The sequence below is a fragment of the Mucilaginibacter sp. P19 genome, from assembly GCF_050632265.1.
GTDB classification, from domain to species: Bacteria; Bacteroidota; Bacteroidia; order Sphingobacteriales; family Sphingobacteriaceae; genus Mucilaginibacter; species Mucilaginibacter gossypii.
In genome coordinates, this window is record NZ_CP192586.1 from 3,633,043 (window position 1) to 3,748,385 (window position 115,343).

The following is a 115,343-nucleotide window of genomic DNA, read 5'->3' on the forward strand; positions in this document are numbered from 1 at the left end:
TTTGGAAAAAACTCCATTCAAAAAATATACCGCTCCTACAGAGCTCAAGATATAGTTCATAGCCTCGAGCAGTTAATATTAAAAAACTTAGGCATTGAATTTAAAGATGCACCTTACTTAATTGTAAATTGGGATAACGATCTTAAAGCTGATTATAAAAATAGATGCAGCAATTTATTCGGACAACCGAATCTTATCGGCAAAATAAAAGTAAGGTATTACCAAACATTTGCTTATAAAGTTCACAACAAGCTTTTTAGCATAATAAGAAAAATGTGGTAATGAAAATATTATTTATTAGCTCGGCTCAACAGCCCGATTACTTATGCGATGCCATGTACCACGGCCTAAAAACCGTTTATGAACAGGGTGTTGAGGCGGTCAACGATATGTGGTATATGTACACTTCCCTGTTAACCGACGAACAAAAACACTTATATGGCAAAGGTTTTTCCCTTTATGGGCTATTGGCTCCTGAAATTAAAAATGTACCTCCAATTAACGACGTGCTTAACCGAATCCGGGAAGGCTATTATACTTATATCGTTTACGGCTCTGTTCAACAATGCAAATTATTTCTTGACCTTGTTATTGAAAATTACAGTTCAGATAAAATCATCTTTATAGATGGGGAAGACCGCACGTCCATTGTTAAAGAACTAACAACTAAAGGGTACTATTTTAAAAGAGAACTGATAAATAGCACTCCAACAGTTTACCCGATAGGGTTTGCAATTCCTGCCAAAAAAATTGTAAAAACGATTCCACAGAAAAGCAGAGAGTGGGCAATTAACTATCCGGGTAAGCTACATACATACATACATAAAACAGAGGATTCATATTATTTTGATTATCAGACATCAAAGTTTGCTGTAACGTTTAAAAAAGAAGGGTGGGATTGTTTGCGGCATTATGAAATCTTGGCAAACGGTTGCCTGCCCTATTTTAAAGACTTACATGAATGCCCTGATAAAACTTTAACAAATCTCCCTAAAGATATATTGCTGAAAATAAAAGCTAAAATTGAAAGTGGCACTCCATTCTCTGATGAAGAATATAGTGAAACTGTAAACGGCTTATTGGAATTTACAACTCAAAATTTAACTACCGAAGCCTTAGTGGATTATGTTTTTAAAGTGGTAAAAAGCACCGTTGACAAAAAAACTGTTTCCGCCAGGCTTAATTTTGCTGAAGATGCGGTTATTTTAAAGACAAGATTTATAGATGATGCATTGAACATATTTAAAAAAAACAATCCGGTTATTATTCATTATAGTTTATCCTCTGTTCAGGAATTAAGATATTTGCAACATACTCCCGGTATAGTTTATGCACAGACTTGTTTTAAATCTGCAATAGATACATCGTGGTCAAAGGCTATTAATCTTCTTGAACTACGGGAACAACCGGTTTCGTTTGCTGATGTTATAATTTCAGATATGACATTGCCATACCAGGAAGACATTCTTGATTATATGCAAAACGTTATTAAAGCTATGAATCATGATACAAGATTGATTATTGTGGTGCCCAATTATAAAAGCTTTTCAACTGTATTGGGTTTCATTAAAAATGATCTTAAGTTTGGTCGACTGACGCTTGCTAAAACATCTCAGGTTAACTTTTATTCAAGCAAATCATTGCTAAAATTTTTAAAGTCATTTAACCTATACCAAAGCAGGCAATTAGCCTATGATTTTGATAATAGCCATCCGATCAAAAGAGTTTTGAACAAATTTAATTTTCTGCGGTATTTTACCTGTCGAAAACTGATGATTGAAGCGAGGTTAAAACATGAGTAAAGTATTCATAGTTTTAGTAAATTATACTAAGTATAAAGATACAATTGAATGCTTGGAAAGTGTTTTAAAATCTTCATACCAAAATTTTGAGGTTATCATAATTGATAATTCGCCCAACGATGAATCTGAATATAATATTCGTCGATGGCTCAAAGGTGAATATAATTGTTCAGAAATAAACACGTTATTCCCTGAATTGGTTTATCCTATGCTTGGCAAACCAATTTCGTATACCTATTTAAAAGAGGCTCAGCTTGAAAAAGCTGAGCCGGCGCCTAATAAGGTACTATTTATAAAAGCTATTAACAGAGGTTTTGCCGCTGCTAATAATTTGGCATTTAAATATATTTTAAAAAGTGCTAATCAATCATCATTCGTTTGGCTACTCAATAACGATACCGTTATTGAAAAAGAAACGTTAAAAAATATGATTAACTTTTATAAAAATAACGATCCGGTATATGTTATCGGAAGCAAACTCAAATATTATTATAAAAAAGAGGCTTTGCAGGCAATATGTGGCCGATACAATAAATGGCTGGGAAGTACCTATCATATTGGCGACGGAGAAATAGACCGTGGGCAGTATAACAATTACGTAATGAGCAATGACAATTATATTGTAGGAGCATCAATATTTTTTCCAATTGTTTTTTTAAGCACTGTTGGCGTGATGAATGAAGACTATTTCTTGTATTATGAAGAAATGGATTGGATTTTGACAGGACGCAAATATGGCTTTAAAATAGCGTTAGAACCAACCGCGATAGTATATCATAAAGAGGGAGCTTCAATAGAAGGAGCTTCGTTAAACGGGAAAAATAAAGACAAATCTGTTGCCGATTATTTCTCTATAGTGAATCGGCTTAAGTTCACAAAAAAATGGTATCCTCAATGTACTGTCAGTGTTACTATAGGGGTATTTTATGCATTATTAAAGAGGTTATTAAAGGGCAGGGTGAGGTTCGTAACAAGGGTGACCAAAGCTGTTGTTAAAGTTTTGTTTACATCCTATACTGGTAAAATATAATTAATGAATAATTTTATTCTGTTCATTTCCCTTACAATTTTAACAATAGGACCGATACTAGTTTGGCCCAGCAGGTACAATGTGCCTATGTTGCTTAATGTAGGTTTTGTATTTGTCGCTTATTTCGTTCCGCTTATAATGCTAAGCGATAATGAAAATTATAGCGGAGAAGTTTTTGATTTATTTTACAAGATCACGGTTTTAGGCGCCTTTGCTTATTTATTGGGATTAATTATAGGTTACCTTGTACCTCTAATAAGAATGCCCTTAAGTTTTGTGATACGTGATAATGAATTTTATCAAAAACGGTTTATTAAACTTACACAGATTTTTCTGATTATAGGTGTCGCAGGCATGCTATTAAGCTACCTCTTAATGGGTTTTGTGCCAGCATTTGCAAGTGATCCGTTAAATGCAAAGTTTTTTAGGGGCGCTTATGAAGCTCCATATATGCGTGTAGCAGTTTTATACCGCATTTCTAATCTTATCTTAATAAATGCCCTCGGCTTTGGCTTTATTTTGGTTTATATCAAGCGGACATTTTTTAACATTTCCCTTGTAATACTCGCTTCATGTGTTCTGTTATCAACTTTGAACCGTGGAACAACGGCATTTGCGCTATTAACGGTTATTGGCCTGGTGTGCGCTGATAAAGGCCGACTATATTCGTGGTTATTCGTTATTTTCAATTCTTTTACAATAATTATAGGCAGTATCTCCTACTACATAATAGGGCTTATTTTTGGCATAGATCAATTCACTGATCTGTATTCCGAAGATTCATTGTGGACGCTGATTGCTTCGGGGGCACCGGACATATCAGATCAACTACAATTTTTAAAAATGTATCTGCTTAACCCGGAGCTAACTTATGGAAAAACTTTTTTGGGAGGATTAATTCCGGGTCATTACCAGTGGAACCCCTCGGTTTGGGCACTAAAAGTAATAAGTCCTGACACCGACCTAAATGACATTACTTCTGGAGGGCTAAGACTGCCTGTATCTATATGGGGATATACGGCATTTTCATGGCTTGGCGTTATTGCTGTAAGTCTCATATCAGGTTTAATAATGGGATATTTTACAAAATATCTGAAACATTGGATAAAAAGCGGCAGCATGTCAAAAAACATTGTTGCAATAACGTTTTATAGTCTTATCGGCATTCAACTATCGGGGTTTTACGTTTTTTCATACATGTTTTTCCCGCCTTTAATAGTACTTTTTTTCTATGTTTTTATTTTAAAAAAGTAAACATGAAAATTATTATCAACGCGCGTTTCCTCACCCAAAAACTTACAGGAGTGCAACGTTTTGCCATTGAGATAGCAAAACAGTTAAAATTGATGATGCCGGGGATTATATTTGTGGCTCCGTCCAACATCATTCACCACGATCTGGCTCAGCAGCTTGGTGTAATCATCATAGGAAAAAATAAAGGGGTTATATGGGAGCAGCTTGATTTACCATTATATTTAAAAAAGAACAGCAGCCCCTTACTTATCAACATGTGCAATGTTGCACCGCTATTTTACAACAATCAGGTAATTACCATACATGATATTGCCTTTTTAGTTAATCCACAGTGGTTTAGCAAAAACTTTGTAAGGTTTTACAAATTCCTGGTACCAAAGATAAGCAGGAAAGCTAAGCGCATATTCACTGTAAGTGATTTTTCAAAAACTGAAATCGTAAAGTATCTCCATGTCGAAGCCGCAAAAATAAAAGTGATATATAATGGCATATCTGAACTCCCCTCTCCTACACCTGTTAAATCAGATTACGGCAAGTATATATTGGCTGTAGGATCAATAGATAAAAGAAAAAACATACAGAACCTTGTGCAGGCCTTCGGATCAATAAAACACAGAGGTATTAGACTTATAATAGTTGGAGACAGCAACTCGATTTTCAATAACGAAGATAATGCGCATCTTGATGTACATCCTGATATTATATTCACCGGGCGCGTTAACGACCACGAACTTGCAGGTTTATATAACAAAGCAAGTTTATTTGTCTATCCAAGTTTATATGAAGGTTTCGGAATTCCGCCGCTTGAGGCAATGGCCCAGGACTGTCCAACGTTAGTATCTGACATAGACAGCTTGCGTGAAGTTTGCGGTGATGCCAGTGTTTATGTAAATCCGCTCAATGTTGCGGAGATTTCGAAAAATATTGATTTACTTATTGAAGATGTGGCATTATGCGGGCGTCTTGTTGAAAACGGAAAACAAAATATAAAGCGGTTTAGCTGGGAAACTTCGGCCAGGCAAATTGTCAATTCCATTACTGATTTAATTACACAACCTTGAAAGTCGCATTAGTACATGAATGGCTTACCGTAATTGGGGGCTCTGAAAATGTTTTTAAAGAAATTGCCGCATTATATCCGGATGCGGATATTTATACGCTTGTAGCCCGCGAGGAAACCATTTTTAAGCTTGGCCTTTCCCGGCATAAGATAAACACTTCTTTTATTCAGAAACTGCCATTTGCAAAAACTAAATACCGGGCCTATCTGCCTTTATTTCCTTTGGCTATTGAGCAGTTTGATTTATCAGGCTATGATCTGATTATATCATCCTCACATGCTGTAGCTAAAGGAGCTTTAACCAATTCAAACCAAATACATATCTGTTATTGTCATTCGCCAATACGCTATGCCTGGGACTTGCATCATCAATATTTAAAAGAATCCGGGTTGGACAAGGGCCTGAAGGGCTTCATAGCGAAATATTTGCTGCACCGCGTCCGGCAGTGGGACATCATAAGCACCAACCGGGTCGATCATTTTATCGCTAATTCAAACTATATAGCCAGGCGAATTAAAAAGATCTACGGCCGTGAAAGTACAGTTATATACCCCAACGTAGCAACAGAAGATTTTTTACCTGTTTATGAAAAAAGGATTACTACGTTACCTGTTCACGGTTTGTCCCTTATAAAAAAATTGATCTGATTGTGCAAGCCTTTGCCCAGATGCCTGATAAAAAATTATTTGTTATTGGCGAAGGTCCTGATTTTAAAAAGGTGAGCAAATTAACTACCTCAAATACAACCTTACTTGGCTATCAACCATTTGATGTACTCAAAAAATACCTGGCCGAAGCTAAGGCGTTTGTGTTTGCAGCTGAAGAGGACTTTGGCATTTTACCTGTTGAGGCCCAGGCCTGCGGCACTCCTGTAATTGCCTTTGGTAAAGGGGGCGCGTTGGAAAGTGTTGTCGAAAACAAAACAGGCATATTCTTCTATGAACAATCTGCCGAAGCCATTAAAGAGGCAGTGGAGCGTTTCGAGGTTAACGAATCGTTATTTAATTATAAAGAAATTACCCGGCACGCTTCTTCTTTTTCAACAGATATATTTAAAAATGAGCTACTTGTCCAAATTAATAATAAAACACAAAATAAAATAAAGAATTATTAGTTTTTAATTGTAGCGTTCTCGATGAATACCCCGTAATTAAGTTTAACAAACATTGGTTTTATTTAAAAACGATTCGTTTTAGTAAAATTATTATATTTGCACAACTTAACCCTGATCGCAAATGCGCTACTCTAAACTACTTCAGCCATTCACATTTTTTTGTGATTTAATCTTATTAAATATTGCACTACAGTGTGCCCACCTATTTATATTTGCATTTTATTCGTCAGAAATACAGTCGACTGATTTTTTATTATTAGTTAACTTAACCTGGATTACCATTGCTTCGGTAACTAAAAACTATATCATAAAAAGGCCCCTGATATTAAGTGACAATTTAAGCAAATTTATGTCCTCTATCGTATACCACCTGGTAATGGTTCTGGGGATAGTATATTTCTTTAAGCTTTATGAGATAAGCAGAATGGTGATGTTTTGCACGTATCTTTTGTTTTTTATCTTTATAGTTGTTCAGCGCTCCCTAATCTTTTTCACACTCGATTTTATTCGTAAAAAAGGTTATAATATTAAACATGTCATCATAATTGGTAATGCTGATATCGTTAACCGGGTAAAAAAATCATTTTCAAGGCATCCGGAGTACGGGTATAATTTTATTACCACCATACCCGAAGAAATGATTGAGAGCCTGCCCCATGAAATATTATTTGATAAAATCCTTGAGGCCAAGCCAGATGAAGCGTTTATATGCTACAAATTTATGGATCAGCTTTTATTAAATAAACTGGTTAATCTCGGCGACCAACATTCCATTAAAATTAAACTGGTTTCGGACCTTGTACTTGATAACAGCTATGCCAGTATCGTCAATTATGAAAATCTCCCTGTAATACAGCTTTCTTCTTCCATTGAGCTTAGTTTGAAAATTATTTTCTTCAAGCGCTGTTTCGATATTATGTTTTCCCTTTTGGTAATGATCCCTGGGCTTCCTGTGTTTATTGCATTAGCGATAATAACTAAATTAACTTCAAAAGGTCCGGTTTTTTATCGCCAGGAAAGAATTGGCAGGAATCATAAACCCTTCAGAATGTATAAGTTCAGAAGCATGTATGTAAATTCAGAACAAGCCGTTCCGATGCTGTCAAAAGATAAAGATCCCCGAATTACCAAATGGGGTGTATTTTTACGTAAATCCAGGCTGGATGAATTACCCCAGTTTTGGAATGTTTTAAAGGGCGACATGTCTATCGTTGGTCCCAGACCAGAGCGGCAGTATTTTATTGAGCAACTCATAGAAGAATCACCTAACTACAAAAAGTTATTTAAACTCAAGCCGGGTCTCACCTCTATAGGACAAGTAAATTATGGCTATGCCGAAAATGTTCAGGAAATGCGTCATCGTGTTCGTTATGATCTTATATATTTAAAAAACATCAACTTTAATAACGACTTAAGCATAATTTTCCAAACCATAAAAGTGATGGTTCAACTCAAGGGAAAGTAAACGTTATTCCCAAACTCGGGATAACGATCTCTCGAAAATATAATAAGTATTCAAAAAGACAGAGCAGGATGGTAATGAAACCATCCTGCTTTATTTTTATAAACCAATTTACCGGTTACCCTATACATTAAATTATGAGAGCACCATTTCTTATTGGATGTTTTTTATTTTCATGGCTCACTACCTCGGCACAAGTGGTTTTAAAAAATCTTTTAACCGAAAACCTGAAAAACCCAATTTGTATTGATGCACACAATCCGCGTTTTAGCTGGCAACTTGCAGAAAAAAATAATATACCCGTCGGCCAACAAGCTTATGAAATACAAGTAGACTCAGCCTCGTTCAGCGAAAATAATACAACCCCGTTATGGTCGAGCGGAAAAATAACATCAAATCAGTCAGTGTATGTACCTTACCGCGGCAAAACACTGCTATCATGCCATAAATATTTTTGGCGGGTAAGGATTTGGGATACCAACGGATTACGTTCAGCTTGGAGTGATCAGTCATTTTGGAAAATGGGCCTGCTATCTGCTTCTGACTGGCATGCCCAATGGATTAGGCCTGCCTTAAATGATACAGTAAACGCCCCCGCTCCTTTGCTGAGAACTAATTTTTCATTAAACAAAAAAATACGGGAGGCTACAGCTTATATAACTTCGCATGGCTTTTATGAAGCACAACTAAACGGGCATAAAGTAGGCGACAGCTTCCTTACACCAGGATGGACAAGTTATAATAAAAGGTTACAATATCAGGCCTATGATGTTACAACTCTGTTAGCCCAGGGAGAAAATGCCATGGGTATTACACTGGGCAGCGGTTGGTATCGCAGCCCGCTGGGCCCTTATACACCCAGGGCTAATTTTTATGGTGATAAAACAGCAGTTTTAATGGAGATGAGGATCATCTTTACCGATGGCTCAGAGAAAATCATATCGTCAGATCAAAGCTGGAGATCATCTACGGGAGCTTTACAATTTGCCGAGATCTACAACGGTTGTATTATTGATACGAGATTAGAAAAATCAGGATGGGCAAAGCCCGCTTCTGATGACCATGACTGGCATCCTGTAATCATAATGCCATACGCTAAAAACACCCTTATTGCTACATATAACGAACCCGTTAAGCAACATGAAACATTTAAGCCAATAAAGGTCATAACTACGCCACGCGGTGAAAAGGTGATTGATTTTGGTCAAAATCTGGTGGGTTGGGTAAAAGTTACACTGAAAGGCCATCCGGGAGACTCAATTAAAATTGCTCACGCAGAAGTGCTGGATAAAGCAGGCGAATTTTATACAGAGAACTTACGGGCGGCAAAGGCCGAAAACACTTATATATTAAAAGATACCTTAAAACGTACATTTGAGCCGCAATTTAGCTGGCAGGGTTTCAGGTACATTAAGGTTAGCGGTATAAAAGGCGCATTAAATCCAGATGACTTTACCGCTGTAGCTGTTTATTCGGATATGAAAGCTACCGGGAGCTTTTTATGCTCCAACCCCTTGCTTAATCAATTGCAACACAATATCCAATGGGGACAGAAAGGTAACTTTCTTGATGTACCAACAGATTGCCCGCAACGCGACGAGCGCTTAGGCTGGACAGGCGATGCGCAGGTATTTTCACGTACAGCAGCATTTAATATGGATGTTCACAATTTCTTTACCAAATGGCTCAAGGATGTAGCTGCCGATCAGTATCCAGGCGGTAGTATCCCCTTTGTGGTTCCGGATGTATTCAAAAATGGCACAAATGAGGTTGGCGGCAGTTCAGGATGGGGAGATGTGTCAACCATCATCCCATGGAATATGTATTTTGCATATGGAGACAAAAAGATTTTAGAAAACCAGTTTCAAAGCATGAAAGCCTGGGTTAATTATATCCAAAAGCAAACCAGGAACAATTTATGGGTAACGGGTAATCATTTTGGCGACTGGTTGTTTTATAGTGTGAATAACGACAGAGATGGTACATCTGCGATAACCAACAAATATCTTATCGCACAATGCTTCTATGCATATTCAACCCAAATACTGATCAACAGCGCCAAAGTTTTAAACAAAACAACCGACGAGCAATATTATTCAAAGTTGTTGCTCAAAATAAAACGGGCATTTGTGAACGAATATGTTACCGCTAACGGCCTGATCTCATCAGATACCCAAACAGCATACGTATTAGCTTTGGAATTTGATATGCTGCCGAAAAACTTGAGACAGCAGGCTGCAGCCCGCCTTGTTAAGAACATCGGGCTATACCGGGATCACCTGACAACGGGTTTTTTAGGCACTCCTTATCTTTGTGATGCCCTCACCAGGTTCGGTTACGCCGACGTGGCGTACAAGTTATTATTGCAGGATACTTATCCTTCCTGGCTATACCCAATTAAACAGGGGGCTACAACTATTTGGGAAAGATGGGATGGTATCAGGACCGACGGCAGTTTTGAAGAGTCATCTATGAATTCTTATAATCATTACGCTTACGGGGCTATCGGCGATTGGATGTATCGCTATATTGCAGGTATTACGCCTGCCGCACCAGCCTATAAAAAAATAACAATCAAACCGGTAATTGGCGGCGGGCTATCATGGGCCGAAGGAAAATACGATTGCCCGTACGGAACCATCTATAGTAAATGGCAAATCACTGATAGGAAATTAGATATGAGGGTAACTGTTCCGCAAAATACAACAGCTGATATTTTTGTTCCCGATTTTTCAGGAAATAATTACAAAAAATTCACTGTGGGCCCCGGCAATTATCATTACAGCAGATGACAGCAATCTGTCTCTGAAAACCGGGTTCTCCCGCTACATAAATGATGAAATCCGGCAGGTTCAAGTATCTATAAAAATCATATATTCGGTTATAATCAAATAAAATTGAATTTATGGCTTTCGATATAGAAATACTGGTCAGGTTTTTACTGGCCCTGTTGTGGGGCGGACTTGTAGGCGCCGAAAGAGAATATCATGGTAAGGCGGCTGGCTTCCGTACCACCATCATGATATCTTTTGGCGCTTGTTTTTTCACACTCATGTCAACCGCCATTGGGGCGCCTGACAATGCAGACAGGATAGCATCAAACGTGGTTACGGGGATTGGGTTCCTTGGTGCCGGCGTTATTTTCAGAGGTGAAAACCGGGTTAATGGCATCACTACCGCAGCTACCATCTGGGCCGTTGCAGCAGTAGGCATGGGTATTGGAGCCGGTTACTACTTAGCTGCCGGGTTCGCCAGTATAATGATCCTGTTTATACTTTCCGTACTTCCTTTCTTTCAAAAGAAAATAGATTATTATAATCAATCCAAAACATTTTATATTAAATGCCCGGTCTCGGTAAATGGTATCATCTTGTGCGAAGATATGATGACAGCTCATAAACTGAAATTCAAGATGGTTAAGAGGGTGAAAGATGGTGACTATATGCTTTTAACATGGCAGCTTCACGGACCTTCAGTTAAAATGGATCTGTTCATCAACTCAGTTAGCGATATTCCAGTTATCGAACATTTTGAGTTTTCGTGATATCGACAACGTATTAATTATTATATCCACAAAGCAAATGCTTTTTCATTCTCCCACAAGAATTCTGCTTGATCCGAGTTCTGTTTGATCAAATCGAAAAGTAGCGGCTTTTTATAATTAAAAAGGTTCACTCTTTTAAAGTGCCCCTTTCAGAACTCAGACACAGTTCCTATATGGTGCGCCTAACGGTACAGAATTCGAACCAATTTCTAAAGGATTTGGCTGTTTTATGCGAGTTATCAGCCATGCAATAGCTTTTTTACACACCAAATATCCTCCGGAAAGTCAATCTGGTTTATTTAGCTTTTTGAACCTTATATATCCCAATCCCCCTTCAACATAAGTCAGCTGGCTTTTGCTATGTTTAAGATCATCATTTTAAATAACAGGTTTTTAGGCATGATACGCCAGTGGCACGAGCTGTTTAGCGGATCTTGAAAACCCAGCCGGATTCCGGCATTTTGATTGCGCCGAACGTTAATGTGTTGATGATTGACCTAAACAGCTTGTCCAATCAATATTTGATTGTTTAGGCGTTATGATTAATTTGTTCCGATCCTCTGTCCGTATCGCGGACTGCGGGTGTAATCAACATTAGGATTCAGAAATAATGTTGAATATGATATGGTCCATGAGGTTCAATTATTACAAATTTAACAAGAGGAATAAAACTCAATTGTAAATAATTAGCTTAATCGATTACCTCAAGAGAAGCAATTGGCTACCTGCAATTAATTCATAAAAAAGTTGCCAATAAAATTGACAACTTGCCTAAAATAGTACTAAAACCCGATGTACCCACAGACCTATTTTGGATGAACTGAAACTATTAGCCACTCTGTTTGATGGTCAGGCTGATTTCAAATATCTAACCCGTTTTCGATAGAACCGATTATTCAGGGTTTATGCTTGACCATTCCTAACATATAATGGAGTTTTAATAGATATCATTCAGAGAGTTTATCTACTTATCACTATTTTCCGTATCATAGTATTGCCATCAGTTACATATAAATTGCCGAAATTATCTGCGGCCACGTCAGTTGGGGTTTTAAATGTAGCTGTAGCGCCCGGGCCATTATCTGACCCAAACTCACCGGTACCGGCTACCGTGGTTACCACACCTTGAGGGGTCACCTTGCGTATTTTATTATTCAGACGATCCGCCACGTATATATTACCTGCGGCATCTATACCCAAACCAAACGGAGTATCAAATGAAGCTGCAGCACCCTTGCCATCAGCTTCACCCTTGGCGCCGCTTCCTGCAAGCGTACTTACCACGCCTCCCCGGTTAATCTTACGGATTAGGTTATTGTGGGAATCTGCCACATATAGGTTACCGATAGCATCTACTATTACATCAGAAGCACCATTAAATGACGCAGCAGTACCCTTGCCATCGGCCGAACCTGCTGCACCGCTACCTGCAAGGGTTGTTACTACGCCTTCCGGGCTTATCTTACGGACCAGGTTACTATGTACCACGTAAACATTACCGGAGGCATCTAAGGCCAAACCTCCCGGATTATAAAATGTAGCCGTAGCTCCCGGGCCATCGGCTGTTCCCTGGGCACCGCTACCTGCAAAGGTTGTTACCACGCCCTCCGGGTTTACTTTACAGATCCGATTGTTATGACTATCGGCTACATATACAGTACCTGAAGCATCTACCGCTATGCCGGACGGATACCAAAACACAGGGCCCCGGCCATCCATGTCAACCTTATCGTTGCCGGCAAGGGTTGTTACTACAGCCGCCGGGCTTATCTTACGGATCAAGCCGGTCCAATTATCTGTCACGTATATGTTACCGGCAACATCTGTTGCTATACCCACTGGGCTGTTAAATGAAGCCGATGTGCCGACACCATCAGATGACCCTCCAATACTTTGACCGGCAAACGTGCTAACCGTTACTGTGGTGGGTTTGTGAAAGTCTTTAATACAGGATGCATTGCCTAACAGAAAGGCTAATCCTAAAACAACAGTTATTTGCGTTTTCATAATACAACGAGTAAAACTAAAAAAAGAGATCCTTATTACTCCAGTGCTGATTTCAACAACCTATATGATGATCTTTACTAGATATGCTGAAAAAAGCAATACCCAAATTTGTATCCCAAAAGACACAATGCGCTTAATCTTATAATGGATAGCTCAGGTATGCCGGCCATTGGGCGGACTGCGAAATTTGTACTACCTTATACATCAATAGGCGATAGACAAATGCCGGGCAAACCGTTATTAACCAGGGAAGTCAAATATTTTTTTCTGTGTTACAAATTGTAAAAACATAAGCAATAATAGGAAAAGGATCAGGTTTTCAGAATGCTTGCCATCATCTAAATAACTGACTGTCATCATCTACAACATGCATTTATCATCTTTTTATCAACTGAATTATAACATTGGTTTTTGGGATCAATTAAAAAAGTTTGCGGAAATAGTAATTTATAATCTTTCTTAATTTATACAAAATTGTACTACATGTTAAAATATAGTATATGATTGTATTATATTTGAATCGTAAACTAAATGCTAATTTTCCTTAAATGTTAAAGTCAAATCCTATCAATAATATTATCCCTGACGAAAAATCTTCCGTAGCGGTGATTGGCTCTGGGTTTTCTCGTTTAAGTGCAGCAGCCTATTTAGTCAAAGCCTGATATAGTGTCACTGTATAATGGTTTGCTGACCGGCACGGGCCTGGAAAACCTGGTAGTTTGGTATAACCCGGGCACACATCATAGGCGTACGTATCTTGACCATTTCTGTAGAGGATGTTTTTTATGGGATGAATCTGATCCTGCTAAATGTAATGATCTATACAGGTTTAAACACAGGGTTTTATTTCCGGCTTAAAAATCAGCGAAGGGCAATAATATAGTAAACGCCATTTAACTTATACTAATACGACTTCATGATAAAAGACGAGAACAGTTAACGACTTAACTTTAGCGCAGGTAGTAACTGATCTGGAACAAGATCATTATAACGCTGCTTTCGACACGCCACTCCGGCCTGATGCATTTGAACTGGACGACGATACCAAAATGGAACTTATCGCCAAACATTTCGCCGCAATAATGGAAACCTTGGGAATGGACCTGGAAGATGACAGTTTGAGAGACACACCTAAGCGGGTAGCTAAAATGTATGTGAAGGAGATATTTAGCGGCCTTAACCCTGCTAACAAACCCAAACCCACTTTATTCAAGAATCCATTCAACTACAATCAAATGCTGGTGGAACGGAATATTGCTGTATTTAGTAACTGTGAGCACCATTTTGTACCTATTGTAGGTAAAGCCCACGTTGCCTATATCAGCAATGGGCAGGTAATCGGTTTATCAAAACTGAACAGGATTGTTCAGTACTGTTCGCAAAGACCACAGGTGCAGGAAAGGCTGACCATGCAAATCGCCAATATGCTCAAAGAAGCGTTAGGCACGGAAGATGTAGCGGTAATTATAGACGCGCATCACCATTGCGTATCCAGCCGTGGTATCCGGGACGCCGGCAGTACCACGCTTACAGCTGAATACAGCGGGCAGTTTCTAAATATTGAAACCAAGAATGAATTTTTAAAGTATATCGGATAATGGACTTCAACGGAAAGAATATCCTGGTGGTCGGAGGCAGTTCCGGCATTGGCTTATCATTAGTTCAACTGCTTCATCGGCAGAACGCCAATATTTATACGGTATCAAGATCGGCATCAGCCGAGTGGCCGGAAGATTTACATTTTTAAAAGCAGACGTTTTAGAAAGTTTGGATGCGATGGAGCTGTTCCTTCCTGAGCAACTGCACGGGTTGGTTTACTCGGTCGGAAGCATTACGCTGAAACCGTTCGGCAGGTTAACTGATGAAGATTTTTTGAAAGATTTCCAGCTGAACGTTTTAGGTGCAGCACGTATGATCCGGCAGGCTATGAAACCAATTAAAAATGCCGGAGGTTCATCCATTGTTCTGATCAGTTCGGTCGCCGCCAAAACTGGCATGCCTTACCATGCCAGTATAGCAGCTGCCAAAGGCGCAGTTGAAGGCATGGCGCTTTCTTTGGCAGCCGAGCTTGCTATCCAGCATGTCAGGGTTAACGTGGTAGCCCCCTCATTAACAGACACCCCACTCGCTCAGGCCTTGTTGAGTACCCCTGAAAAACGGGAAGCCTCCGGTAAACGTCATCCTTTAGGAAAAATAGGACAACCCGAAGATATCAGTCGGCTTATCGCCTATTTATTATCGGATGACAGTACCTGGATGACGGGGCAGGTTATCGGCATGGATGGCGGCTTAGGTAAATTAAAAACAAGTTAAGATGCAGGATATAAAAAGCGAAAACATCTATCAGCTGGAAAAGCAATACAGGACAAGCCTGATCAACAGTTTGATAGGCTACCGGGCTTTGAATCTTTTGGGAACAACCAGTAATGACGGTGTCACTAACTTGTGTATCATCAGTTCTGTTTTCCATTTGGGTGCGAACCCGCCGCTTATCGGAATGGTGATCCGACCCGAACGTGAGCACAATGATACGCTGCGTAACATCAGATCAACAGGACAATATACCCTCAATAACGTGTTACCAGAATGGTACATGCAGGCGCACCAAACCAGTGCAAGTTATCCTTCCGGCTTTTCTGAGTTTGACACCTGTCATTTCAAAAAGTATTATACAAATGGATTTAAGGCACCTTTTGTGAAAGCATCCAACGTACGCATAGGGCTGGAATTACGTGAGATGATTGATATGGAGGTTAACGGAACAACAATTGTTATAGGTGAAATAGTCCATATCCTAACAGAAGATGGATTGATCGGGGCAGATGGAACAGTTGATCACGGTAAAGCTGGAACCATGACCGTGGCCGGTTTGGATACCTACTATCTACCGCAACCCGTTGGGCAACTCGCCTATGCCAAGCCTGGAGTTGAACCTCATTTATTAAATACAAATACCAGCTTCAATACATAAGCCATGAAAAAAGACGCGGAAGTGATTGTTGTAGGTGCAGGCATAGCCGGTTTAACAGCAGCCAAAATATTAAAGGCTGCTCAAAAATCGGTCTTGGTTTTGGAGCACTCCGATGGAGTAGGTGGTAGAGTGCGAACCGATGAGGTGGATGGCTACCTGCTCGACCGGGGTTTCCAGGTTTTTTAACAGCTTATCCGGAGGCCAGAAACCTATTGGATTATAAGGCGCTGGACCTTTGTAAATTCGATCCCGGCGCAATTATTTTGAACAAAAAAGGCGCTAATATTTTAGGCGATCCGATCAGGCAGCCAGGTTCAACAATGAGCACTTTGCTGTCTTCAGCTGCTACATTTACTGATAAATTACGCATGCTCCGATTAAAGCTAAAATTGGCCGGTAAGAGTATCGACAAGATTTTTTCAGAACCAGAGATCACCACCACAGAATACCTAAAAAAGAAGGTTTCAGCGGAACCATCGTAAACCAGTTCTTCATGCCCTTTATGACCGGGATATTTCTCGAAGACCGCTTAAGTACCTCCAGCAGAATGTTTGAGTTTGTTTTTAAAATGTTCAGCGAGGGTGATGCCGCTATCCCAGCCAAAGGAATGGGCATGATACCTAAACAACTGGCCGAATGCCTTGCTCCGCAGGAACTCTTATTCCATCAAAATGTATCCGTAGTTAATGGAGGCTCGGTAACAACAACAGATGGGCTTAGCTATCACGCTAACTTTGTTTTGATAGCTACCGATCCTTTGCGTTCTCCCATAAGCAACAGAAATTCGAACATTGAGCATCATTCTGTAAGCAATATGTATTTCACCGCCAGGAAACGACCGTTTGAAAAGCCCCTGATAGCTTTAAATACGTTACCTGGAAAAATTGTAAATAACATTGCCGTATTGGATCGTATTTCTAACAGGTATTCTGAAAGCGGTGATACTTTAATTTCATTATCGTTAATAGGCGACCATTCAAATGCGAACCAAAATGAACTACAGGAAAATGTGGTTAGCGAATTGAAATTCTGGTATCCCGAAGCCGTTAGCTGGAAACACTTAAAAACCTACCATATTGATTATGCGCTGCCGAATGACGACCACGTGACTAATGAACCTGGTTATACAACCATACGGGTAAATGACCAATGCTTCATTTGCGGGGATTATTTGATGAATGGCTCAATTAATGCAGCGATGAAAAGCGGCAGGCTGGCTGCAGAGGGCATTATAAATACCATGCGCTTATGATCAACCATAATTTATATAGCAATGAACTTTTAAACCGCAAGCGGCTGTTGGGTGATAAACGGGCGGACGAGTTTATACATTATGTTTTTAGCGATCCGGTAAAGAAGAAGCAATTACAGGACTGGATGGGTGGCCAATCAGGTGCCGACCATTTGAAATTATTACAGCATTTATTCCCAAAAATTGACTTTATTGATAAAGCTACGGAACTGCCAATATGGGCGCAACCACTACTGATGAGAAACGGCGCTATTTTCTATGCCCGGCATTCGGAGATAATTATGAGTTTACTCGGGCTGTTATCATTACCCTATTGTTATAATGCAGCCAATGGCGCGATGGTGCTGTACTTGTCCGAACTGATCCGTAAACAAACTACCAAAAGGCTTTATGATACCGCTGTGTTTGTTTGGGAGGTTATGGGGCCGGATGCTTTCGGTAAAAACGGAAACGCTTATGAAGAAATTTTAAAAGTGCGGATCATGCACGCTGCCGTTCGTTACTACACACTGCAAAGCGGTAAATGGGATGATAGCTGGGGATTACCGATCAACCAGGAAGACATGGCCGGAACAAACCTGTCATTTTCACTGATCGTTATTCGCGGGTTACGAATGCTCGGTTACAGCGTAAGCCAGGATGATCAGGCGGCGTTTATGCACATATGGGGAGTAGTAGGTTATCTGTCGGGATTAGATGAAGATCTGATCCCTGAAAACTCTAAAATGGCGCAGCAACTTGATAACATTATTAAACGAAGGCAGTTCGCTGTTTCTGCACATGGACAGGAATTAACCAGATCGCTGACCGCTCATATCCTTTCCGTTAATAAAAGTAAGGCCACGGCCAACGATATACTGGGCTTGATGCGTTACCTGCTTGGAAAAGAAATGGCCGATATGCTGGCGATCGACGCCCCCGAACTGCCTGCTTATAAACTAACCCTGATCAAAACGTTGAACCTGTTTAAAAGCATTAAGCCGCAGGGAGATGCCAAGAAAAATTACCAGATTGCCTATGCTACCTTCAAGACGCAAAACCCAGCACTCGTTAAAAGAAACTAATTTTGAAAATTGCCGGCATGCTTAATTTATAAAAACATGAAATCATACCAACTCATTCATCAACTGATCGATCTTGTAGATGAACTGGAAAAAGAAAACCAGGGACGGGAAGTGTCTTTGCAGGATTTTACAGGTTTTCTTTTGAATAAGGTTGGCGATCCCGCCGTTAATAATCATAGCAGTGAAGTTAGGTTCGGTGATAATGACAGCGCCGCTTTGGATATTGCTTATCAGTTGGATAATAACATCGGGCGCCTGTTTGTTTTCATGAGTCGTTACGCCAAATCATATATTAAAAAAGCACTGGAGGGTACGCCCTTGCAAACCGCCGAGGATTTTACGGCACTGGCTATTTTATTAACGCACCCGCACTTATCAAAAAGTGAACTTATCAGCCATAATCTACAGGAAAAAACTTCTGGTACGGAAGTGATCAGGCGTTTGGTTGTGTCAGGGTTGGTTAGGCAGTGGGACGATGAAAAGGATAAAAGAAGTAAGCATATTGCCATTACTGACGAAGGCAAGAAATTATTGTTCCAGGTATTTGAACATACCAACTATGTGGGACAGATCATCACCGGCAGGTTGACCTTTGCCGAAAAATTCACGCTGCAATATCTTTTACAAAAATTGGAAAACTTTCATTTGGAACACTACGAAAAGAAAACCATCCTCAGCAAGGAAGATCTTAAAAAAGTAGCGACCGGAATCACACCGCATAATGGGCGTACCTCTGATCCAGAGTAACATCGATACTGAAGTCATTATTGAAATGCCGTACAAAGCCAGGGCCTCTTCGTTGCGATCAGGCTGTAATTAGATGACATTGACCATCAAGATCGAACTCATGAGCAGAATGAATTATGCATTTTTAAATTTTGCCGTCAACTTGTAAAGGGAGGTCGAACGAAACACACTGCGCCCGGTAAAAGAAGTTATCCAGTTTAAATGAAATACTCAAAAAACTAAAAATCAGCAACACGATTTGTGAAAAGAAAATGATTAAACAGGCTTTATATAAATCAAGTTTTGAATCAGGTAATTGGTAGAACGTTATCGCTTGCTGAACCAATACAAAAATTCATCCTAACACGATAACAATAAGAGGTAAGTTTACGGCTTTAAGAAAACACAAAGCGTACTCTTGTAAAATAAAATCATGGCTACGGTGAAAAAACCATGATCTTCAGGTAATCGTTTTTCAGAAACACTGCCGTGTATTCCTTATCCGTTTTTTCATCAGATATTTTTTCGACAACCGGGTGGGGATAAACAACACCGCTACTGCCCTGGTAAACCCCTTTCTCCAGAAACATTGGATTTTTTCCGGTTGTCCGATCCCATAGGTCGGGATGGTCACTTGTTCCGCCCAAGCTTTTACTTCCATATCGGGTATATTATAATTGTAGTTTTAAATTAATTAGATGGTACCAGTTTAAGCATTCTCGCATCTGCTGCAGGTACGCTGGTAGAAAAAGTTTCTTGTCCGCTTTCGATCTTGCCTACTGTATGATCCGTCAGAAAATCTTTTATAAGGTAACCGGTGTTCGTAAGACCCAGCTCCTTCTTTTTCCAAATTTGGTCATAGCCGGCGGAATTACTGAAGTTGAACTGTGAGATCAAGACTTCTTTACCCGGCAGAAAAAATGCCATCTGCTGGTCGAGTGACTCACCGTCAGCTACCTTTACTGGTGTAAAAGCCTTTGGTGCACTAAAGAAAGCGCACAGGTATTTGTTGTTCAGGTAAACTGCTGCGCGATCAGCCGCGAGTTTATTCCGGTAATCCGAGCCGTCCCCAAGTATACTGCCCATGCTCATCATAGCATACAGACGTACCTGGATATCTTTTTCAGTCAGATCAGGATTTTTCTGGAAATTCTTCATGATGGCCACATCCAGGTTGGTATACGGCCAAAGTGTTCCCTGTACCCACCAGAGATGAGACCCGCTGGCAAGGGATGCCTCTGTACTACCATAATGCGGGAAACCCGGCTGATCGTCCCTAAAATGGGAGTAGACATCCGTAGAAACAAAACGGCCATGGGCATACTGGCTGGGGAACATGGGAGAAATTGCCTCAGTTATAAAAACGTCTTTGCCCAGAATGGAATCCGCCAGTGATTTCAACATGTTCATACCGTAATTGTAAGCCTGAAGACCGGAACGAACGGACGAGTTGTACCGACGGGTAGATTCAAGTGCGCCGGCAGTTAAGAAATCGATCTTCAAAAATTTTGCGCCGATCTCTTTAGCTTTTTTGAGCTGGTAGATCACGTACTGCCGAACGGCAGGGTGTGTAGGATCCATCGCCAGGCACCCCCAGTCGCCTTCCTTATACCAGATCGGGTTGCCGTGATCGTCTGAGAGCAGCGCGTCTGAAAGGTTATAATCTGATCCCTGAATTTTAGTATTTGCAGTATTGTTCCGCCAGGTCCACATGGCGAAGGGTATAAAGTAGAAGCCAAGATCCTGTTTTTTCTTGTCAATGTATTTACCGAACGATGCCAGCAAACTCGTGGTATATATACCCTGATCATAAGAATCGATACTCATAACCGGTCTTGAATATTTATTGAACTGATCAAGCGTTGCAATAAAATCTGAAATCTTGGGAATATCACGCGGCATCATTTTCCCCTCATAACCCAGCACGCCTTCCACACCAAAACTATTCCAATAAAAAGGTGCTGCGCCTTTCCAGTCCAGCCGGCCGTTTAGTAAAGCGTTGGCATTGCCGTAGTCAATAAAAATTTTGCGGACATCTCCCGCAGCAAGGAAAATCACGGACGAATGAACTGACGGCCCCTTAGCGGTACCATGCACTGCATGATCGTGGGTTCCGTCGTTGCCCCCATACTCTGGTCTTAATGCAGAATTATCGGGGGTTGCTACGCCGTCGGTAACAGATAGTGAATCGACCTGACCCGTAGTCTTACCTGAATGATATGCAATACCGGTTTTCCAGAAGTCGTGGCTCAGACTGCCAAAGACGATACCTGAAAAACTATTGTTGTCGTAAACTGAAGAAAACTCGTAGGTTATGCCGTTGAATGCAGGTTTCCCGGGTTCCCAGCGTCGTTCCAGAATATGCGTCCAGTTATCGTTGTCAAACGGAACGTCGAGCAAACGCGGCTCGGCGCCCGGCTGCACAAGCAGGGCCTTTTCTTTTGGTAAAACAGCCAACGCGCAGATCTCACGGGTTTCCATTTCTTCATCCGTACCGTCTCCTTTAATGGCAGTAAGATTAGCAAAAATGTAGGGGTGATCGGTATAGATCAGCAACTGCTGCAACAAGGTAATTCGGGCCGCATTTCCGGAGTGTCGTATCGTCAGCCGTATACCTTTGCCGGCGGCATTGCTGAACGTATCAGTGCTTACCTGGTGCAACTGGCAGTCAGTCGTCGCCAAATATCCGGAAGATAATTCCCTTACATAGGCAATGGCGTTATCAATCGTAACGCCATTGCCAAATTTAAAATCCAAACGCCCTGTTTTTTGGTTGATAGTGACGGCGGACCCTTCGCTTCTAACCATTAGCGCGTCACCCGACCGATCTACTTGCTGTGCGAGCGATGCGAATGGGAAGCAGTAAAGAACTGAAGCCAGGGTAAACAGCCACAGATATTTGAATTTGCTCATATATAAATCAATTTAATTAGTAACCAGGATTTTGTGCTTTTAATCCCAGTGCAGCATTATTTTGCAATTCGCTCAGAGGAATAGGATACAACAAATTTTTGGAAGAAATCTCCTGCGTTGGATGCGGATCGGTAGACGAGTTATTTTTCTTCATAAAGTCACGTTTTGGATCGTCGTAACGTTTCACCCGCGAGATCAATGTGCCCGTACGCTTCAGGTCGAACCAGCGCCAGCCTTCAGCGCCCAATTCCCGGGCACGCTCATCCAGTATGATCTCTCGCATCGAGACCTGATCGGTCAAAGCGTAATTTACCGAACTATTTCCAAAAGCGCGTTCACGTATTTTATTGAGCGGTACCAGTGCTGCCTGAGTTTGACCCAATTCGTTCAAAGTTTCCGCATACATCAGGAATACGTCTGCTGCGCGCAGATAATATAAGTTTTTGCCAGAGTGATAAACATCAATGTCGCTGGAAGAGATATCATACTTTTTCACGGTTGGTAACCCCGGGTCTGCCCACCAGCTCATGGTGTTACCGTTACTGTCATAACGATCGTGACTGATAGAAGCTTTGTAACGTGCGTCATACTGATATGCCCATGAGTAAGGTTTCGCAAAAACGGTATCAGCGTAAAACGCTGTGGAAGTTATCACCGTACCGCCATAGCCTGGAGTATGCTGATTGAATTGTTGAAAAGGCACCGGAGGACCAGCGTAGGAACCGTAAAGATTCTGCAATCCCTGAGTGTTATTGTTGTTATCTGTAGAATACTGGATCTCAAAAAGTGATTCTGTATTATTTTCATGCTGACCATCAAAGAGATCAGCATAATTTGCCAGCAAAGTCAGTTTATTACCATTAATCAGTTCCTCAAACGTTGTTTTAGCATTCTGGTAGTCATGCAAGGTCAGGTACACTTTTCCTAACAAGGCTTTTGCCGCTTCCATATTGGCCCGGCCGGCGGCACTTGCTCCAAGTTGACTTTTAGCCCAGCAATTGGTCGAAGCAAACTTAAGATCGGAAATGATCTGGTTATAAACTGTAGCCTGCGGCGTACGCGGTACGCCGTTGTCGAAAGCCGTGTTTTCAAGCGGCATAGGCACATCGCCGAATAATTGAACCAGGTAGAAGTAATAAACCGCGCGCAGGAATCGGGCTTCGCCAACCAAACGGTTTTGCAACGAAGCGTCTCCGAAATTCTTGATCTGCGGAATATTAAGAACTGCTGCATTTGCATTGGCAATCCCTTTATAACAAACGCTCCAAAAGCCGCTGATGTCAGCGTTCTGACTGTTGAAGGTAAGGTCATAAACGTCAATACCCACTACTCCAGCCCAATAAGAACCATAACCCTGCGCCTGGTAAGCGCAGCGCGCCTCATCGGTGCCAATTACGCCAATAAGCTGATAGTCAGATTTTTTAAGCGTCTGCAATTGCTGATAGATACCGGTTACACCTGCTATAGCCCCGGCCTGGTCCTTATAGAGGCTTTGGGCCGAAACAAATACTTCCGGAGTATAGTCAAGTTCCTTACGGCAACCGGCGATGACAAACAACAGCATGATGGCTGTGATACCGATTGCTTTGAATTTTATACGTTGAAAAGTTTTCATGTCTAATTTGGTCTTAATGTTACAGGGAAAGTCTTGCGCCTAAAATGAAAGTACGGTAACGAGGATAAATTTCGTTAGATGCATAATTACCGGCGATATCCGGGTCAATTCCTTTGTAACTGGTGAAGACAAATGGATTCAGCGCCTGCGCATAGATATTCAAAGTGTTGACTTTTATCTTTTTCAGTAGCGAAGAAGGTAGATCATAACCTAACGTAATATGCTGGATTCTCAGGTAGCTGGCATTCTGGATGGAATAGCTTGATCCCTGAGAGATACCACCAGGCAATGTTTTAAGCGAAGTACCGAAAGAGTTTGGTCTTGGAATTACTGTATTTGTATTCGTTGGGGTCCAGTAGTCACCCCCTGAACGGTGACGTTGCCCTGGCTACCAAATGCCGAATTGTAATAAGTCAGGTTGGTAAAAGTCAGGTTGTTCAACTTCTGACCATACGCAAACGTACTGTTCACAGTCAGTGAGATCGCCTTGTAACGGAAGTAATTCCAGAAATTGCCCGAACCTTTTGGAATGCTTGAACCTACCACCACCTGATCCAGCGGTGTAATCTTTCCGTCACCATTAACGTCGCGTATTTTGATGTCGCCAGGTTTGCCATTTGGATTTAACTTGAAGTTATCTCCCTGCTGGTACAGGCCGTCGAAAATGTAGTTTACGAAAGTGCCCGCTGGCGGCAAGCCAACGCGAAGGTACAGGTTAACGGAATCCCTGCCCGGGAATAGCTTGGTTACCTTGCTGTCATACTTCGACCAGTTGATCTGCGCCTGCCAGGTAAAGCTGGCCGTCTTCACCGGAGTTGTTTTCAGTGCCACGTCAATGCCGCGCGTTCTCATGGCCGCAACGTTCACGTATTCTGTTTGAAAACCAGATGATGGCGCCAAAGGAAGTGGCATCAGCAGGCTGCTGATATTTTTATTATATACGTCAAGTGATAATTGAATGCGGTTATCGAACATGGCAATGTCGGTACCTGCATTGAACTGGTGCTGCACTTCCCATTGCAGAGAGTTGTTTCCGAATACGCCGTTCGTGCCCCCCGCCAGGTAGCCACTGGTTACACTCGTCCCGTTAAACGGATAAGTGGTTGGGTCATACCGGGTATAAATTGCGTCATAAGGCAAGTTCTGATTACCTACCAAGCCGTAGCTGGCGCGGAGTTTAAAGTCGCTCAGCCAAGTTTTCAGCTTGAAGCCGATCCATGGCTCATCGATCACCCGCCAGGCGCCGCTGACTGTGGGGAATACACCGAATTTATTGTTACCCCCAAAGCGGCTGGATCCGTCCTGACGGATCGTGCCGTTCAAGATGTAACGTCCTTTAAATTTATAGACAGCCCTGCCGAAGAATGAGCGTACTGCCCAACCATCATAATTGCTATTGTCCTGCAATTTCTGACCGGCACTGCCGATGGCTTTATAACTCAGCAAGTCCGTTGGAAACTGGCTTCCCTGCATATCAGTCGCCGTATTTTCGTGACGTTCAAAAGTGAAACCGCCCAGTAAACTCAGGTCGTGGTTGCCTTTCGTCAGGTTATAGGTTGCAGTATTTTCCCATAGTACGTCCGTAGCACGGGTATTATAAATCTCACCTAAGCCATTTGTCGGTGCATAACCCGGTCCTGTCGTTCTTGGCCAATACTTATCTTCTTCGGCTTGATAGATATCAGCGCCGATACTGGAACGGAACATCAGGTTTTTTACCGGTGTAAACTCGACAGAATAGGTTTGCATTGGTCCGGTTGGTGGTGTATAAGTCGATGGCGTTTAAGGCCAGTGTTACAGGATTGAAAATAGTCGGTACCCCCGTGGAGTTGTCCACAGTGATCAACGGCTGACCGCTGCTGTCATAGATCGGCTGCAACGGGCTTTGTGTCAGCGATTGCTGATACTCGTTCGGCATCGCATTGTGGGTAATGTCATGAGTAAAATTCATGCTACCGCCCAATTTCAAAAATGATCTGATCGCTGTTTCTGTCGCTCAGGTAGCCGGAATATTTTTTATAGCCGGTGTTAATAAGTATGCCGTCCTGGTTCTGGTATTGCCCACTGAAATATACCTTGTTAGAGCCGGTTCCATTAGCCACAGAAAGTGTATAGTTCTGAGTGAGTGCATTATTATGCAGGATTGCTTTTTGCCAGTCATAACCGGTATAGCCATCAACTATGCTCTGTAATTCGTTAGCATTAAATATCTTGGCGTCAGCGGTCGTCGTACCCGGCTGACCGAAGGTCCCCGGATCCGCATCCTGATAAGCCAATCGTTTAAGTGTAGCATAATCATGCGCCCCGAGCATCTGGTAAGCCGGATTATTATGCTGGATGCCCGCATACATATCAAAATTCACATTAGTCGCCCCTGCTTTTGGCTTTTTTGTCGTGATCAGAATCACACCTTCTGCCGCACGGGAGCCATAGATACCGGCCGCGGCGGCATCTTTCAGAATTTCAACAGACTCGATATCATTGGGATTAATGTTGCGGATATCACCGACTAAGGCGACACCGTCAACAATATAAAGCGGGCCTTGTAGCTGGGAAATCGAGTTGAGACCCCGGACATTAACCGAAGCGCCTGAGCCAGGCTGTGTACTGGTTGCGTGCACTTCCAGTCCCGGAACGCGCGAGCCGAGTGCCGTTGCAAGGTTGGTGGACGGAGCTTCACTGAGTTGCTGCGCCGTAACGGTAGTTACCGCACTGGTCAGATCTTTACGCTTTTCACGACCATAAGCGATCACAACAACCTCAGAAAGATTGGTATTGCTTTTAAGTGGAACGGTAAGATCAGAACTTGCCGCTAGCGTAATCCGGGCCGGTTCGTAACCAGCGAAAGATACCTGGATGATCATACCCGTTTCTGCGTCAACCGAGAACTTACCGGCCCGATCGGCCGCAGATTTGCTAATAGTCTTTCCGTTAGAGATGATGGAAATGGTGGCGAAAGGCAGGGTTTGCCCGGATTGTGAATCCTTAACCGTGCCGGTGATCTTCCGCTGCTGAGCGTAAGCGCTGATCAGACCGGCCGAAAACAGCACAACGAATAGTAGTAGTTTTCTCATTGAATTGGGTTTAAAAAAATTAGTTCTGCGCCAGAGAGATGGACAATAGAAATCAGGGCCAGGCTTTTACCTGGCATCAATAAAAAAACGAATAATCAAGATTTTTCGAAATTTAGTTTCCTACTGAAAACCGTTCAGGCGAATAATATATTTACATATTGGTTTTATACATCAAACTTACAACCTTTCGACCATGCTAAAAATGACATATTTTGTGATTGTGATGGATTTTTACAAACAATGAAATATTTTTATACACTTTTGCCGATATCTTTATTCAGCATTAAATGTCCAAAGACAAATCATTACGCAAGAGAGATGGGTTTGACGGTCAAAGACTGATTGTGATCCCCAAAAAAATTGTTTCGGATTTTTTGATCGATGACCCGATCACCAGGCAGGTTTACATCACTGATATCGGCTATTATCCCAGGGCACTATTCCACTACGCGCAGCGGTCGCAAGGCATCAATCAGCATATAATAATCTATTGCACAGATGGTTATGGATGGATTGATATTAACAAAAAACGAATTCAAATAGCTCCTCCACAATTTATCGCAATACCAGCAAATACGCCGCACGCTTACGGCGCTGACAGAAAAAATCCATGGTCGATCTATTGGGCACATTTCAAGGGAGAAAATGCGCGATTCATCACTGACCTGATCGTAGAAAAGCAAGAATCTTTTAAACCGCAGTTAACCTACAGCGCTGAACGTATTAAGATCTTTGACGATATTTACTACAACCTTGAAAAAGGTTACGGAGAAGATACGCTGCGTTATGCGAACATGAGTTTTTATCATTTTTTGTCCTCCATGATCTACACGGAACAATTTAACTGGGAGAAGAAAGAGCCGAGTACGGATACCGTAGAATCTGTCATCAATTTCATGCAAGACAACATTGAAAAGATTGTCACCTTGAAAGAAATGGCTGATCATTCCCAAATGTCAGTCACCTATTTTTGTAAAATATTCAAGAAAAAAACAGGACATACGCCTATGGAATATTTTAATTACCTGAAGATACAAAAAGCCTGTCAGTACCTTTCATTCACGGCCATGTCTGTCAAAGAACTTGCTTTTCGCATCGGCATCCATGACCAATACTATTTTTCCCGGATGTTCAGCCGGTTAATGGGCACATCCCCGTCTGATTACCGAAAAAGGCTTTCGGAAAGTAACAACTTGGTAAATTCCCCAATAGCTGCCAATATGGAAGATCCATCGGATAGCCATCAAAAAAACAGTGCTTATCAACCCATGATTGCTAAGCTTAAACGGTCTCCACAGTCCTGATGTGCAAGCCAACCGTTAAATACTATACATGAGTCTGGCGTATCAGGCTGTTAGTGATTATCAATAAAGATGACAACTTCACCTCATCCTTCACACAATAAAAATCGCCTGGCTGCCAATCCTGAATCTGTGGAAATATATTGTTTTTTGACAGTTCTTCAGCAACAGCAGATACTAAAAGCCCGATTCACCAGCAATTCCAACGCAAAATCTAATTGCATTAAACATGTCCACGGCTCATCATCATAATCGACCCTATTTCACAGCGAAAATTTCTAAGTTCAACAAGCTTTCCGTATTGCCGTATAAGTTGTTTACTCCATGAACAACCTGACATATTTCTCAAAAAGGATTTCTTTGGATCCTACTGTTCAAATATTTTCAATGTTTTTGGAACTGTACTTCACGAAAAACTGGAACAGGTCCTGGATTATTTAAGTCTTTCTAAGCCTTGTATCGCCTGCAACCGCCAGCTTCAAAGACATGGTAAAGGTTAAAACACAGGAAGTTGTGGTGAAGAAAAGCCAGTTGAAGGAACTGATCAACGAGGAAATTGAAGTAGAAACCTACCTGAAATATTATGAAAAGTTTCAGGCTGAAAAGACACGGCTGAGTGAGGAAATTAGTTATAATCAAAAGCTGGGGGACGACAGCCTGCATCAACAAACGATCTTATTAACTTCGCTGACCTCAATACCGGGCGTTTATAAAAAAGCGAACCTCAATCAAAAACATCCTTTATTAAAGGGGCGTTCGAACATAGTCTCATGTTTAGAGAGGGGGCATATCGCACACCCTACATCAATCCGGCGTTCGAGGATAACTTACTAAAAATCAATAAAAAAGGGCTGCTCTTTTTGGAGCAACCCTCTCGAAATTTCGACAGAATCCCATGTGGTGCACCTAACGGTACGGAATTCGAACCATTTTTTAAAGGATTTAGCTATCCTATGCGGGTTATCTGCCATTTAAGAACTTTTAACAACACAAAGTATCCTAAGAACAGTTGTTTCAATTTATTTAGCTTTTGACAATTCACTTGGCGTAAAACCAAATTGTTTTTTAAAGGCATATGAAAAGTGCGAGAGGTTTTCAAAGCCCGTTTCCAAATAAATTTCAGAAGGTTTGCGATTCTTTTCAGCCAATTGGTATCGGGCGAGTTCAAGCCTTTTTTGCATGAGCCATTTCTGAGGCGTTGTACCATACACTTTCTTAAAATCACGCTTAAAGGTTGTTAAACTTCGGCCTGTCAGATAACCGAATTTTTCTATGGGCATGTTAAACATATAGTTACGTTCCATAAACTCGACAAGGTTAATTTTATGCGGCTCTGAAAAATCGGATAAAATATGGTCCATACTGTCATTTATAGATCGCAATATGGCTATCGCTTCCTGTATTTTCAACTCCGAAAGTTCGCGCGGTAATTTGTATTCCAGATCAAAATAAGGAAGCATTGAAGCAAAAAAACTGTCCAGTAACGGCCCTTTAGATAAAGGAATTATGGCATCAGTTTTAAATACCGTAAAGACTTCATTTTTTTATGCTCGTAAAATGCTTTCAGCACATCTTGGGTTAGCTTTACAATAATCGCTCTGTAGGGCAAATCGTCTTTTCCCGTTTTTATGAGCCGGGCTAACCGGTTCTTAGGAAATAAAAAAGTTTCCCCAGTTTCAAAAAAGTAAGTTTTATTAGATTCTATTACTTTCAATTGGCCTGATAATACCCGGACAATAGAATGTTCCTCCGCAACCAGTTCACTATTTTGGTGTACCGCTTCGCTACAGGTAAATACAATCTCCGCGTAATTATTTATTTGCCGTACCGCCATAATACAAAAATAAGCAAATAAAGCCCAACAGCTTGGGCCCTATTTGTCTTGTTTATTGAACATCAAATTTTGTATCAGTAAGTTCCTCGCTCAAAACCCAAAGCCTTTGTGCCGCATTCGGCTCCAGGGCAAATGGGGCCACACCGAATGTCCCGCCAGGGTTGCGCTTCCCTGCGTTACTATCGTATGCATCGGGATTGTAACTGGCAACTTCGACATCTTGCAGATAAACACCGCCTATATTTTGCAATTGCGGACTTGTTGCGGCCCATACGGTTGTGGCTGCGCCCTGCTCTTTAGTCTTAGACATTTTCTGCATCGCTGCCTGGGCTTCTTCATTGGGTGTGCCGTCAGCATTTACAGCACCCAAAGTAACAAAATCTTCAAAGGTCAGGTGCCTGCTCAAATTGGTATCCAACATTAGACCGGGATGCAGTGTATAAGCACGGACACCGAACGGACGGGCTTTTTTATCAAGTTCAACAGTAAATAGCACGTTAGCTGTTTTAGATTGGCCGTACGCCTCAAATTTGTTGTATTCTCTCGTATGATAATTAACATCATCAAATAGTACAGGAGAATAATGGTGTGCCGAAGAGGAAACCGTCACCACCCTTGCTCCTTCTGCCTTCTTAAGGGCTTCCCAAAGTTTTGCTGTAAGTTGAAAATGTCCTAAGTGGTTGGTAGAAAACTGTGCCTCATAACCTCGGCTGTCACGTTGTAAAGGTGTCCACATGATGCCCGCATTATTTATTAACATATGCAATTGCCTATCTGATGCCAGGAATTTTTCAGCAAACGAAGTAATAGAGACAGGTTCCGTTAGGTTCATCGGCTCCACTTCTACATTGGCAATTCCTTGAAGATTTAATTTTGCTTTTTCAATATCCCTGGCAGGTACAATTACTGCCGCACCTGCCTTAGACAACGTTTTGGTGATTTCCAGGCCAAGACCTCCGTCGCCGCCTGTGACAATAGCAATTTTTCCATTAAGATCCACTTCCTTTATAACATCAGATGTTGTGGATACTGCGTTGAAGCCTGAACCTACCGGTTTTTGCAAAGTCCCATTATAATTATTTTGTTCCATAATAATTGAATTTTATGAAAGCAAAATTAGAAGGTAGCCTATTCAGACGTTTTGTTTTAAAGGCCGAAAAACTTTGTTTATAAGACCATAGAATTTAATGCAATTTAAGTCAGCCTGGCAATGAATTAGCATGTATAACAAAGATTTTTTGAACTTTGAGTAGTTGGGTTGATGCCTGGACTGGAACCAGTAAATCACTAAAATACAAATACTTAAAACGGATGACATTTTAAATAACCTATCTATCGAACCAAAAAAGCCTCCAAAATCAATGACTTTGAAGGCTTTTACTTTTAAGTGCGGAAGAAGGGACTCGAACCCCCACGCCGTGAAGCGCCAGATCCTAAGTCTGGTGCGGCTACCAATTACGCCACTTCCGCGTTTCTGATTTAACAGGCTGCAAAGATAGCGTTTAAAATTATACTTAAAAACATAATTTTCATTTTTTTGCTATCATGCTCATTTAGTAGGAATTAATTTTTCACAAGCCCATTTATCAGTTGTTTGAAGTATACGGGTGCGTATAAAAGCCTGCTGCCATACCATGAAAACATTTCACCATCTACCAAAACTATCTTTGCATTTGGTAAAAGCGCCCTAAACTCCTCTATATGTTTTTGAGCGAATGGATATGGCTCTGATGATAGAAAAAGAAGATCCGGATTAGCCGCGACTAAAGCATTTGCATCAATCTCCGGGTAACGCTCCCCCTCTGTTACATTGTTTAGTCCACATGTTTGCAGCATACTATCAATGAAAGTTCCCCTGCCGGCAAGCATATAGGGTTTACGCCAGATGAGATAGGCAACTCCCAGCCTCGTTACAGAAAACTTTATACCCTTAAAACCACCATTAATTTCCGTGCAAAGCACGTTTGCCTGCCCGGGCTTACCTATCATATCACCAATGCAAACAATCATTTGCAAAGCCGATTCCAGATCAAAAATATCACTGATCCAAACCGGGCATATATTCATTAACTCTTCTACCTGAAGACGGTCGTTCTCCTCTTTATTGGCGATAATTAAATCCGGGGTCAGCAATCGGATTTTTTCGACATCAAGCTGTTTAGTCCCCCTACTTTCGTTGTTGAATTAAACCTATCTGCCGGATGGATACAAAATTTAGTAATGCCTATCACCTCAACGTTTAAGCCAAGGTAAAAAAGCAATTCTGTTTGTGAAGGGACAATGGATATGATCCGCTTAGGGATTCCGGAAAGTTCAACCTTTCGGCTTAGCTGATCCCGGAATATCGGCATATTAAAACGCGTTCTTTTCGCCTCTAAACACGTTCCATACCGTTAGGAAGATAATCTTCATATCCAGCAGGAACGACCAGTTTTCAAGATACCAAACGTCGGCCTCCACACGCTCAAGCATAGCCTGTGTGGTTTGAGTTTCGCCCCTCAGGCCTGACACCTGGGCCCAACCCGTAATACCAGGTTTAAGAAAATGCCTTACCATGAAAGTATCAATAAGCTGCGAATATTGTTGAGTGTGGCTTATCATGTGCGGCCTCGGGCCTACTACAGACATATTGCCTAATATTACGTTAAAGAACTGTGGCAATTCGTCGATACTTGTTTTACGGATAAATGCCCCGGATTTGGTTATACGTGAATCGCCGCGTGTAGCTTGTTTTTTATCTGAATCGTGATTTACCCGCATGCTACGGAATTTATAGCATTTAAACGGCTTATTGTCCCTGCCTGAGCGCTCCTGCACAAAGAATATCGGCCCTTTTGACTCAAGCTTTATAATGATGGCCAAAATGGGGAATAACCAGCTAAAAATAAACAGGATCACAAATATAGAAAAACAGATATCAAACAAGCGTTTGATGGAGCGGTTCAGCATGTTCTCCAAAGGTTCTGGCCTTACGGATATAACCGGGATATGGCCGAAGCTTTGTATAAAAGTTGGCTTTTTAGCGTAGTCGTAATATTCTGGCACAAATTTAAACCTAATCAGATTTTTATCTGCATCAAGCATCAACTGCTCTATTTTCTCGGCTTCAGAGTTTGGTAGGGTACAAAATATTTCATCAACTTTATTGTTGAGCACATAGCTTATACAATCATTAGTACCGCCTAAATAAAGGCTTTGATCAAGTACGCTGTCTGATGCATCATCAAAAAAGCCAACAAGCTTATACCCACGTTCGGGGTTTTGTTTAAAAAAGCTATGCAGGTCTGACCCGATGCGGCCCCCACCTATAATGATAACAGTACGTATATCGATAAGCGTTGCGCGGTCGCTTTTACGGATGCTCAGGAATATTAACTTCCATAAACCAAGCAGGAAACCGAATAACGCCAGTGAATAAAAAAGATACTCGCGTGTTATAAAATACGCTTTGGTGCCTATCAATATAATGATAGTGAAGCAAATAAAGCTTACAAACAGCAGATAAGTTTTAATTACACCGCGATAGGTTTTAATTGAATCTTTATTCAGAACATGTTCATAAAGCCCGGTAATATTAGCTGACAGCAGCCAAATTAGATTAAAAACTAACACAATAGGCAGGTACTGCCTGTTGTTAATCCAAAAATATATGACCGGTCTTCAATGAAGTAAGAAATTACCATGCTCATATTAAGTATAATATAATCAATGGTAAGGTTCACTGCTTTAATAAAAGTAGCGTATCTGTGAATCATGTATATGTGCTTATGTAGTATGCAACCCTGCTAAAATTACTATAATTATTTACTAATAACAATGTCATAATTAAATGAAGACACGGTTACGAATGTATTATTTTCACAGCCACAAAATTAGAAATTAAGAAATTTATTCAAAATGAATTCTCTGTTAACAGTGACAAAAAAATGATTTTCTATGCGAAAAAATAACTGTAAAAAAACATTTACAGCCGTCCGCTTACAACATCCTTGTTTAAAATACCTTTTATATCATAAATTACCGATGATGGTTTATGTTTTAAGCTTGCATAGTCTAAATCATAAAACTCGCGATGTGCCACAGCCATAACAATAGCATCGTAAGCGCCGCTTAGTTGCCCGTAATTTTTTAATGTAGAGATACCATATTCTCTTTTTACTTCATCCGGGTCAGCCCATGGATCATATATTTCACAGGTTGCGTCAAAACCATCAAATCCCTTAATAATATCAATTACCCTGGTGTTACGAACATCCGGGCAATTTTCTTTGAAAGTAAAACCGAGCACCAGGATCTTTGAGTTTTTTACCGAAATATCATTCTTCACCATCAGTTTAATGACTTCAAGGGCAACGTACGTACCCATACCATCATTAAGCCTTCGTCCGGCCAGGATAATTTCGGGATGATAACCCATTTGCTGGGCTTTTGCTGCAAGGTAATACGGATCAACTCCTGTGCAGTGGCCGCCTACAAGACCTGGTTTAAAATTCAGGAAATTCCACTTGGTACCTGCCGCTGCCAAAACCGCATGGGTATCAATATCCATGATGTTGAATATTTTGGCAAGTTCGTTTACAAAAGCGATATTGATATCCCGCTGTGAATTTTCGATCACCTTACAGGCTTCCGCAACTTTAATGGCGGGGGCTTTATGCGTTCCTGCTTTTACTATTGACCGGTATAAGTTGTCAATAAAATCAGCAGCCTCGGGCGTTGAGCCCGATGTTACTTTTAAAATATTGGTCAGCGTATGGACTTTATCCCCCGGATTTATACGCTCGGGCGAGTATCCTGCAAAAAAATCCCTGTTATACTGCAAACCTGATTCTTTTTGTAAAACAGGCACACAAACATCCTCAGTTACGCCGGGATAAACTGTTGATTCATAAATAACAACATCCCCCTCTTCAATACTCCTGCTATTGATTTACTTGCCCGAATAAGCAGGCTCAGATCGGGCCGGTTGTGCTGATCGGTAGGTGTTGGTACCGAAACAATATAAACGTTACAGGAAGCAATGTCTGTTATCTGCGATGTGAAAGTAAGGCCCTTGCTTTCATCCTTTAAATTTAAAACTACCGATAGTTCGTCGCTACTGGTTTCAAGGGTACGGTCAAACGCGTTATTCAGCTCATCTACCCGGCTTTGTTTAATATCGAAACCTTTTACAGGATATTTTTTGGCAAATTCAACAGCAAGGGGCAATCCCACATAGCCAAGACCTATTATTGCAATATGAATATTTGCAGGAGCCTGAAATTTATTAGTGATCGAATTTGATTGATCAGACATTTAATTTAACACGGTAGAATATGATAGATACCGGTAAAGATAATCAAATATTACCAAAATCAGCTGCCTCCCGATCCAAAGAATGCGCGGCTTAGGCTAATCAAAAGTGTTTCAGGCCGTATATATCTGGTAAACACCTGTTATTGACCGGTTTTGTGCAGAACCCACCAGTAAGGTAGTGATCTTTTTTCAAGCATTAACTGCTCGGCATAGCCTACAAATTCATGCTCATCAATAATAACCGGGTTAACGGTCATGATTTCGGCGATGGTTAAGGTTGAGGTATCCGGGTGTTTTAGCAAGGCCCGGCGAAGGTCGCCATCTGTAACCACCCCCTTAATCCGGGACGCGTCGCCCACTATAACCATACCCAACCTGCCTTCGGACATGCGCAGTAACAAATCCATAAATGAAGCTTCCTCATTAATAAAAGGAAGCTTATCGGTACGCATGAGGTCTTTAACTTTTACCAGCAGTTTGCGCCCAAGGCTACCGCCCGGATGAAAACGTGCAAAATCATGCTGCTGAAAGTTTCGCGACTCCATTAAAGCTATAGCAAGGGCATCGCCCATAACCAGCGCCGCGGTAGTTGATGAGGTTGGCGCCAGTTCAAGCGGACAAGCCTCCCTTTCAACTTTTATATTAAGGTGATAACTGCAGTTTTTGGCAACGGTTGATATAGGATTACCTGTTATGCCGATCATCACATTCTTGTTCCATTTTAAATAAGGAATAAGTTTCAGCACCTCGTCGGTTTCGCCCGAATAGGATATCAATAAAACAATATCATTGGGGCTTACCATCCCTAAATCGCCGTGAAAAGCCTCTCCCGGATGTAAAAAAAGCTCGGTGTACCTGTACTGGCCAATGTGGCTGCTATCTTTTTACCGATAAGCCCCGATTTGCCAATGCCAATAACAACCAGCTTTCCTGTTGATTTTAATATGGCATCAACAACCCTTGCAAACTCATCATCAATTGAGCCGGCTACCTGCTGCAGCGACTCTATTTCAATATCAAAAACCCTTTTTGCAATATCTTTCATGGATCCGGACATTCAGAACAAAAACTTACCCTACTAATGGTGCTAAAACCTTATCCAGTTCGTGCAGCTTAACCATATTAGGGCCATCGCTCAGGGCATTATCAGGATCGGGATGCGTTTCTAAAAAATAGCCATCTGCCCCAAAAGCTTTTGCTGCCAGCGCCATCATGGGCACAAAAGTACGGTCGCCGCCGGTTTTTCCTCCTGCTCCGCCCGGACGCTGAACCGAATGGGTACAATCCATACAAACCGGGTGGCCAAAAGCTTTCATATCGTAAATATTCCTGAAATCGACAGCTAAATTATTATAGCCATACATATTGCCCCGCTCGGTTAATATTACCTGGTTATTGCCGGCTTCAATAACTTTTTGAGCCGGATAAAACATATCATGCCCCGAAAGGAACTGGGCTTTTTTTACGTTGACGATTTTACCGGTTTGGGCAGCCGCAACCAACAGGTCTGTTTGGCGGCATAAAAACGCAGGGATCTGCAATATATCGGCAACCTCGGCTACAATAGCTGCCTGGAATGGCTCATGAATATCTGTAGTAATCGGTAAACCAAAACGCTGCTTAACATTCATCAGCATTTCCATGCCTTTCTCTAATCCCGGGCCGCGGTATGAATGAATAGATGTGCGGTTGGCTTTATCAAATGACGATTTAAAGATCACCGGCACATTGTATTTCTGCCCGGCTTCGGCTACTTTTTCGGCAACAGTATATAATAACTCCTGGCTTTCCATTACACAGGGTCCAAGAATAAAGAACGGCTTTTGGCTTATTTGATCAAACAGCATATTGTTAGGATATATTTATCAGCCACAAAGATGATGATTTTTTTGAGAATCATACAGGATGGCCTATTTCACTCCCGGGCAAACGCACATAAATAGGGTTAACAGGGTTACCACTTTTTTAAAATATAACTCACAAGATATTCATAATCAAATATTTATTTTTTTAGGGGTTACACTACGCTAATGTTTTTGAGCGCTTAGGCAAGTCCGAATGTTTAAATGTTGACCCTGTACTTCTCCCCTTTTTTATTTACAAATAAAAATATTCAAAAAATTTGCGTAAGCGATTGCTTACATATTATATTTGTAAGCAATCGCTTACATATTATATTTGATTTAGATGAGACGAGATGTTTTCCAGGCCATTGCCGATCCAACCCGCAGGGATATCATTAACCTGATAGCCTTTAAACCCATGAACCTGAATGCCATAGCGGATAACTTTGATGTAAGCCGCCCCGCTATATCCCAGCATATAAAAATTTTAACCGAATGCGGTCTTATCGCTATTAAAAAACAAGGCCGTGAACGGTATTGCGAACCCCGGCTGAAACAGCTTGAAGAGGTTGCTCAATGGGTTGAGCGTTACCGCAAGGTTTGGGAAGAAAAATTTGACGCACTCGACAATCTGCTCGAAGAATTAAAAAACAATGATAAACCATTAAAATAACCAATTATGACGAAGCAATTCTGGATCAATCTGCCTGTAAAAAATGTAAATGTATCAAAGGAGTTTTTCAGCAAACTCGGCTTCCGGTTTAACTCGCAATTTGGTAACGGCCCGAATTCTGCAGCCATGCAGGTTGGCGAAAAAGATGTTACCGTAATGCTTTTTGACGAAAGCACCTTTAAAGGCTTTGTTGAAAACTGCGGTCTTGCGGATACGGCAAAGGGAGTTGAAGTTCTGCTGTCTATCGACGCGGAAAGCAAGGAAGAAGTTGATGAACTGGCTCAAAAGGCTATCGAAGCCGGTGGCAAAAGCAATCACAAGCCCCGGGAAATGGATGGCTGGATGTACGGCTGCCTGTTTACTGATCCTGATGGCCATAGCTGGAATGTGCTGCACATGGATATGAGCAAAATGCCAGGGAGATAAAAATCAATTTGTCGCTAATACCCCCTTATCTCGTCGTTTTTGGGCACTATTAGCCCTTGCCAGGGCAGGTAACTTTGAGATATCGAAAGCAACAAATTTTTAATCAATAAAAAACAGAAACCATGGCAACATTTAAAGCAACCCAGAAAGTAACCCCTTTTTTATGGTTTAACGGCAACCTTGAAGAAGCATTGAAATTTTATACTTCGGTATTCAAAAACTCCGAAAGCGAAGTAAGCTCACTTACCGATCCCGGCAATGGCCGCAAAATGTTAGTTGGAACATTCAGGATAGAAGATCAGCAGTTTTTAGCTTTAGATGGCGGACCAATGTTCAATTTTTCGCCTGCTACATCATTTTACATCAACTGCAAAACCCAGGAGGAAATTGATTATCTGTGGGAAGTACTACCTGCAGGCGGCGGCAAAACCAATCAGTGCGGCTGGCTCGACGATAAATTCGGCGTTACCTGGCAAATTGTTCCTGAAGTTATGAGCGAATTACTTTATAACAACGAAAATCCTGAAAAAGCCAAAAAAGTTATGGCTGCCATGATGAAGATGACCAAAATGGATATCAAGCTTTTGCAGGAAGCTAACGATAACGATTAATCAATCACCTAAATAAAAACACCATGATCACCACAAAAAATCAAACAGAAATTAAGGCCGAGCCCGGAAAACAGGAGCTTTTTATAACCCGCGAATTTGAAGCACCGCGTGAGCTGGTTTTCAGAGCTTTCACCGATCCTGAGCTTATTGTTAGATGGCTGGGCCCGCGCGAACTTAAAATGCGCATAGATAAGTTTGACTGCCGCAGCGGAGGCGCTTACCGTTATATTCATACCGACCCTGCCGGTAATGATTATGGCTTTCATGGTGTTATCCATGATGTAACCGCGCCTGAACGTATCATCCAAACATTTGAGTTTGAAGGATTGCCAGAAAGTGGTCATGTAACGCTTGAAACCACCAGGTTTGAAGCACTACCAGGGAACCGTACAAAAGTGACTGTACAATCTGTTTTCCAATCGGTGACTGATCGTGACGGCATGCTGCAATCGGGCATGGAACGCGGGGTAAATGATTCACACTGGCGTTTGGATGAGCTTTTTGAAGCAGGAGAAATAAAATAGATGCAAAAGGCTGAACGCAGAAAGCCAAAAGCTTTTGATTATCAGCACCGGGCTTGTACTATTACTTACCTTTCCTGATTGCTTCAAGTATCGTTTTCATTTTTTCCTGAGCTGCGGTCGAGCTGATCTCATGCTTCATAACCATCAGGCATTTACGGCAAAGGCAATCCGGGTAGGTTAAGCGGATATAATCGCGCTCCTGGTCGGTAAAGCTGATGCCCTGGCACTGGCACAACAGGATGCTGCCTACTTTGCATTCAAAGGGCTCTTTACACCGGGGGCAGTGTTTATTTTCATGCTTTGTCATATTAAGTATTTAAATCCCGTGGCCCTTTAGGCCTGTCAGTCTGAGTGTTTAAATCCAGAGGCCTCTGAAGGTGAAATGACAAAAGAGGGACTGTCAGTCTGAGCCTGTCGAAGACTCGCGCGCAGAGGCCTACCCACCATGCTTCGACAGGCTCAACATGACACCCATTTTTTAATTATACCTATAAAACTATTGTGTACCCGTAAGGATACACAGTAGTTTTTTTATTTAAGCAGTTACATTGCTGATAACATTCTCGCGGACAGCTTTCGCGGCTTCAACCATCTCTGTTAAGGCTTTTTGGGTTTCATCCCAGCCCCGTGTTTTTAAGCCACAATCGGGATTTACCCAAAGCTGGGCATCGGGTATTACGGCCTGGGCGCGTTTAAGCAAACGGATCATTTCCTCCCTGTTGGGCACACGCGGCGAATGGATATCATATACACCGGGGCCAATTTCGTTAGGATACTTAAAATCAGCAAAAACATCCAGCAGCTCCATTTGCGAGCGCGATGTTTCTATCGTGATTACATCGACATCCATGTCGGCTATGCTTTTAATGATGTCATTAAACTCCGAATAGCACATGTGCGTGTGGATCTGTGTACTGTCCTGAACGCCGCTTGCCGAAATCCTGAATGCTTTAACTGCCCAGTCAAGGTAATTTGCCCTGTCATCCCTGCGAAGCGGTAATCCTTCGCGAATGGCCGGTTCATCTATCTGGATGATCTTGATACCGGCGCTTTCCAGGTCACAAACTTCATCACGAATGGCCAATGCTATCTGCGTACAGGTTTCGGAACGGGGCTGGTCGTTGCGCACAAACGACCATTGCAAAATAGTTACCGGGCCGGTTAACATACCCTTCATCCATTTTGAGGTTAGTGATTGCGCATAAGCCGACCATTTTACCGTCATAGGCTGTGGCCTTGATACATCGCCATAAATAACCGGTGGCTTAACACAGCGGCTGCCATAGCTTTGCACCCAGCCATTTTGTGTAAAGGTAAAACCGGCCAGTTGTTCGCCAAAGTACTCAACCATATCATTACGTTCAAACTCGCCATGTACCAGCACATCCAACCCTATTTCTTCCTGCCATTTTATAGCCTTTTCAGTTTCGGTAGCTATCAGTTTATTATACTCCCCCGGGGTTATCGCGCCTTTTTTTAATTGGGCACGCCAGCTTCGTACTTCGGCGGTTTGCGGGAACGAACCAATAGTTGTGGTGGCAAAAAGCGGCAGGTTAAGCAGTTGCTGCTGCTGTTCTTTGCGTGCAGGAAAAGCACTTATACGCTTTGCATCATTTTCGGTGATGGCGCTTACACGCTGTTTAATCGCTGGGTTATGGATCAGTGCAGATGTTCGGCGGGCCTCGTTTGCCTGCCGGTTTTTTGCCAGTTGATGCAGGCTGCTATCGCTCACCACATCTTCCGATAAGTTGCTCAGCAATACCACTTCGTTTATTTTCTGCCGCGCAAAAGCCAGCCACTGCTTAATTTCGGGAGTAAGCACTTCATCGTTGGTTTCATTTTGCAGATCGCATGGCGAATGGATCAATGAGCATGAAGGGGCTATCCAAACGCGGTCGGCACCTAATTTATCCTTCGCATTCTTTATAATGACCAGCGAGTTAACAAAATCATTTTTCCAGATATTGCGCCCGTCAACAACACCTAAAGAAAGGATAGTTTTTTGGGGCAGATGCTCCATTACTTCATTCAATTGCTGAGGCGCCCGCACTAAATCGACATGTAAAACATCAACAGGTAAAATTGCCGCTAATTGAGTGTTATCGCCCAGGCGTTCAAAATAAGTTGCCAAAACTATCTTCAGAAAAGGAAATTCCTTCCTCAATTGCTTATAGGTATCTTTAAATACCTCTTGTTGTTTTTCGCTTAAATCAAGTGCTAAAAACGGCTCATCAAACTGAACCCATTCGGCACCTAAAGCTTTAAGCTTATTCAGAATGTCAAAATAAACAGGCAGCAGATTTTTGATCAGGTCTATCCTATCGAAACCAGCCTCTTTCTCCTTACCTAACAACAGGTACGATACAGGGCCAAGCAATACCGGCTTGCTAACGATGCCCAACTGTTTAGCCTCATAAAACTCATCGATAACTTTGGTGGAGAACAGTTTAAACTGCTGGTCTTTATAAAACTCGGGTACTATGTAATGGTAATTGGTATCAAACCATTTGGTCATTTCCATGGCTACCACATCCAATCCATCTTTTTGATAGCCGCGGGCCATAGCAAAATACAGATCGAGCTCGGTATTGCCTTTTTGACTGATCACTTCATGATAGCGTTTAGGAATAGCGCCAAACATCAGTGAATGATCCAGCACCTGGTCATAAAATGAAAAATCATTTGATGGGATGAGGTCGATCTCGGCTTCTTTTGCAGCAGCCAGTTCTCTTCCCTGATGTATTTACCCACGGTAAGCACATTTTTTAAGCCCGTTTTGCCTGCCCAGTAGTTTTCGCAGACTTTTTTCAATTCGCGCCGGCTACCAATACGCGGGTAGCCTAAATTTTGCGTTAGCATCTCTTTTAATTGATTAAATGAATAAATCGGTTAAAAGCCCTTTTAGCTAAGCTTCGTAATACTTTGGTGATATGTAAAAATGGAGAGAATATATGGGCACAGCCTGTCATAACAGGTCATGGACCCAACAGGCAAGTAATCATAACCCAGACCAAGCTTCATACCGCGAAAGCATTGTCAATTCAGTATTAGGCAGGTCTCCTGACTTGTAACATTTTTGCCGCCCTTCCCATCCCTTTCATCAGGACAGTGGACATTACTGGCAAAAACCTTTGTGTTACTTACAGTTGCGCGACAGTTCGTGATTTACACACGATTCCCTATTAATCTACAATTAAGTAAAACCTATACCGGTTGATGAAGTAAAGTAAAGAACTATCGGGGCAAATATAATGATATGCCGGCTGAATATTCAGGTTATTTTATTGGTGAAATTGTAGGCTATATCATGGTCAATAAACGCGTAAACCTATAAAACGTTGAATTGTACCATACCAGATGCAAACTGATCCTTACCTTTGGCAGCTTCTATATGGATCAGAAAACACATTCAAACCTTCCGGGCTTTGGCTGGGCGGTATTAACTACCAGTTTGGCCTTTGTAGTAGCACAACTTGATGTTTCTATCGTTAATATTGCACTACCTGAAATTGCAAAAGCATATCATGCGGGTATCAGCACCCTGCAATGGGTAATTGACGCATACACGCTTGCATTTGCAGTACTCATGCTGTCGGCAGGTAGCCTCGGCGACCTATTAGGATCAAAAAAGATCTTCCAGATTGGCATGATCATTTTCGGTATTGCATCAGCAGGATGCGGTTTGGCCCCTGATGCAATTACGCTTATCATTTGCCGTGTGGCCCAGGGAATTGGGGCTGCTATGATGATCCCAAGCTCGCTTGCATTGCTCAATCACCAGTTTGCACATACACCACAAACACGCACGCGGGCCGTAGGCTTGTGGACAGCTGCCGGAAGCGCTGCCATGGCGGCAGGCCCCACTATTGGTGGCTTCCTGATAGCATTCAGCAGTTGGCGTTTCATTTTTATTGTTAACATCCCAATCTGCATAATTGGTTATATCCTGAGTTTTAAAATGGCGCAAATGACAAAAACAAGCAAGAGGAGTTTTGATTTGCCCGGACAACTCACCTGGATGCTATCAGTCACCACGCTCATTAGTGTAATTATTGAAATACCCCGGCTTGGATTAAGCCATGTACTAATCTGGGGAGGGCTTATTTTGAGTTTATTGATTTTCGGTCTTTTTTTATGGATTGAAGGCAAAACAGCACATCCAATGCTGCCATTCCATCTGTTCAAGTCAGCGAGGTTTAATGCACTTTTAATACTCGGTGCGGTTTTAAACGGATCTTACTATGGCAGCGTTTTTATTTTAAGCCTTTATCTGCAAAAAGTACTAAACTATCCATCCATTATGGCCGGGCTGGCATTTCTTCCGCTTACTGTAGGCTTTGTGATCTCCAATGTGATTAGCGGCCGCATCGTTAACCGCTACGGCATCCGTAAACCTATCATTGTTGGCCTCATCATGTTTGCCGCCGGCTTTGCGGGTTTATTCATAGCTCACGAGCATACCCCATATCTTGAACTATTCCTGCCTTTCCTGGTTATCCCGATGGGTATGGGCCTTGCTGTACCAGCCATGACCAATGGTATTTTATCAAGTGTAGATAAAACATTATCAGGAACTGCCTCGGCTATATTAAACACGGCAAGGCAAACAGCGGGTGCCATAGGTGTAGCCGTTTTTGGTGCAATGGCTGCAGGAGGCACACTGGCCATTTTAGGCGCCGTATCCAAAAGCGCAGCCATATCCATCGGCTTAACCGCTTTCGCCATGTTATTAATTGTAAAAGGACTAAAAAGATAAAACTGCTGATATCACACACCAAAATGGAAGCCGATAATTCCTTACCGGCTTCCATTATTCCATCATAAAGTTATATGAAACCAGGGAATCTTATTCCTTATACAACAGCTACCTCAGCAGCTAAAATAACAGCCGCTTCTTCTTGTTTTTGCTGCGAAGCCCTCGCTTTGATGAAAAGCATCAGTGTAACAACAGCCAGTATCGCGAACGATAAATAAGCGGTTCCTAATAACTGCTGATTTTTGATAGCCATAATATTTACAATTCCATAGCTAAAAAATGAAGTGATAATATAAAGTGAGCCGCCGGTCACGCCGCTTGCAATACCCGCATTTTTTGAAAACCGGCCTAAACAGTAAGCAAATATATTATTGAATATAAAGCCAGATAACAGGTGAACCAATGCTGTAAATGCCATCAGCGTAAATAAATTTGTTTTAATCCCTGCTGTGAACACCATTAAAGCGGCAAAGCCTAATTGCAGTGCAAGCGCTATAGATACTTTTTTGATAAGCGGCTTCCTGATGAGGGTTTTTGAAATAATACCGCCCGCCATCAATGATACCCCCGAAAGCAGCGAACAATAACCGGTTACCACAGGCGACAAATGAAATACATGCTCAATTATAAAAGGGCTGCTCATACCATACACCACCAGCATGGCATAGCTCAGGGAGATCAGGATGAGGCCCAGGGAAAAATCACGGGTTTTAATGGTAGCCAGGTAAACCTGCAGAATACTTTTGGCTTTGAACGGGTGATAATTTTTTAATGATTCGCCACCGTATACCAGCTCTAAAACAAGTAGTGAAAGAGTGGCTATCCCCAGGAAAAGGAAGTTGGATTCCCAGCCAAAGGCAGCTTCAAGGTAACCTCCGATAAAAGGCGCTACAATAGGCGCGGTTGCCCAGATGATAGAAAAAAGACTTGTATAATGTTTAAGCTGCTCGCCCGAGTACATATCTACAAAGTATGCCCTCTTCCCTACCACAATAAGCGCTACCGTGATGCCCTGCAAAATACGCATGGCATAAATAAGCTCAATATTATGGCAGATAGCTATGACAAAACTTGCAAATGCAAACACCAGTAAAGAGACAGTACCGATACGGTACCGGCCAAAGCTATCGAGCAAGCTGCCAACAAACAACTGACTAACGCCCGAACTGATCATAAACGCGATGAGCGAAAGCTGAACGGCCGAATTATTGACAGCTAATTCCCTGGCCATAGAAGGTAGGGAAGGTATATAAATATCAGTTGCAAAACCCGAAAGCGGGATCAGCGCGAACGCTAAAATTGTGCTGATGCCCCTGTGGTGTTCTTTTATAAGTTTCATAGCTTAATGTTGAAATTTAACAGATCGTAAAAACAGTATGCTGTGCGTTTTTATTTAAAACAAAAGTAGACTAATTGGTTTATTAAATAAAACCGTTTGGTCTACTTTTAACCATATTTACATTACTGTGTCAATCGCTGTTTAATCGGCTTATAAATACACGCATTCATAAGATGAGTGTAAAAAAATCAACCTAAAGTTATACATTTACAAACCAAACCCGAAAATAAAACACTAGCTGACAGATATTTACAAATAATAAAACATTCAGTTAATTTCAATAGGCAATCAACGGCCTTTATTTTTTTAAACCATTTAGTCTATATTTGCATAGTAAATAACTGAAGATGAGCAAAGGCGAGCAAAAAAGGCAATTCATTATTGAGCAAGCAGCGATTTTATTTAATGAGAGGGGAATTGCCGGCACTTCTGTTGATGAGGTACTTGAAGTTGCCAATACCAGTAAGGGATGTTTTTATGGCCATTTTGAAAGCAAAGACGAGCTGGCACAAGCCGCTGTTGATTACCTTTTAGGAAAACTAAACGACAGAAGGAACAACACAGTAAGCAAACATAAAACTGCCATTGCCAAGATCAATGCCGCTTTAGACAACAGCAAAAATCCATTGAAAAGCTATATTGAAGGCGGCTGCCCGATAGTTAATTTTTCGACAGAGACGGATGATACTAACCCGGCCATCAAAAAAGTTAAAAGACATGGTTGATACCGCAATAACAACCTATGCCAATATTATTCAGGACGGAATTGAAAACGGGGAACTCTCAAACGCCATAAATCCCGTTGAATTTGCAACCCGGATGATGCTTTCGATAGAAGGAGGCAACGCGATCTGCAGGGTATTAAACAGCACAAAACCAATGCAGATCATGATCAAAAGCCTGAAAACTGAACTGGCATCATATGCCCTGGAAAAAGCATAAACACACTATGGCTTTGCAATAGCCTCACTGATTAATTGTTCGGCCTGCGCACTCCCCGGGCCGGGAGCGTCAAAACTGAGCATTTTGCCTTCTTTATCAATCAGTATATATTTTGGAATTGCATAGGCTATGTATGATTGTGCAACTGTACCGTCTTTGTCATAAAGCTGCAGCCAGTCCGGCTTTTCTTCTTTGAGTGCATTTCGCCATTCCTTTTCTCCGTCATGTACGGCAATACTGACAAAAGCAACCTGCGGATTAGCTTTGAACTTGTCGCTTAGCTTTTTATATGCAGGCATCTCCTGGCGACATGGCCCGCACCAGCTGGCCCAAAGATCAATATAAATAACTTTTCCTTTAAAATCGGCCACGTTAAAAACCTTGCCACGGTCGCTGGGCAAAGTAAAAGCCGGGGCCGGTTTCCCAATTTGCACGTGCATCAGCTGTAACTTTTTTCGGTAAAATTACCGGTGATGTTATTTTTTAAGCCGGGTTACTTATTGCGTCAATGAATACACGCATCTCCTTTTGGGCTATATTCAATTTTTCAAGAGAGTTAGCACTACCAATTCTCTTTTCAACGTACCGGTTTAGATAATAGTCCCTCACCTTGCCGGTAAAAAGCTGTTTGATTTTGCCAAGTGTGTACCCGGGCTGCTTCACCGAAGCAGAATCGCGCAGCAGATCCAGCCGCTGTTCATAAGCATAATAAAGGGGTAAAACCCATGATTTATAGTCTTCTGATACTAAATATTCGTCATGCGATATACCTTTTGAAAATGCTGAAGGGGTATTTTTTGATACCAGCTCCCGCATCTGCGCTGCATTGTATTTACTCAAATCAAGGTGCTGAAGCAGCATGTAAAAATTTAAGCTTTGATTATCTAAATCAATCATTTTCTTAAACGTATTGAAATATTGATCCTGCTTTGCCGGCTTGTTAAACACAACATTTAGTAACGAGTCTTCTAACGTCTTGCTTTTTTTAAGGAACGGGATTAACTCATCGGTCTTTAGTTCATACCACGCTGTTTTGTCGTTCCGGGCTACCAGGATTGAATCTAATTTTACACGGTATTGATTGGTTTCGGCACCTATACCGGTTATCTTTTTAGTTTTCGACAGGTTGACGTAATTAATGGCATCACCGGTTATATGGAGATCATAGCCCGGTGCTACATAGATCCGGTTGATTTGGGTATTGTTTTGCTGGATGCTGGTGCGTTGAGGCTTTACTATTTTGTACGTTTTTAAATAAAACTCACCCGAATCATTAAGCCTGATCGTATCCATAAGAAGTTTACCGTTGGCATCTTCAAAAAGATCTTCAACATCTTTTCGGCCGAATTGCTGAGCTTTCCCTGGATAACAAGTGGTTGAACCGGGTTTTGAGCTACCCCCCGCTGATAAAATAAAATGAAAGCAGGAACAGGATCATTTTTTTCATAGATGTATAGGTTTAAACAAATATAAAGTTCAGCAGCTTATTTAATACAACTTCGGGATTTAGTTTGCATGTTATCCCAATCCTGACGCAAGCCGAACCAACGATGGTTCAAAAAGAAACATAATCCCGTCAGCTTTGCCAAATCATAAAAAATTAAAAATTATAATAAAATGCTAAATCGATTTAATTATATTAGTCAAACCAATTTATCTACTTAATGCAAGCAGGAAAAACAACCTGACCATCACCAATTAATCAATGAAATCTGCATGAAACACCTTCTGATTTTAATTTTATCTGTAACTATCCTTCTCTCATCACAAAACACTAATGCCAGGCCTGTTCATAAAACTGCAGAGGAAAAGACATGGAATGCGCAATGGATCTCCATGCCCGGCATCACCGGAAATGAATACGGCATTTATTATTTCCGTAAAAACATTGAGCTGACCAACAAACCGGCCGGCTTTGTCATTCATGTATCGGCAGATAACCGTTACAAATTGTATGTAAACGGCACATTGGTATCATTAGGCCCGGCAAGGGGCGATACTTTTTACTGGAACTATGAAACCGTCGACCTTGCGCCTTATCTCGTAGCCGGTAAAAATACCGTAGCTGCTTTAGTGTGGAACGAAGCTCAATACCGCCCTGAAGCGCAGATCAGTGTCCGCACAGCCTTTATTATACAAGGTAATTCAGCAGCCGAAGAGATCCTTAATACCAATAACACCTGGAAAAGCATTCAGGACAAAGGTTATCAGCCCATCTGGGGCTATTTTGCAGCCAGCACCGGCGAAATGGTGGATCTGAATAAAAGCATTATGAACTGGTATTTGCCTAACTTTGATGATAGCAGCTGGCCGAAGGCGGCAAACCTCTTCGGTGGGCAATTAAAGGGCCGGTGGGACGGTTTCGGATGGCAATTGGTACCGTCCTCCATTCCGCACCAGGAATTAATTTGCGAGCGGATCCCTGTTGTACGTAAAGCCTCCGGGATGGATGTTCCCCCGGCTTTTCCGGGCACTAAGGCACCGCTTACTATTCCTGCAAATACTACAGTTACCATACTGCTTGATCAAACGCATCTTACCAACGCCTATCCTACTATTAATTTTAGCGGTGGGAAAGATGCGGGGATCTCTTTAAGCTATGCCGAATCGCTTTTTGATAATTTAAGCAAATATGGCATGCGTAAAGGTAACCGTAACGATGTGGAGGGCAAGGATTTTTCGGGCAGAAATGATAGTTTGATCTCCAATGGCAGCAAAGGACAATCATATACTACGCTCAACTTCCGCACTTTTAGGTACATCCGCTTAATTGTGCATACACAAAACGAGCCTTTGGTTATTGATGACCTGTATGGCACCTTTACCGGGTATCCATTTAAGCAGCGTGCCGTTTTCAATACCGATAATAAGGAAATAAAACAGATGCTCGATATTGGCTGGCGTACGGCCCGCCTTAATGCATTTGAAACCTATACAGATTGCCCTTATTACGAGCAACTGCAATACATCGGCGATACCCGCATCCAGGCAATGATATCCTATTATTATAGCGGCGACGACCGGCTGGCCCGCAATGCCATTAACCTGATGGACCACTCCCGTTTAACAGAGGGCGTTACCCAAAGCCGTTACCCTACGCATGATACCCAAATTATTTCAACTTTTTCGTTATGGTACATAGGTATGCTGTATGATTACTGGATGTACCGCAATGACAGTAAATTTATTAAGGATAAGCTGGATGGCGAACGGGCAGTATTAAAGTTTTTCAGCCAATACCAACAAGCTGATGGCTCATTAAAAAACACCCCTTACTGGACTTTTGTGGATTGGGCCAGCGGCAAAAACTGGGATGTAGGCTCGCCGCCAAAAGGCACCGACGGCAGTTCGTCCATTATTGATTTGCAATTACTTTGGGCTTATGAGTGGGCTGCCGCTATGGAAACAAAAATGGGCATGCCCGGTTACGCCACTTTATACAACAAAGAAGCTGCGAAACTTAAGCAAACCATTCAACGCAAATATTGGGACCCGACAAAAATGCTGTATGCCGATACATGGGACAAGAAACAATTTTCGCAGCATGCCAATTCATTAGCCATACTTACAGGCATGGTGAAAAACGCAGATCTGCCTGTGTTATCCAAACGATTATTAACCGATACCTCATTGACCCAATGCACCATTTATTTTAAATATTACCTGCACCAGGCCTTAGTAAAAGGTGGTTTAGGTAACGATTATATGAACTGGCTGGGTATCTGGCGCGAGAATATTAAAATGGGCTTAACCACCTGGGCCGAATATTCCGACCTTAAATACAGCCGTTCGGACTGCCATGCCTGGGGAAGCAGCCCTAACATTGAGTTCTTCAGGACTGTTTTGGGTATTGACAGCTATTCGCCCGGATTCAGCAAGATCAAGATCGACCCTCATTTGGGAACAATGACCAATGTGAGCGGCGAGATCCCACACCCTAACGGTAAGGTTGCAGTAGCTTATGTTTTAGAAAATAAAAAGTGGAAAATAAAGGTCAGTTTACCGCAGCATACATCCGGCGTATTGGTTTGGAAAGCAAAATCCTACCCGCTTAAAGGCGGTGAAAATGTGATGGTTATTTAAGAAACTCGAAGAAGCTGTTTAAAAACGAATGAAATGAATGTTTTTTGCAGAGACGCATCACATGCGTCTCCCGTAGGACAAGCCGTGCTTAATAAGCGAGCAAGCGTAAAATGGATGCGGGAGACGCATGTGATGCGTCTCTACATTTGGAAATCATCGTTTTTAAACAGCCTCGAAGACTTACGAAGTTTTAGAAACTTCGTAAGTCTGGTTTTTATTATTTAAGATCTTTAATTGAGCAAATGCCTTTCGTCCTGCCTTAAAATCATTTGTTCCCTGGCGCTTAGCAGCACCATAATAAATAATCCAAGTAAAATACAAACAACCACACCAAAATTGGCTGTAAGTATACTTGAACTTACATTTCTTTGTCCGCTTTGCAGCAGGCGGTTGCTCTCGCCAACCTGTATCGCTATCAGTTGATCAAGCGATTTAAGGGCCTGATTAAAAACATACTCTGCATTATTCAGGCCAGCTTCCTGCTGCTGCAGATCACGCAATTGCACACGAAAGGTCTTCCATTTTGCTGATTCTTCGCGTGTTAATTGAGTGGCCTCATATTTCTTTGCTAACGCTTCTATAGCTGCATAATTACCATTAATTTTTACCTGGACATCTGCACCAGAAACAGCTGCCAGTTTATTTTCATAAAGCCGACTGCTTATTTCATGCACAAAAGTAGCTGGCAATAAGCGGTCCTTCATAATGGATGTCAGCGTTTTATCCAATTCTTTAACATTGTCCCGACCATTCCAGTTGGCTAATAAAAGCATAGCGGTAAGCACAGCTAAAGCCAAAACCATTCTCGCTTTATTTTTTATGATAAAAGCCCGTGTCATAACAGTAAATTTTTATTAAAGATAATAAAAGGATGCCCGGTTACAGAAAACCTATCCCCTGCAAGTGTATTATTTACATCTGCTAATATATGGTTCTTTTAAAATTAATCAATCTTTAAACCGGATGATGATCCCCTGATCTGCAGATTAGTTTTAAGAATTATGGAATGAGAAGCGGTACTACCCCCTTGGTATTAAGCTTTTTGAGTAACACGGTGATCACATTATCGGCAATTTCTTCAACCGGCTGAGCTATGGCGGTTACCGGGGGCGAGTACAGCTTAAAAACGTCATAATCATCAAACGATATAACGGCCATATCCCCGGGCACTTTAATACCCAGTGTGTTAAATACTTTTAACCCGCAGGTACCTACGTGGTTGGTGCCAAAAACTACCGCGTCGAGATCCTGATGCTTTTTAAAAAAGGCCATCATCGGTTTAATGATCATTTCTTCGTCCTGGTTAAAAACAATCTCTTTAACCACCGGAGCAAAACGGCTTTCCTTCAGCGCATCCTTATAGCCCTGCATCCGGGCCAGCATTTGTGTTTGTGACGAAGCGAAAGTAACGAAGCCTATATTTTTGTAACCCTGTTGTATTAAGTGCCTGGTGGCATTATAGGTGCTGAAAAGGTTATCAATCTCTACATAATCGGTATTTACTTTGGGTAAATGCCTGTCGAACATTACCACCGGCAGGCCATCCTTAAGCAGTTGTTCTACATCGTCTTCAATACCTTCGGGTGGAGCAATAATATAGCCATCCACATGCCTGTCACGAAACATACTAATCAGTTCCCTGGTTTTTTGGGTATCATTATCGGTACTGCAATAAATTATTTTGTAGCCGTTTTTATAAGCCCTATCCTCAATAAGCCGGGCTATGCTTGCAAAAAAAGGGTTTGAAATATCTTCAACCATTAAACCAATGGTATTTGATTTACCGGTACGCAGGCTTTTAGCCAGGGAATTAGGTTTATAACCCACTTCTTCTACATATTTGGTAACACGCTCTACCAGGTCTTCACCTATCCGTTTTTCCTTTGCACGCCCGTTCAGTATAAACGATACGGTGGTTTTAGAAACCTTTAATTCATTGGCGATATCAACAATCGATAGTTTTTTCAATGGCTTATAATTGGCTAAAATCAAATATAAAATATAATCGCTTAATAACCATGATTTATTAAGCGATTATTGGCCAAAATATAAAAATAAATCGATTAAGCTAATTTGCTGATATTCCTTTTTTATTCAGTTTAGGATAACTGATCCCGAATAAAAATATCACCATATAACAAATGATAGGCAGGTAATAAGCTGTCGCAACATTGTGATTAGCAATCAGGCCCATAACCGGCGGAAACAATCCCCCGCCTACAACTCCCATTACTATAAATGAGGACGCGTTTTGCGTTTGTGAACCTAAATTTTTCAACCCCAGGCTAAATATAGTTGGGAACATAATACTGAAGAAAAAGTTGATGAACAGCAATGCAACAAATGACACCACGCCAAATCCCTGTGCTACAATAACACACATCAGGATATTGCCCAGGGCAAATACCGCCAGCAGTTTGTTTGGCGCTATGTAACGCATCAGGAAGGTGCCAATAAAACGGCCGGCCATCATCATCACCATACTTAATGAAAAATAATAGCCTGCGTGTTCATCAGTCAAGTGCATAATTTCGTGTCCGTAGTTAATGAAAAACGCCCATGTACCTCCCTGGGCAGCCACGTTAAACAACTGAGCTATGGCAGCAAATACAAAATGCTTTTTCTTGAATAGACTTTCCTCAATATGTCCTTCGGCAGCAACAGCGTATGAATCCGTAGCTACCACATGTGGATCTTGTAAAGGGGGCACTTTTAAAAATGAAAATGCTACACCAACCAATGCTATCACCGTTCCTATCACAATATATAGGTGTTTGACAGATATCAGGTCGTTAGAATGCTCCTGCCCTCCTTTTAAAACGAAATAGCCGCCCAACAGCGGACCAATAACGCCGCCGACACCGTTAAAGGCCTGCGAAAAGTTAATGCGCTGGTCGCTGGTACGCTGATCGCCGAGAGAGGCAACAAATGGATGAGCAACAGTTTCGAGCGTAGCCAGGCCGCAAGCCAGGATAAACAAGGCTATCCGGAAGAAGTCAAACGATTTAGCATCAGCCGCCGGAACAAACAGGAATGCACCTGCAGCATAAAGCCCGAGGCCTAAAAGCACACCGTTTTTATAACCAAATTTTTTCATGAACATACCTGCCGGGATGCCCATCACCGCGTAAGCGCCAAATAATGATAACTGTACATAAGCCGAACGCGACTTTGAAACATGCAAAACATTTTGAAAATGCTTGTTTAATGTATCGCCGAGGGTCATGGCTATGCCCCAGAGCATAAATAATGAGGTTACAAAAATGAGTACGACAAGGAACTTGCGTTCGGTGAATTTGGGTTTGGTATCCATTATGCAGGTTTGTTTGTTAATTGGACCGGTAAATTAGTTTAAAACTTCAAGGTACCAAAGGCTTATTATTACTTTTCCGTTATTACCGGATCGTTATAAGGCTGTACCAATAGCTTCAGCTTGTCCTTGCCCAGCAACGCTGCATCAAATTCAATCCAAATATCTTTTGATTCGCCCTTCATCAGCGAAAAATAGTTATCATTCATTATTGCGGGCAGTATCTGTTCGCCCGTGCCGGCTTTTGTTGCCTGTACGCGAATAGCAAATGCAGCCGCCTTTGATGAGGATGGGTTGCTGATCTTTGCATCCACATAATACTTGCCGTTAATTTGCTTTATGGTTGATGATACTTTCAGGTTAACCTTTGGCAGTTGGTTAATGGCGGTAAAATCTGTACGTTTATTACCCCGCCAGTAAAAATTATCTGATACCAGTTTTCCGTTTTTATCAATCAATCTTAGTTTGATGAAATGAACATCCGTAAGACTGCTGCTTTTCGGCACGCCGCCGTACACCTCAAAATCCCAAAGAGAGTAGCCCCAACCCGATCCGCGTTGTAATCCATACATACGCACGTATCGGCCTTTCACTTCATCAAAGGTAACCTGTTGAACACCGACATGCCCATCGCCGCTTTCATAAACATCTTTCCAGCTTTTGGCATCGTCAGATACCTGGATCTTGAAAGCTTTACCATATGCCTCCTCCCAGTTTAATTTCACGCCGTTTACTTCTTGCTCTTTACCCAAATCGACATAGATCCATTCGACATCATTTGAATTACTGGCCCACCTGCTTCCTGGATTACCATCCGTTACAGAACCGGCCTTACCCATGGTGGTTGATGATGCAAAAGCAGGTTTGTTTAGTGCCAAATTTTCGCGGTTATCAGCAAAAGCCATGGTAAAGCAATTCAGCGCTGTATTCGATGGCGCATCGATAGTTTTTGACTGGCTGTATTCTTTTACGATCTGTCCATCGCTGTTATAAACATCGGCATAAGCAATGAGGCTGTTTTCGGCAGTGCGAGTAGTGTTGATCACTTTAATAGCATTATTTACCGGGTTCCATTGAATATGCACCGGTTCGCAGGCTTTTTTAGCCCCCCAGTAGGCACCGGTGAGGTCATAGTAGTAATCATAGGTTTGCCACACCAATGAAGGATAGGCCGACTGGCTCATCCAGGTCATAATGCCCGAAGCATCTTCCCATATATTATCTTCCCAGCCCTCGTACATGGCTTTATTGGTTTCGATGTTCAGCAGCTGTGCTTTACGGCAATAATCTTCGATACCCGAAGCGGCTCCGTAACGGTTTTTAATTCCATCGTCGTACCTGTCGGGGCCTGCATTACCTGCGGACGGACCAAAGAAATGCAGGTTCCACATCTCATTGCGGGGCCACCATTTATCCTTCGGCATAAATTTCTTAAAGCTGTCGAAATTAGTAAACACCGCCGTACCTATCTCGCTGCGAAGACCCCAACCCTGGTTACCGCCAAAGCCATTAGGAAAACGGCTGAAATACCAGCGCGGATCAAAGTTAGTCCACGGACCGCTGCCTGTTAAATTCCCTGCATGCGAGTTAGATTGATAATACCTGTCGTTACCATCGTAAGCGCTAATGTCCTCACGAAGCCAGTTATTTAGCGGAGGTAAAGGCTCGCCCTCATTATCACCGCACCAAATGGCAATGGATGGATGGTTCCTGAACCGTTTTATTTTTTCGATGGCATTGGCATTGAAAGTATTTACATCATTAGGCAGGTTGGGGATAGAGTTAAGCCAGAAATCATCCCAGATCATGATGCCGTATTTATCGCAGGCATCATAAAATTCTTCATCCGTGGTTGAGCCTATCCAGTTGCGGATGATGTTAAAATTCATTTCCTTATGCAGACGCACTTTGGTATCATACTCGTCTCCCCGGCAACGCAGCATATACTCGGTCATCCCCCAATTGCCGCCCTTTAAAAATACTTTGGTGCCATTTACATATAAATGCAATACATGGCCTACGGTATCATAGCTGTATTTTTTGATGCCGAACCGGATCTGTTTGCTGTCAGATACTTCATCGCCCAATTTCAGGCTTAAGTTACAGGTGTACAGGTTGGCATCGCCATAGCCATTGGGCCACCACAGTTTTGGGCCGTTGATCACCAGCTGCGAAAAATGTTTTGGGTCGATTTTTACCTCGGCATTGCTGTTAGCACCCACAAATATTTTTTGGGTAAACCGGATATTTCCAGGATTAATAACACCGGTCAAGGTCCCTGTTTGAAAAGTATCCGTGCTGTTTTTCACCTCAACCGAAACCGATACTTCAGCCCGGGCGGTAGTAGGCACATCTGTACGAATCCAGGGATCATTAATGGTAAGGCTACCTGTGTTGCTCAGGTAAACATCATCAGTAATGCCGCTATTGAGGCCCGGTACATAAGGCATCCAATCCCAACTGGCGCTGGGTATATATGTTGGGCTGGCATAATTTACCAATGGGTTCAGCGGACAGTAAACCAAAACAGCCAGCGTATTTGCCCCTGTTTTATTTACGAGTTTGGTTACGTCATACATGCCCCGCTGCATAAAACCATCTAAGCTACCTATCTTCTTCCCATTCAGGTAGATCTCGGCTTTGCGGTTAATACCTTTGAAATTAAGCCAGATTTTTTGTTTGGTGAAATTGGCGGGAGTATTAAACTCAGTACGGTACCAGAAATTGCGGTCGTACTTCTTTTTATCAACCTTATAAATATTATCGCCAAAATTGGGATCCTTTTCCAAACCGGCTGCTACGTATGATGAAAATACAGTACCGGGTACGATAGCCTTTACCCAATCAGTAGCGGCGTAACCGCTTTTGTAGATGTCAAGACTATCGGCTCCCAGGTCGGCCTGGGCTTTTACTTTCCATGTGATTTGTTTATTGGCGTTGTTGAGGTAAAAGATTTCCTGTGCTGATGCCGGGTTGAGCAGCAGCATCACCGAAGTAAGTAATAGAATTGACTTTTTTATTTTGTAAATATTGATCATAAAATCGTTTTAGCGGATATTCTTATAATTCTTATAGTAAACCGTCATTGTGAGGAACGAAGCAATCCCAAACTGTACAAAGCGGACCTGCTAATCGGGGATTGCTTCGTTCCTACCATGACATAATAAAAAATACAGTCATGCTGAACTTGTTTCAGCACCCCACATGCAAGGCCGCTTGCATAGCCGCTCAGCGCGTGGGATCCCGAAATAAATTCGGGATGACGGGTAGTGTAAATGTCATTTCACCTTCAGAGGCCTCCGGATTTAAACACTCGCAATGACGTTTTCCATATTCTTCTTAATTTTGTTATTGAGCTTTTGATAGCGAAAACGGCCTATCTTCAGAAGCGACACCCCGGTTTATAGCCGGTTTGTCGCCCATTTCAAAATGCAGTACACCGCCGTTCATAATATCGGCCTGGGTGATCCAGTTATGGGTATAAGGCTTGCCATTAAGCGTCGCCGACTGGATATACACGTTCTCCTTGTTGTTATTGTTAGCTTCTATCACGAACTTTTTCCCATTTTCCAAAGCGATGGTCATCTTTTTAAATAGCGGACTACCAATCACATACTGATCGGTACCGGGGCAAACACTGTAAAAGCCAGCGGCGCTCAACACAAACCAAGATGACATCTGTCCTTCATCCTCATCACCAGGGTAACCATTTTCGCCGGCGTTATACATCTTATCCATCACACTGCGCAAATGCTGCTGCGCCTTCCATGGCTGGCCGGCATAGTTGTACATGTAAAGCAAGTGATGAATAGGCTCGTTGCCCTGCGCATACTGCCCCATTTTAAAGGCAGCCATTTCCGTCATTTCGTGGATCACCTGGCCGTACCCTCCTACCTTGATGGTTCCAGGCTCAGTAAATACCGAATCAATCTTAGCAGTAAAGTTCTTCTCTCCGCCCATCAGGTTGATCAAACCCTGCGTATCCTGAAAAACAGACCAGGTCCAGTGCCAGGCATTACCTTCGGTATAGGGGCCACCCCAATCCATAGGGTCAAAAGGTTCAACCCAATTACCTTGCCCATCTTTCGCGCGCATGAAACGGGTTTTGGTATCAAACAGGTTTTTATAATTGTACATCTGCCGGGCAAAAACATCTTCATAAAATTTATTACCGGTGAGTTTCGCCAGTTGATATCCGCAAAAATCATCGTATGCAAACTCCAGCGTCCAGGCGGTTGAACCAAGGGTTTGCGGCGTAAAAGGCACATAACCATTGGCATAATATTCCTTCCAGCCCGGGCGGCCATTGGCACTCCCCCACGGACCTTTATTGGTAGCTTCATGATAGTAAGCCTCCAGGGCTTTTTTGGGGTCGAAGGTGCGGATCCCTTTTACCCAGGCATCGGTTAACAGGGATATGGCATGGTTCCCCAGCATCCCTCCTGTTTCACCCGGGAACGACCAGGCCGGCAACCAGCCGCATTGTTGTTGTGCATCAAGCAGCGCATTTACAAGCCGGCCTTCCATTTTGGGGTGCAACACCGTATTCAGCGGGAATTGAGCACGGAAAGTGTCCCAAAAACCATTATCGGTATACATATAACCGTCATGTACCTTGCCATCGTAAGGGCTATAATAGTATGGCTTCCCATCTTTATTATATTCAAAAAACTGGTGTGAGAATAGATTGGCGTGATACATGCACGAGTAGAAAGTCGCCTTCTGATCTTCCGTAGCCCCCTCAATGGCCATACGGCCAAGCAACTGGTTCCATACTTTATCAGCAGCTTTACGGGTATCATCAAATGATTTGTATTTACCCAGTTCAGTTGTCAAAGTAAGTTCGGCCTGCTCCGGGCTGATATAGGACGAAGCTACTTTGGCTTGTACCGTTTCTCCATCTTTAAATTTGATATAGGCCCCAATACCTTCGCCCTCTGCCGATCCGTTCTTTTCCGAAAGGGTATTCTTTTTATTTTCCCAGGTGCCGTAATCGGTAAAGGGCTTATCAAAAATAATGACAAAGTAGTTCCGGAAATCTTTAGGGGCCCAGCGGCAATTGTTTACGTAGCCTGTTATCTTCCGCTCGGCCGGGATAATTTTTACCCCGCTCATTTTAGTGTAGCCATCTAAAACAAGATAAGAGGCTTTACCTTTCGGGAACGAAAACCTCAGGTGTGCTCCCCGTTCGGTCGGCGACATTTCGGTTGTAATATTATTATCAAGTTTTACCTTGTAATAGCTGGGTTGAGCGATCTCGTTATCGTGGCTAAATGATGCCGCCCGTCCGTCTTCATTAACAACCAGTTTACCGGCAACCGGCATGAGCGAAAACACCGCATAATCGTTAACCCACGAACTGCACTGGTGCGATTGCTGAAAACCGCGGATAGTATGCTCAAAGTACTGATATTTCCATCCATCGCCGTTTTTGCCGGTTTGCGCCGTCCAGGTGTTCATGCCGAAAGGCAGCGAAGTAGCCGGATAGGTGTTACCGTACGAGAACTCGTATTTGGTATTGGTGCCCTGCCGGGTATTCACATACTTAACAAGGTTAGCCTTCTGCGCAAACAGGTTTCCGGCATACATAAGCGCAACTGCGCAAATAAGCGAACGTATTTTCATTGGGTTATATTAAACACTAATTCCATTCGTGCTCCTTCAATTCGAGCCTATTCGTGTTCATTAAATTTTACCCTGATAAATCTTGGCCTGTACAGGTTAGGGTATTTTTTCAGATCGTTTAAAAAATCAACGGAGTTAATATTGTAGCTGATCAGCAGTTCACCGGGCTTTGATAAGCTTGGATGCGCCTTGGCATTATAAACCACAAACGTTTTGGCGATAAGGTCAGGCTTGCAATCCCATAATTTAATGATCGGGCCAAACGGACCTACCGGGCTCGCACCTATGCGCATCCCCACCGATGTGGTCATCCCCCTACCTGGAATATCAGCGCGTAACGCCCATCAGGCAGCGGACTAAAACTTAACTCATTTGATACGCTGCTTGTTACATTGGCAACCTGTTCCATATCGGCAACCCAGGCTTTGCCATTATAGAAAGTCCACTTACTATAATCTTCAAAATCCCCGGGCAGTACACGGGCAACCATCAGGTGCTTGGCCATGCCACGTACCCCATAAACATAAATATAACCATCGGGCTTTGGCGCACCGGCTTCTTGGGTATTTACGTAAATGCCGGCACCAAAAGAGCCGCTTTCCCCTTTCTGATCTACCAGGTAAAACGGCGTATCCATTTGCTTCAGGTCTTTATACGGCGGCTTACTGTTTGCGGGGATTTTGATGAGTGTATTGCCAACTTCCCTGAAACCAAATGCTTCGTTGCTTACGTTATGCACCCTGTACCCAAAAATGTAGATATTGTTATTCAATGCCTGGTTTACAAAGCCATCGCCAAGCCAGTAGTAATCTGTAGCTCCTGTTTTAGGTGTATGGGGGATAAAAATAGACTCCGGTTTTCCTTTAGCATTTTTATCCCAATAAAATTTCATTTGTTTATCCAAAGGCTCGTTGCCTTTTAGTTCAGCTACCGCATTGTGGATCATGATGGCTCCCGGCGCCGTTGTGTTATCACGCACCGCGCCTATCATGCTGTCGCTGAAAACAAAAAGCACTTTATCGCTATGTTTTGCCTGGCCGGTCTCCTTCCCACTCAAAGGAATGGTATAAATACCATCGCCCCCAAACCAGCCCGAATCACGCTTTAACAGGGCCGACCATTCCGGCGCGGCCTCTACCTTAAATTTAATATCGGTAAGATTAACGGTATCAGCTTTTTGCGCAAAGGCCCTATTGGTTAAAACCAGGCCCAAACAAGCTAAACAAACAAGGGTAATTTTCTTCATTAAATAATATTTATACTGGTAAATGTTTATGATGATGGCTTTTGCGTTTAACAAACAGCGCAATAAAGCCTGTTAATCCACCCATCAGCATTAAAAAGCCAATGAAGCCGGCCTGGGTAAATGGCAAACCTAAAAAATGATAAACCGGGTTTATCCGGATCTGCTCTATCAAAAAACGCTCGGTACCGTTGAGCACAAGGTACAGGAAAAACATAAAACCGGGTGTAACTATCCGTTTACGAAAAACCCACATCAGCAAAAACATACCAATGCAAAGTGCAGCCTCATAAAACGGCGTGGGGTATACCGGGTTAGCCAGTTGATTGCAATAGTTACCCAGGCAACCGGGCAGCAGTGTACCGGCATTGATAGCATTATGCGGATAATTGAACGCCCACATCCAATCGGGCAGCCAGCTTAAAAAACCGGGTTTTAGATGTGGGTTAACCTTACCCCAGTCACCGTCACCCGCCAGTTGGCAACCAATACGGCCAATGCCGTACGCCAGCATCATGCCCGGTGAACCGATATCGGCAAGGTGCACCAGTTTAATGTTACGCCGGTGGCCGATATACAAATAAGTCAATGCGCCAAAGATCAGGCCGCCGTAATAAGCAAATCCGTTGGCCGAAAATATAGTACCCAGCGGATCATATCTCAACCTGCCAAAATGCTCAACGATATCAAAAAGCTTGGCGCCAATGAAACCGAAAAATCCAACACTGAAAACAATCAGCCCCATTAATTGATAAGGGTGTACAGTATATTCGGTTGTTTGCGGTTTAGGCAATGCAAATTTCTTTCGATCGCGGTAAATCCAGAAGGCAAATGCACCTCCAATAAGTACGCCGGCTGTTAAATTCCCCTGCAATGAAAGGATATATGCCCGCGGGTTTGCAGCAAAAACCTGGTAGTTAAAAACGGCTCCAAAAAGTTTAAAGCCAAATAAAAAACCGGGCAAAAAATTAATGATCATTTCAGCTGCCGAAGCGGGTTTTCCGATGATTACCTTCCGCTTAAATGCACTGATCTTTCCAATGGCTTCATACCGTTTAAATTCTGAAGTAAACACTATGTAGGCAAATAGAAAGGCGAGTGCAATAAAAAAACCAAGCGTTTGGATAGGAAATCCAATCCGGATATGGAAGAGATAATATATCAGATCGCCGATGGTCGGAAACATATCCTAATTTAAAGTTTATCTGCCAAATCAAAAAAGGAAGCCGGCACCGCACCGCCAGCTCCTTTTGGTTTATCTATTGGTTTTTAAAAACCGGCCTGGATGCCCAGGTTAATCACCCGCTGGTTAATGTACGCATCGCCCGCGGTATTGGTAGCAATTTCGGGGTCCTGCTGATATTTTTTGTAGTTATCAAACGTGAGCAGGTTATATGCGCTCATATAAATGCGGGCGTTATTAATCTTAAATGGTAACAGGTTGGTTGGCAATTGGTAACCTATATCAACGGTTTTTAACCGCACGTAATGTGCATTTAATAACCAGTAATCAGAAAAATAAGCCGTAGGGCTGTTTACGGAAGTTGGATTGGTAGTTAACCTTGGGAAGGCGGCATTAACCGGGTTTTCGGGCGTCCAGCGTTCCTGGTGAATGGGCTGAAACTGGCTTTGAAATGGTTCGATACCTGTACCAATCACCGCGAAACTGTAGTTAAACGATCCCTGCAAAAGCACACTTACACTAAAACCTTTGTAAACAGCCTGCAATGAAAGACCCAGTATGGTATTTGGCAGGTTTGGATTGCCTATCGGCCTTTTGTCAAAAACGTTAATAATGCCGTCACCGTTCAAGTCCTGGTATTTCAGATCGCCGGGCTGTAGTGGGATACCGTTATCAGGTACGGGTACCGATTTGCTTCCCGAATTGATGGCGGCAATATCGGCAGCAGTATAGTATCCCAAAAAGTGATAACCATATTGCTGCCCGATTGAATGACCGGTTTGCGCCAGCCATGGATATGCCGGCGTAGCCTCATCTTCATATAGGATCTTGTTTTTAGCGTACGAGAACACGAAACCAACGTTGTATTGTACTTTGCCAAGCGTGCTATGATAGCTGATCTGCCCGTCAAGGCCCTGGTTACGGGTTTTACCGATGTTTACGGCAGGCAAACCAACACCCAAAATCTCCGGTATACTCCCCGGTGTAATTAGCTGATTGTAACGGATATCGTGGAAATAATCGGCTGTGATGGATATTTTATCATTAAACAAGTTGGCATCCAGGCCTATGTCGATCTTTTTGGCACGTTCCCAAACTACGTTCGGATTGCCCAATGAGCCTTCATATATAGTATTGTAGTTTTGAGCTGTTTCGCCAAAATTGTAACCACCGCCCTGATTGTAGACCTGGTTATATACATAACGGTTACCCGGCGCTGCATCCGAACCAACCAAACCATAACTGCCCCTTATTTTCAAAAGACTAAACATAGGGAGAGCCTTTTCAAAGAACGACTCTTTGGCGATGTTATAACCAAAGCTCACAGCCGGAAAAATCCCAAAGCGATGATTAGCGGCAAAGCGGTCGGTGCCGTTATAGGCTACGTTAAAGTCGAACAGAAATTTCTGTTTAAAGTCATATCCCACCTTGCCCGATATACCGCGGAACTTTTGCGGCACACCAACCTGCGCGCCATCAAGTAGCGGATAGGTGAAATACGTTTGCGAAGTTTGATTGAACAACAACAATCCCGAAAAATGGTGCGAACCACGGAATGTCCTGTCGTAGTTGGCATAAAGCTGCAGGTTGTAATTATTGGTATTGATATCGGTGCTGCCCGTTAAAGCATAAGTTTGATACACATAAGTAGCACCCGGCCTTAAGGAATATTGATTAGTAGCCGGATCGTAATGATAGGCAGGGATACCACCGTTAAAAATTTGCTTGGTAAATTGTGCAATGCTCGAATAAGCAACCCTGCCCGTTACCGAAAGGCCATTGGTTAAAGCATCAAGCCTTTGCGTAGCACCAAAAAGTACATTAAAATCGGTACGGCGGGAGTGTTGATAGCCTCCTGTTGCCAGCCTGGCGTTAAGCGTTGGCAGGTGATCGGGATTAAATGATGAATAGGCGTATGAATAACTTCCGTTAGGATTAAGATATGGCGCCGTAAAAGGCGTTTCCTTGGTAAAATTATATACCTCGCTTACGGCGTTCTGGTTATAAGGCTGGTTCAGATCCGAAAAACGGGTGGTAATGTCCAGTCGCAGATCAAGCGTTTTATTGGCTTTCAGATCGAGGTTTGAGCGAAAGTTATAGCGTTTAAAATAGTAATTGGTATTCACCAAACTTTGCGGATCGGCAAAATCACGTACCAGGCCATTCTGGTTTAGCGCGCCACCCGAGATGAAATATTTTACCCCGGTTGTACCACCCGAAATATCCAGGTTGGCATTGGTTTGATAGGTGTACTTCTTAAAAATTTTATTATACCAATCAACATTGGGGTGACCGTATGGATCGGATCCATTTTTAAAGAGGTCAAGGTCCTGCTGGGTAAAGCTAAGCGGGATGCCGTCATTATGCTGGGCCTCATTAATCAATACCGCTGTATTATATGAATCTAAAAACTGCGGCGTTTTAGTAGGCTGCTGGATGCCGCTTTCCACACGAAGGTTCACTTTAGGGGTGCCGGCCTTGCCGCGGCGGGTGGTCACCACCAATACGCCGTTAGCGCCTTTGATACCGTAGATAGCTGTAGTTGACGCGTCTTTCAGAATCGAGATGCTCTCTATCTCATTAACATTGATCTGCTGCAGCTGGTCATAGCTATACTCGATGTCATCTACAATAATCAGTGGCTGGTTACCCGACGGGTTTAGCGAGCTTACCCCGCGGATATAAAAATCGGAAGCATCCTTACCCGGCTGGCCCGAACCCTGCTGCGAAAAAAAGCCCGGCAATTTACCGGTTAAAGCATTTTGCACGTTGGCCGTTGGCACGGTACGGATCTCACTGGCCGAAATGGAACTTACAGCACCGGTATTAGTGATCCTTTTTTTGGTTCCGTAAGCTACTACGGCTACTTCATCCAAACCGTTGGTATTGGTTTGCAGGATAATATCCATCCTGCCCGATTCCGATACACGGAGCTCACGCGGGATATAACCAATAAAACGCACAATGATGGTATTTGACTGCCCTTTAAGAACAAGCCTGAACTTACCACCCTGATCTGTAATAGCACCATTATTCGGAACACCTTTTTCAATTATCGATACCCCTGGCAATACCCCGGTAATATCGCGTACAGTACCTGTTACGGTCCTGCTTTGCGCAAATGACACCGCCGGGAGCAAGATCATTAATATCTGGAAGAGAAGTATTATTTTTCTCATAAAGCTTAATTTTTTTGGTTTAACTGGCTGAAGTTTTGAGATTACCATCCTGGATTTTGTTTCATATTCGGGTTCTTCAAAACCTCGTCATAAGGTATTGGGTACAGGTACATCTTAGGCGCTTCGAATTTGGTAGTGAGCGCATTCACCACGTTATAGGTAAGGCTGGAGCCTATCTTCACAATGCTGATCCCCTTTTGCGGCTGGTTCATAACCGTTTCAGCAATTTTCCAGCGGCGGATATCCCAGTAGCGGTTCTCTTCAAAAGCCATTTCCAGGCGCCGCTCATTTTGGATGATGGCGCGCATCTCCGCTTTGCTCATACCGGCTTTAAGCCCGTAATTGCCGGTGCCCGCATCTATCCCTGCCCTTTTCCTGATGCTGATAACAGCATTATAAACCTCGGGAGTTGCTCCGGCCGATTCATTGAGTGCTTCGGCATAGCCTAAAACAACATCAGCATAGCGCAGGATCTGCCAGTCTATGACATGAGCGGCGTAGGCATTGGTGTTTTCAAAATTGCCCATGAACTTGCGCATGTAATAGCCTGTTTTGGTTTGTTGTAATGAGCCGTTGGGTTTGCTGGCCCCTCCTTCGTACAATTGCAGATCTGAGTTAAGCCATCTTGCACCGTTATAGAGCACGGTATATGTTAAGCGCGGGTCGCGGTTCTGGTAAGGGTTGTCCGGGTTATAACCTGATGCCGGATCAGTAATAGCCAAACCGCTTTTCATGGGGAAGGCATCAACCAATTGTTGTGTAGGACTGGTTTGCCCCTTGCCTACTGCCCCGGTAAATCCAACGGGACCGTTAGTGGTTTCAATCGAGGATGAATTATCTGTTTGCCGGATAAATATATTTTCAGAGCTGTTTTGAGTCAGAAATACATCTTTAAAGCTGGGCAATAACGAATAAACATTCAGGTCCATTACCGCTTTCTCAGCAGCAGCAGCCTGTGCCCACCTGTCGGAGCTGAAATCGGTATAACCGGTTAGCGGATTTGAGGCATCAATATTCTGTCCGTTAAATAACGGGCTTGCCGCATATAGCAGTACTTTGGCCTTTAAAGCCATGGCGGCACCTTTGGTAGGGCGGTGATAATCAGCATTAGGGTTGCTCAGCGGCGCGCTCATCAGGGTGTCCTTAATGGCATCGCATTCGCTTACAATGTATTTGATACAATCGGCAAAGGAATTACGGGGCAAGGCTACATTATCTGTTATAGTAAACACCTTGTTGCCCAATAAGGGAACGCCACCGTAACGTTTAACCAGCTCAAAATAATATAGCGCCCTTAAAAAACGGGCCTCGCTTTTCCATACATATTTCATGGAATAACCATGATATTGGGCCAGCACCGGCACTACATCAATATTATTCACAAACTCATTTGCCTTGCGGATGCCTGCGTAATAATAAGCCCAAAGGTTTTCGCCGGCGGGGATAGTATATGAATTATAAGATGCTGTTGAAAGTATGGTTACTACATTTGATGATACCGAAGCCGATGACATGGCATCATCACTGGCCGCGTCAAGGTAGTCGTTCCCTACCCTGTTGTGCCCGTTTTGGAGCGCTGCATAAATCCCATACAGGAACATTTGGGCATTGGTGCCTAAGGAATCTTTTTTATCAAACACGTAATTGATAGTAACCTTATCAACCGGGAACTGCTCATATTTTTTACAGCCGGCCATTATGGTTAAGATGCCGGCGGCCGCTAAAATTATTTTGTTGAAACTCTTCATGATCGTAATATTTTTATGATGGCCAAAATCAAAGCTTAATGTTAACGCCGGCATTTATTACCCTTTGAATTGGGTAAGCAGTACCGTATACCTCCGGATCAAAATCTTTGTAGCCATACAGTGTATACAGGTTTTCGCCGTTCACAAATATTCTCAAACCCGATAGCCTGAGCTTATGCGCCCACTCATAAGGCAGATTGTAACCTACTTCGGCATTTTTAAGCCTCACATAATTGCCCTTGCGCAGGTACAAGGTTGAGTTGGCGGTATTATTGGCGTTACCTATTGATAACCTTGGCGCAGTAGCCGTAGCAGCGGTTTCGGGTGTCCACCGGCCTAAAATGGTGTTGTACGCCTGCCCGCTGTAAGTAAGCCCGAGGAAACCCACACCTGCAAAGCCGTTCACCTGCGAGTTATTGAACATCAGCTCACGGTTCGCTACGCCCTGTAACAGGAAACTCAGGCTAAAACCTTTGTAATTGAAACCCGCCGAAAAGCCATAATAAACCAGCGGCCGGTTACCGCCTATAGCCGAAACATCAAACTGGTTGATAATATGATCGCCGTTAAGGTCTTTGTATTTTACATCTCCTGCCTGCGCGGTGTAACCGGTAGTTGTTGCACTGGTGGCAGCATCCTGGGCATCCTTGAAATAACCGATAGCCGTGTAACCATAAATAGCGTTGGTTGAGCGACCGGTGTGCCTGAGCCATGGGTAAGGATATGGCTCTTCGTCGCTAAAAATAATTTTAGACGATTGGATAGAGGCATTACCCGAAATGAAGTAATTGAAATTTTGGATGTGATTTTGATAAGTTAAAGTAAGTTCAGCGCCTTTGTAAAGATTAATACCTAAATTTTCATAAGGATATGAGGTACCCAACAAAGCAATACTGTTTCCTCTAACCTGCAACAGATCGTAATACCTGTCGTGGTAATAATCGGCAGTAATATTGAAATGATTATTAAACAGGGAGATATCGGCCCCTATATCCAGCTTGCGGGCTTTTTCCCAACGGATGTATGGGTTGGCCAATGTGTTTTCAAAATAACCCTGTACCGGGCTTTTGCTGGTACCTGTGCTGTATGAATAGCCCTGCGAAGGGCCGTAGGTTTGCAAAAAATTATAGTAACCGTAATTATCTACGTTGTTGTTTCCGGTTTTACCATAGGTGGCGCGCCATTTCCATGAGTTTATCCAGCTGAAATTATCTTTAATAAAATCTTCTTTACCCATTTGCCAGCCAATACCGCCGGCGTAAAACAAGCCATATTGATTGCCCGGAGGATAACGGTTATAACCGCTGCTGTTGGCGGCCGCTTCAATAAAGTATTTACCGTCATAATTATAACCTGCTTTTAATGCACGGTTTGTTGTTACCTGCGAAAGGTCATAGTTTAATACAACCGAGCGTACATCATACAGTGCCATACCGGTTATATTGCTTTTACCAAAAGTCCTGTCGTAATTAACTGATGCCTGGGCAAACGAGTAGCGGGCGCTTGAAACCGTACTGAACGAATTGTTTTGCGCAACTGATGAGCCCACTGCCGAATAAGAACTGTCGGCGTTAAAAGAATAGGCATTATTTTGCAATGAGCGATTTAAAAAACTTTGCGATGAAAAAGCAAGGTTGCCTTTTGCCTTTGCCGATAAGCCTGGTGTTATGCTGCTGAGGTTATAATTCAGATCGAGGTTGGCCAGTACATCATTGCTGCTGGTGCGCTGATAGCCTGAAAACTCGGTTTGCGAAAGCAGGTTGTTGGTATATGTTGTTGTACCGCCAAATGTGTTATTTGGATTATAAAGCGGATATGCATTGTTTGGCGTGCTGTAAAGAGCGCCCAATATGTTTCCATACCCTGCCCCTGGCTGCGTGCTTTGCTGGATACGGCCAAATAACTGAAGATCGACAGTAAATTTTTTGGTTACGTTAACCGCGAGATCGGAGTTAATGATATAGCGGTTAAGATCATTATTGGTGTTGTAGGGTACAGCTGATGCGGTGCGGAACATCCCGGCCTGGTCAAGGTAGTTTAATGACACGCTGTACCGCGCTACCTGGGTACCGCCGTTAACATTAAGCTTGTAGCTGGTCATCGGCGAATTATCGCGTAATATGGTTTTAAACCAGTTAACATCCGGATGTCTTAAAGGGTCGGTGTGGTTGCGGTAGGCGTTAAAATCGGCACTGCTGTAAAGGGCCGGCTTACCATCGTTTTGTAACGCTTCGTTATATAAATACGCATATTGATAAGCAGGCAGCGGGTTTGGCAAGCCTAAAGGCTGCTGGGTGCCCGTTTGTGCAGTGAATGAAATATGCGGCGTACCCACCTGACCGCGTTTAGTAGTAATAAGTAAAGTACCGCGCGAACTGTTGATGCCCAGCATCATATTTGAAAGCGCGTCCTTTAATACCGAAACCGATTCGATACTTTCCGGATCAAGCGACGCTATCTCACGCTGAACACCATCGATAATCGTTATCGGCCCCTGTCCTCTTAATGAAAGGCCGAACTCGGTATTGTCATTGGCCGAATAATTATTGTGCTGCACTACCGCCCCGATAAAATCATTTACAGTCTGCACGCCGGTTTGAGGTGCGGCGAAACCGCTATACTGCTGGGTATACAAACCGGGGAGTTGCCCGGGTAAAGCATAGGTATATAAAGTTGCAGGAGTGCTGGTAAGCTGATTGGTATAGATAGTTGATATGGCACCCACATTTTTTGATGTGCTGATGGTATCATAAAGCACATTGATGGTTTTAGGTGCCTGAATATAGCTATCTATGAGCCTCACCGTTAATTTAGCAGTGTTTTTAACAGTAACTTGCCGGGCGTTATAATTCGCGGCGGTAAATACCAGCGCATCTCCCTTTATGGCGTTGATGGCAAACATGCCGTCTTTACCGGTAGTTAGGGTACTATTTTTTCCTTTATTAATTACTTTAACACCCTGTAGTGGGTTACCATACTCATCAAGTACAATACCGCTTACCTGACCGGGCCGTGCAGGCGCCACGGAAGCTGTATCCTGCTGCATGGCTGCATAGCTGGTTTTAACCAGTAGCAGCATCAACAGCGTGATACCTGTTAAACATTTATTTATGTAGCAATAAGCCATATTTTTCAGGTTTAAAATTGTTGGCAAAAGGTTTAAATATCGTTTTAGCAAAAGCAATATTGTGTAGTGCATCTGCTTGTTTATTTCATTTACAGATCAACCGCATTTAAATGTATAGGTGAACGGGGCATCAGTATTACCATACCCTACCTTTACCTTGCCCGTTTTATCTGTAAGGAAGTACTCCATTCTTGTGATGGTTTGCGTATCCCCTGCATTAAAGAATGATCTCGGCCAAAACGTAAGCTGGTACTTTTTACTGGTGGCAGTAGTTTGTTTCAATAATGTTTTAGTGGTTTGCTCACAAACTTTTATGGTTTTGCCATCGCTGGTGTAGGCCGTTGCGCACAGGTAAACTTCACTTGCGCCGCTTAACTGTGTATCGGTAACTGTACCATCAAAAGTCAGGGTTACAAAATCGTTATCCAATGATTTTGGCGGATCGATAGTGGTAAGCTGCGGGTTACAAAAGTCAACCAGGTCACCGCTGCCGCCGGTTACTTCAAAACAGGTATTACCAAGCAGCACACTGTAATAAGTACCGTTGCCATCGCTGGTAAAACCGTTACCGCTGTCGGTTATGGTATAGCCCAGTTTAACCAACATGTTATTATTATCAGCGCCTACTTTTGTTTTAATATTCAGGTCGACAATAAACTCTACCCCACCGGTATGGCTGTAGGCTTTATCAGTTTGGTAAGCCACCCATTCCATGTCATCAATAAGGTTACCACCGTTACCGAAAGTTTTTTTCATGTATGCCGACCAGGTAAGGCCGTCGCCCTTTTTAGGTAAAGTACCGTCGGGTATCAGGGACATGGTTCCGTTACCTTGTTTGCTGGTGTAAGTTATAGTGGTATTCTGCGCTGCCTTCCAGCCTTTAGGCACCAAAAAACCAAAAATGAGGTAGTCGGGGCCTCCATCTCCCACGGTAGGGATATCACAGTGTACCGTTATCGGCACAACTGAACCTACGGTAGCTGTGGCCGGCTGATCAACACTGGTAATTTGTTCGCCACAGCAGGCTAAAGCAATACCCAGCACCACCAAAGCACACAGCTTCCATAAATTTTTACCTTTTATATGTAAATATGATCTCATAATTTATCGGTTGCTTTTAGTTTATCAATTGGCTTTTTCAAGCACGTACACATAAGTATTATTGGTACAGCCCGGACTGAAGGTTATGCTTAGCTGCCTCTTGCCGTTTACTATAGGATAAGTAAAAGCTGTTGAAACCGGCTTATCGCCCGTGGCAGTAAAGGTGATCTTAAACGGATACTGCGGATCATCAAGTGCAAAAGCACCGTCCTTGCTTACCAGGAAGGGCAATTTGTTCACCAGTGTATACCCTTTATCGGTAAAGCTGATCCTGAACTGGCTAAAATCAATAATGGAGGTTAAATCGGTGCCATTACGGGTAGCTTTGATCACCCGCCAGTTGCCGGCGATATCCTTGGGGGCCTCGCTTCCGGGAACTATCTTTTCGGTTTTACATGATGATACTGTCATCATAAAGACAGCTATCAACAGCAGGTAAAACCATTTTGCTTTGTAATTATATTTCATATCAATACTACTATACTGTCGGTGATTAATAGCCCGGGTTCTGGATCAGTTCGGGCGATTTGGCTACCTCGCTTTGCGGGAAAGGCCACAGGTACATCGCTTTACGGAAATTGCGTTTGCGCACATCAAATTGTTTATAGGCTACCGCAGCACCATCGCGGTCAACCTCCATGCCTTTGGTTGTAATGTTGTCCGTTTGGTCGGCAATTTTCCAGCGGCGCACATCCCAAAAACGGTGCTCTTCAAAAGCCAGCTCAATGCGGCGTTCATTTTGAATAGCTGTACGCATATCAGCCTGGCTCAAACCTGCGGGCAACTGGTATGGGTTTAAGCCCGCCCGTTGACGGATAGCCTCAACTGCCGAATAAACTAATGCGGTTGGCCCTTCATATTCATTAGCAGCTTCGGCATAGTTCAGCAGGATCTCGGCATAGCGGATCAATGGCAGGCAACGATCTGTCCGGTGCATAAAATCGTTGGCTACGGCAGCCGGGTCGAGCATTTTATTGGTGTAGTATCCGGTGGTAGTACCAACATGTACGGCATCAGGCCCTGTTGTATTTCCGTTATATTTACCGACAAAAATATTTACGGGCGAGGTACCCGACGAAAGCCTGATTTGCAGAGGTGTTTGGTCATGGATGATGCTATAATCCAAACGCGGATCGCGGTTAGCATATGGATTATTGGGATTATAGTTTGATGTAGGGTCTGTTATACTTTTACCGTTGCTCATCGGGAAAGCATCAACCAATCCCTGCAGGGGGAAAGCACCGTTTTTGCCCGTACGGGTTGGCGGCTGCCATAAATTCTCTAAATCCACGTTGCCGGTCGGGCGCATCAACTGGAAAATATATTCGGTATTTACACGCTTGGTAAACAGCTTTTGAAAGCCAAAACCCGGGGCAGTGGCATTGTCAACGTTGAGACTATATACGCCAGTTGAGATAACGGCAGCCGCAGCTTGTTCGGCAAGTCTCCAGCGCTCTTTATCGTAAGCCGGGTATCCCGCCAATTCGAGCGTTTTACCCTCACCGATAGACTGCCCGTTGAACAAAGGGCTTGCGGCGTAAAGCAACACTCTCGCTTTTAAAGCGAGGCAAGCCCCTTTTGATGCCCTTCCATAATTTACCCCCGATTGCACAGTCGGCAGGTCCTGCGCTGCCACGTCACACTCGGCAAGGATATAATTCACGCAATCGGCATAGGTATTGCGGGCAGCGGGGATCTTATCCGTATACGTGTAAACACTGTCGCCAAGTAAATGCACACCGCCGTAATGTTTCAGTAATATAGCATAATACCAGGCCCGTAAAAACCGCGCCTCAGCTTTCATTTGTGTTTTGACGAAATTATTGATGGGTGCCTTAGGCAAATTTTTAAGCAACTGGTTTACCGACCGGATATTGGTATAACAGGTTTTATATGCATCATCGGTAACCACGGCGGCATTGATGGTGCCCGTTTCAAATGCCAGGGCTGTTGATCCGGCAGATGCTGATACTTCCGCTTCGTCGGAGGCAGCGTCGATACCGCCGTTAGGCGTAGGCGAAAGTATTGGCCCGTAGGTAAACCTTCCTGCCGCCGCACTAAAACCAACATTGCTGTAAATGCCGGCTAAAAACGATACGGTATTGGCACTATCGGTAAACACTGTCTCCCCGGTTAGGTTTGATGTTTGTGTTTGCCCCAGGAAACCTTCCTTTTTACATGAAGTAAAAACAAGGAAGCCCCCGAAAACCGAATAAGCAAGAACCTTGAAGTAAAGTTTTTTCATACTATAGGGTTAGTTAACATCATGCTTCGACAGAAAAACATAAAATCGTTTTAGCAATTTCATATTTTAACCCGCGGAGCAAACGTTTTAAAAGCTGTTTGTTAATTGGTTTATAATTCAGATGTCGAAATCCGATACTAATATAGTTTATAAAAACGATTTAGCAAATTTTTCACACTATTTTTTTATAATTTTTAAAATCACAATTTCGATACCGGAATTTTAACAATTACAACATTTGCAATCGGTTGAAAATGTTGTAATTGTTATTATAAAAGCGTTATCTATTTAAGTCGATAATACTAAACCGGAAGCCACTGGACTGATTTTCTCTTTTTTATACCTGAACGTGTACATTGAACTAAAAACGTAGCGCAATTTATCGGTAACCCGGCACTAACTATTTTTTCCACCAAAAAAAAGACTAAAATACAGTGCCTGGTAGTTAATGGAATTGCCCCAAAATTCCCAGGTATGGCCTCCCGGCCTTACAGTATAATCATGAGGGACTTTGCGTTCAAGCAGCTTTTCATGCAGCTCCTGGTTAGCCTGGTAAAGGAAATCATCATAACCAACATCAAAAGTAATAGCAAGTGAGTTGGGTTTTAACAGGTAAATGAGGTTTACCACGCTGTTTTGTTCCCACCTGTCGGGGTGTTCGCTGTATTTACCCAATACGCGTTCGATGCCGAAACTATCCGGAAAAGGCCTGATATCAACTGCGCCACTCATGCTCCCGGCAGCACCAAATTTATCTAAATGCTTAAACGCTATATACAACGCGCCATGTCCGCCCATACTCAAACCGGTTATGGCCCTCCCCTTCCGGTCGGTTATGGTTGAATAATGCTTATCAACCCAGTTCACCAGTTCGGTACCTACATAGGTTTCGTATTGTGAATCCTTAATGGTTGGGCTATCAAAATACCAGCCCGCAAAGTCGCCGTCGGCACAAACTATGATAAAATGATAAGTATCGGCCAAACCGGCAACAGCAGGGACTTTTTTAATCCAATCGCTGTAATTGCCGCTAAAGCCATGCAGCAGGTATAATACCGGGTACTTTTTGGTGCTTGAATAATCGGCCGGCTTGATCACCACAGCCTTAATATCTTTGTTCATTATGGCACTGTGGGTCAGCACCGTATCAACCGTTGCAGCGGCAGCTTTCAAACTGCAGACTGCAAAGCCGATAAATAATGGAATAAATAGTAACTTTTTAATATTCATCAGTATATAGTGATTTTATTTTGAGGCGATGATGGTGATGCGATGGTTTTGCGGTTTATTGATAGCATAGATCTGGTTGGTAAGTACATCCATTTCTTTTTGCCAGGCATCGCGCAGGCTTTTGTAGCGGGCACGGGTATAATTATCTTTATTTCCATTAACAAAAATGTCTTTTTTGGCATACTTGCTTATGGTATCCATAGCGGCGTTGGTATCATGGAACAACAAGCCTTTGCCTTTTAAAAAGTCAAACTGCATCCAGGTATACATGCGGATACGCCTTTCAATGTCCCAGCGTTCTTCGTTTAGTTCCCTGATCTGGATAGCCTGCTGATATTGCGGTGTTATAGTGATCTCGGCCAGGTTGATACCTGCGCCCAATTGCTCAGTCGACCAACTCCCCATTTTTTCTCCATCGATAATGACATCATAATTAGCTGTTTTTAACCCTTTAACGGTAAGCAACTCCTGGTTCATTTCTTTGGTAAACGGCACAACCTTAAGCGCATCGGCTTGTTTTTTTCGGTTTCCCCAACCACGCGGAATAGTATCAATGGGATAAGGCAATGAATTTGCGAGGTAATTGAACGATACGGAATCTGCCGAAGAAACCACGTTAGTTACTTTACAATTCACCGCCTTAATGGTCTTTTTACTTTTAGCGTCAACAGCCACATCAGCCACTACTTTATTGCTGAAGCCCTGCGCCTTTAAAAAAGATAAGCCATCACGAGGTGCCCGTCATTGTCAGGATGCACCCTGTCATTAGGCGTTAAGCTGAAGGTGGAATCTTTGGCTTGCTCACGCAGGTTGATCTCTGTCATGGGATGATAGAAATCAACATAACCCCAGTTATTTCTTTTCGCTGCTGCTTGCTGAAAATCGATCACTTTTGAAAAAGCCGCACTTTTTTTAGGATAGATGTTTTTGGTAGTAAACTTGCTGGTTTCGTCATAAGGCGAACCAAGAATAAAAATTTTACGGATCTCAGGGTGTTGCTTTAGTTTGTTTTCCAGCAGTGTATAGTTATCGTATGAGCCCTGGATCCTTTTATCCATAACATCCTGTGCATCGGGGCGGTACCATTCAAAATAACCGGTATCATTCATGCCCCAGGTAAGGGTTAATACATTTGGTTTTTTGCTGAACACATCATCTTCAAAACGATCGTTGATCTGCCCTACAACATCGCCGCCAATGCCGGCGTTATAGCAGGTTATCCGCATGTTAGGGAAACGGGTCATATAGTACAACCATATGTACGAGTGGTAATGGCCCCCATCCGTAATACTGTTGCCAACAAAAGCCACCCGGTCGCCCGCGCGAAATGGCGCTATGTTTTGGGCAGTTACTGCTCCCCGGGCTGCTATCAGTACTAATAATAAAATCAACTTTTTCATTAACTGTTAATTATAATGTGTTCAGCAAAAAATAAATTCAAACTATAAACCCACCAGGCTGTACGGGATCCTTACTGCTTTTACCTGGTAAAAGCTAGGATCCTGGTTATTATTTACGCAGGTGGTTGTGCTGCAGCTGCCGCCATCACCGTTATAATTAAGGCAATAGGTAACAAGCAACTCGTTATGGCCGTTTAAAAACTCAGCGTGGATGGCCGGGGTATAGTACTTAGCCAAATGGCCCTGGTAAACATCATTAATGGTAAAAACCATTTTGGGCGCAGTGAAAGGCCCCTTAGGACTATCGGCCGTTGAAATATAAATGTTATGGCTCGCCGGATCACAAAAATAGCCCAGGTCCATTTGCATCATTACGTACTTATTGTTCACTTTTGATATGGTCACATTTTGCTGCGTGGTATTGCCCGCACCTACAGATAAAGCTGCCGCCGAAGCGGTTGTACGGGTTGACGACCATGAAGAGCCTGTCCAGAACGACCAGTTAGACGGGTTACTTACCGGGAAGCGGGCCAGGAATACATTGGACGTATTAAAGAAAACGCTTTTGCTTCCGTAAACATATACCGAGTCGTTAGTAGCGTTTTTAACCATCCCGTTTGAAAACCCGGTTTCTGTTTGGCCCGACATACCCGCAGGTGTTAACCGCGCGGCTGTACCCCAGTTAAGTCCGGATGTGTTTTGAGTTAAGTCATACAGCACCTGGTTTTCGGGCGTAGCTCCGTTGGCCGATTCAAATGTGTAAAGATAAACGTGGCTACCGGCCTCAATTCCTGCGCCGGGCCAGCGATAGGTTGAGTTATGATCGCCCGGGCTTTCAATGATCTCCATGCTGTTTACCGGCGAATTATTGGTAGTGATATTTGGCGTAAGTGATTGATCCCAGCTGTGACTGGCCGGCTGCAGCAGGGCCGAATTATGATACTTAAAAAACTGGCAATACAACTGTCCGTTACTTTGAAGCTGTGACGATTCATAGGCATCTTCAGTTATCCAAAGCACTTTTCCGTTGTTGGTGCCATAGGTAAGCGGGATACTTTTTCCCTCATCAAAAGCCACAGTGCCATTGGTACGGTGAAAAAGTTTACTACATCATCATCCCGGTACGCTTCAGCGATAAGCCCGTTAAGCAGCCATGTTTGCGCCGTATTCCCGGCAACAAATACTTCCTGGGTAATAGGTGTACCATTAGTAGCAGATGATCCATGATTAGTGACCGCCAGGCCATTACCCACATTAATAATTTTATAAACACCTGTACTTACTGCCTGAATATACCACTGCTGGGCATTGTTGGTGTTGGCTTTATCCTGCCATAGGCCTGTACCGGGATTCGTGGTGGCCAAGGGTACTTCCAGATATTTACCGCTGGCTACGTTCATGATCTTAAATTTGGTGGTGCTGGTTATAGCACCGCCGCCCTGTTGTACAATTATCCATTTTTGGTTGGGGGCCGTGGCCGTACCACTGCCCGAGTATTGGTTTTGCTGCGCACCGGTGCCATCATTAAGCATACCGTTGCTATTAATTTCAATAGCTTTACCGCTTAACACGTTAGTGATGAAAAAGGTTCCGTATGAGCTTACCGGCGATCCGCTGGTTAGTTGTACAGAATCTGTGCGTACAAAAGGTTTGGGGTACTTAACGGCAGCTTGTTTGCTGCACGAGGCCAGCAAGGCCATAGCCGTCATGGTACAGGTGAACAGGTTTGTTTTCATAATTTGGTTTGGTTTATAATTTGGTTTGATGTTTGGTCGGTGCAGTAAAATCATTCAATTTATAAAATCGATTTAGCAATTATGTATAAAAAATCCCCGCTCATCTTTCCTTCACTCATGTTCTAAATTATCAGATCCCCCAGTTTTTATTGGGCGTTGCGCCCATACTTAGTTCAAGGGTGCCGCCTGCTGCAATATCCTTATAATCGATATAGCATTTATTATAGGCTTTGCCGTTAAGCTTTGCCCCCTGTATATAAATATTTTTTGCCGAATTATTATTGGCGATGATGGTAAAGGTTTTACCCTTTGCGTATTTAGGATCAAGCTTTAACGTTACTTTATTAAATACCGGACTGGTGATCTCCTGCCTGATATCGCCGGGACAAACGGGATGCAAGCCACTCGCTGCCAATACATACCAGGCCGACATCTGCCCCACATCTTCGTTGCCCACCAAACCCTCTACGGAGTTTTTATAAGCTCGGCGGCAGATCTCACGGGTCCATTTCTGGGTAAGCCATGGAGCGCCCAACCTGTTATATAAAAATGGAACATGGTGTACAGGCTCATTGGAATGATTGTAGTAATCATTCCACATCATGTTATCGGGCGTTTTTTCAAAAAGATTGTTCAGATCAGCTATCACTTTGTCGCGGCCGCCCATCAATTTTGCCATACCATCAACATCCTGCGGTACAAACCATCCCTGCTGATAAGGGTTGCTCTCAATACAGCCATACCATTGTTTAATGCGCCCCTCCGCAGGCCATGGAAGCCAGTTGCCGGTGCTATCCTTAGGCCGGAACCAACCTTTATCTGCGTCAAAAATGTTTTTAAAGGCTTCTCCCCTTTCGCCGTATTTTTTTACGTCGTGTGTTTTGTTAAGCGCTTTTGCAAGCTGTGCAACGCACCAATCATTATAGGCGTATTCAAGCGTATAGCTTATGCTGCCACCACCCGGAGTAAAACCTTTATCGCCATTGCCAAATTTTTCAACGGTGCCCACCGCTAATTTATAGGCATCTGGTATATTATAATTACGAATGCCTTTAGCATAAGCATCGGCCATTACTGCTACAGCCGGGTTGCCAAGCATACATCCGCTATAAGCATTTAATAACTCCCAGCGCTCCAGGTAATCTTTCTTTTTTCGTTGGCAAGGGTAACCAGCGAATTAACCAGGTCATTAACCAGCGAAGGGTTAATAATAGTTTGTAAAGGCATCTGGCTCCTGAAAACGTCCCATCCGCTAAATATGGTGCGTTTTTTAAATGTTGTAGTATGATGCACCTTGCCATCGCCGCCCATATATTGCCCTGTAACATCGCTTACAATGCGGGGATCGATCATGGTATGGTACAATGCTGTATAAAACACCGTTTTTTGCCCTGTGGTGCCACCCTGGATACTTACTTTTGATAAGGCGTTATTCCAGAGGTTAACGGTATGCTGATGAACAGCATCGAAATTCCAGTCTTTTATTTCGGCTTGCAAATTGGATTTGGCACCGGCTATACTCACAAATGAAATACCCGATTTAAGCAATACCTGTTCACCGGCTTTGGTAGCAAATTCGCTATAAAAACCAAGGTGCTTTCCCTGCTTTTCCTTCAATCCTTTAAGGATCTCAGCATTAGCTACGCGTTCCTGGTATTTATCGCCGGTAACGTCGTCCAGCTTACGGCCCCAGTCGCTTGGAATATCGGCACTCCAGATGCCATAGTTTTTAAGCGGCTTGCTGAATTGTGCATAAAAATATACTGTATAATCTGCATGTCCGTCACCATTGCCCCAGCCGCCACCCTCAGGGGTGCATTTCATAAAGCCCTCAATAGTGTGGTCATCAACTACTTTTACATATTGCAGCGTTGACGTTCCCCCTACCCTCCGGGCCAGATCAATCTGGATACTCGATTGTTTATTTTGTGAAAAGGTAAAGCGCAACATGCCGCTATGAGGGGCGGCAGTGGCTTCGGCCTTGATATGATTATCAGTTAGCAGAACACTGTAATATCCGACCGATGCTTTTTCAGTGCTTTTATCGTAAGCAGAACGATATCCAACCCCTGTAGTGCCTGGTTTACCGGCACTGGTTTTAATTGGCCCCGCTGTAGGCATTACCAAAAAATTCCCCAGATCGCCATACCAGCCAATGCCACTCATTTGAGTAAAGGCAAAGCCTTCAATACTTTTATGTTCATAGCTATAGCCCGAGCCATTGTCGCCTCCGGTTATGGTGTTTGGGCTTAACTGTACAAGCCCGTAAGGTGAGGCAGCGCCCGGAAACGTTTTACCTAAGCCATGGTAAACCCCTGCTCCATCGGCACTGGTGCTGGCTCCTATAAAAGGATTAACATAGGAAGCCGCATTTTGCGCTTTCAGCACTGTTGCCGGAATAAACAACATACCCGCGGCAAATACGGTTATTAAACATTTTTTTAAGGCTGGTAGTGTAGTTATGTTCATAATAGCGGTACCGGATAGAAAGTTTAGTTTACCGTAAGTTTTTTATGACAGATAAACCTTCAGAACTAAAATTGACCGGTATTTATTAATTGGTTATTGCACGACCAAATTATATAATAAAATCGATTTAGCAAATTTTTGTTAATTTTATTTTTTAGACTTAGCTGTGTTTAAATTAGCGACTTATTAATTATTCAATAAAATTCATTGCCGTTGACTTCAGCCAACGGAATAATGCCGTAAATTTAAGGGGCTTTAGCCAAAATACCATCTGAATTTGGCTAAAGCCCTCTCCTCATTGGCTATTTTACCGTTGGCTGAAGCCAAAGGCAATGAATAAATCACTCTTTAAACAGCTTCTTAGAAATACTTAATGGCTTCCCTTAATATTACAATGCTGTATTACAACCATTTGCTAAACCAATCCAACGTCATTTTAAAATGTTCAGGCGTAGATGTATGGAATAGCTTTGGCGTTACATCGCGCATAATCTTATCGGTTGCCCCTTTCGATCTATATGCTTGTATGGCCGAAGCGTAAGCTATGTTTGCTCCGGGAAGCGGGCAATTGGGATCATTTTCTGTGCCTACAATCAACATGGCACGTGGCGCTATCAATCGCAGCATCGACGGACAGTCGAACTCGCCTGTGATACCGGGTAATAGTTTATCCCATACAGCCTGTACATTATGCTTGTTTAATACCGAATCGCCAAGGTCTTTGGCTGCCTGCAAATGCGCTCCCTGAATAGTACCTGCACGCCCCTGCCATTTATCATTATCTAACGACCATTTGAAACTTTGCACTGCAATATCCAGCACAATTACTTTTATCCGCTTATCTATTGATGCCGCAAGCCATGTTTCCATCCCTCCCATGGATATGCCGCCCATACCGATGCGGTTAGCATCTACATCAGGCCTGCTTGCCAGGTAATCGGTTACCCTCCAAAGATCGAAAGCGGTATCAAACAAAAATGGATGCGTTTGATGGGCTTTGTCCTTATTTTCCCAGGCAGCGGTAGCAGCTGCAACATATTCTTTTGAGCCGTGCGCGCCTCCGGCAATGCGTTCACCATGAAAGCGGGCATCAATGGCTACGCCCATGATCCCTCTTTTAACCAATTGGTACAACATCTTTTTGCTGTCTTCCTTTTTACCACCTGTACCATGTAAAAAAATTACAGCGGGATATGGCTTGGTCCCGGTAACCGGCTTATAAATAAGAATAGGCACCAGCTCATTCTTTTCGCTATAAATAAAACCGTGTTCTATAATAACTGAATCTGTATGAGTGATAGTAAAAGATGGATTTAACGGAACACGCGGCCTTTCCAGCAGTTTTTTAAAATCGGCAGCAACCTTATCAACAGGAGGATAATTTATTTGCTGCGCAAATGAAAGCACAGAGCATACCGATAATGTAATGCAGGCACAAAGCATTTTGATCTTAAACAACATAACATGATTGATTTACCTGTACAATGTATAAAATATGTGGCTTGATAAATGTAACAATACTAACATGCTACGTGAGAATATTGAAGTGTACAGGCGGGACAGGAAGCGTGGACTTTGTAAAAAGAATGATAGTTTTGTTGGATACATTTTCCTACTCCTAAACTAAGGGCAGAGTAAAAAGTACAAAAGCTGAATGTTTCCATCCAGCTTTTTTAAAACTACCATTAACGGTAACTTTCCTGAGCACGTTAATTTTCTTCGGCGTATTTTTTAAAGTTGTTAAGTATCGCCTGCCAGCCATGTTTTTGCATTTCAAGGGGATTTTGATCTTCAGGATCGAAAGCTACCTCAACTTCAGTTTGATTATCATTGGCTTTGAAGGCAACCAAGGCCTGCCTGCCGTTTGACATGGTATAGGTAAACTTTTCGCCATCAACAATTTCGTCATAAGTAGCTTCAACGTCAAAACCAAAGCTCCCGTCTTTAGCTTCCATTCTTGCCGAGTATTTTCCGCCTACCCGCATATCATTTGATGCAGCAGGACATTGCCATGAAGGATCTGCAAAGTTCCATTTTGTAATGTGTTCGGGATTGGTGTAATAATCCCAAACTTTTTTAGCATCTGCACTTACCGTAGCGGCAACAGTGATCTTATTGCTCATTTTTTACTTTTTTAAGGTCAATAATAATTGGTCGAGTTTTTCGAGGGTTGCCATCATTCCCTGTTCCATGCCCATCTGGATAACCGTTTCCAAATCTGAAAGCGATTTGTAAGTTACAATGGTTTCTACCAAAGCGTTTTCTCCTTTATCGGTAAAATTCACAAACCACTCCGCACGGGGAAGATCCTTATTTATTTCACCTTCTGCGTTACAAAAAGCATCCAATGATGTATAGTAATCAATAGGCTTGATTTTCAGATAGTCTGTCCAGCCCCAATATTCTGTGCCGTTAGGCTCCACCATGGCATAGTGCCAGTGGCCACCTTCGCTAAAGTCCATTGATTTGGTTTTTGTGGTTAGGGGCGCGGGTGCAAACCATTGATCGAGCAATTCGCTTTTAGTATAACAGTCCCAAACCAATGGTCTGTCGGCTAAAAACTCACGTCTGATGGTCAGCGTATTTTTTACTTTGTCGGCAATAAAATCGAAGTGCAAGTTATTTTTCATTTTTGTTGTTTTTTTAAGGTTGCTAAAAGGTTATCGAGTTGCAGGAACCGGGTCTCCCATATTTTCCGGAATTGCTCCAGCCATTTGTCTATTTCTTTCATTTTGTCAATCTCCAATAGATAGTAAATCTCCCGGCCCCGATGCTCCGGTTTCACCAGTTCACATTCGGTTAAAACCCGCAAATGCTTTGAAATTGCCTGTCGGGTAGTATCAAAATGTTCGGCAATAGCATTGGGTGTCATTGCCTGCAATGCTATTAAAGCGATAATAGCTCTGCGGGTAGGATCGGCAACAGCCTGAAAAATGTCTCTTCTCATTGAAGTACTATTTACGAACCGGTTAATAAGACCGCCGGTTCATTTAAAACTTATTTCCTGATCATGGGCAGGTATTTTTCCCAATTGTCAATAATTACCCAAAGAACAATTGCGATCAATACTAATACGATAGGTAAACCTGATGGAGCCATACTAATATTAGCCAATAAAATACCGGTTAAAAGAGGTACAAGTACTAATGCGCCGAGCGCCCTGGTTCTTGGAATAATCAATAATAAACCGCCAAGGATTTCCATGGCACCAACCAGCGGCATGAGCCAGCCTATTTGCATAAAGGCCTGGCCCGCTTTCACCATTTTTTCAGGCATTTCTTTAGGCATGGGCATGTAATGAAAAAATTTGTCACAACCGGCGTTGATAAACATTAGCCCGGTTAACAGGCATAAAACAAATAGGATTTTAGTTTTCATGGTTTGGTTTATTTAAATAAGAAACTGATTGGTTGCAAATATATGCGCAACTAATTGGTTTCGCAAATTTATTTTGATTTTTTTGGTTATAAACACAAAACCCCGATGTCTGCGATATCGGGGCTTCTAATTATCCAATCTTATAACTGTTATCCCAGTTGCAGATCTTTTTGCTGTACAGCGCCTGGTTGCCCAGGTGCACACTGATGGCGGTGCGGGCTCCTGTAAATACATTACTATCCGGTAGCTCATTATGCTGTATTTTCTGATAAAAATCATTGAATGCATACCAGGTACCGTCTTTCGTGGCCTCGGGCAGAATAGGTGTGCCTCCTTCTTTATTCCATACAATGCGTGTTGCACCGGTTACGCCGTCTACTGTCCCTTTTTCTTTCAATAGTTTTTTCTCAGGGTAAAACATGCCCTGGTCGGTTAGCAGGGATACAGTACCCAGGGTACCTTTAATCTTGAAAAGATACCCGTCATGCGCATTGCCGCACATCGCGCCGAAATTACCGATCAGGCCCAGGTCCGGGTAACGTAACATCAGTTGTACGTTATCATAGGTCTCCCGGCCATCTTTAAACACATCTATCCCGCCGGTAGCAAAAAATTCCTGCGGATGGGTATCAAAAACCCAGTTAATAAAATCAATCTGGTGCGAAAGCAGTTCGGCCGCCAGTCCGCCCGAATATTCTTTGTACATGCGCCAGTTGATGGCCCGTTCCAGTGAAGGATCAGGCACCGGGCGGCGCCAGTTGCCATTGCGGTCCCAGCGGCAATCCACTTGCGTCACTTTGCCCAGGTAGCCTTTATTGATCATATCTTTAACCCGGTAATATAAAGGCGAATAGCGGTACTGGTGACCAACCTGCAGCACCTGGTTGCTGCGCCCATGCATCAGGCTCACAAGTTCAAGCGCCTGATCAATGGTATAGGTCATCGTTTTTTCCAGGTATAAATGCTTGCCCGAGCGGATAACATCAGCAGCCACAGCGTAGTGCAGGTACAGCGGAACAGCAACGATGATCGCCTCCACCTGCTTATCATCAATTAATTTACGGTAATCCGTATATATTTTTACTGAACCAGGCTTAACCAGCTTTTGTGCTGCTGTCAGCCTAAAATCGAGCACATCGCACAAGGCAGTAATGCGGAACTGATCGGGCATTCCGTTAAGGATATTCATAATCCCGGTACCACGGTCGCCACAGCCTACCACTGCAATTTTAACGAGATCGGCCCCGGGCTGTATTGCGCTCAGGTTTTGGTTTAGCAATAGTCCGCCTGTTAGCAGGCCTGTATTTTTCAAAAAGTTCTTCTCTCCATTTATCCAGTTTTATTGTTGATATCCTTTAAAGTAAGCAGTAACCGTATCTGCTATACGGCCATCCGGCTTCCGGTATACAATATAAGCACCCAGATCCTTCCGGTTTTTCAGGAAGCTCAACGTGCGTTTTAATCCCATCGTCATAAACCCGTTATCATAACCATCCGCTGTTATTGCATCTTTTGCATAAACGGTAACACTGATCATTTCGTTTTGTATTGGGTAACCTGTTAACGGATCCATCAGGTGCGAAACCTGTTTGCCGCCTGCTTCATGATGTTTGCGGTAATTGCCGGATGTAGTAATGGCGCCATCTCCCGGTTCGATCACTTTACGCATCGGGGCCGGGTTCAGGTCATCACCACTGATGCCTTCAATGCCTACCTTAAACGGCTCGTTGCCGGGTTTATGGCCTTTAATGCGTAATTCGCCACCCAATTCGATGAGATAGTTATGAATGGAATGCTGTTCCAATAACGAAGCCAGCAGATCGACAGAACAGCCCTGCGCGATGCCGTTGAGATCCAGTTGTACTTCTGGCTGGGTCTTGTGTAAAAAAGTACCTTTCAAACTGATTTTATCCGCTCCTACATGATGAAGTAGGTTTTGCACTTCTTTCCGATCAGGGTCATGTGCCGGTTTAATTACACCAAATCCCCAGGCATCAACCAAAGGTTTCACTGTGGGGTCAACCAGCCCCCGGTTGCGTGGCTGATCTGCAGCGCACGGGTGATCAGCACACGAAAAATTTCATCTATACGGATACCTTTTGCAGAACGGTTGAACTGACAGATAAGCGAATTAGGCTGATATAGGGACACCGACTGATCAAAATGCTTTAACAGACTATCCGTTTGCGCTGTATTCACCAGGCTGTCGGGCGCATAATACACGATACTATATGTGGTACCTTGTGCATACCCCTTCAGCTCGAAGCGGCGGGGCTGCTCCTGCTGTACAAAAGCACAGCATATCAAAACAAAGACGCAAGGATACGCCAGTAAGGTCGTTTTCATAGTCAGATAGCCAAATGTAAGCATTCAGCCGCTTTTTCATCTCATTGCGTGAAATAAGCTTGATGATCATCTGCGGGCTACCGGAAGATCAATTCCCCGTGCTAAAATTCGTAACCAAAACGATAAATAAACTCCTAAAGGCCGGTAGTTAAAGCGGCTTTAAGTGTTTTATATGCAATGAACTGATTTAAAATTTGATTAACACCTTTCCAAAAGGCTTTTCCTCTATTAAATAACGCTGGGCTTCCGGTGCATCGGCGGCATCAAACACTTTTGCTACCGTTGGTTTTACAGAGCCGTTAGCAAGTAATGGTAATAGCTGGTTCCATACATATTGCTGTTGCTCGGCTGTAAACCAGCCCGAAAGGCTTTGCCCCCGCATTTGAAGGCCCTTCCACACAAAATCAGTAATGTTTGCTGTAAACTGTGCCCCTGCAGAATACCCAATGTTTACGATGATGCCATTTTTGGCCAGGGCCTTAATAGCGTTGCCGGTTAAATTACCACCAACACTATCAATAACGATGTCAACCCCTTTTCCACCGGTAATACGCATAACGCCTTCGTTAATACTTTCATTTTCCAAATTAATTACATTTTCAAAACCTGCTAATTCCGCAGCTTTTGCTTTTGAGGCCGATCCTGCTGTTGTTATTACCAATGATTTTCTTTAATTAATCGACTAATAGTTTAGCATTTAAATACAATGCCATTATTTCATCTCTGTTCAATATCCGGCCGAATACTTTTATATTAGTTAAAAACGCTAAAGCTGAAAGATGGCCGCAGCTGCTTCCTATTGTTTTTAGCGGACAAACGAATTGCTTTTCGACTGATTCTGTCTCTTTGCCATCGATATACAAAGTACAGTTGTTATGCCCGCCGGTCAAGGTTATCTGCGTCCATTTATTTACAGGGACAATGCTATTAAATACCTGCCGGTAAAAATCTTCACCCTCACCTGCGTACTCTTTATAGCCAACAGTCCGGGCAATACCTAAACCGGTCTTGCCTGATTTTTTATCTTTAAGGTTTAGGAAAATTGTTCCGTAGGGCGATTCGAACAGTACCGTCGTTGTATCGCGGGCATCAGTTTTTTTAACCCGGAAGCTCAATGTCCAGGGTTGTTCTAACTCGTCGGCTGGTAAGTTTAGCCGAACAAAATCATGCCCATCAAGCGCCAATACAGATTTTGATTCGTAACCGGTTAAAGATTTTATTAGGTGTTTATTTACAGCGTCGGGTAAACTATGTTCTTTAAAGTCAACATTAATGATTGGATCGCTGTTTTTGGAAACATCCAGCAGCCTTGTATCATTTACCTGAGGTACGTTTTTCAGACCGTCAACTCTCTTTATAAATTCATCAAAAGTAGGTGACATTTTATTGCCCCATAGTTTTTCGGCCATTACGGGTAACGCCACCGCAACCTCGTCTGCCGTTTCATGATAGGTAAAACCCATTGGCCCAAGATCATTCCATACATGCAGCTTCGCCCCTAACAAATCAGGTTCGCCTGGGTTTAGCTGCTGGTTTGGCCCGAAATCATTCGGTGCCCATTTTTCATACAAAAACTTATTATCTACGCCATAGTAATTTGTACCCGGAACAATATACAGCCACCCGTCAGTTGATTGTACTACCTGGTGACCCGCTTTAATCTCCTCCTTCGCATTATTACCCAACCACATATCAATCATTATATTGCTATCAATAGGGGTAAATCCCGGCATTTCGTTGTATCCGGACCATATCATTACGTTTTTCCCTTTAGCACCTATGTATCTGTTGAAATGATTGATATAGTTACAAAACCCTGCTGCAAAAGCCTTACGGTCTTCTGTCGTAGTAGCCTTTTTAAACCTGTATTCGTCAGTTCCGATATGGAAATACGGTGATGGAAATAACGGCACAAATTCATCGTATATTTTTTCCATTATAACGGTGGTTTTGGGATTTAATACATCTAATTGTCCGTCCTGCAACTTCTCATTTTTTAGCTCGGGGGCAATATCCAAAATACTCATGGCATGGGCGGGCGCATCAATTTCCGGGATGATATTTATGCTACGATCTGCGGCGTATTGGATCAATTCCCTGATTTCCTGCTGTGTGTAAAACCCATCTGTTGATGTCAGCTGAGGATATGTTTCGCTTTGGATCCTGAAAGCCGCGTAATGCTGGCCGTGAAAAGCCTGATCGTTTAAATGCAATTGTAATTGGTTCATTTTATACCAGCTCATGCGGCATATGTAATCTTTCAGCTGCGATACCGGGAAAAATTTGCGCCCAACATCCAGCATAAATCCCCTAAAAGGGTAAGCAGGGATATCTGAAATAATATAGCAAGGAATACTTTGCTTATCGGCGCTCTTTTCAATTAACTGCAACAAAGTCCGGGTAGCGTAAAAAACACCTGCCTCATCCATTGCCTTTATAATGATCTTATCCGGTTTGATTTCCAGGTGATAAGATTCCTTTTGGAGTTGAGTTAAGTGAGGCTGGGGTTTTATTTTTATGATGATATCATTCTTCCCTCCTTTTGCCTGTAACCCGGATTGCCGCTCCTTGCCCCGCAACGCAGCCATGTCTTCAAGGAAGATCGCAACGGTTTTTTGCGTTGAAACAGATGGCTTAAACTTAAATAGCGTAGCAGCGCTGATAATAAAACTACCGTTACCTGCCTGCCACTGATGAACCGCCGGTATAATGTTCGGCGCAATATTATTCACCTGGGCGTGCAGGCCCGATTGTATTAAAACAAAGAACGTGATGTACGTGATTAATTTTTTTGTTGAGATCATTCAAATGAATTTCGATGTGGTTGTAAATAACAATTAAGAAAACTGGAGGGGTAGTTTTGTCGCTTCTCCGGTGGTTTTAACCATATCCGTAGCATTTATTCAATAGTAAACCATGTATAACTCCCGGGCGCTATGTTGAAGGTTAGCGTGATCTCATATTTCCTGTCAACAGGATACTTTTTGGCTATCCCTCCCTTTTCCCTAAGCAGGGCCGAACTTGTTAAACCTGTGTAGTATAGGGGTACCTTAATGGTTCTTGTAATCGCAACTTTAAGCGGGTTGTAAAGCATGATCATTCCTTTTGTACCCAGTTTCGGATTCACGTGCAGCAAACCATCCCAATCTCTGCCATCGGCCCGGCGAAGATGAATAATCTCAGAATTTAGGATACTGCGATATTTTTTATACCAATCAATGACACCTACCACCATCTTCCGGGTAGCTTCGGTATCATACAATCTTGGTCCGCGGTAACAGGCCTGAACTCCCGCCCCGTAATATTGCACCATCAATTGTTCATAATCTTTCAAATGATCCGAAAGCGGTTCCAGCACGGCTTCGGGGCCACCACCCTGATACCGGGTAAGCGGTACAAATCCCCAGCCCATGGCAGGGGTCTTTTCCCAGGTACCATCAAAAATATTCTGACGGTTCAGGATCATTTGCTGATCACGCGGCAAAGAAAAGTTAACTTCGCGGTAGCCTAAGGCAATTTTATTGGTGCCATCCAGAAAATACCAGTCGGGAGCGTTTACATAAACACCGTGCTCATTGCACCAATGATATAAACCTTTTTGCAGTTCCATTTGCTGCCATTGGCTATCATCCAGGTTTTTATGGCCGGGGTGTGTAGTTGAAGCACAAACATCGCCGGGATAAGGGCCGTCATTTTCAAAAATGTCGAACCCGGTTTTACTAATAAAGTATTTTAACTTATCCAGATAAGCCAGGCCCCATTTGCTGCCCAAACAAGGGGCATTACCAAAGAAAGCAGCGGCATCCGGCTTTTTTGTTACCGGATCGATCACATCATCTTCATCGCTGATCCGCCTCGAACTAAATAAAGAATAGCCCCCTATCAGGATGTGTTTACTATGCGCATAATTTGACAGTGTTTTCCAGCGTTGGATGTTGACAGCCGAGCTGTCTTCCATATTGCAATGGCTTCCAAAACTGAGGATCAGGGCTTCATACCCTGTCTCCGCGCATTGGTCTATAGCTTTTTTTACATCATCATCGTTACGGCTTACGAGGTGCATAAAAATGGGATTTTCGGTTGTCCATGGAGCTATGGTGCTGTACATTTTCCTGATAGCCAATCCCCGCCTTTCGCGGTCATAACTATCCAACAGTAACTCATAAGTGCGAACCGAGTTAAAAACCTGCCCCTTTCCCAACGCTATACCAGTAGCCTTTTCCGGGTATACCTCTAATAAACACGGGGTCTGATAATTATAATTTACCTGTGATGTATAATTACTATCGGCTTTCCAATGGGTAGTTTGGTCGCTGATATCATATCGCATAGAGTTATTGAAGGCATAATTAGTCTCCAAATAGAGGCCATGCTGTTTTTCCATTTGCGCCGGCGAGCCAACTACGGCACTCTCCTCCTCTACCGTTGCAAGCACCTCATTTATAACCCTGTTTAACGTCATCGCTTTATTTCCTTTATTCTGAACCGAAAGCCATTTTACAATAAGAGGGATGTTATTATACAGTTCATAATGTACAGTAACAAGCAGATCTTTTAAACCGTCAACATTTGATTTATAGGTAAATGACAGCATTTTACCGGAGCCAGGAACAGTATTCAGTGCCCATCCCCGCGGTTTCCAGCGGATGTAGGGAGGAATATCCGTTACCGAAAAGGATTGAAACTGAAAATCATTTTCATTGCCTTTGAATCCGCTAACCCATTCGGGCAGCAGATAGGCATTCTCCTTTTGCCCGTAAAGGCCTCCGATATTATATTCCCTGCCATCAACGGTTAACTTTGCTTCGGGCTTTACAGCCCTCAGCAATTGCTGGCCGTTGCTCATATTGCTGTAATCAATGCAGGCCACATTTTGCTGAATCCGGAAGGTCCTTTTTACTAAACCATTGCTCAAAATAATGTTTTTACCATCAGCATAAACATCGGCTTTTTGCTGAACCGGGTTTACCAGCCAATCCTGAGAAAGGATCGGCCTGTTATTTTCCTTCCAGACAGGTAATTTATTATTCGCTTCTTGTGAACTGGCGATGTTGATGATGCCCCAAAAAGCAATCGTCGAAAAAAACAGCTTTCTTTTCATTTATTTCTTTTCAATTTGTTCAATAATTTAAAAGCAACACTATACGGATAACCTGTTCAGTCAGAACGAATGCGGATAATAGCGGTTACTTACGCTTCCATCCTCAAATAAATCTAATATAGCATAGCCGGGCGGGGTTTCGCGGTAATAACATTTAGCCGCCGAATCACTATCGCCGTCTTCCCACCAAAATCCACTTAAGGCGCCGTTACAATAGTAGCGAACGCCATCATAACCGGCCTCATCAAGTAAATGGATATGGCCGCTTATACACGTGATTGTTTTGTCGCGATGTTTATTAAATAAATTAGTGATATATCTCGCATCTGTATGGTTGCCACCTTCCATTATGGTGCTTACGCCCAAAATCGGGTAATGGCTCATACACAAAACAGGGGTGCCGCGCCGCAGTGACGCCAGGTCGTTCTCCAGCCATTTTCGCTGTTCAGCATCTAATGAACCTGCATTATCATTATTACTGTCGAGAATGATAAAATGCCACCCATGCTTTTCAAAACTGTAAAAGCGGCCCGGCATTTCAAGCTGAGCGATAACATGCGGTTTGCCATACATGCTGTCGGATTTGTCAGGGCAAGCCCACCACATATCATGATTACCCAAACAACTGTATACTTCATATCCCTTAAATCTTTCACGGGCGTTTTTCCATATCGCCCACTGTTCGTTGACCCGTTCACGGGTAATATTATTATAGTCGGCAGCGAATATGGAATCACCTCCGTTTAGAAAAAAATCGACCTTATGCTTCTTTATTTCTTCAATGCAGCGCCCGAAACGTTCAGGTGCATTGTATTCGGGGCGGATATGTACATCTGTAATATGCGCTACCCTTAATACCCGTTTCTTTTCATGCGGACCGGCCAAAGCATTCGGTTCGCGTTTTACTCCCAATGGCAATGATATGGCGAGCAAGCCTATCCCCTTTACCAGGTCCCGCCTTTTTTTGAGTCGACAGTGTTTGTCATGTTTTTAGTTGAGTGTTTTAATGGCCAAAATTTTGTTGCCCGTGGTGATTTGCAACTGTACTTTTTGTCCTGCTTTTACCATCACTTTAGGCCAATGTAAAAACGCGGTATACGGAAGCGGCTTCTGAGCCTGGGCGCTGCTTTCTGCAAAAACGGCTACGTTGGCATCATACCCAGTGTTGTTGCTCACCAGCAACGTGGTCGATTTCTTATCCTTCTTCAAAACAGCAGCGTGCACATGATCAAAAACCAGGAGTTTTTCCTTATCTGTCTGAAGATAAATTCCGGGCAATTCAATCGCCATTAACATACCGTTGGTTTCCGTCCACGAATTCCGGGTGTTTATGAAATTGCCAACGCTCCCCGCCTTCGGCGTCGCTGGGCTGAATTCGTTCCATGCTCGATCCGATAAGGTTGTTTGTAGTATAATGACCTGGCATATTTACTGCTTCGGCGTGCGCATGTTGAATATCCCTTATCAAATCTGCATATAATTTGTTACCTGTTGCACGGTATAATTTGAACAGGTAATCGCCCGAGGCTTCACAAATACCCGGAGCCGAATGTTTATTTTGAATACTGGCCCAAACTGCCCCGGCCATATGGCAGTTCAACTTCGCGATCTGGCTGCCGGCTGGAAAAACAGGATCATAGGACAACACCCAGGTTGAGCAAAGCGCCGCTTCTACCTCAGCTTTTTGCAACCAGCTTTTATCGCCGGTAACGTTATATAAGGCCATCAATGATTCTAAAAAACCAAATGCCGATTCTGAATTAGCATCCATGCTAATATCCCCGCAGTCGCCGCCGGTGAGGCCCTGGTTTACCACATCGCGCTGGTAATAATAATTGGCAGCATCCCTGGCTATTCCAAGCCACTCCGGATGATTAAAGTAATTTGCCGCAATGGCGAGCCCGCCGGGCGCTATCGCTCCCGCCGTGGAGTTAAATACGGCTATCTCGCCAGTTTCGGGTACGATGTACTGCCCAAACTCGCCGTATCTTTTCCAGGTGTTAGTAAAAGCTTCGGCCAGTTTCTTAGCGGCCGACTCCCATTCGGGCTTAATTATATTTCCAAAACCCTGCGCTTTCAGCAGCAACAGATGTTTCATCAGCCACAATAAAGCGTCACTGTTTTTGCGTACCATAGCCTGGCCTTCCGCGAAATCGGGGTGCATTTTTTCAAAAAGCAGGCGGCCATTTGCTTCTATTCCGCCATAAAAAAAGCCGCTTTTCCCCTGAAGTTTATTCACAACAAAGTCGATCTCTTCCGCCACCCGCTCACGTTCTTTTGCATTATTAAGCGCCAGCATAGGATAGGTATTCATCATACCGCTCACCCAACCCAACTGAAAATCGTCATTATTTTCGGGCTTGTAATAACTACCGGCAGGAACATGTATAAAATTACCGCTGCATATAGCCGAACCTACTGCAAGTACCTTACTCATAGGCAATATATTGCGGGGGCTATTTGGCCCGGTTATATCCTTACGTACCTGCATAAACTTCGTAAGCAAATCGGGTATGTTGCGGGCATCAAATACGCACAATCTCATCGCGATGGTTACATGGTCGCCGGGTTTCCAGTCGCGTGCTTTATCGCCACTTTCATGAAAATCCCCAAACCCGGGCGCCAGTCTGCGCACCGCCGGTGCCGAAATGCGAAAGCTGCAACTATCTTGTTTTGCATTTTCTGCAATGGTAAGGCCACTGTTGCCCAACTGGGTCTGCTGGGTGGTCAACAGGATAAAGCCTTTCTTTAGCGATGGTGAATAGAAGCACATTGCCGGCGTTGCTGCATTGCCGGTTTGTAACTGCACCAGCGATGCTTTATCGGGTTCTGCGGATAACCTGGGGTTATTTGAAATGGTTAGCGGTACTTTGGGGTTATAGTACATGTCCCTGGTGTAGGGTGGATTGTACCCGTTTCCAATAGCAGGATACCTGTTCCCGTTATACATACTTGCAGGCATCATAACATAATTCTTCCTGCTCCAACGGCTGAAGTCAAAAGATACCTCCAGGGCCGTGGCAGCTGCATGGCCTTCTTTTAACTTAATATCAGCGGTGATATCCAGTATCCCGGCGCTTGCACCCTGTTTTGCGGTTAAGTTAAGCAACCACTGGGCACTGTCTGTTGTAAGGCTGTTGTTCCCGAACACAAATTTATTTAATGCTTTGGTGCCCTCATATTGGATAGCGCTTACACGTATATTTCCATGCACCGCTTTTAAAAAATCCGGAGTTATAAGCTTTTTTGCTCCCTGCGCGTGGGCAATGCCTGTTAAGCATGTATAAATTATGAATGCGGAAAGGCAGCTTTTTTTGTTAAAGTTCATGTTAAATCATCAAAGTGCTATACCCGGACCTACGGATGAAACCAGCAGTTCCATATTTACTTTTTGATTGCTGTTATGCAAGGCGCTAACCTGGATTGACGATGCCCCGTGCGGAAGGCTCAAATTGCCCTGAGTAGGAATTTCAGCGATCTTCTTTCTGTTCTTATCCGCTACATAGCGAGCATTATCCTTCAGGATAATAAATTCGCCATTGGTAATTTTTTTGTCGATTGAAAGTTCTGTACCGTCCTGAAAAGTGATCCTGATGCCATCAGCATATCCGTCTTTTTCGGTTGATGATATCCGTATCGCACAATCCAGCGGCTGCGCATCAAATTCATTATTTAACCGGCAGGTATTTTTTTCGATAGTGTATTGCTGGTCAGGAAAGCGGGTTTCACGTACAGGATATAAAACGAAAGACTTTTCGCCGTTTTGCACCAGGTGAAATTTATAGTTTAAATTTTTTAAACGCTCTTTTACCGCTTTGGTGAAAACATTCGAGGCCCTTGCATTTTCCCAGGCGCGGTATGCCTTGAAAATGTTATTCTTTTCCGGGCAATTTTCAACAGTGTGCTGGCTCAAACCAAGCATATAAGTTGCATTCCAACCAATTGATTTGGCTTCCAGGTTTTCTGCGTCATATAAACTCCAATCACTGTGCAAATCAACTATTCCGAATGTTGCAGGTAAATAACTGCTCTCAAAAACATATCGCATATCTTTCCCCTCTATTCCCCATTGGTTCAATACCGGATTAAACATATTATTGCCGCCGCCAACATTGCAAACGCTCATATAATGCCAGTTGCCTTCATAAACCGCACTTCCCATTACGCGGAGGTAATCACCTCCATTTTTTGCATAGGTATCAAATAATTTCCTGAAAAACTGTTTAAAGGAATATTGCCCCTGTCCCTGGTATATACAACTCTCCAGGCCATCAAAATCAATATAATCCATCCCTCCTTCTGTGAGCCACTTGCCATAATAATCTGCATATACTTTTTGCAAATTCATATCCGGAACAAAACCACGATAGCAGTTAGGCTGCAGCTTTACTATTGTAGTACCCTTTTTATAGGTACCTCTTTTTGTTCCGTAAAGCCCCCTTTTGATATGTAAAAAGGTGTAAGGCTTGCTCTCGCTAATGCCATTGTATTCTATAAGCTCCTTCCCTATTTTCAGCACATTGGTATGGTTACCTTCCCATCCACCAAACTCGTTGAAATAGGCCCTGTCGGCCACCGTTATAACCGTGTCCTGATCAGTAAGATTTTTGGTTATGGAAGTGCGCTGCATAATGGCCAGGCTATCGCTCGGTACCGGGGCCACATCGCTGTTATTATCAGGCTGCAGAAACTCGCACAGGGTATGCAGTCCATACCTGATCCCATTTTTCTTCATCAATGCACCATAGTCCGGAATGTTCATGGGAGCCGCGTTGTTGAAATTTATTTTTCTGTTAGTCCAGCGATTTTGCGGGTTGGGATAATATTCGCCCCATCCTTCATCCTGTACGCCTTTGATGGCTAATTGATGAGCATAGGTGATCAGGCTGTCATGAGCGCCATGCCATGCAATATCAGGGCGATATGCTTTAGGGTCTTTGATCCATTGACCATCAATTTCGGGATGCGGCAGCCCTTCCTTTAAAACTATTTGTTCGATAGTGCGGAGCCCGACAGAATCGGGACAGGCAAGCAAAGCAACCGACGACCCGATGTAATCGGCATTAACCGGCGGCACCAACTGGTACCTGGCCGAATTTACCTTCCCATCCAAATTATCGGGCAACACCGGGAAGCGTATCATCTGTTCCTTTCTCCGGTCTCTTGAATGCATGCAAACTGTAGAACCAAAAGCGGGTTCAAGTCTTGCCCCGTTTCCGTAGTTCATCCGGTAATACTCTTCCGGATGTGAATAAAACGCCACATCATTTATCCCATCTCCGCCGATTGTGAAAGTTTGACCTTCCTTAAGATTTGGAGGCAAGGGGTATTTCAGGGGATCAGGCGAATGAATAAAATAGTACATGAAAGACATGTCGCCTCCTGTTGGAGGGCCGCCGGTGGTATTGTCATTTAAACCCAGTATGCCAAATGCGAAATCATCATCTCTCACTACGCCCAGGATATCTCCTATTGTTTTAGAGATAGTTAATTTATAAGGGCCCCAAACGATATTATCAACCCCGTTTCGCGGCTTAAGCGATACCAGTTTCAATCGTACATACTCCCCTTTTTCATCAGTTTGCACCGTTGCCACCGAACCATTAGGATAGTGTAGCGTTATACGCTTATTGAGCGTGTTAAATGCAGCGGATACCGGCAGTATATAGTTTTCGCCTTTGTACAGACTAAGCAAGGCAGAAACTTTACCGGCAGGGCAATATTCTTTATGGGATGATTTATCCTTAATACTGGTAATGAACCCACGTTTGTTTATACTAAGCGTGACAAACTTTGTGTTTAAAGTAATGGTTTGTGCATTTGCCTGCGGGTGAATTACCAGCATCATACTGAACGCCAGGAGAACTAAAAAACCTGTGTTCAATTTATTTATCATGTTATAAAAACTCATATATAATTAACTAAAAAGCATTTCCAATTTCTAAGTACCGCTTTCTGATCAATGATAAAAGAGGGCGCCCTGTACCACCATACAGGGACGCCTCTTCAACTAAACCTCATGTAGTCTCATTACCGGAAGTACACTTAAAAAATAAAACACATTCGGCACCTATTGTATCACCGGATTAAATGTTCCGCCATCCCATCCTATATTTTGCTGCAGATTTTTGTTTTGTAAAATATACTGCGGATCAATAGGACCGAAATAATAGGCATCGGGTATATTGATTTGACTGGTGGCACCAGGATCTATCGGCTCATATTTGTAATTGGTAATAGCCTTAAGAAAAGCGTTACGATCAAACGATGCCGGTGAATTGACTATCAGATTAGAAAGCTGTGCGGCAATCCCGCTATTACTTTGCGTAATATTAATACCATATTGAGAGGATGCAGCCGCGCTGTTAAAGTACGGCCCGTAAGCGTGCAGCGTACCCATGCTATTCAGTACATTAAACATCCGCCTGCGCCTTAAATCCCAAAATCGTTTTCCTTCAAAAGCAAACTCTATAGCCCGTTCGGTCATAACAGCGTTCAATGTGGCCTGATAATCAGAGCCAACCGATGCAGCCAATCCATAATTTCCTGCTCCTGCTGTTATATGGGCCCTTTGGCGGATTTGAATAATATAGGCCCTTGCTTCGGCCGGGTGCTGTACTTCATTAGCAGCCTCAGCAAGGTTAAGTAAAACCTCAGCATACCTGATGATAGGCCAATCAAAAGCCTGGCGGTTCCAAACGCTTGAACCCAATGTGGTATCAATCCCCTTACGGCAATAAAAACCAGTGATATTATAATTGGGTGTGGCTTTGTAGGCATCATCCCCGGCTATCGTGTTAAAAATCCATTGCACACGTGGTGTAATATCCGCAAAATCATACCTGGCGCCATTATACACAATTGTTTGATAGAAGCGCGGATCCCTGTCCTTCCAAAACTCTGTAGGGTCATATCCCGAAGCCGGGTCGGAAATTGGGAGACCATTTTTCATGGGATAAGCCTGCACCATCTCCCAGGTAGGATCACAGGAGCCTGCAGCGCCAGAGGTTTCAGTTAAAGGCCTTTGCCCTTGTTGAAAGCCATTTGTTTTTTCGGGATAATGGTAGCGTAAGCTCAAAACCATTTCCTTAGCAGCCCCGGCCTTATCATACCACATGTTTTCATTTGGTTTTGCAGTATTATCGGTATATAAGCCATAACCATCAGCATCTAACTCAGTTTTAGCGGCCAGCAAGGCACTATAAGCATCATTCCAATAAGTGGCATTAGGTGTTTTGCAAAACAGGGGGCTTGCTTTTAGTAACAGGGCTTCGCCTTTTACCGCCATAGCCGCGCCTTTGGTAACCCGGCCAATATCATTTGAACCCCAGGTAGCCGGCAATAAATTAATTGCGCTATCCAACTGTTTGCCAATAAAATCAAAACACTCAAGTGACAGAATTTCTTTTTACCAGTAAAGTATTTATATCGGCTGTTGGGTCCTGAACCGCGGTAATGATTGGCACCCCTCCTAATACTTTTACCATCCTGTAGTATAAATATGCGCGGAAGAAGTATGCCTGGCCTTTCAGGCTTTTATAATCGGCATCAGATAGAGCAGATTTACTTTTATCAATATTTGCAAAAAAGTTATTGATAGACCTTACCCTTCCCCAGTCCCAAACCCTGTCGGGGTAACCGCTTTGGCTTGTATAAGTGCCTTTAAGAAAAGAGTTAAGGCCATTGCCGCCGCTGCCACCAGAATAAGCTTCGCCGGCCAGTTCTTCATTTCTGTTCCAGGAAGGTAAAATATTATAGAAATTGGTTACATATCCTTTTACAAAATCAGGACTGCCCCATTCCTGCTCTGGCGTAATTGGGCCTCCCGGATGATCAACATCAAATACCTTTTTACAGGATATTGTTAAAGCAATTATCCCCAATAAAACGAATAGTATATTGAATTTAAGTTTCATGATCTAATAATTTAATGTTTAAAGTGTTACATTAAGCCCGCAGGTAAACCCTCTTAATACAGGGTACATTCTAAAGTCGCCGCCCAGTTCAGGGTCCCAATCGGTTACATGGTTCCATTGATACAGGTTTTCGCCGCTGAAATAAACCTTCACAGCTTTAACTTTTATTTTCAACAACAAGCTTACCGGCAAACTATAGTCAACAATTAAGGACTTTAACCGCAGGAAAGCGCCATTTTTTAACCAGAATGTAGATGACACCTCGCTGTTGCTTGTGCCTTGCCAGTCGGTCATAATAGGACTTGGCATGGTAGCGGTAGAGGCTGTTTGCGGAGTCCATGCATTTTTCCAGATGGTTAAATTATCATTGCCAGGTAAAGGCCGCCTGTAGTAAACATCGGTAGGCATAATGTCGTAACGGCCCAAACCAGCAAATACAGCGGTGAGGTTAAGTCCTTTCCAGCCAAATGTGAAGTTGAAGCCATAATTAACACGCGGTATCCCGTTTTTTGAAATGATCTGCTGGTCGTTCCCGTCAATTTTCCCATCAGGCGAATCGGTACCCAGTGGGCCCCTGATGTCCTTGTACATCAACATCCCGGGCTGTGGCTTGCTGCCAAATATGGTAAAATTGGGGCCGTTAGCTTTTAAAATATTATCCACGTCCTGCTGTGTTCTGATAATTCCATCGGATACATAACCCCATATAATCCCGTTAATGGGTTGTCCTATCAGGTTCTGGTAACCACGAACTGACGCTGCCTGGTCAACCTTCAGATATTTGTTGGCAGAATATGACCAGTTGCCAGACACGCGATAGAAAAAGTCATTGATGTGCCGTTCGTGGCTAAGAGATAGCTCAATACCCCGTGCCGATGCTATCCCATAATTAACTGCAGGCAAGCTTGCTCCAACCGTACTTGGGACCGATGCTACACGTGCACCAAGAATATCGGTGGTTTTTTTGTACCATAAATCAACAGTTCCGGTAAGGATTCTTTTTGGCATGCCAAAGTCTAAACCCAGGTTGTAGTTATGATTTTTTTCCCATGTGATATTGGGGTTGATAGTTGCACCCAACGTTGTTGAAGGCGGAAGCCCGGATCCTATATAAATACCTGAGTTTGCGTTAAAGTTGTAGGTTTGTTGCCATTGCCATGGAGCTGTATTATCTGTACCGGTTATACCGTAAGAAAAACGCAGCTTCAAAACATCAAGGACTTTAGTATAATTTGCAAAGAAGTTTTCATTGGCGATATTCCAGCCTGCTGAAACGGCCGGAAAATATCCCCAACGCTTATTTGACGGAAAGATATAAGAACCGTCGGCCCTCATGGTAAAGCCAAGCAAATATTTTGAGGCGTAATTGTAATCAACCCTGCCAAAATAGGAAGCGAAGCCTGTAGGCTGGTTCTGATCGCCCCTGATATACCAGTCGGTGCTATTGGTTGATCCGCCGTTAATTTGCTGATAGTTAGGGTTGCTGTAATTGTCATCCCAAATGGTTGAATAATGGCCCCGGTATGCCGATTGCTCATAGCCGGCAAACGCGCTGATATTATGAAGGCCAAAAGATCGGTCATAATTCAACATCAAATCCAGTTGGTAATTAGATGACTGCGAATATGACTCCTGCAATTCGGTAGGTGCACCAATTCCGGAAATCTGGGCCTGGTCTAATATCTGATAGCCTCCTGATCGTGTTAAATCCAATTTATCGGTAACGATGTGGTTATGGTCGCCACCGGTTTGGAAATAATAAATGTAAGGTGCATTACGCCATGCTTTGGTGTAATTATTAGTGGTATTGTAAGCGAAAGTACCCTTTGCCGATAGTCCGGTTATTCCTGGGATATCATATTTCAATTGAAAAACCGGGGTAATATTATTGCCCGACGGCTTGGTGTAGCCACCATTTCCCTTTGCCAGGTTGGCGGTATTGGTGTTATCAAAGTTGCCAACAGGAAGGCCATTAATAAAAGAGGGCCGGCCGGGATTTACCATTAACAGCCTGTTGTACATGTTCGACAAATTGAAATCCCCATAATCATAGGCCCAGAACGGACGGCTGCCGTTATTCCATTCGCTTTGGATATTTAAATTATAGCTCCATCGCTCAGAAATTTGTCCATCTATTTTTGCTGTTAAATTATATTTACGGAAGGAATTTGAGGTTGCCCCTTCCTGCTGGAAATACCCTGCCGAGATATAGTACCTGGCTGCTTGCGAACCACCGCTTACGGCTAAGTTATGTGAAGTATTCCATGGATTACGCCAGGTATCTTTTAACCAATCGTACGAATGTGTTTTGAAATAATCTAACTCGTCAGGTGTATAGTAGCTTGGATCGTTTGCCGGCAAACCTTTTTGGGCAAATGCCTCATTGGCAAAAGTATAAGCATCAAAAGCATTCATTCTCCGCGGTGTAATTTCACGGTTATTCATGGTATATGATGCATTGTAGGATATAAAGGTTTTATTGGCTACGCCATGTTTTGTTGTAATCAAAACAACACCGTTACCGCCCCTGATACCATAAATCGCGGTTGACGCGGCATCTTTCAGGATACTGATGTTATCGATATCGGCCGGGTTAATGGTGGCAAATGTTGTTGCATCCCTTACAAAACCGTCTATCACGTATAGCGGGTCTGTCCCGCCCTGCCAGGTTGAGGACTCCCTGATTTTAATATTAGCGCTTGCGCCGGGATAACTACCTTGCGTAGTAACGGTAACGCCTGGTGACAGGCCTTGCAACAAATTGGCTGGGGAAGATGTAGGGCGGTTTTCAAGTGCAGATGATTTAATTACACCTATTGCACCTGTCAGGTTTTCTTTTTCTGCGTACCATAGGCAACCACAACTATTTCGCTGAGCCCGCTTACATCGGCTTCCATCCTTACCAGCATAGGTGTACCGGGAGTAACCTGCAATTCTTTTTTCACATAGCCAACAAATGAAAAAACAAGTGTTGCGTTCCCATCCGGAACCTCTATGTTGAATTTACCACTGGCGTCGGATATTGTGATGGCTTGACTTCCCTTTACTGAAATAGTCACGCCGGCCAGCGGTATATTTTTGTTATCAAATACCTGCCCGCTTATCTTAACCGGGCTTACATTTAAGCTGGTAACCACATTATCAACAGTCTTTTCAATTTGCTGAAGAACAATGTTGTTATTAACCTTTTTATAAGTTAAGGACTGATTTTTAAGACATTCCTTTAATGCCTCATCTATTGAGGCATCTTTCAGATGAATGGTTACACTTTTATTCTGTACATCTTTTGAATCATAAAAAAACACATATCCTGTTTGTTTATTTATCTGGTTAAGTACTTTTTTCAGTGAGGAATTTGTTTCATCCAGGTTAATTTTTTGACTATACACTTTTGCACTACATTCAAGAAGGGCAACTAACATGATCAAGGTAGTCAATTTCATAACTAATAACATTTTGCGCGGCCACGGACAACGCATGGCCATTAAAAAAGCATTTAATTTCATACTTTTGTTGAGTTGGGTTAACAGATAGTTAGAGACACTAAACATATTCCCGTTTTGCGGGGAGGGTTAACTCAATATTTAACCGCATTCCGATTGCCCTCGGGATGCGTTTTTTTTGAGTTAACCTTGTGGGGATGGGCCTAAATTTTGAAGGCCGGGTGTGTATTTATTTTTCCATATGGTTCCTTTTATTTTGAGGTGAATAATTGGTTAATTACAGGTGTTAGTTCATTACAATAATTGTTTTCCCATCTATTTTGTAATGTATTTGCTTAAAGCTCAGAATATCCAGTATTTGTGACAGATTGACGTTCCTGGAAATTTCGCCCGAGAATCTCCGCGAGGGTAATTGTCCTTCATATTTGATCTCCACACCATACCAGCGCGAAAGCTGCCGCATTACTTCCTGAATATTATTGTCTTCAAAAAGAAAAATCCGTTTTTCCAGGCCACCACTTCATCCGCATCTACATTCATAACATCGATCAGGCCGTGATCAAACCTTGCCTGCTGCCCAGGTTTAATGATATTACTCACTTTCCCGGCCGATACTTTTACACTGCCTTCGAGCAGGGTAGTTTTAACAGCCTGCTCATCATTATAAGCATTGATATTGAAGTGGGTGCCTAATACCTCTACTGTTTGCCCGTTTGAAATAACTTTGAACGGCTTTTTGGCATTGTGTGCAACTTCAAAATAGGCCTCGCCGGTAAGTTCTACCCTGCGTTCGTTACCATTAAAAACTACCGGGTATTTTATTGATGACGATGCGTTTAACCATACTTTAGTACCATCAGCCAAAATAAATTGATACTGCCCGCCTTGCGGCGTAGCGGCGGTGTTATATATAATGTTCTTTGACGGATGGAAGTCCACAACAACATCCCTATAACTAATTTGGCCGTCGGCGGCTTTTTTTATAACGATGTTACCCTGACGTGCGAGTTTTCCAATCTTTGCACCATTTAATACAATGGTACTCCCATCCCCTAATGTTAATATGGCTTTGTTTCCGCCGGGGGCTACATCCTGTTTCTGAGGCTTAACTGCAGCTATTTGCCGGCGGGAATTATTATTAATGCTAAAAAAGTATCCCCCCACAGCCATAAAAAAAGTATTGAAGCAGCTATTGCCCAACGCGATAATTGTATCCTTTTTGTCCTTCCCTGTATTTCATTCAGCAGATTATCAAGGCTCTCTTTCTGATCTTCTTCCAATTGCTCCTGCGACAAATAAGGATCGCCGTGCTTGTATTTTAAATACCAGCTTTCAACCAAAGCGTTCTCTGCCGGAGTAGTCATGCCGCTGTTATACCGTTCTATTAAATCTTCGATGTCTTGTGGTTGCATAATCGTTAAAGGATATATCATCCTTATTACCCCATATACAACTACTACCGGGGGAGGGAGTAGATAAAAATTAAAAAATTGAAAATAATTTACCGGATGATAGGTTGGGGAAGGTATCACCTCCTATTACTGTAAGAAAGCTTATTGAAAACTGACTTTTGGTTTAGCTATTCCAAGTGGCCGTATCGGGTCGTTAATGCTTTCAGACATAAGAATTTGTCAAAAATAAATTCAACGCAAACGTTTGTTTATCGCAACAAGGCTCATAAATATGTTTTTTGAGTTTTATAACAGCGAAGTGTTGTTATTGAAAGCCTGTATTAATTACCCCGACGGTAAAATCTTTACCAATCAGTTAAAAATAGCGCTCTTAATCAGCGGATTAAAGCGATATAGTACTTGCATTGAGGGCAAGAACCTTTTTGTTAAAGCTGATTCGCCCAAATTAACGCAAACGGTTGCGTAGAACTTTAGCGCTTAAAATCACTCCAGTCCTCTTAATTTGTAACAACAATTATACGATTAGATAAACAGGGGCCCGGTTTCAGGCGATTCGTTTATACCGGACCTCAATGGTCAGCAATCAATAAATATCGCTTGCAAATTTATAATCAATGTAAACCTTAATGGCTTTGTACGGTAAATATAGTGACGACGATTTGATAACGCTGTTAAGGCAAGATGACATATCTGCTTTTACGGCGATTCATTCGCGCTATTACGGAGCGTTATATCAGCATGCGTATAAAAGATTGCCGGACAGGGATACTGTGAAAGATCTTTTACAGGAGCTTTTTATCCATTTATGGGACCAAAGAACATCAATTGATATTAAAGGCAGTTTACAAGCTTATTTATGTACCGCTATCCGGAACAAGGTTTTAAATGTTTTTAAGCACGAGAAAGTAAAAGCCAATTACATTACCTCGTTAATTAATTTTGAGGAAACCTGCGAATCTACAACGGATGAAAATTTAAGAAATAAAGAACTTATTGCCCTGATTAAGGCCGAAGTAAGCTCTTTACCTCCAAAAATGAAACTGATATTTGAGTTAAGCAGGGATTCAAACCTGTCGCACAACGAAATTGCCGAAATATTGGAGATAAGCCCCTTAACTGTTAGAAAGCAGGTAAACAATTCTTTAAAAATACTGAGAGCAAAATTAGCGTCACATCTGCTAACGCTGTTTTTATAACCAGGTTTCAATACTTACGTGGTGTATTTTGATATGCGATAATACCATCCTAACCGATTACAAAAAATTTATGCTGTTTTAAAATGTTCCCGGTTTTGATTCGTCTTCATTATTAAAGAAGGTTAAAATCATTGAATAAACAATAACATGAAAAAGCATATCATATCAACAGCACATAGTCAGTTGTGGGAGGGCATAGACGACTAAAAGAGTAAATTAACAAAGGTTATTAGCGGCAGGTGCTGTATCTTAGCGCCATGACGGATTATAAACTGGAAGCAGCTAAAGCCGCTTTAACCTTGATTACCCCCAATCAAATTATTGGTTTGGGAGCCGGGGGCACCATAGCTCATTTGGTTAATATGTTAGCCCAGGATCGTAAGCTTGCGGCTTCCTTAATATTTACCTCATCATCATTCAAAACAACTCAACTGCTAAGCACATACGGTTTGCGCATTCAGTCGCCTGCCTTGCTTAATAAACTCGATATCTATTTTGATGGCTGCGACCAGTTTGACAGCGAACTAAACGCCCTGAAAAGCGGCGGCGGCATCCATACTACCGAAAAGGTCCTTGCCTCAATGGCGCATGAATTTATTTTGCTGGGCGATGAGGGAAAATTCTCTGCCCAACTTAACGCTACATATCCGCTGGTTATAGAGATATTACCCCAGGCCTTACAAATTGTACTGGCAAAACTGGCAATCCTATTTCCCCAGGCTACACTTACCCAGCGTATGAGCACGCAAAAAGATGGGGCTTTGATATCAGATAATGGTAATATGCTGATCGATGTACAATTTACTGAACTGCCCGAACCGGTTAAATTAAATACCCTGGTTAAAATGATACCGGGTGTTGTTGAACACTCTTTATTTTACCAAATGGCCGGCAGGGCAATTATTGCAGGCGAAAATGGTATCCGGACCATAAGGCCTCAACGCTAACTATCAGTCGGCATTATTTAAAACGGCGATACCTTTTAACGTACAAACGCCATAGTTAAAATGGTTTAAAAGCTGCAGCTGGACATCCCATAAATTAAATTCGGCATGAGGATATACGGAGGCGTTAAAACCAAGTTCAATCTGGTTAACCCGCATAATGGCAATTATTCTGGTATCAATTTCGGGACGGACATACCCTTGATCGATACCTTTTTTTAACAGCTTCTCAATGATATTGACCATGAAGCCTGTTTTAAATTTCAGGTATAACATCCAGCCTTCGTGATGGTACTTTTGCAGATCGACCAAAACAGCAGGGTTAACCCTCGAAAAGATCTCCCCTGTACATTTGGTGAGCTCAACCATCTCATCCATCATATTACCCGTGTCACTAATAATTGAGCAAAGCATTGCCTCATCATCGCTCAGCCGCTTTTTTACAAGAGCAGTAACAAGTTCATTTTTGTCCCTGAAATGCTGGTAAATTGTTTTTTTGGAGATCCCCAGATGCCGGGCAATATCATCCATGGTAATGCTTTTTATCCCTGCTTCAAGAAAAAGCGCTTCACTCCCATTTAAAACCCGCTCCTTATCAATCATAGCGTTAGGTAGTTATCAAAGCGGTGATCCCCCTGATAGCGCCAATCAGGATCTCCTGGTTCATTTTTTCATCCCGCGTGAGCTGGATCATGTTAATGGCTATCAATCCATGAATTACGGCCCAGTAGGTGTAGTATTTTTTTGAACTTCCTCCTCACTTACCTCCCGGGGTGCATACAGCGCCCGTATCACTTCAGAAACCATCTCCGGAAAAACCAATGCTTCCGCTATCCGGTTTTCTACCGGGCTGCAACCTGTACCAACAGCAAACATCAGCTGGTAAAGCTCCTTATAGGCAATTGCAAAGTTCCAGTAAGCCAACCACATAGCCTCCATCTGTTCAATGGCGTCTGTATGTGCCTCTTTTGCCAGCTTTACCATAGCTGCCAGCTTCAGGTGCCCCTTGCGGGCAAGCTCGGTATACAAAGCTTCCTTGCTTTCAAAATATTCGTAAATAGCAGGAGCCGTGTACTCGATATGCTCAGCAAGTTTCCGCATACTTAACGCATCACATCCCTCACACTTGATCATATCCAACGCAGCGTCCAGTATCTTTCGGCGGGTATCATCCTTTTGCCGTAATATCCGTTCTTTACTTCCCATGTTTTAACTTCTCAATCACAAGCAAAATTTACTTTAATTTATTCATTAATAAATAATTAACCATAATTAAATTATCAATTTGGTTTAGATGATTGTATGATAACAGGTTTTACAAAAATCAATTAGTTGGCATAGATAATAAATGTTTAAACAACTTCAAAATATGTCAAAATCACCACTGGCTATAAAAAAGCCCGGCAGCTCAATTGCAAACCGGGCTTCTTGATTAACAGGGAGGTAATTCCACCTATTTCCAGCCGCCCCCTAAAGCGCGGTAAAGGTTAACTATAGCTTGTAATTCCTGCAAATGATCGTTAACGCCGCTTAACTGGGCAGCAAGCAAGTTTTGTTCTGAAGTTAAAACATCGGTATAGTTAGTTGCCGAGCTGTAACGCAGCAACTCTTTGGTATAATCAACCGATTTTTCAAGCGCCTGCAACTGTTTAACCCTTGAGCCTTGTTTTTCAATGGCGTTTTGGTAGGAGAACAACGCATTGGTTACCTCCTGCCCCGCCGTGAGTAATGATTTTTGATAAGCATAATAAGCTTCCTGTTGCTGGGCTTGCGCTGTTCTTAAACGCGCCCGGTTTTGACCTTTGTTAAAAATGGGCTGGGTAATGCCGCCAACAAAGTTGTAAAATATGGAATGATCAAAAAGTTCTTCAACTGCAGGGTTGATAAACCGGCCTGCCCGGTAATGGTAAGCTGCGGATAAAAATAAGTACGTGCCAGGTTGGTATTCTCAAACGCACTCCTGAAGGCAAACTCAGCTTCCTGCACATCCGGGCGATTTTTTAAGAGCTGGGATGGGATGCCCGTTTTCAGGTCGGCCACAGGTTTCTGTTCGCTTAGCGTTGTACGTTTGATAGTACCGGGTGCTCTTGCCAGTAAAATACTTAATGCGTTCTCGGCTTCGCGGATGCTTTGTTTAAGATCGGGTATGGTAACCTCGGCGGCATAGCGGTTAGCTTCGCTTTGTACAACGGCCGCTCCGTTTACCACAGCACCTTCCTTCAGGGCTTTTACGGTCTCTACATCTTTTACCCGTATGGTAAGCGTTTGCTGAGTGATAGCCAATTGCTCATCAAGCGCCAGCAGATTATAATAAGCGTTTGCTATATCGGCTATGAGCTGGGTTTGAACCGCTCTTTTAGCAGCGTCACTTTGCAGCAATGACGCCAGCGCCGCTCTTTTCGAACTGCTTAATTTACCCCAGATATCGGCCTCCCAACTGGTACTTAACGCTGCCTGGTAGGTGGTTGTTTTCAGGTTGAACGAGTTGGCAAACTCAGGCGGAAAATTTAAGCTTGCTGCTGATGTCTTTGCTCTTGTAACAGTTCCGCTCCCTTCCAGGCTTGGCAGATATGCCGCCTTGCTTTGGTTAAATGTTGCCTGGGCCTCATTAATGCGCTGTACGGCAGTTTTTAAATCGAGGTTTTCACGTAGCCCTTCCTGGATGAGGTTTACCAGAACGGTATCAGAAAATAGCCGGCTTACCGGCATGCTGGCCATTGATGTGGTATCGCTGATAGTGGTATCGCGATACAACTTATCGGTATTTACTACCGGCTGCTGGTATTTTTTTGTAACACATGAGGCAAGTACCGCGGTTGCTGCCAGCGTAGCCAGTATTTGCCGTTTATATGAATGGATCATTTTTTTGCTTATTTATCGTTTTAAAAATTTTGCTCTGAGGCTACCGTTTCGGTCTCAATCTCTATTTCTTTTCCAACAGGTTTACCGCTTACGCGTTCCTGGAGCGATTGGAAGATGATGAACAGTACCGGGATCACAAACACACCGAATATGGTACCGATCAGCATCCCGCCTACAGCGCCTGTACCTATTGAGCGGTTACCTTCGGCACCTGCTCCTGATGCAATCATTAGCGGGACTAAGCCCAGTATAAATGCGAAAGAGGTCATCAAAATAGGCCTTAAACGGGCAACCGAGCCATCAATAGCGGCCTGCACAATGCTTTCGCCGTTTCGCCTGCGGGCTACCGCAAACTCAACTATCAGGATGGCGTTTTTGGCTAACAGACCGATGAGCATGATAAGGGTGATCTGCAAATAAATATTATTTTGAATGCCGAAGATCTTAGCGAAAATGAACGCGCCGGCCAAACCTATAGGCAGTGACAGTAATACAGCAAATGGCAGGATATAGCTCTCGTACTGCGCACTTAATAAGAAGTATACAAACACCAAACACAGCAGGAAAATAAAAATAGTTTGGCTGCCGCTGGCAATCTCCTCGCGGGTAAGGCCCGAAAACTCGAACCCATAACCGGCAGGCAATGTTTTTGCGCCTACTTCCTGTATGGCTTTAATGGCATCGCCCGTGCTGAAGCCCGGTTTCGGAGCGCCGTTTACCGAAATAGAAGTAAACAGGTTAAAACGGCTAACTGATTCAGGGCCGTAAACCTTTTTCAGCGTAACAAACTCAGATATAGGCGCCATGGTATTATTGGCATTGCGCACATACATGTTGTTCAAGCTACCGGTGGTACCCCTGTAAGCGGCATCTGCCTGGATCATTACACGGTATTGCTTGCCAAACTCATTAAAGTTGGAGGCATAAACACCGCCAAAATATCCCTGTAAAGCGCTTAATACCGAATTTACAGTAATACCGGCATCCTTACATTTAGCCACGTTAACATCAACCAAAAACTGTGGAAAGTTGGTATTAAAAAACGTAGACGCATATTGAATTTCGGGACGCTGGTTTAATGCGCCCAGGAACTTGCCGTTTATTTCGGCAAATTTCACAATATCGCCGCCGGTTTTGTCCTGCACCTGGAACTCGAAACCGCTGCTGTTACCAAAGCCCTGCAAAGTTGGCGGGGCAAAGAACAGGACGGTAGCACCTTTAATTCCGGCTGTCATGCCAAATAGTTTGCCGATAACGGTGTTCACATCAGACCCTTTGGCCGTGCGTTTGTCCCAGGGTTTCAGCTTAACCATGATTAAGCCATATGAACCACCCGCGCCGCTCAGTATGCCCTGGCCGGCAACCCTGATAGTCGACTCCACTTCGGGCAGGGACCTTACCATACCTGATACCTTGTCGATAACCTCTGTAGTACGCTCCAGTGACGCGGCAGGCGGCAATGAGATATCGCCAATAATAAAACCCTGATCTTCATTAGGCACAAAGCCCGATGGCGTTGTTTTTAGCAGAAACCAAAATATCAACCCAAAAACCGCAATACCGGCAATCGAGAGCCATTTTTTGGCCGCAAGAAAGCTTACAGATTTTTTGTATTTGCGGGTAATTGTATCAAAACTGGTATTAAAGGCTGTATAAAATCTTTGTAACAGGCCTGTTTTATGATGCTCGCCTTCGGGATGCGGTTTCAATAACAGCGCGCACAATGCCGGGCTTAATGTTAAAGCGTTTACTGCAGATATAAAAATCGCGACAGCAAGCGTTAAACCAAACTGTTTATAAAACACCCCGGTTGAACCGGTAATGAATGTTACCGGGATAAACACGGCAGCCATTACCAAAGTGATGGATACTATAGCGCCGCTGATGTCATTCATGGCGCTGATTGTAGCCGCTTTTGCCGATTTAGCCCCATGATCAAGCTTGGCGTGTACGGCCTCAACCACCACAATGGCATCATCCACCACTATACCAATGGCCAACACCATAGCAAACAGGGTGAGCAGGTTAATGGTAAACCCAAACAGTTGCAGAAAGAAAAAAGTACCCACTATAGCCACAGGCACCGCGATAGCCGGGATCAGTGTGGAACGGAAATCCTGAAGGAATACGAATACTACGATAAACACCAATACAAATGCTTCAATCAGGGTGTGCACAACTTTTTCTATCGAAGCATCTAAAAAGTCATTAACACTAAAAAGGGAAGTATAACTAATGCCCGCAGGGAACGTTTTCGACGCGGCCTCAATGGTCTGCTCGCAGTTTTTAATTAACTCATGCGCGTTTGAACCAGCAGTTTGATAAATGGCTATAGCTACTGCAGGTTTGCCATTCATGGTAGTAGCATTGGCGTAACTTTGTGCGCCAAGCTCAACCCGCGCTATATCTTTCAGGCGCAACAACTGTCCTTTGGTTGATGAGCGGATCACGATGTTTTCAAACTCGGGCACACTGGTAAGCCTGCCTTTATATTTCAATACATACTGGAACGACTGATTATCGTTCTCTCCCACTTTACCCGGCGCTGCTTCAATGTTCTGCTCGGCCAGGGCGCTGTTCACATCATCCGGTACAAGGCCGTAAGTGGCCATTACATCGGGCTTTAACCAAATACGCATGGAGTAATCCTGTATGCCAAATGATGATGCGTCACCCACACCGCTGATACGCTTGATCTGCGGCAGCACGTTAATGTTGGCGTAGTTTTGCAAAAATTTCTCGTCGTAGCTTTTATTATCGCTCGACAGGGAAAATACCATCACCATACTGCTTTGCCGTTTACTGGTGGTAACGCCTGCTTTGGTAACCTCGGCAGGGAGCAAACTGGTGGCTTTTGACACCCTGTTCTGCACGTTTACCGCCGCCAGGTCGGGATCGGTGCCTTGTTTAAAATAAACAGTGATAACAGCACTGCCGTCATTACTTGCAGTAGAGGTCATGTAGGTCATGTTCTCCACGCCGTTAATTTGCTCTTCGAGCGGTACGATAACACTTTTCATTACCACTTCGGCATTAGCGCCCTGGTATGATGCGGATACCTGCACGGTAGGCGGTGCTATATCGGGGTATTCTGATATGGGCAAGGTTGTAAGGCCCAGGATACCCAGTATGACTATAATTACCGATATTACGGTAGATAGTACTGGTCGTTCAATGAATGTACGTAACATATTGTTTATGTTGATGCCGGGTAAAAAGGAATCCGGCTGGTGTTGTGAAAATTATTTTAGATCTTTATATACCACGGCGTTCTCCTGTACTTCCGGTTTGATAACCATACCGTCTTTTAAACTGCCTGCGCCATCGGTAACAATGGTATCACCTGCTTTAAGGCCTTCGGTAACTACATAATATTGGCCTGTGGTGAGGTCCATAACGCTCACTTCGGTATTTTTAACCGCTCCTTTGCCGTCAACCACGTAAACAAAATGCTTTCCCTGCAGCTCATAAGCGGCCTTTTGAGGGATCAGCACGGCATCTTTTACAGTCTGGGGGATCTGTATAGTAGCACTTCCGCCGCTGCGGATCAGGCCAACAGGGTTAGGGAATGCCGCCCGGTAACTTGCCGATCCGGTTTCGGTATTAATTAAACCGCTGATGGTTTCCACTTTACCTTTTTCGGCATAGGTGCTGACATCCGGCAATACCAGTGAAACAGGCGGCGTGTTAGCCAGCTTTTCATTCATGGTTTTTCCTTTTACCGTTCTCGAAAAATCAAGCAGCTGCTTTTCATTCAGCGCGAAGTAGGCATACACTTTACCAATATTGGATACTGTTGTTAATGGCTGCGCGGTTGAACCGGTGATGAGGCTACCTAATTTATAAGGAATGGCCCCTACCACGCCATCAACCGGGCTGGTTATTACCGTATAACCTAAATTGGTTTTGGCGTTTGCTAAACTGGCTTTTGCCTGGGCAAGGGTGGCCTTGCGGGCTTTTAACGTGTACTCGGCCGATTCAAGCTCATAATGGCTGATGATATCTTTTTCAACCAACGGCCTGGTTTTGTTAACCTGCAGTTGGGCAGCGCTTACATCAGCTTCGGCACTGGCTATGGCCGCGGTGGCGGTGTTTACGTCCTGGGCGTATTGCGGCGCGCTGAGCTTAAAAAGCAGCTGGCCCTTTTTTACAACACTGCCCTCGTCAATGTAGATCTTATCAACATAACCATCAACTTTAGGACGGATCTCTATATTTTGCTGCCCCTGAAGCGTGGCAGGATATTCGTTGTTCAGCGTAGCGTCATGTAAACTAATCTTAAAAACCGGGTAGCTTTGCGGTGGCTGGGGAGCTCCCGCAGCCATGGCACCGCCCTGGTTTTGGCTGCCGCCGCATGACGACAGTAGAATTAAGGCGGCCCCAAAGCCAGTTAGCAGTTGAACTGTATTTTTCATAAATATAAACTTGTAGTTATTGGAGTGAATTGATATTGAAGACATTGTGATGTGTGTTAAATTATTTTGTTTGACGATTGCGTTAATCACCGGATAAATTTTTTACTGGAAAATCATTTTACAGATCATCTTCTTTCGCTCATTAATGAGGCAGGTATAACTTTCATTGCTCAGGTTAAACGCCTTTTTATATATGGGCCCCATGATAAGCGGGTATGACATCAGCGAAAACAGGTTCAGCACAAAATGCATGGGGTTCATCTGTTCAATATTACCTGCCTCCATTTCGGCGCTGATCTGCACCATGAACTTATTGATATGGTGCGGCCTGGCCTCGTTTGTGTACTTACAGATGTTTGAATTGATCTCGGTGATCAGGAAAGTTTCCTGGTAGGGATAATTGTTGGCCTCTGTTAAAAACAATTCTATAAAGCTTTCAACCTTGCTTTTAAATGGCATGTCGGATGCCATAACAGCGTCGAGACGAGTTGTTAAAGCAAGCATTGCTTCCTTAAACACCTGTTCAATTAAAACATCCTTAGTGCGGAAATAATAATTTAACAAGGTGCGGCTTACACCGGCCGCGTCGGCAATATCCTGGGTATTGGCGTGGAGCCGGCCCTCGGCAAAAAAATGTGTTTAGCGGTGTCCTTAATTAATTGTTCGGCACCTGTGTCCCTTATCGGCATAAACAAACCTGGCGTTTAACCGGGCACACTATTACGCCCGGCTGCATCAACAACTGATGACAGGGCAAAAGTGGCTCAATTATCGTTTTTGCAGAATGTTTAAAGGATGGCGCAATATGTCAAAAAGTCGTTTTTACTAAAAACATTGTAATGGAATGGTAATAATAATCACAGCGTTGCAACGATACTTATCATTTGCAATTAAAATTATAACAGCAAGGATTATTTGATGGATCTTTGAGATTGGGCGAAGAGCTCTCCTCCGGAGAGCTACAGTGTGCCCACAAGTTTTCATGTAAAAAAATGTCATTTCGAACGAGCCAGCGCAGGGAAAAGCCGGGCGCGAGGAGAAATCTTATCCGCCATGTATAACCGCAGCGACGCTCGTAGAAGATTTCTCCTCACCGCCGGTGCACGATCCCACCCAAGGCTCGTTCGAAATGACAATCGTTTATTATCAGGGCGTTTGCCGATACTTACTGGGACTGGTACCGCATTGTTTTTTGAAAAACTTGCTAAAAAAGAACTGATCGGCAAAGTTGAGATAGGTAGCAATCTGGGCTATGGTTAACGAGGGGTCGTTAAGGGCGACTTTAGCTTCCAGGATCACAATCTCGTCAATGAACTCGCCCGCGGTTTTGCCGGTTATTTCCTTTACAGTTTGCGAAAGGTATTTAGGGGTGATATTAAGCATGGCAGCATAAGCCTGTACGCTTCTTTCTTCCTTAAAATGCTGCGGAAGGATTTTTAGAAACCGAAAAGTCAGTTCCTCCTTTCGTGTACCCTTTACTTCCGCTATTTTTTGTTGCTTTTGATATAGCGCGCCTATCTCATAAATAAAACCGGTAAAAATGCTTAGCACAACTTCATCCTGGAATGCCAGATCATTACGATTATCCATTTTACTTTCAAGGATTTTCATAATTGATATAAGGTTATCGGCCGGCTCCTGATCAATAACCAGTAACGGATTTACCTGCGATGATAAAAAATCAAACGCTTCTACATTTTTTGTGTGGATACTGGTAGCAGATAGATAAGCCGAGGTAAATATGATCGAGGTAAGCCTGCAATCTGGCGAAACATTCAGAAACTGGCGAACGGTATTGGGAGCTACCATCAGGATATTGTTCTTTTTTAAGTTATACTCCAAAAGGTTGGCATTAATTGATAACTCACCTTCATGAACAAGCGTTAAAAAAAATGGTCTGACCGGAAGGGGTGCAAAATAGGCACCTCAATATCCCCCGGATTAAACGACATAATATGCAGGCCTTTATACTGATTGGTAACACCAAGCGGAGCAAGCAATTGCTCCATAGTATGCATCTGTACAGGTCGGATCTCTTTCGGCATAGTAAGCAATAATAACTATTATTTGCACGAATTATTACGCCTCGTCCGGGCATTCGTGTATATCAGCTCATCGACGGGAACGAAATCCCCTTGATTTTTCTGAACAACTCAACCGCATACAGATCGGTCATGCCCGAAACAAAGTCAAGAACGGTCTGGATCTTTGAATAAT

Annotated in this window: 102 protein-coding genes, 1 tRNA gene, 5 pseudogenes and 1 riboswitch (2 of these 109 only partly in view); of the genes and pseudogenes, 32 read left to right on the top strand and 76 right to left on the bottom strand. The window is 43.1% G+C overall.

Annotated features, from left to right (window positions below; all coding sequences use genetic code 11):
• The 10 genes from ACQ86K_RS17615 to ACQ86K_RS17660 all read left to right on the top strand — a co-directional run.
• Positions 1-282, top strand: partial view of a glycosyltransferase family 4 protein gene (locus tag ACQ86K_RS17615; protein WP_431198447.1) — the end only. 1,074 nt of this gene lie to the left of the window's left edge; only the last 282 of its 1,356 coding nucleotides appear in the window; its start codon lies beyond the left edge, outside the window; its stop codon occupies positions 280-282.
• Positions 283-398: 116 nt separating this feature from the next.
• Positions 399-1,802, top strand: a complete 1,404-nt coding sequence (locus tag ACQ86K_RS17620) for a hypothetical protein (RefSeq protein ID WP_143020679.1) — start codon at positions 399-401, stop codon at positions 1,800-1,802.
• Positions 1,795-2,832, top strand: a complete 1,038-nt coding sequence (locus ACQ86K_RS17625; RefSeq protein ID WP_091162787.1) for a glycosyltransferase family 2 protein — start codon at positions 1,795-1,797, stop codon at positions 2,830-2,832. Before ACQ86K_RS17620 ends, ACQ86K_RS17625 begins: the two co-directional genes overlap by 8 nt.
• 3 nt (positions 2,833-2,835) lie before the next feature.
• A complete protein-coding gene (locus ACQ86K_RS17630; RefSeq protein ID WP_143020678.1) occupies positions 2,836-4,086 on the top strand; it encodes an oligosaccharide repeat unit polymerase in 1,251 nt (416 codons plus the stop codon).
• A gap of 2 nt (positions 4,087-4,088) precedes the next feature.
• Positions 4,089-5,147, top strand: coding sequence for a glycosyltransferase family 4 protein (locus ACQ86K_RS17635; protein ID WP_091162785.1), 1,059 nt, complete (start codon positions 4,089-4,091; stop codon positions 5,145-5,147).
• Entirely contained in the window at positions 5,144-5,794 is a 651-nt protein-coding gene (locus ACQ86K_RS17640; RefSeq protein ID WP_431198448.1) for a glycosyltransferase, read from the top strand. Before ACQ86K_RS17635 ends, ACQ86K_RS17640 begins: the two co-directional genes overlap by 4 nt.
• A gap of 2 nt (positions 5,795-5,796) precedes the next feature.
• Positions 5,797-6,261, top strand: a complete 465-nt coding sequence (locus ACQ86K_RS17645) for a glycosyltransferase (RefSeq protein WP_431198449.1) — start codon at positions 5,797-5,799, stop codon at positions 6,259-6,261.
• Positions 6,262-6,382: 121 nt separating this feature from the next.
• Positions 6,383-7,726 carry a sugar transferase gene (locus ACQ86K_RS17650; protein WP_091162783.1) on the top strand — a complete coding sequence of 448 codons (1,344 nt, stop codon included), beginning with the start codon at positions 6,383-6,385 and terminating at the stop codon, positions 7,724-7,726.
• A 134-nt stretch (positions 7,727-7,860) separates the two neighbouring features.
• The gene (locus tag ACQ86K_RS17655) at positions 7,861-10,515 is read left to right on the top strand and encodes a glycoside hydrolase family 78 protein (protein WP_091162782.1); all 2,655 of its coding nucleotides are present in this window, start codon (positions 7,861-7,863) and stop codon (positions 10,513-10,515) included.
• A 113-nt stretch (positions 10,516-10,628) separates the two neighbouring features.
• A complete protein-coding gene (locus tag ACQ86K_RS17660) occupies positions 10,629-11,267 on the top strand; it encodes an MgtC/SapB family protein (protein WP_091162781.1) in 639 nt (212 codons plus the stop codon).
• Between the two features lie 960 nt (positions 11,268-12,227).
• On the opposite strand, the gene ACQ86K_RS17665 is transcribed toward ACQ86K_RS17660, so the two are convergent.
• Positions 12,228-13,274 (bottom strand): NHL repeat-containing protein, encoded by a 1,047-nt coding sequence (locus tag ACQ86K_RS17665; protein ID WP_091162780.1) that lies wholly within the window; start codon positions 13,272-13,274, stop codon positions 12,228-12,230.
• Positions 13,275-14,031: 757 nt separating this feature from the next.
• Between ACQ86K_RS17665 and ACQ86K_RS17670 the strand changes: the two genes are divergently transcribed.
• The 10 genes from ACQ86K_RS17670 to ACQ86K_RS17715 all read left to right on the top strand — a co-directional run bounded on the left by ACQ86K_RS17670 (position 14,032) and on the right by ACQ86K_RS17715 (position 19,308).
• Positions 14,032-14,157, top strand: a complete 126-nt coding sequence (locus tag ACQ86K_RS17670; protein ID WP_369596615.1) for a hypothetical protein — start codon at positions 14,032-14,034, stop codon at positions 14,155-14,157.
• Between the two features lie 88 nt (positions 14,158-14,245).
• Positions 14,246-14,872, top strand: a complete 627-nt coding sequence (folE, locus tag ACQ86K_RS17675; RefSeq protein ID WP_431200884.1) for a GTP cyclohydrolase I FolE — start codon at positions 14,246-14,248, stop codon at positions 14,870-14,872.
• Positions 14,872-15,021 (top strand): hypothetical protein, encoded by a 150-nt coding sequence (locus ACQ86K_RS17680; RefSeq protein WP_431198450.1) that lies wholly within the window; start codon positions 14,872-14,874, stop codon positions 15,019-15,021. The genes folE and ACQ86K_RS17680 overlap by 1 nt, the downstream gene beginning before the upstream one ends.
• Positions 14,997-15,587 (top strand): SDR family NAD(P)-dependent oxidoreductase, encoded by a 591-nt coding sequence (locus ACQ86K_RS17685; protein ID WP_431198451.1) that lies wholly within the window; start codon positions 14,997-14,999, stop codon positions 15,585-15,587. The genes ACQ86K_RS17680 and ACQ86K_RS17685 overlap by 25 nt, the downstream gene beginning before the upstream one ends.
• A 1-nt stretch (position 15,588) precedes the next feature.
• Positions 15,589-16,245 (top strand): flavin reductase family protein, encoded by a 657-nt coding sequence (locus tag ACQ86K_RS17690; protein WP_091162777.1) that lies wholly within the window; start codon positions 15,589-15,591, stop codon positions 16,243-16,245.
• Positions 16,246-16,248: 3 nt separating this feature from the next.
• Positions 16,249-16,431 (top strand): NAD(P)-binding protein, encoded by a 183-nt coding sequence (locus ACQ86K_RS17695; RefSeq protein WP_431198452.1) that lies wholly within the window; start codon positions 16,249-16,251, stop codon positions 16,429-16,431.
• A 26-nt stretch (positions 16,432-16,457) separates the two neighbouring features.
• Complete coding sequence (locus tag ACQ86K_RS17700) at positions 16,458-16,727, top strand: hypothetical protein (RefSeq protein ID WP_431198453.1); 270 nt, start codon at positions 16,458-16,460, stop codon at positions 16,725-16,727.
• 20 nt (positions 16,728-16,747) lie between these two features.
• Entirely contained in the window at positions 16,748-17,497 is a 750-nt protein-coding gene (locus ACQ86K_RS17705) for an FAD-dependent oxidoreductase (RefSeq protein WP_431198454.1), read from the top strand.
• A complete protein-coding gene (locus tag ACQ86K_RS17710; protein ID WP_091162775.1) occupies positions 17,494-18,561 on the top strand; it encodes an oxygenase MpaB family protein in 1,068 nt (355 codons plus the stop codon). The genes ACQ86K_RS17705 and ACQ86K_RS17710 overlap by 4 nt, the downstream gene beginning before the upstream one ends.
• A gap of 36 nt (positions 18,562-18,597) precedes the next feature.
• Positions 18,598-19,308, top strand: coding sequence for a MarR family winged helix-turn-helix transcriptional regulator (locus ACQ86K_RS17715; protein ID WP_091162774.1), 711 nt, complete (start codon positions 18,598-18,600; stop codon positions 19,306-19,308).
• 416 nt (positions 19,309-19,724) lie between these two features.
• On the opposite strand, the gene ACQ86K_RS17720 is transcribed toward ACQ86K_RS17715, so the two are convergent.
• The 7 genes from ACQ86K_RS17720 to ACQ86K_RS17750 all read right to left on the bottom strand — a co-directional run bounded on the left by ACQ86K_RS17720 (position 19,725) and on the right by ACQ86K_RS17750 (position 26,889).
• Positions 19,725-19,877, bottom strand: a complete 153-nt coding sequence (locus ACQ86K_RS17720) for a hypothetical protein (RefSeq protein ID WP_431198455.1) — start codon at positions 19,875-19,877, stop codon at positions 19,725-19,727.
• 100 nt (positions 19,878-19,977) lie between these two features.
• Positions 19,978-22,200, bottom strand: coding sequence for a hypothetical protein (locus tag ACQ86K_RS17725; protein ID WP_218134332.1), 2,223 nt, complete (start codon positions 22,198-22,200; stop codon positions 19,978-19,980).
• Positions 22,201-22,216: 16 nt separating this feature from the next.
• Positions 22,217-23,815, bottom strand: coding sequence for a RagB/SusD family nutrient uptake outer membrane protein (locus ACQ86K_RS17730; protein ID WP_091162772.1), 1,599 nt, complete (start codon positions 23,813-23,815; stop codon positions 22,217-22,219).
• A 19-nt stretch (positions 23,816-23,834) separates the two neighbouring features.
• Positions 23,835-24,104, bottom strand: a complete 270-nt coding sequence (locus tag ACQ86K_RS17735; RefSeq protein ID WP_431198456.1) for a hypothetical protein — start codon at positions 24,102-24,104, stop codon at positions 23,835-23,837.
• 38 nt (positions 24,105-24,142) lie between these two features.
• Positions 24,143-25,564, bottom strand: a complete 1,422-nt coding sequence (locus ACQ86K_RS17740) for a hypothetical protein (protein ID WP_431198457.1) — start codon at positions 25,562-25,564, stop codon at positions 24,143-24,145.
• Positions 25,497-25,784: a hypothetical protein gene (locus tag ACQ86K_RS17745; RefSeq protein ID WP_431198458.1), complete on the bottom strand. Its 288-nt coding sequence runs from the start codon at positions 25,782-25,784 to the stop codon at positions 25,497-25,499. Before ACQ86K_RS17745 ends, ACQ86K_RS17740 begins: the two co-directional genes overlap by 68 nt.
• Positions 25,768-26,889, bottom strand: a complete 1,122-nt coding sequence (locus ACQ86K_RS17750; protein WP_431198459.1) for a TonB-dependent receptor plug domain-containing protein — start codon at positions 26,887-26,889, stop codon at positions 25,768-25,770. The genes ACQ86K_RS17745 and ACQ86K_RS17750 overlap by 17 nt, the downstream gene beginning before the upstream one ends.
• Positions 26,890-27,176: 287 nt before the next feature.
• Between ACQ86K_RS17750 and ACQ86K_RS17755 the strand changes: the two genes are divergently transcribed.
• Both ACQ86K_RS17755 and ACQ86K_RS17760 read left to right on the top strand, forming a co-directional pair.
• Positions 27,177-28,193: an AraC family transcriptional regulator gene (locus tag ACQ86K_RS17755; RefSeq protein WP_431198460.1), complete on the top strand. Its 1,017-nt coding sequence runs from the start codon at positions 27,177-27,179 to the stop codon at positions 28,191-28,193.
• Between the two features lie 483 nt (positions 28,194-28,676).
• Entirely contained in the window at positions 28,677-29,024 is a 348-nt protein-coding gene (locus ACQ86K_RS17760) for a hypothetical protein (RefSeq protein WP_091162769.1), read from the top strand.
• Positions 29,025-29,209: 185 nt separating this feature from the next.
• On the opposite strand, the gene ACQ86K_RS17765 is transcribed toward ACQ86K_RS17760, so the two are convergent.
• From ACQ86K_RS17765 to kdsA, 11 genes and pseudogenes are all read right to left on the bottom strand, one after another.
• Entirely contained in the window at positions 29,210-29,551 is a 342-nt protein-coding gene (locus ACQ86K_RS17765) for a helix-turn-helix domain-containing protein (RefSeq protein ID WP_431198461.1), read from the bottom strand.
• A 30-nt stretch (positions 29,552-29,581) separates the two neighbouring features.
• Positions 29,582-29,698, bottom strand: a pseudogene (locus tag ACQ86K_RS17770) (hypothetical protein); the annotation flags it as partial.
• 378 nt (positions 29,699-30,076) lie between these two features.
• Positions 30,077-31,114 carry an SDR family NAD(P)-dependent oxidoreductase gene (locus ACQ86K_RS17775; protein ID WP_091162767.1) on the bottom strand — a complete coding sequence of 346 codons (1,038 nt, stop codon included), beginning with the start codon at positions 31,112-31,114 and terminating at the stop codon, positions 30,077-30,079.
• Between the two features lie 298 nt (positions 31,115-31,412).
• Positions 31,413-31,494 (bottom strand) — tRNA-Leu (locus ACQ86K_RS17780).
• Positions 31,495-31,587: 93 nt separating this feature from the next.
• Positions 31,588-32,157, bottom strand: coding sequence for a helical backbone metal receptor (locus ACQ86K_RS17785; protein WP_431198462.1), 570 nt, complete (start codon positions 32,155-32,157; stop codon positions 31,588-31,590).
• On the bottom strand, positions 32,151-32,375 hold the full coding sequence (locus ACQ86K_RS17790; RefSeq protein WP_431198463.1) for a hypothetical protein: 225 nt from the start codon (positions 32,373-32,375) through the stop codon (positions 32,151-32,153). The genes ACQ86K_RS17785 and ACQ86K_RS17790 overlap by 7 nt, the downstream gene beginning before the upstream one ends.
• 1 nt (position 32,376) lies before the next feature.
• Positions 32,377-33,636, bottom strand: a complete 1,260-nt coding sequence (locus ACQ86K_RS17795; protein ID WP_431198464.1) for an undecaprenyl-phosphate glucose phosphotransferase — start codon at positions 33,634-33,636, stop codon at positions 32,377-32,379.
• A gap of 352 nt (positions 33,637-33,988) precedes the next feature.
• Positions 33,989-35,319 (bottom strand): annotated as a pseudogene (locus ACQ86K_RS17800) (nucleotide sugar dehydrogenase).
• Positions 35,320-35,459: 140 nt separating this feature from the next.
• Positions 35,460-36,122: a KpsF/GutQ family sugar-phosphate isomerase gene (locus ACQ86K_RS17805; protein WP_431198465.1), complete on the bottom strand. Its 663-nt coding sequence runs from the start codon at positions 36,120-36,122 to the stop codon at positions 35,460-35,462.
• A gap of 2 nt (positions 36,123-36,124) precedes the next feature.
• Positions 36,125-36,364 (bottom strand): hypothetical protein, encoded by a 240-nt coding sequence (locus ACQ86K_RS17810; RefSeq protein WP_431198466.1) that lies wholly within the window; start codon positions 36,362-36,364, stop codon positions 36,125-36,127.
• Positions 36,365-36,389: 25 nt separating this feature from the next.
• Positions 36,390-37,166, bottom strand: coding sequence for a 3-deoxy-8-phosphooctulonate synthase (gene kdsA / locus ACQ86K_RS17815; RefSeq protein WP_091162763.1), 777 nt, complete (start codon positions 37,164-37,166; stop codon positions 36,390-36,392).
• Between the two features lie 340 nt (positions 37,167-37,506).
• Between kdsA and ACQ86K_RS17820 the strand changes: the two genes are divergently transcribed.
• The 4 genes from ACQ86K_RS17820 (at position 37,507) to ACQ86K_RS17835 (ending at position 39,397) form a co-directional block, all read left to right on the top strand.
• On the top strand, positions 37,507-37,836 hold the full coding sequence (locus ACQ86K_RS17820) for an ArsR/SmtB family transcription factor (RefSeq protein WP_091162762.1): 330 nt from the start codon (positions 37,507-37,509) through the stop codon (positions 37,834-37,836).
• 6 nt (positions 37,837-37,842) lie between these two features.
• Positions 37,843-38,262 (top strand): VOC family protein, encoded by a 420-nt coding sequence (locus tag ACQ86K_RS17825; protein WP_090527313.1) that lies wholly within the window; start codon positions 37,843-37,845, stop codon positions 38,260-38,262.
• A 122-nt stretch (positions 38,263-38,384) separates the two neighbouring features.
• Positions 38,385-38,873: a VOC family protein gene (locus ACQ86K_RS17830; protein ID WP_091162761.1), complete on the top strand. Its 489-nt coding sequence runs from the start codon at positions 38,385-38,387 to the stop codon at positions 38,871-38,873.
• 23 nt (positions 38,874-38,896) lie between these two features.
• A complete protein-coding gene (locus ACQ86K_RS17835) occupies positions 38,897-39,397 on the top strand; it encodes an SRPBCC family protein (protein ID WP_091162760.1) in 501 nt (166 codons plus the stop codon).
• 61 nt (positions 39,398-39,458) lie between these two features.
• Here ACQ86K_RS17835 and ACQ86K_RS17840 read toward each other — a convergent pair whose 3' ends face one another.
• Together ACQ86K_RS17840 and metE are read right to left on the bottom strand one after the other, a co-directional pair.
• Positions 39,459-39,704 (bottom strand): cysteine-rich CWC family protein, encoded by a 246-nt coding sequence (locus ACQ86K_RS17840; RefSeq protein ID WP_091162759.1) that lies wholly within the window; start codon positions 39,702-39,704, stop codon positions 39,459-39,461.
• A gap of 228 nt (positions 39,705-39,932) precedes the next feature.
• Positions 39,933-42,256 (bottom strand): annotated as a pseudogene (gene metE, locus ACQ86K_RS17845) (5-methyltetrahydropteroyltriglutamate--homocysteine S-methyltransferase).
• 173 nt (positions 42,257-42,429) lie between these two features.
• Positions 42,430-42,620: riboswitch (cobalamin riboswitch) on the bottom strand.
• 120 nt (positions 42,621-42,740) lie between these two features.
• Here metE and ACQ86K_RS17850 point away from each other — a divergent pair.
• Entirely contained in the window at positions 42,741-44,153 is a 1,413-nt protein-coding gene (locus ACQ86K_RS17850; RefSeq protein WP_256337324.1) for an MFS transporter, read from the top strand.
• A 97-nt stretch (positions 44,154-44,250) separates the two neighbouring features.
• Here ACQ86K_RS17850 and ACQ86K_RS17855 read toward each other — a convergent pair whose 3' ends face one another.
• Entirely contained in the window at positions 44,251-45,492 is a 1,242-nt protein-coding gene (locus ACQ86K_RS17855) for an MFS transporter (RefSeq protein ID WP_091162756.1), read from the bottom strand.
• A 347-nt stretch (positions 45,493-45,839) separates the two neighbouring features.
• Between ACQ86K_RS17855 and ACQ86K_RS17860 the strand changes: the two genes are divergently transcribed.
• The gene (locus ACQ86K_RS17860) at positions 45,840-46,217 is read left to right on the top strand and encodes a TetR/AcrR family transcriptional regulator (protein WP_431198467.1); all 378 of its coding nucleotides are present in this window, start codon (positions 45,840-45,842) and stop codon (positions 46,215-46,217) included.
• Positions 46,210-46,434, top strand: a complete 225-nt coding sequence (locus tag ACQ86K_RS17865; RefSeq protein WP_431198468.1) for a TetR family transcriptional regulator C-terminal domain-containing protein — start codon at positions 46,210-46,212, stop codon at positions 46,432-46,434. The genes ACQ86K_RS17860 and ACQ86K_RS17865 overlap by 8 nt, the downstream gene beginning before the upstream one ends.
• 5 nt (positions 46,435-46,439) lie before the next feature.
• Here the strand turns inward: ACQ86K_RS17865 and ACQ86K_RS17870 are convergent, their stop codons facing one another.
• The gene (locus ACQ86K_RS17870; protein ID WP_091162754.1) at positions 46,440-46,874 is read right to left on the bottom strand and encodes a TlpA family protein disulfide reductase; all 435 of its coding nucleotides are present in this window, start codon (positions 46,872-46,874) and stop codon (positions 46,440-46,442) included.
• Between the two features lie 43 nt (positions 46,875-46,917).
• Entirely contained in the window at positions 46,918-47,727 is an 810-nt protein-coding gene (locus tag ACQ86K_RS17875) for a hypothetical protein (RefSeq protein ID WP_431198469.1), read from the bottom strand.
• Positions 47,728-48,150: 423 nt separating this feature from the next.
• On the opposite strand from ACQ86K_RS17875, the gene ACQ86K_RS17880 reads away from it, so the two are divergent.
• Entirely contained in the window at positions 48,151-50,517 is a 2,367-nt protein-coding gene (locus ACQ86K_RS17880) for an alpha-L-rhamnosidase C-terminal domain-containing protein (protein ID WP_091162752.1), read from the top strand.
• A gap of 230 nt (positions 50,518-50,747) precedes the next feature.
• Here ACQ86K_RS17880 and ACQ86K_RS17885 read toward each other — a convergent pair whose 3' ends face one another.
• From ACQ86K_RS17885 to ACQ86K_RS18090, 42 genes and pseudogenes are all read right to left on the bottom strand, one after another.
• Positions 50,748-51,356, bottom strand: coding sequence for an MCP four helix bundle domain-containing protein (locus tag ACQ86K_RS17885; protein WP_091162751.1), 609 nt, complete (start codon positions 51,354-51,356; stop codon positions 50,748-50,750).
• Between the two features lie 160 nt (positions 51,357-51,516).
• Positions 51,517-52,485 carry a LacI family DNA-binding transcriptional regulator gene (locus ACQ86K_RS17890; RefSeq protein WP_431198470.1) on the bottom strand — a complete coding sequence of 323 codons (969 nt, stop codon included), beginning with the start codon at positions 52,483-52,485 and terminating at the stop codon, positions 51,517-51,519.
• A 100-nt stretch (positions 52,486-52,585) separates the two neighbouring features.
• On the bottom strand, positions 52,586-53,830 hold the full coding sequence (gene fucP, locus ACQ86K_RS17895; protein WP_091162750.1) for an L-fucose:H+ symporter permease: 1,245 nt from the start codon (positions 53,828-53,830) through the stop codon (positions 52,586-52,588).
• Positions 53,831-53,898: 68 nt separating this feature from the next.
• Positions 53,899-56,865 carry a discoidin domain-containing protein gene (locus ACQ86K_RS17900; protein WP_091162749.1) on the bottom strand — a complete coding sequence of 989 codons (2,967 nt, stop codon included), beginning with the start codon at positions 56,863-56,865 and terminating at the stop codon, positions 53,899-53,901.
• 310 nt (positions 56,866-57,175) lie between these two features.
• A complete protein-coding gene (locus ACQ86K_RS17905; RefSeq protein WP_091162748.1) occupies positions 57,176-59,452 on the bottom strand; it encodes a GH92 family glycosyl hydrolase in 2,277 nt (758 codons plus the stop codon).
• 47 nt (positions 59,453-59,499) lie between these two features.
• Positions 59,500-59,763 (bottom strand): hypothetical protein, encoded by a 264-nt coding sequence (locus ACQ86K_RS17910; RefSeq protein WP_431198471.1) that lies wholly within the window; start codon positions 59,761-59,763, stop codon positions 59,500-59,502.
• Positions 59,760-60,698, bottom strand: a complete 939-nt coding sequence (locus ACQ86K_RS17915) for a hypothetical protein (RefSeq protein WP_431198472.1) — start codon at positions 60,696-60,698, stop codon at positions 59,760-59,762. Before ACQ86K_RS17915 ends, ACQ86K_RS17910 begins: the two co-directional genes overlap by 4 nt.
• A gap of 10 nt (positions 60,699-60,708) precedes the next feature.
• Positions 60,709-61,881 carry a prolipoprotein diacylglyceryl transferase gene (locus tag ACQ86K_RS17920; protein WP_091162746.1) on the bottom strand — a complete coding sequence of 391 codons (1,173 nt, stop codon included), beginning with the start codon at positions 61,879-61,881 and terminating at the stop codon, positions 60,709-60,711.
• 83 nt (positions 61,882-61,964) lie between these two features.
• Positions 61,965-65,057 (bottom strand): SusC/RagA family TonB-linked outer membrane protein, encoded by a 3,093-nt coding sequence (locus ACQ86K_RS17925; RefSeq protein ID WP_091162930.1) that lies wholly within the window; start codon positions 65,055-65,057, stop codon positions 61,965-61,967.
• Between the two features lie 41 nt (positions 65,058-65,098).
• Complete coding sequence (locus ACQ86K_RS17930; protein ID WP_091162929.1) at positions 65,099-66,805, bottom strand: RagB/SusD family nutrient uptake outer membrane protein; 1,707 nt, start codon at positions 66,803-66,805, stop codon at positions 65,099-65,101.
• Between the two features lie 28 nt (positions 66,806-66,833).
• Positions 66,834-69,932, bottom strand: a complete 3,099-nt coding sequence (locus ACQ86K_RS17935) for a SusC/RagA family TonB-linked outer membrane protein (protein WP_091162928.1) — start codon at positions 69,930-69,932, stop codon at positions 66,834-66,836.
• 96 nt (positions 69,933-70,028) lie between these two features.
• The gene (locus tag ACQ86K_RS17940) at positions 70,029-71,033 is read right to left on the bottom strand and encodes a DUF4961 domain-containing protein (protein WP_091162745.1); all 1,005 of its coding nucleotides are present in this window, start codon (positions 71,031-71,033) and stop codon (positions 70,029-70,031) included.
• Positions 71,034-71,057: 24 nt separating this feature from the next.
• A complete protein-coding gene (locus tag ACQ86K_RS17945) occupies positions 71,058-71,501 on the bottom strand; it encodes a DUF5004 domain-containing protein (protein WP_091162744.1) in 444 nt (147 codons plus the stop codon).
• Positions 71,502-71,526: 25 nt separating this feature from the next.
• Positions 71,527-73,278, bottom strand: a complete 1,752-nt coding sequence (locus ACQ86K_RS17950) for a RagB/SusD family nutrient uptake outer membrane protein (protein ID WP_091162743.1) — start codon at positions 73,276-73,278, stop codon at positions 71,527-71,529.
• Positions 73,279-73,674: 396 nt separating this feature from the next.
• Positions 73,675-74,508, bottom strand: coding sequence for an alpha/beta hydrolase (locus tag ACQ86K_RS17955; RefSeq protein WP_091162742.1), 834 nt, complete (start codon positions 74,506-74,508; stop codon positions 73,675-73,677).
• Between the two features lie 15 nt (positions 74,509-74,523).
• On the bottom strand, positions 74,524-75,192 hold the full coding sequence (locus tag ACQ86K_RS17960; RefSeq protein ID WP_431198473.1) for a hypothetical protein: 669 nt from the start codon (positions 75,190-75,192) through the stop codon (positions 74,524-74,526).
• Positions 75,193-75,218: 26 nt separating this feature from the next.
• Positions 75,219-75,908 (bottom strand): SGNH/GDSL hydrolase family protein, encoded by a 690-nt coding sequence (locus tag ACQ86K_RS17965; RefSeq protein ID WP_431198474.1) that lies wholly within the window; start codon positions 75,906-75,908, stop codon positions 75,219-75,221.
• Between the two features lie 42 nt (positions 75,909-75,950).
• On the bottom strand, positions 75,951-76,985 hold the full coding sequence (locus ACQ86K_RS17970) for a DUF4185 domain-containing protein (RefSeq protein WP_431198475.1): 1,035 nt from the start codon (positions 76,983-76,985) through the stop codon (positions 75,951-75,953).
• Positions 76,916-77,644 (bottom strand): RICIN domain-containing protein, encoded by a 729-nt coding sequence (locus ACQ86K_RS17975; RefSeq protein WP_431198476.1) that lies wholly within the window; start codon positions 77,642-77,644, stop codon positions 76,916-76,918. Before ACQ86K_RS17975 ends, ACQ86K_RS17970 begins: the two co-directional genes overlap by 70 nt.
• A gap of 130 nt (positions 77,645-77,774) precedes the next feature.
• Positions 77,775-78,743 (bottom strand): glycoside hydrolase family 92 protein, encoded by a 969-nt coding sequence (locus tag ACQ86K_RS17980; RefSeq protein ID WP_431198477.1) that lies wholly within the window; start codon positions 78,741-78,743, stop codon positions 77,775-77,777.
• 17 nt (positions 78,744-78,760) lie between these two features.
• Positions 78,761-80,113, bottom strand: a complete 1,353-nt coding sequence (locus ACQ86K_RS17985) for a GH92 family glycosyl hydrolase (RefSeq protein ID WP_431198478.1) — start codon at positions 80,111-80,113, stop codon at positions 78,761-78,763.
• A gap of 402 nt (positions 80,114-80,515) precedes the next feature.
• A complete protein-coding gene (locus ACQ86K_RS17990) occupies positions 80,516-81,574 on the bottom strand; it encodes an alpha/beta hydrolase (RefSeq protein ID WP_091162738.1) in 1,059 nt (352 codons plus the stop codon).
• 248 nt (positions 81,575-81,822) lie between these two features.
• Positions 81,823-82,236, bottom strand: coding sequence for an SRPBCC family protein (locus ACQ86K_RS17995; RefSeq protein ID WP_091162737.1), 414 nt, complete (start codon positions 82,234-82,236; stop codon positions 81,823-81,825).
• Positions 82,237-82,239: 3 nt separating this feature from the next.
• A complete protein-coding gene (locus tag ACQ86K_RS18000) occupies positions 82,240-82,743 on the bottom strand; it encodes an SRPBCC family protein (protein WP_091162736.1) in 504 nt (167 codons plus the stop codon).
• Positions 82,740-83,060, bottom strand: coding sequence for an ArsR/SmtB family transcription factor (locus ACQ86K_RS18005; RefSeq protein ID WP_091162735.1), 321 nt, complete (start codon positions 83,058-83,060; stop codon positions 82,740-82,742). Before ACQ86K_RS18005 ends, ACQ86K_RS18000 begins: the two co-directional genes overlap by 4 nt.
• Before the next feature lie 50 nt (positions 83,061-83,110).
• Positions 83,111-83,491: a MauE/DoxX family redox-associated membrane protein gene (locus tag ACQ86K_RS18010; RefSeq protein WP_091162734.1), complete on the bottom strand. Its 381-nt coding sequence runs from the start codon at positions 83,489-83,491 to the stop codon at positions 83,111-83,113.
• A gap of 130 nt (positions 83,492-83,621) precedes the next feature.
• Entirely contained in the window at positions 83,622-84,803 is a 1,182-nt protein-coding gene (locus ACQ86K_RS18015) for a Gfo/Idh/MocA family protein (RefSeq protein WP_431198479.1), read from the bottom strand.
• Between the two features lie 27 nt (positions 84,804-84,830).
• Positions 84,831-85,861: pseudogene (locus tag ACQ86K_RS18020) on the bottom strand (FAD:protein FMN transferase).
• Between the two features lie 163 nt (positions 85,862-86,024).
• Positions 86,025-86,498, bottom strand: a complete 474-nt coding sequence (locus ACQ86K_RS18025) for a quinone oxidoreductase family protein (RefSeq protein ID WP_091162731.1) — start codon at positions 86,496-86,498, stop codon at positions 86,025-86,027.
• Positions 86,499-86,511: 13 nt separating this feature from the next.
• Positions 86,512-88,641, bottom strand: coding sequence for a family 20 glycosylhydrolase (locus ACQ86K_RS18030; protein WP_091162730.1), 2,130 nt, complete (start codon positions 88,639-88,641; stop codon positions 86,512-86,514).
• A 95-nt stretch (positions 88,642-88,736) separates the two neighbouring features.
• The gene (locus ACQ86K_RS18035) at positions 88,737-90,938 is read right to left on the bottom strand and encodes an alpha-galactosidase (RefSeq protein WP_218134331.1); all 2,202 of its coding nucleotides are present in this window, start codon (positions 90,936-90,938) and stop codon (positions 88,737-88,739) included.
• Between the two features lie 60 nt (positions 90,939-90,998).
• On the bottom strand, positions 90,999-91,871 hold the full coding sequence (locus tag ACQ86K_RS18040) for a metallophosphoesterase family protein (protein ID WP_431198480.1): 873 nt from the start codon (positions 91,869-91,871) through the stop codon (positions 90,999-91,001).
• A gap of 57 nt (positions 91,872-91,928) precedes the next feature.
• Positions 91,929-92,228: a hypothetical protein gene (locus ACQ86K_RS18045; protein WP_431198481.1), complete on the bottom strand. Its 300-nt coding sequence runs from the start codon at positions 92,226-92,228 to the stop codon at positions 91,929-91,931.
• Positions 92,218-94,266 carry a hypothetical protein gene (locus tag ACQ86K_RS18050; RefSeq protein ID WP_431198482.1) on the bottom strand — a complete coding sequence of 683 codons (2,049 nt, stop codon included), beginning with the start codon at positions 94,264-94,266 and terminating at the stop codon, positions 92,218-92,220. Before ACQ86K_RS18050 ends, ACQ86K_RS18045 begins: the two co-directional genes overlap by 11 nt.
• A gap of 9 nt (positions 94,267-94,275) precedes the next feature.
• Entirely contained in the window at positions 94,276-96,834 is a 2,559-nt protein-coding gene (locus tag ACQ86K_RS18055) for a hypothetical protein (protein ID WP_091162727.1), read from the bottom strand.
• A gap of 174 nt (positions 96,835-97,008) precedes the next feature.
• Entirely contained in the window at positions 97,009-98,301 is a 1,293-nt protein-coding gene (locus ACQ86K_RS18060) for a RagB/SusD family nutrient uptake outer membrane protein (protein ID WP_431198483.1), read from the bottom strand.
• A gap of 25 nt (positions 98,302-98,326) precedes the next feature.
• Positions 98,327-98,854, bottom strand: coding sequence for a RagB/SusD family nutrient uptake outer membrane protein (locus ACQ86K_RS18065; protein ID WP_431198484.1), 528 nt, complete (start codon positions 98,852-98,854; stop codon positions 98,327-98,329).
• Between the two features lie 18 nt (positions 98,855-98,872).
• On the bottom strand, positions 98,873-101,788 hold the full coding sequence (locus tag ACQ86K_RS18070) for a SusC/RagA family TonB-linked outer membrane protein (RefSeq protein WP_431200885.1): 2,916 nt from the start codon (positions 101,786-101,788) through the stop codon (positions 98,873-98,875).
• The gene (locus ACQ86K_RS18075; RefSeq protein WP_431198485.1) at positions 101,680-102,276 is read right to left on the bottom strand and encodes a carboxypeptidase-like regulatory domain-containing protein; all 597 of its coding nucleotides are present in this window, start codon (positions 102,274-102,276) and stop codon (positions 101,680-101,682) included. Before ACQ86K_RS18075 ends, ACQ86K_RS18070 begins: the two co-directional genes overlap by 109 nt.
• A 307-nt stretch (positions 102,277-102,583) precedes the next feature.
• On the bottom strand, positions 102,584-102,760 hold the full coding sequence (locus tag ACQ86K_RS18080) for a DUF4974 domain-containing protein (protein WP_431198486.1): 177 nt from the start codon (positions 102,758-102,760) through the stop codon (positions 102,584-102,586).
• Positions 102,760-103,467: a FecR family protein gene (locus ACQ86K_RS18085; RefSeq protein WP_431198487.1), complete on the bottom strand. Its 708-nt coding sequence runs from the start codon at positions 103,465-103,467 to the stop codon at positions 102,760-102,762. The genes ACQ86K_RS18080 and ACQ86K_RS18085 overlap by 1 nt, the downstream gene beginning before the upstream one ends.
• Entirely contained in the window at positions 103,413-103,709 is a 297-nt protein-coding gene (locus ACQ86K_RS18090; RefSeq protein ID WP_431198488.1) for a hypothetical protein, read from the bottom strand. The genes ACQ86K_RS18085 and ACQ86K_RS18090 overlap by 55 nt, the downstream gene beginning before the upstream one ends.
• Before the next feature lie 626 nt (positions 103,710-104,335).
• Here ACQ86K_RS18090 and ACQ86K_RS18095 point away from each other — a divergent pair.
• Positions 104,336-104,905: an RNA polymerase sigma-70 factor gene (locus ACQ86K_RS18095; protein WP_112654242.1), complete on the top strand. Its 570-nt coding sequence runs from the start codon at positions 104,336-104,338 to the stop codon at positions 104,903-104,905.
• 257 nt (positions 104,906-105,162) lie between these two features.
• A complete protein-coding gene (gene rpiA, locus ACQ86K_RS18100; RefSeq protein WP_431198489.1) occupies positions 105,163-105,852 on the top strand; it encodes a ribose 5-phosphate isomerase A in 690 nt (229 codons plus the stop codon).
• Between the two features lie 3 nt (positions 105,853-105,855).
• On the opposite strand, the gene ACQ86K_RS18105 is transcribed toward rpiA, so the two are convergent.
• The 10 genes and pseudogenes from ACQ86K_RS18105 to ACQ86K_RS18150 form a co-directional block, all read right to left on the bottom strand.
• The gene (locus ACQ86K_RS18105) at positions 105,856-106,452 is read right to left on the bottom strand and encodes a TetR/AcrR family transcriptional regulator (RefSeq protein ID WP_431198490.1); all 597 of its coding nucleotides are present in this window, start codon (positions 106,450-106,452) and stop codon (positions 105,856-105,858) included.
• A 114-nt stretch (positions 106,453-106,566) separates the two neighbouring features.
• Entirely contained in the window at positions 106,567-107,055 is a 489-nt protein-coding gene (locus ACQ86K_RS18110; protein WP_431198491.1) for a TetR/AcrR family transcriptional regulator, read from the bottom strand.
• 247 nt (positions 107,056-107,302) lie between these two features.
• Complete coding sequence (locus tag ACQ86K_RS18115) at positions 107,303-107,734, bottom strand: TolC family protein (RefSeq protein WP_431200886.1); 432 nt, start codon at positions 107,732-107,734, stop codon at positions 107,303-107,305.
• Positions 107,629-108,711 (bottom strand): TolC family protein, encoded by a 1,083-nt coding sequence (locus ACQ86K_RS18120; protein WP_431198492.1) that lies wholly within the window; start codon positions 108,709-108,711, stop codon positions 107,629-107,631. Before ACQ86K_RS18120 ends, ACQ86K_RS18115 begins: the two co-directional genes overlap by 106 nt.
• 20 nt (positions 108,712-108,731) lie before the next feature.
• Positions 108,732-111,902 carry an efflux RND transporter permease subunit gene (locus tag ACQ86K_RS18125; protein WP_431198493.1) on the bottom strand — a complete coding sequence of 1,057 codons (3,171 nt, stop codon included), beginning with the start codon at positions 111,900-111,902 and terminating at the stop codon, positions 108,732-108,734.
• 51 nt (positions 111,903-111,953) lie between these two features.
• Complete coding sequence (locus ACQ86K_RS18130; RefSeq protein ID WP_431198494.1) at positions 111,954-113,126, bottom strand: efflux RND transporter periplasmic adaptor subunit; 1,173 nt, start codon at positions 113,124-113,126, stop codon at positions 111,954-111,956.
• A gap of 102 nt (positions 113,127-113,228) precedes the next feature.
• On the bottom strand, positions 113,229-113,720 hold the full coding sequence (locus ACQ86K_RS18135) for a TetR/AcrR family transcriptional regulator (RefSeq protein WP_431200887.1): 492 nt from the start codon (positions 113,718-113,720) through the stop codon (positions 113,229-113,231).
• 552 nt (positions 113,721-114,272) lie between these two features.
• On the bottom strand, positions 114,273-114,968 hold the full coding sequence (locus ACQ86K_RS18140; RefSeq protein WP_431198495.1) for a helix-turn-helix domain-containing protein: 696 nt from the start codon (positions 114,966-114,968) through the stop codon (positions 114,273-114,275).
• A 41-nt stretch (positions 114,969-115,009) separates the two neighbouring features.
• Complete coding sequence (locus ACQ86K_RS18145; RefSeq protein WP_431198496.1) at positions 115,010-115,171, bottom strand: hypothetical protein; 162 nt, start codon at positions 115,169-115,171, stop codon at positions 115,010-115,012.
• Between the two features lie 62 nt (positions 115,172-115,233).
• Positions 115,234-115,343 (bottom strand): annotated as a pseudogene (locus ACQ86K_RS18150) (deoxyguanosinetriphosphate triphosphohydrolase); it runs 1,233 nt beyond the window's last position.

Bases quoted from the DNA above. Each gene is read 5' to 3' on its own strand.
- ACQ86K_RS17620 (WP_143020679.1), top strand. From the start codon at position 399: ATGTACACTTCCCTGTTAACCGACGAACAAAAACACTTATATGGCAAA.
- ACQ86K_RS17625 (WP_091162787.1), top strand. From the start codon at position 1,795: ATGAGTAAAGTATTCATAGTTTTAGTAAATTATACTAAGTATAAAGAT.
- ACQ86K_RS17630 (WP_143020678.1), top strand. From the start codon at position 2,836: ATGAATAATTTTATTCTGTTCATTTCCCTTACAATTTTAACAATAGGA.
- ACQ86K_RS17635 (WP_091162785.1), top strand. From the start codon at position 4,089: ATGAAAATTATTATCAACGCGCGTTTCCTCACCCAAAAACTTACAGGA.
- ACQ86K_RS17650 (WP_091162783.1), top strand. From the start codon at position 6,383: ATGCGCTACTCTAAACTACTTCAGCCATTCACATTTTTTTGTGATTTA.
- ACQ86K_RS17655 (WP_091162782.1), top strand. From the start codon at position 7,861: ATGAGAGCACCATTTCTTATTGGATGTTTTTTATTTTCATGGCTCACT.
- ACQ86K_RS17660 (WP_091162781.1), top strand. From the start codon at position 10,629: ATGGCTTTCGATATAGAAATACTGGTCAGGTTTTTACTGGCCCTGTTG.
- ACQ86K_RS17665 (WP_091162780.1), bottom strand. From the start codon at position 13,274: ATGAAAACGCAAATAACTGTTGTTTTAGGATTAGCCTTTCTGTTAGGC.
- ACQ86K_RS17680 (WP_431198450.1), top strand. From the start codon at position 14,872: ATGGACTTCAACGGAAAGAATATCCTGGTGGTCGGAGGCAGTTCCGGC.
- ACQ86K_RS17690 (WP_091162777.1), top strand. From the start codon at position 15,589: ATGCAGGATATAAAAAGCGAAAACATCTATCAGCTGGAAAAGCAATAC.
- ACQ86K_RS17695 (WP_431198452.1), top strand. From the start codon at position 16,249: ATGAAAAAAGACGCGGAAGTGATTGTTGTAGGTGCAGGCATAGCCGGT.
- ACQ86K_RS17705 (WP_431198454.1), top strand. From the start codon at position 16,748: ATGACCGGGATATTTCTCGAAGACCGCTTAAGTACCTCCAGCAGAATG.
- ACQ86K_RS17710 (WP_091162775.1), top strand. From the start codon at position 17,494: ATGATCAACCATAATTTATATAGCAATGAACTTTTAAACCGCAAGCGG.
- ACQ86K_RS17715 (WP_091162774.1), top strand. From the start codon at position 18,598: ATGAAATCATACCAACTCATTCATCAACTGATCGATCTTGTAGATGAA.
- ACQ86K_RS17720 (WP_431198455.1), bottom strand. From the start codon at position 19,877: ATGTTTCTGGAGAAAGGGGTTTACCAGGGCAGTAGCGGTGTTGTTTAT.
- ACQ86K_RS17725 (WP_218134332.1), bottom strand. From the start codon at position 22,200: ATGAGCAAATTCAAATATCTGTGGCTGTTTACCCTGGCTTCAGTTCTT.
- ACQ86K_RS17730 (WP_091162772.1), bottom strand. From the start codon at position 23,815: ATGAAAACTTTTCAACGTATAAAATTCAAAGCAATCGGTATCACAGCC.
- ACQ86K_RS17740 (WP_431198457.1), bottom strand. From the start codon at position 25,564: ATGCAAACCTATTCTGTCGAGTTTACACCGGTAAAAAACCTGATGTTC.
- ACQ86K_RS17750 (WP_431198459.1), bottom strand. From the start codon at position 26,889: ATGAGAAAACTACTACTATTCGTTGTGCTGTTTTCGGCCGGTCTGATC.
- ACQ86K_RS17755 (WP_431198460.1), top strand. From the start codon at position 27,177: ATGTCCAAAGACAAATCATTACGCAAGAGAGATGGGTTTGACGGTCAA.
- ACQ86K_RS17760 (WP_091162769.1), top strand. From the start codon at position 28,677: ATGGTAAAGGTTAAAACACAGGAAGTTGTGGTGAAGAAAAGCCAGTTG.
- ACQ86K_RS17765 (WP_431198461.1), bottom strand. From the start codon at position 29,551: ATGGACCATATTTTATCCGATTTTTCAGAGCCGCATAAAATTAACCTT.
- ACQ86K_RS17775 (WP_091162767.1), bottom strand. From the start codon at position 31,114: ATGGAACAAAATAATTATAATGGGACTTTGCAAAAACCGGTAGGTTCA.
- ACQ86K_RS17790 (WP_431198463.1), bottom strand. From the start codon at position 32,375: ATGCCGATATTCCGGGATCAGCTAAGCCGAAAGGTTGAACTTTCCGGA.
- ACQ86K_RS17805 (WP_431198465.1), bottom strand. From the start codon at position 36,122: ATGGTAAGCCCCAATGATATTGTTTTATTGATATCCTATTCGGGCGAA.
- ACQ86K_RS17810 (WP_431198466.1), bottom strand. From the start codon at position 36,364: ATGAAAGATATTGCAAAAAGGGTTTTTGATATTGAAATAGAGTCGCTG.
- kdsA (WP_091162763.1), bottom strand. From the start codon at position 37,166: ATGCTGTTTGATCAAATAAGCCAAAAGCCGTTCTTTATTCTTGGACCC.
- ACQ86K_RS17820 (WP_091162762.1), top strand. From the start codon at position 37,507: ATGAGACGAGATGTTTTCCAGGCCATTGCCGATCCAACCCGCAGGGAT.
- ACQ86K_RS17825 (WP_090527313.1), top strand. From the start codon at position 37,843: ATGACGAAGCAATTCTGGATCAATCTGCCTGTAAAAAATGTAAATGTA.
- ACQ86K_RS17830 (WP_091162761.1), top strand. From the start codon at position 38,385: ATGGCAACATTTAAAGCAACCCAGAAAGTAACCCCTTTTTTATGGTTT.
- ACQ86K_RS17835 (WP_091162760.1), top strand. From the start codon at position 38,897: ATGATCACCACAAAAAATCAAACAGAAATTAAGGCCGAGCCCGGAAAA.
- ACQ86K_RS17840 (WP_091162759.1), bottom strand. From the start codon at position 39,704: ATGACAAAGCATGAAAATAAACACTGCCCCCGGTGTAAAGAGCCCTTT.
- ACQ86K_RS17855 (WP_091162756.1), bottom strand. From the start codon at position 45,492: ATGAAACTTATAAAAGAACACCACAGGGGCATCAGCACAATTTTAGCG.
- ACQ86K_RS17860 (WP_431198467.1), top strand. From the start codon at position 45,840: ATGAGCAAAGGCGAGCAAAAAAGGCAATTCATTATTGAGCAAGCAGCG.
- ACQ86K_RS17865 (WP_431198468.1), top strand. From the start codon at position 46,210: ATGGTTGATACCGCAATAACAACCTATGCCAATATTATTCAGGACGGA.
- ACQ86K_RS17870 (WP_091162754.1), bottom strand. From the start codon at position 46,874: ATGCACGTGCAAATTGGGAAACCGGCCCCGGCTTTTACTTTGCCCAGC.
- ACQ86K_RS17875 (WP_431198469.1), bottom strand. From the start codon at position 47,727: ATGGATACGATCAGGCTTAATGATTCGGGTGAGTTTTATTTAAAAACG.
- ACQ86K_RS17880 (WP_091162752.1), top strand. From the start codon at position 48,151: ATGAAACACCTTCTGATTTTAATTTTATCTGTAACTATCCTTCTCTCA.
- ACQ86K_RS17885 (WP_091162751.1), bottom strand. From the start codon at position 51,356: ATGACACGGGCTTTTATCATAAAAAATAAAGCGAGAATGGTTTTGGCT.
- fucP (WP_091162750.1), bottom strand. From the start codon at position 53,830: ATGGATACCAAACCCAAATTCACCGAACGCAAGTTCCTTGTCGTACTC.
- ACQ86K_RS17900 (WP_091162749.1), bottom strand. From the start codon at position 56,865: ATGATCAATATTTACAAAATAAAAAAGTCAATTCTATTACTTACTTCG.
- ACQ86K_RS17905 (WP_091162748.1), bottom strand. From the start codon at position 59,452: ATGAAAATACGTTCGCTTATTTGCGCAGTTGCGCTTATGTATGCCGGA.
- ACQ86K_RS17910 (WP_431198471.1), bottom strand. From the start codon at position 59,763: ATGACCACATCGGTGGGGATGCGCATAGGTGCGAGCCCGGTAGGTCCG.
- ACQ86K_RS17915 (WP_431198472.1), bottom strand. From the start codon at position 60,698: ATGAAGAAAATTACCCTTGTTTGTTTAGCTTGTTTGGGCCTGGTTTTA.
- ACQ86K_RS17920 (WP_091162746.1), bottom strand. From the start codon at position 61,881: ATGTTTCCGACCATCGGCGATCTGATATATTATCTCTTCCATATCCGG.
- ACQ86K_RS17925 (WP_091162930.1), bottom strand. From the start codon at position 65,057: ATGAGAAAAATAATACTTCTCTTCCAGATATTAATGATCTTGCTCCCG.
- ACQ86K_RS17930 (WP_091162929.1), bottom strand. From the start codon at position 66,805: ATGAAGAGTTTCAACAAAATAATTTTAGCGGCCGCCGGCATCTTAACC.
- ACQ86K_RS17935 (WP_091162928.1), bottom strand. From the start codon at position 69,932: ATGGCTTATTGCTACATAAATAAATGTTTAACAGGTATCACGCTGTTG.
- ACQ86K_RS17940 (WP_091162745.1), bottom strand. From the start codon at position 71,033: ATGAGATCATATTTACATATAAAAGGTAAAAATTTATGGAAGCTGTGT.
- ACQ86K_RS17945 (WP_091162744.1), bottom strand. From the start codon at position 71,501: ATGAAATATAATTACAAAGCAAAATGGTTTTACCTGCTGTTGATAGCT.
- ACQ86K_RS17950 (WP_091162743.1), bottom strand. From the start codon at position 73,278: ATGAAAAAACTTTACTTCAAGGTTCTTGCTTATTCGGTTTTCGGGGGC.
- ACQ86K_RS17955 (WP_091162742.1), bottom strand. From the start codon at position 74,508: ATGAATATTAAAAAGTTACTATTTATTCCATTATTTATCGGCTTTGCA.
- ACQ86K_RS17965 (WP_431198474.1), bottom strand. From the start codon at position 75,908: ATGAAAAAGTTGATTTTATTATTAGTACTGATAGCAGCCCGGGGAGCA.
- ACQ86K_RS17975 (WP_431198476.1), bottom strand. From the start codon at position 77,644: ATGAAAACAAACCTGTTCACCTGTACCATGACGGCTATGGCCTTGCTG.
- ACQ86K_RS17980 (WP_431198477.1), bottom strand. From the start codon at position 78,743: ATGCTTGGCAACCCGGCTGTAGCAGTAATGGCCGATGCTTATGCTAAA.
- ACQ86K_RS17985 (WP_431198478.1), bottom strand. From the start codon at position 80,113: ATGAACATAACTACACTACCAGCCTTAAAAAAATGTTTAATAACCGTA.
- ACQ86K_RS17990 (WP_091162738.1), bottom strand. From the start codon at position 81,574: ATGTTGTTTAAGATCAAAATGCTTTGTGCCTGCATTACATTATCGGTA.
- ACQ86K_RS17995 (WP_091162737.1), bottom strand. From the start codon at position 82,236: ATGAGCAATAAGATCACTGTTGCCGCTACGGTAAGTGCAGATGCTAAA.
- ACQ86K_RS18000 (WP_091162736.1), bottom strand. From the start codon at position 82,743: ATGAAAAATAACTTGCACTTCGATTTTATTGCCGACAAAGTAAAAAAT.
- ACQ86K_RS18005 (WP_091162735.1), bottom strand. From the start codon at position 83,060: ATGAGAAGAGACATTTTTCAGGCTGTTGCCGATCCTACCCGCAGAGCT.
- ACQ86K_RS18010 (WP_091162734.1), bottom strand. From the start codon at position 83,491: ATGAAAACTAAAATCCTATTTGTTTTATGCCTGTTAACCGGGCTAATG.
- ACQ86K_RS18030 (WP_091162730.1), bottom strand. From the start codon at position 88,641: ATGATCTCAACAAAAAAATTAATCACGTACATCACGTTCTTTGTTTTA.
- ACQ86K_RS18035 (WP_218134331.1), bottom strand. From the start codon at position 90,938: ATGAAAAGAAAGCTGTTTTTTTCGACGATTGCTTTTTGGGGCATCATC.
- ACQ86K_RS18045 (WP_431198481.1), bottom strand. From the start codon at position 92,228: ATGGCGATTGAATTGCCCGGAATTTATCTTCAGACAGATAAGGAAAAA.
- ACQ86K_RS18050 (WP_431198482.1), bottom strand. From the start codon at position 94,266: ATGAACTTTAACAAAAAAAGCTGCCTTTCCGCATTCATAATTTATACA.
- ACQ86K_RS18055 (WP_091162727.1), bottom strand. From the start codon at position 96,834: ATGATAAATAAATTGAACACAGGTTTTTTAGTTCTCCTGGCGTTCAGT.
- ACQ86K_RS18065 (WP_431198484.1), bottom strand. From the start codon at position 98,854: ATGAAACTTAAATTCAATATACTATTCGTTTTATTGGGGATAATTGCT.
- ACQ86K_RS18075 (WP_431198485.1), bottom strand. From the start codon at position 102,276: ATGTTAGTTGCCCTTCTTGAATGTAGTGCAAAAGTGTATAGTCAAAAA.
- ACQ86K_RS18080 (WP_431198486.1), bottom strand. From the start codon at position 102,760: ATGCGGCAGCTTTCGCGCTGGTATGGTGTGGAGATCAAATATGAAGGA.
- ACQ86K_RS18085 (WP_431198487.1), bottom strand. From the start codon at position 103,467: ATGGCTGTGGGGGGATACTTTTTTAGCATTAATAATAATTCCCGCCGG.
- ACQ86K_RS18090 (WP_431198488.1), bottom strand. From the start codon at position 103,709: ATGCAACCACAAGACATCGAAGATTTAATAGAACGGTATAACAGCGGC.
- ACQ86K_RS18095 (WP_112654242.1), top strand. From the start codon at position 104,336: ATGGCTTTGTACGGTAAATATAGTGACGACGATTTGATAACGCTGTTA.
- rpiA (WP_431198489.1), top strand. From the start codon at position 105,163: ATGACGGATTATAAACTGGAAGCAGCTAAAGCCGCTTTAACCTTGATT.
- ACQ86K_RS18105 (WP_431198490.1), bottom strand. From the start codon at position 106,452: ATGATTGATAAGGAGCGGGTTTTAAATGGGAGTGAAGCGCTTTTTCTT.
- ACQ86K_RS18110 (WP_431198491.1), bottom strand. From the start codon at position 107,055: ATGGGAAGTAAAGAACGGATATTACGGCAAAAGGATGATACCCGCCGA.
- ACQ86K_RS18120 (WP_431198492.1), bottom strand. From the start codon at position 108,711: ATGATCCATTCATATAAACGGCAAATACTGGCTACGCTGGCAGCAACC.
- ACQ86K_RS18125 (WP_431198493.1), bottom strand. From the start codon at position 111,902: ATGTTACGTACATTCATTGAACGACCAGTACTATCTACCGTAATATCG.
- ACQ86K_RS18130 (WP_431198494.1), bottom strand. From the start codon at position 113,126: ATGAAAAATACAGTTCAACTGCTAACTGGCTTTGGGGCCGCCTTAATT.
- ACQ86K_RS18145 (WP_431198496.1), bottom strand. From the start codon at position 115,171: ATGCCGAAAGAGATCCGACCTGTACAGATGCATACTATGGAGCAATTG.